Source organism: Cupriavidus sp. SW-Y-13, from assembly GCF_009793345.1.
In the GTDB taxonomy this organism is placed as follows: Bacteria; Pseudomonadota; Gammaproteobacteria; order Burkholderiales; family Burkholderiaceae; genus Cupriavidus.
Map to the genome: position 1 here is coordinate 1 of NZ_WHLX01000004.1, position 106,874 is coordinate 106,874.

Here is a 106,874-nt window from a genome sequence, read left to right on the forward strand (position 1 = left end):
CTGACGTCAGCCTTTTTCTCTGCCGCAGCTTCCGCCTCCTCTCTGGCCAGCAGACGATCGTTCAGCTTCTTCTGGCTCTGATTGACGCCCTTCTGCCGATGATTGAACAGCACCGACGCGCCGGTACCGACAACGGAAACGATCAGCGCCGCGGCTGCGATGAAATCGCTCTCAGTCATTTCAGCTTGAACCCCGAGCCCTTGAAGATGTTCGCGATCTCTTTCTTGAGGTCAGCTACTACCTCTGCCTTCACTTCATCAACATGGGCTTGTATGTGAGCACCGTTCTCGCTCACCAGGTTCTCGCGGGAAATCTCACGTCCGCAACGCGTGCACTTCATCAGCTCCGGAACTGGCGCGTTCTCGACGTTGGCGAAGTCAGTGCCTCCACATGTGGGGCACTGCAGTTGGACTGTCCTGTCGTACTTTCCCTCTTGCAACATTTCTGATCCCTCTGTGGTGTAGTTCGTTGGCCAGCACGGCACTACAACCATACCAGAAGGTACGTGGCAGACACTTGCTCGACAGCGCCCTGTCGGAGCTTCATCTGCTCGTTGGTCACCTCGTCAGATCCACCTGCCTAGATCAAAGTCAGCACCGCTCGTCAAGTGCCGCACTTTACACTTCGTCCTCCCCGGCGAGGTCGGTTCTATATGGTATTGCGTCGTTTTTTCCACTCAAACCATATAGAAAGTGACGTTTTTCCTTGCCCCGCTACCATCTAGCCCCTAGAATCGGCTCAAACTGCATTTTGTGACGTTTCATACTAGGAGGGTTGCCTATGACCGCAACTGAGGTAGAAATCGATCCCTATCCCTATACGGACTTTGCGAGCCTGGCATACCCGCCTCAGTTTGCTGCCGAAGCACTAGGGGTTAGCCCACAAACACTCAAGATCATCGAACGCGACAACGACCTGAAGATTTCTCGGGTGCCCCGGGGGTCGGTCGAAGTCCGCAACTACTCGCTGAACGATATCTTTCAGATCGCGCGAATCCGGCGAGAGAGCAAGCACATCAAGGGCTTCACGCGGCCCATCACCATTTCGGTCTTCGTCCCGAAGGGCGGTACCGCGAAAACCACCACCACTTGCAACCTGGCCATTCAGTTTTCCCTGATGGGTTTGAAGGTGCTGGTGATCGACAATGATCAGCAAGCTGACGTGTCGACCATGATGGGCTATGACCCTGACCTCACGGCGGAAGAACTCATTGACATGGGTATCCCTGGCGATAGGTCCATCAATGGGCACATTGGCAACCTGATGCGCGTTGGCAACTTCTACCAACCGATGTCTCTTGAAGAGGTCGTCAAGAAGCCCTTTGGTGAGCACGGCCCGCACCTGATCCCTGCGGAAGACTCCTTAGACGATATGGACTCTGCTCTGCGCAGCGCCAATGGCTCGGACTTCCGCTACTCGCTGTTCTTCGAGCAGGCTCGCACTGGCGCCCTGCCCCACTGCAACTTGTCCAGCTACGACGTGATCATCATGGACAACGCACCAGCGGGTTCGCTGCTTTCCCGAAACTCGATGGTGGCTGCGGACTTCCTGATCTGCCCGATTCGCATGGACAAGTTCTCATTCCGGGCACTCTCCCGTCTCGCGTTCCGGCTGGGTGAGTTCGCCAAGGATTTCAAGCGTGCGCCGGAGATTGTCGCGATCCCCACGATGTACGTTCGCAACCGGCCGCGCGTTGAACGGAACATGGCCAGCCTCATCAGCCTGTTTCCCGGTAAGGTGACTGAGAGCCGCTTGTACCATTCGGAGGACTACTCCAAGAGCCTCGAGGACGGCGTTCCGCTGTCGCTCTGGCGCACCGGCACTGAAAATTCGCTCGGGGCAATGCGGGAAGTCTTCGAGGAGTTGGTCGCGCGCATCCGCGCAGTTACGGAGGTCGCTAAATGAAACAATCCCGACGCCTCGGCCACGATGCAGCACGGCCGCCAGCCGCTGAGGCCCCGCCTCAGCATATCCAGGGGGTTGTCGTACCCGCGGAGATGCCATCGGCCAATCTGAATCGGCCGATGTCGGAGATTCTGCGCGAGCAGGGAATCTTGGACGAAGATCCGCTTGCCCCCCCTCCCCCGCTGCAGAGCACGCCGGCACCAGCTGCTGCACCCACTCCGAGTCCTTCGCCTCGGACAGCTCCCGTCTCTGGGGGTGCATCGGGGGTTTCGCCCCCCCCGAAGGCCCTTCACATCCCCATTGGGTCCCAGCAGATGTTGCCGATGGACCAGATTGATGTCAGCCCACATCAGCCTCGGCTCGTCTTTGATCAAGACGCCCTTGCTTCGCTGACAAGCACCATTGATCTCGTTGGGCTGAACAATCCGATTACCGTCCGACGCAAGGAAGACGGTCGTTTTGAGCTCATTGCCGGCGAGCGTCGCTTCAGGGCGTTCCAACTGAAGCATGAGGCATATATTCCAGGCTTTGTCCGTGATCTTGGCGAGAAGGAAGCCGCGATCCTCGCAATGACGGACAACGATGCCCGGGAAGACCTGTCTGATTTCGAACGAGCCCTGGGCTATCAGCGATTGCTGAAGTTGGGGCATTGCCTCAACCAAATGGATATCTCCCGGTGTGTCGGTCGAAGCATGGCCACCGTCAGTCGGTGCTTGGCTTACTTCAAGTTGCCGCAGGTAGTGATTGACATGCTCATGCAGAGGCCGGGGCTGATTGGCACTAAGGTTGTGGCTGATTTCGTCGCGTTCCATGAGCAGGGCTGCACCGAGCTGGTGATAGCGGCCGTTGTTAAGGTAGAAAAGGGCATGTCCCAGGAGAATGCCTTGAACTGGCTGAAGGCCGAGGCCCGGAAGCTCACGAACCCCGCGGCTGTCGTGATCCCACGCCGCCTGCAGATGTCCGGGAAACCAGTCGCTGACGCCAAGATCGACGGGCGGAACCTCATCCTGAAGTGTCCGAAAGACGTCAATCCGGAGCTGCTACTCCGTACGATCGAGAAATTCCTCTCCGAGGCTGCAGCGGATGACCTTGACGAGGCAGCATAGCCGCCTCGATTTCACCGTGAAAAGCCCGCGCGAATGACGCGGGCTTTTTTTTGCTCTCGACCAACTCCCCGGGCCGCCTAGAGCGCGAGAGCATTCACGGTATCCCAGCCCGGAACGGGCTTGGCCTGTCCTGCGGGCGCGGGGACTGCGCAGCGGCGAACTTACGACAACGCCCCCGGGGGGATTCGCGAGAGATTTCACCGTGAAAACTGGTTGATCACCGCCAGCATTTCGCGCCCGAATTCTACCCAGCGTTTTCACGGTGAAATCTGCGCCGGCGCCAACTAGGGCGGACGTTGCCCACGCGGATTGGGCCCACTTCAAATAACTCGCTCATGGGAGCGTCGCGGTGAAGATTCGCTGACAGGCCACCCCAGGTGCATACGCGCCCAGCGGCTAGATTTTCACGGTGAAAACTGCCACGGCGGCTCCTCAGCTGGACGCTGCCAACGCCTTGTCCCGGAAGCGGAAATGCCGGCAGGCCTTTATGTGGATGCGCTCCTCGATCTTTCACGGTGAAAAGCGCCAGGTAGCCCTCGCTGCGCAATCGTCCAGCGGCGTGGTTTTCACGGTGAAATCCCAACGTTGATGGCCCCCTCAGCGTCTCAAAAGCATCACCGTCCTTGGTGCGAGCGGAGCTTTTTCACCGTGAAAAGTCAATGGTCGCTCAATCGGCGCCTGCGGTATGGGTGAGGACGCACGAGCCTACGCAAGGCTGGTCTTCGACGAAACCGCTCGGCGCGTTGCATTCCCAGCCAAGGCGCGCTAGGAGAACGCCCAGTCTCTGCGCATTGCGCAGAGCGCACTACACATTGCGTACTCTGTGCGTCATCGCGTTTTCACCGCGAAACCAGCGGCATCACAATTTTCACGGTGAAAACGAACGCGATCGCCGGCCGGGCATTAGGGAATACCATACACATATTGCTACGTGTTATGTATCTCTATTGTGAGAAACGAGGAGCTAGTTGCAGTTCGAAAATGGCAGGAGAGCACACTGGGCACTTCTCCGAGCACTAGCCATTCGGTCAAACGTGATCATCGCGAGATCGGATATCGGCTTGCCGAGGTTGCACTCAGCAGGACGCCAAGAATGAACACCGGGAATTTCGAGAAAGAGGCGTAAGCGGTCTTTTAAGGGCGCCCCTTGCGGCCGCCGGCGGTATCCGCTAGACGGTTGAGGGCTTGAGCCTCCAGGGCAGCAGAGCCTCGTAGTCGTCGGCGGTCTGTGCGTGTGGCAACGCCTTGAACAAGGCAACGAGATACTGATACGGATCGACGTCGTTGGCCTTGCAGGTTTCCACCAGCGAGTAAAGACTTGCGCTAGCGTTGGCACCGGCCACGGTGTCGCAGAAGAGGAAGTTTCTCCGTCCGATCACGAATGGCCTAATCGCGTTCTCGCAGGGATTGTTCGAGATCGGCCAGGTTCCGTTCTCGATGTAGCGCACGAGCTTTGGCCACTGCCCATGCAGGTAGTGCAGCGCCTTGCCGAACAGGCTTTGCGGCAGCACGGTATGCAGATGTTGCAGCAGCATCGTTTCGATCTCGGCCAGCAGCGGCTGGCTTTGTTCGGCGCGAACCTGCTGCCGTTGTTCCGGCTTCATCTTGAGCGTGTGGCTTTCGATGGCAAACAGCTTGCCGATGCGCTGCAGGAATCCGGTGACCGGGTGGTCGGGGCGCTTGTCCTTGGGCAAGGCTTGCTCCGCCTCGACCAGGTAGCGGCGCGCGTGTGCCCAGCATCCGAGATGCACCAACTGATAGGTGTTTGCGACGTCGTCGTATGGTGCATAGCCGTCGGTCATCAACACCGCCCCAGGCTTGATGCCGGCATAGAGAGCCGTAGCCTGCTTTGTCTCGCGTGTCGGGCTATAGGCAAACAACCGTACCGGCGGCCCTGTGCCATTCATCTGCGCCCATAGGAAGCTCTTTCTCTGGGCAGGCCTGCCGGGCTCCTTGAGCACCTGTACCGTTGTCTCGTCACCGTACACGACGTCTGCTTCCAGCAGATGGTCACGCAGCAGGTTGATGATTGGCTGCACCGCCTGGCCTACTCGCACTATGCTTGCGGCCAGGGTGCCGCGAGAGAGGTCCCCGCCGAAGCGATGCAGCAGCGCTGCCTGGCGGTACAGCGGCAGGCCATCCTGATACTTCGAGGTGATGCACCAGGCCAGCGCCGATTCGGTAAGGAGTCCCTTGGGAATAATGCGCGCCGGTGCCGGCGTCGTCTTGATGCCGCCGTCGCAGCATGGGCAGGCGTACTTGACCCGCTGGTGCTGGATCACGCGGACCTGCTGCGGCACGATGTCGAGCTGTTCGCTGACCTCGACGCCAATCTCGACCAGAGCCTGGCCATCGAGGGGGCAGACGCGTTCCGATTCGGGTAGTTCGTGACGAACCTCGACACGGGGCAGCGCCGGGTCGAGCGGCTTGCGGCCGCGCTTCTTGCGTTTGTGTCCGGCCACTTCGGTCTCGGGCGTACCTTCTTCTTCCTGCGCCGGCTGCGCGGCCGCCGTCGCCAAGGCCTCGGCCTCATTGAGGAACAAGTCCTTCTGCTCCGAGCCTCGCGCCTCGCTCTTTGCGGCGAACAGCTTACGCTGAAACGCCTTGAGCTGTTCCAAGAGCAGGTCTCGCTGGACCGTCATCACACGCAGTTCGCCCTTGATTGCCTCGCGTTCCGCGAGTATTGCCTTGAGCTCGCGCTCGGCGTCTCGCAACAGTTGCAGCTCGGCGGCGGTAACGGTGACGGGCGTGGATGGCATGGCGGGTTAGACCGCTGCCGCCAAACAGCGTTCACGCAGCGCGATGGTATTCTCGGTGCGGGTGCCGGCGCATCGCCTCGATGTCGATTCCCTCGAGCAGCCAGTGCAACTGTTCGACCGTCAGCGTAGCCACAGCCGCCTCGCGTGGCCAGGCAAACCGGTCCGCCTCCAATCGCTTCAACAATAGCCAGAAGCCGTTGCGATCCCACCCGAGAATCTTGATGCGATCGGCCCGCTGGTTACGGAACACAAATACAGCCGATGCAAACGGATCCAGCCCGAGCGTCTGCTCGACCAGCAGTGCCAGGCCGTTGATGTTCTTACGGAAGTCCACTGCGTCGCGATGCAGATACACCCGCAGCTCAGCGTCGAGCCGAAACATCAACGGTCTCCACTCAGTGCTTCGATCATTGCCTTTACGAGCCCAACGTCTCGCTCGCTGCATTCGAGCTCAAGTGATACACCGTTGGGCAGCTTTGCGCTCAAGAGCGCCAGCGGTTGCGCTTGCCGCGGTGGCGGATCGCCAGTCGCTGATGCCGCTTCGTGACGCGGCACCGCAACCTTTGCAAGTGTCTCGATTGGCCGCGAATCCTGAACCTCCTGGACAACCGGCACGAATGCCGGCAACGCACCTCGCGCCTGCACTGAATCTCGGTAGTCCCGAATCCATTTGCGCAACTGGTTAGCGTTGATACCGGCCTTGAGCGCCGTGCCCGAGACCGATGCTCCCGATTGAAGACAGAACTCAATCAGACGCCGCTTGGCCGCTGGCTCGTAGTCGCGCTTCCCATTGGAGCGGACTCGCACCGCCTGCAGCGGAAATAGGTCAATCTCGTCTTGGATCATGTTTGCGTCCGCAAAGTCTTTGCGGACGCTAGCCTGCCAACGTTCAGCCTTCAATACCAGACGTCGTCAATTGAGCGCTTACAAAGAGGCGGGAGGTTTCGTGCCTCGCGTAGGGAAGCACTAGCAAGCTCGACGAGCTCAACCGCGCGCACTCTGGCGGCGGTCTTTCGCATGTATTGAGGAGGGCAGGTCAGGCAGCCTTCTGTTCCTCTGCCTGTCGCTTCACGTATTGGGCCAGTTCGACCTTCAGTGCCTTACGAGCCATGATTGCCGCCTCATCCGGCCTAGCCTTTACCTTCTGCCGCCGCGCAGCCATCTGGAACGTAGTCTCCTTGTACAGTCCATCAAGGACAGCAAGTCGTTCGTCGTCCGTCATCGAGGCGAAGATAGCCAGACCTTCTTCGATATCGCGCTCAAGATTGCGCGCAAACTCGATCTCAGCGACCGGTACCATTGGCTTACTCGGGACTGCTTCGGCTGGGCTACCAAACGCCGCCTCGCGCTCCATTTCGCTAAGTGCCCAACCCTCTTTGATCGCGGTCATTAGGTAGGCACCAGGCGATTTCACCCCTCCAACTTTGACTCGGTACCTCACGAGCTCAATCGCCGCACGGATTCGCTCATCCGTGTTCACTTCGCGATTGCTGATGATCTCATTGATCTGCCTGGTGCTCAGGCCAAAGCCCTTAACGAGAGTCTCATACAGATCCTTCAGCTCATGTGGTTGCGCAAAGTCCAGAACGAGCTTGCCCTCTGCGTTGTCCCTAAGCTTGAATCGAATCGCCGCAACGCGTCGCGAACCCTGCGCGGTCTTCGTTTCGTACTCAACGTAGAGATCGGTCAGTTCATTGATTTGGGCAATGTTCTTATCCAGAACCAACCGCTTGAACTGCTTGTACTCGGTGAGTGATTTGACCGCGTCAGCATTGACCCACTTCCTGACCTCTTCGATCGGAAGCCAGTTCGTAGTACCCATGAATCGAAGGGCGCCCAAACGCTCATACAGGATGTACGCGTACTGGCTGAGTGCCGCGGACATGCGCAAGGATAGATAGGTATAGCGCTTCGGATCTTTGAGTTGTCGACGGATCATCTCGTCGACCTTGAACACAACGCGCCCGCCTGCGATCCCTACAGAACCAAGAAGCGGCACTGACACCCATTGCGGGTCGCCGCCGCCCTTGCGCTCAACAGAGACTTGAACCGATGAGCTCTGGCACTCGCGCAGGGCCTTCTTGAGGTGCGCGACGTTGTTCGATGTTTCGAACTTAGCGAGCCATTTGAAGTAGCCGAGCTCGATATCGTAATGCTCAAGATCCGGGTTCTCCGACACCGTGAGCCACAACGCATTGATGGCCCGCCTTGCCACGAGGGACATAGGGGTGACGTCAATCAGAACATTGGTTTTGCGGTACCCAATGTCGCGCGTGGATTCAGTGATTGCGGTACTAGGCCCGAGCTCCTCGCGGACAGCGTTGAAGATATCGAAACCCAGCTGCTCCTGGATGTTTTTTGGGAGATTAGACATGGCAGAGTGCGCCCAATGCACTAAGAGACTGCCGTAATATCTCCGTAATGGTGTAATGAGTCAAGTATACGATTGCACCTTTGCGCAACACCGTTGCCAAGAGGCACCAATCAATGACACCGTCGAACCAACTGATGCCACCATGACTGAGCGCCACTCCCCGGAAACCTAGACTGGGCGCGGCTTTCCGGGATATACGCACATCAAGCCAACGGTTAACACCTTCCACCAATTCATTGCACCTTGGCACCAATGGATAGCACCGTAGGAAGCCAATTTCTTACACCTTTGCGGCCCAATGCGGTACACCAATCCCCCAACAGATATCACCTTGGCACCAACAGTTAACACTTTGCTGCTCGTAAGCCATTGAATTATTTGGGCAAAACGAGGCCCGTATACGTTGGTTGGTTTACGTAAACAAAGCTGCTAGCTCTCCGCAGAAAAATGCGGAACGTCAAAACCACCGGTACTTATCCACAGCCATCGGCACTTGCCGCTTCGTCACCGCGACCGCTATCGCAGTACGGTGCAATCTGTTGGACCACAACGAGCTCCGCCACACAGAGATGCAATCAACTCGACGCAAACCTCCCTCCCTAGACCCCATGGTGCAATCAGTTGGTCCGCAATCTTCCATATCGGTATGGGTGCAATGTATTGGCCCGCAAAGCCCCAGGGGAAAAGGTGCAATTGGTTGGCCCGCAAAATCGGCGTTCACTTGCCGCTATGGTGCAACGTATTGGCCCGCAAGAGATTGGGCGCATGGTGCAGTCAATTGGTCCGCAGAGGACCTCTCAACGACATGGTGTAGTTTATTGGTCCGCAAACGGACTCTCTACCATGGTGCAATGAATTGGCCCGCAGGGGGCTAGAACCGATAGCGCAGTTCTTTAGTCCGCAGAAACCCTAGCGCGTCATGGGCCCGCTACCCCCAGGCAATATGGTGTATCTGATTGGTCCGCAACCGCACGAGTACCGGCTATGGTGCAGTCGATTGGTCCGCAACCATGGCGAATCAGCGGCGTTAGCAGCTCTGCGCAGGCTCAAACACGCGCAAGGTGGCATCCGTTGGTCCGCAAAATGTGAGGACAAATAAGCACTCGCCTCGAAAGGTGCAATGACTTGGTCCGCAAAGATTGGCCACTGATTCCAGCATCTCTTACAGCACCTGCACTGCGCAAAGGTGCAATGGTTTGGTCCGCAATTTCTCCCAGCGGGCTTCAAACGGCAGGGTTCTGACAATAATTAGCGAGATGTAGCGATAGGAAGCACTCACTAAAGCTCCGCAAATTGCGCCACGGTCCACCAAACCGTTACACCTTGCCCGCGGGAGCGGGCTTTGCGGTCCAAAACGCATCACCCTAGGTAGTGCTCCATGGGGCACCTCCGCAAACTTTTGCGGGTCTGCGGGCCAAATCGTTACACCTTTCACCGCTGCCGCGAGGCGTAGACAGCCCGGAGCATCAGTACGCGGGGAGGGCGAGTTCCGGATCAGATCTTTGCTTGCCTGTCGGTTGAATGGAAGGGCGGAACACGTTTCTCGATCGTGCAATGCGCATTGCACCACCCGCCTTGTTCGGCAGCGTTCCTGCGGGTCTTACTGGCCGAAGCACTGCGCAATACGTAATGCGCCCTGGGCAGTGCTCAATACCCAATGCGCAATGCTCACTGCGCATTGGGTCCTCATCTCTGAACGCGCCGCCGTTTTCACTGTGAAAAGTGGCGCTACCACGGTATGCGAGCCCCGGAACTGTAATCAGTGACGGGGGCCATCCAAAGACGAGCGATCACACGCAAGACATGCAACTCCCAAGGACTCCTGCGCTAGGCGGCCGATACACGCTGTTGTCAGCCATATCGGAGTACCAGGGCAACCCGCAAGTTTGCCTCGGACATCCAACCTCAGAGCTTCCAAGGAGAACCTCATGTCAATCGCATTGATCCTCAAAGCCGGCGAAGGCTCAATCTTCCCGAACCACGCAAAGACGTCCGACAAGGACCCGCTGTTCCTCGGGTGGATGGAGTTTCCCCTCGACGAACAGAAGAAGAACTCGCTCCGGCTCGATGTCGCTGTTTGGCGGAAAAATAACAGCGGCAAAGATTTCTACTCGCTGTCCATCGGCGGCATTCCTGCAACCCTCTTCAAGGAAGAGAAGCAGGACAGGCCGGAGAGCTCCCCTGACTATGCCGGCAGCTTTGGCTTCGGCCGAGAGATGCGAATCGCCGGCTGGCGCAAGAAAACGAAGGAGGGCGACAACCCTTACATCAGCATCTCAGTAGTGGAGAAGAAAGCCGCTGCGAACAGTGAGCGCGCCCAAACGCCGGCAGCCGCCCAGGAGCAAAAGGCTCCCCCCAGGCAACCGGCCCCGTCACAGGAAGCAGCAGGACATCCGGGATTTGACTTCATCTAACCGCAACATGCCCCCACGAGAGATTTCGTGGGGCTTTTTTTTGCCCCTTTTCCACGGATCGGGCGAGGCGACACGTCCCTATAATCGCGCGTTCACTATATGAGGGCGGGCCAGAGGTCCGAGAGCGGACAGTGGAGGAGAAGAGACCATCACAAGGTACGGGCGGCCGATCGGCTCGCCGCCTTGCCATTGCTGCAGGCGTTCTGTCGAGCCTCTTGCTTACGAGCATCTCCATCCACGAAGTGATTGACTTCAGGCGACGGGAATACGCTGAAGCACGAGAGAGCCTGGCGGTCTTCTCATCCGCACTGACTCGACAGGCGGCTGAGATCCTGAGGAGCCAGAAGACCGTTGTTCGACAGGTAGCTCGCACTTTGAATGGCGACAGCAACGCTCTCAGCATTCAAGAACGGTTTGCAATCGCAAGGGCAACAACCGAGAACACCTGCGTTGCCCGACTCTTCCTATACACCTTGACTGGTGCACTTGAGCTCGATACTTCAGGCTCTCCTGAGCCACAAGCTCCTCTAGCGCCGAGCAAAGACCTCCTGACTCAAGCAGTCAGCTATATCGTTGATGGACCAGTTCCGGGCCTGCCGTACCAAATCTCAATCTCTGAAGGCCTACTTGGCGGCAACGGCCAATACCGTTGGCTCGCAACATCCTGGATTGACTTCGCCCCCTTCGCGCAGACAGTGGCCGCGATCACACGCGATACCGGTTACCAGGTCGCACTTGCCACTGAAGAGGGTCGCATCCTCTATCGCTTTCCAGAGTCCGCTCGCTTTGATTCGCAGGAGATTCGCCAAGGAGCGTTCGACGCATGGGGTAAAGCCGCGAGCCACGCTCCGATTCGCGAGCTTCCCGCCGGCGCAGCCGCTGAGAGCGTCATAACACGGATCGAGGGCGCACCGCTTGCCTTACAGATCGCATTGCCGACGCAGACTGTGAACACGGCCTGGCAGCGCCGCGCATCGTACCTCGCGGTACTTTCAACGGCCGGCATAGGCCTGATCTGGCTTCTCATTGCCACAATCCTCCGCCAGGTTAAGCAAACAGAACGTGTCGCCGAGTCCGCGGAACGCGGCGAAGCAATGTTCGTCGACGTCTTGTCGCGGCTACGTGAGGCCGTCATTGCTACCGACACAAAGGGCACGATTCGCTTTGCGAACTCGAATGCCTTTATTGCTCTAGCTGCCACCTCAACCCATCAACTGATTGGCCAGCAGATTCAGACCTTGCTCCCTCCTGAGATATGGAAGGGCTCGCCTTTAGGCGCGGGCGGAAATCCACGCCAAGAGGCATCCCACGAGTGGGCGGGCTGCTTGCCGACCCTTGCGGGCTCTTCGTTCCATGCCGAAGTCCGCATCTGTGGCAACGGCCTCCACGGAACCGATGGTCTCGTCATTACGATTCATGACGCCAGCGAGAGAAAGGCCTACGAGGCTCGAGTTGTTGAGGCGGCCACCATCGATCCGGTCACGAACGTCTCAAACATGCACGCGTTTCGCGACAGACTCGATCGACTATTCCTGTCCGAGAGCGATCGCGACCAATTCCACGCCGTTTTGGCGGTGCAGCTCTCCGCTCCTCAAGGGGCACCGCTTGATGACTCGATTTGCGCACTGGCGGCAGATCGATTGACCACGAGCATTCGCGATTCCGACTCAGTCGCTTCGGAGGGCAGCGGTCGCTTCTTTGTGCTGGCAAGAAATGTGTCCGAGCCGATTGACGTTGCGATAATTGCACGTCGGATAGCTGCATGCTATGAAGCGCCGCTTACGCCAGGCGGAGAGACGCTGCGGCTTCGCGCACGGACAGGCATCGCGCTGTTCCCCGTCGATGCGGAAACCAGTGACGCCTTGGTCGCTTCGGCTAAGAAGGCCGCGGCAACAGCAAACGCCGAGCATTTTGTCTATGCGAATGAAGCTTGTTCACGGCAACTCGAAAGTTTGCGCGAGCAAGCCGATGCCCTGAGAACGTCGTTCGGTGCCGACAACTTGAAGCTGAACTACGCCCCGATGGTCTGTCTGAAGAGTAACGTCATCGTCGGCGCTATCGTAACGCCACTGGTCAGCAGCAATGGGCGGTACATCCCACTCGCTCGTCTGAGCGCCATACTTGAAGAGACGGGCATCTCTGCCCTGGCCGACGAGTGCGTGCTGAGATCGTTGCTCGCAGATCTTCGCGCCTGCCAAGCTATTCCCGCCCCACGCTTGCTGATCGTGCCTGTCCACCGCGATAGCTTCACGAGGCCCGGATTTCTCAACACATTGCGAGAAGCGGTCGACGCTCTTCCGACGAAATGGGCGCTCGGCGTCAGCATTCTGGAACCCGTTGAATCAGAACACTGGACACAGGCCACGGTAGCGATCAGTGATCTCGCGACGTTCGGCGTCCAGGTGTTCCTATCTGACTATGGCAACGGCTTAGCGTCATTGCCGCGCCTCATTACTTCCGGAGTACAAGGCGCAATCCTCGACCGATCGCAAGCGCCGTTTATGGCTGGGCGGGACGATGCCTTCGCCTTCGTTACCGCCGCCACGGCCGTTGCGGCTAATCTCGGCATCAAGCTCGTGGCCACGGGCGTCAAGGACGCTGAAGTCGCTTCGATGCTAGCAAAAATGGGAGTGTCGTACGCCTGCGGTCCCCTTTATGGGACCAGCTACACGGCACCAGTCCTACCCGAACCTGCGATTCGAGAGTCACAAACGACGAATGCGCGTTAGAATTCATAACACGTACTTGTAATAACGTTCGCAAACTTTCACCTCGAATCGACATGCCCAGTGTTTCCATGACAGAACGACACGGTCGAAGCAAAAAGGCCACCACGCGGGTCTTCTTGCCGCTCGTCTATGTTGGCGCCGTCATCGGCACACTAGTGACTGGCCTCGTAGCGTACGAGATCAACGACAGTCGAACGCAGGCGCTGAATGATGCGTCCAGGGATCTAACTGTCCTTTCGTCTGCTTCTGCAGCACAGCTAAAGAGCTATCTGGACTCGATAGGTGAAGTGCTATCGGCGGCGGGCTTGGCGAGTCAATCACTGCTGACGGCGGGCCCTGGAGGCGCGGACAACGCGCTCAGTCAAGTTCGTGCAGCCGCAGTCGGCACCGCAATCGAAGGTATCGTGGTTGTTGGGAAGGCCGGCGTCCCTGTGCTGCATACGTACGACGATCCGGTTCCGGCCTCATTTCTGCCAGGTCAACTCGCCGTGCAGAAGCTTGAGTATCAGCGCACTGCGGGCACAGAGATCGTTGGCCCGATACTGTCAGACTCGGGCGACCGGGTTAAGGTGTATGCGGTAAAGCGAATCAACGACCAAACAGGCGCGTTTCTCGGGGCTGTACTGACACCCCTTGATATTTCCTCGATCGCACTTGTTGGCAAGGAGGCTCTTCGCAAAGATGGTGTGACCGTCGCGGTGCTGGGAGCCGAGAGGGGAAACCTAGTTGCGCGCCTACCAGATCCCGGCGTCCTCCGTTACTTGAAACAGTACACGGAGACGGAGATCAGTCCGCAGATGGCGGGCAAGCAGTCGGGGGTGGCAGTTGGCGCGAGCGCTGTTGACGGCGTCCGACGGCTGATGGCATTCGAGCGTGTCAAGGACTACCCACTTTTGGTCGTTACCTCGATGGACGAGCAAGTCGTCAATAGCGAATGGCACGCTGATGCGAAGCGAATCATAGGTATCGGTTACGCTTCACTAAGCGTGATTGCACTACTCCTGGTTGTAATGCATCGCCAGCTGAGACAGCTCATGCACCGGACAGAAGCGATAACCGAAAGTGAGCAGCGCTTCGACCGCGTTGTGCAGCGTCTTACCGATGGCCTCTATGTACGCGACAAGGCAGGGAAGCTTCTCGTGGCCAATCGGCAGTTCGCGACGTTCTTCGGCGCGTCTGACGAAAGGGCGCTGGTCGGTGCCGACCTGGCGACAATCAACCCCCAAGCTACTTCAAAGTCCATCGCACGCCTCAATGATCAGGTGTTCTCGTCGCGTGGGAAACCCTACATCCTTGAGTTGGAGACGGAAAGCCATGATGGACGAATGGTGCCGATGGAGTACACGCTGAGTGCCGTAGAGATTGGTGGCGTCGACTACATACTTGGCCAGATGCGCGACATCACTGCACGGCGCCAGTACGAGAGCCGACTGGTAAAGCAAGCGACGTTTGACGAGATCACCGGTTTGCCGAATCGCCGGCTGTACATGGATCGACTCTCGAATGCCCTGCACCGTGCGAAGCGCGATGGTCGGAACGTGGCCGTAATGTTCGTTGACCTCGACCATTTCAAGAGAGTGAACGACACGCTGGGCCACCGCACCGGCGACCAGCTCCTCGTTGCCGCGGCCGAGCGGCTTACGTCCCTTGTGCGCGATGGCGATACGATTGCCCGCTTCGGGGGCGATGAGTTCGTTGTTTTGCTTGCAGAGGTCACCTCACCGCTGGAATGTCGTTTGCTCGCTGAGCGCATCGTCGAGGAGTTCCGGACGCCGTTCGAGCTGGCAGGCCGGCGGGTCTCTGTGACAGCGTCGGTTGGTGTAGCCGTAGCTCCGGGGGATGGAGCCGAGCCAGATCTGCTGCTGCAGCACGCTGATACCGCAATGTACGAGGCGAAATCTGGCGGCAGGAGCGGTTTCCGGTTCTTCAACAATGAGATGAACGTACGCGTTCACGAGATGCTGCAGATTGACGGTGAAATTCGATTCGCACTGGAGCGCAATGAGATGCGCGTCTTGTACCAGCCGATCGTTGATCCTATTGCCCGCAAAGTTGTTAAGGCAGAGGCTCTTGCGCGATGGGAGTCCACGCGTCTCGGGTCCGTGTCTCCCGACAAATTCATTCCTGCGGCCGAAGAGAACGGCACGATCGCGCAAATCGGTGATTGGGTCTTGTCCGAGGCTTGCAGGACTGCCGCCTTATGGGCCAGGGACTTGCCTGAGCCGATCGCCGTCAGCGTGAACGTCAGCGCAAAGCAGTTCAACGATCCGAGATTTGTCGACAGCGTCTTCTCGGCACTTGATGAATCCGGGCTTCCAGCTCACCTGTTGGAGTTGGAGCTCACGGAACGTATTCTGATCTCAGACGATGAGACCGCATTCGAAACGATCGCTGCGCTGCGAGAGATGGGTGTCGGCCTGTCGCTGGACGATTTTGGCACTGGCTACTCGTCACTGAGTTACTTGACCAGATTCCCTCTGAACACTATCAAGATCGATCGAGCGTTCGTCAGTGGCCTGGCGGAAGATTCGCAGACTCAGAACCTGACAAAGGCGATCATCGCTCTGGCAAAGAGCCTGGACCTTCAGCTAGTTGCCGAGGGCGTCGAGACGGCCGACCAAGCAAGAGTTCTGATCGCCTACGGGTGTGATCTCCAGCAAGGTTATCTCTATGGGCGACCGGCAGAGCCGTCGGCAATCCTGAATCCGAGTTGGGGGTAAGTTACGAAGATTGCATATCGTCGAAGCAGCCCGTGGTGTCCTATCGCAGTCCTCGCGCGGCACCTGTAGTGCCTGCTGCCACGCCGTGCCGGCCGTTGGAGTCGGTATCGGCCACTCGGCAAAACATCTCCCCCTGCGTTCTCACAAGCATGAGGAGTGACTCAGGGGTCAAGAATGGGTCATTCCGTAGCATCTGCCGCATGAGCAAAGTGCTGAGCGCGTAGGTGTCCCCGGCCATAATTGGCACCCCTCGTACTGCCTTGCCCTTGCAGTTGACCGACAAGAAGACCTTAGGGCCCTGATTCTCCAGGGTGAACCACTTCTCGTTTGCGGTACCGTGCCCCTTGCCCTCAAACTTCGGCACCCATTGCATGAGCGTTGCCAGGACAAGCGGCAATTCTCGCTGCGACAGCTGAATCGATACCTTGTCCGTCCAGTTGTATTGCCGAGAATTACCACTGGTTTGAGCCACCTCGATACGAACAGTTGCTTGGCCGGCGCGGGATACGTCAGTGGAGAAGCATGCCGCGGCACTTCCGCCATATACGTGCTGGCTGATGATCTCTTTGCCTTGGCCAGACTGCCTTGCCGGTTCTTCCACCCCCGGCTCCTCGGACAGAGAGAGAGAGCTCATCGGCGGGGGATTGCTCTCGCTCCTGCTCGGTTCCATCGGCCGCCCAGCCGGGATAGCCTCAGCGCCGGTGCCGGAGGGTCGAGTAGGGCTAGACTCCTGGCAGCGCCGACGAAAACCTGAGCGCTCCAGCTCGAGAAACTCGGCCATGGTCAGCCTGACATAGCGGGCGTCATCCCCCTCATTGCCGGTCTCATCCCATCTCTTGAGTCGAGCCGCAAACTGGGGCCCTTCGTGCTTGCCGATCTCGATCAACACGCGCAGGGAAGGGATGCGGACATTCAGTCGCTGTAGACGTTGCTTCAGCTTCGGCGTAATCGAGAAGAAGATGCCCTGAAGGAATTTGAGTGCTTGCTCATTGCCTTGCTTTACATCTGCAACGGCTTGCGTAATGCGGTCTCCCTCGATGTCGTAGACGGACATGAGCATGCGGACATCGGGCGCAGGGATCTTGAGCTGCTGCAGGTCCGCACATAACGCCGCGGTATCCAAGGTCATGCTTGTTTCTCCGTCGAGTCGCTTCATACAGTGACTTGACTATAGCAAACAAACAGACAGATTATCAATACGTGTTATTCCAATGACTTCGATATGGTCATTGGGCGAGGCGTTGAAAGTTCTCACAGTACCCACCAACTCTTCTCAGAGTTGGTGCTGACTGTTGTGACCCCTCATCGATGTGCAGAGTGCCGTTCCCGGGGCATTCGTGAACCTTCCGGCGGAGAAACAGCCGTTGAGCGAGGCGGGGCAGCGCTCGAAGGGCTGGTGGTCTCAGGCCCAGATAGTCTGCCCGCATGTCCCAAATTTGGAGGTTCCTTTGACACCACAGTCACAAAGTTGCATGGAACTTTGAGAACTCCTGTGCGAGTTCGTGTGAGTCATGTCAGCAGCTGAAAGCGGGGGACGCAACTGCTTTGGGTGTGCGTCGAAAGCGCGACCGATTGGCTACCAGATCTCGACTTCTAGCGCGGCATTGAGCTCATGCTCAATATCTATGCGGGTGCCGTGCAGCAGAAAATCCTCGTACTTCAGCAGGCCGAGGCCACCCATCACCATTGGGGTACCCACCTCCATCGCAGAGGCCATCAACTTGATCTCCTCGATGTCGCTCAGTTCGGGAGTTGCCACACCGTTCTTCCAGGCCAGGAGCTTGCGATAGCTTACGGCAACTTTGGTGCACGCTTCGGCAAGCGTCTTTGACCAAGTGGCCGCAATAAACTCGCCAACGATGAACTCGGGCGACCCGAAAACATCAGCACTGACCACCGAGTGGAGGTAGAGGGCCGCCTCATTCGCTCGTGTGACATCAGCCGTGCTTGGGCCTGCAAACAGGCCTGATCCCGAGATCAGCGAGTAGTCTTCCCATTTGAAAACGTCGGCGAGGAGAAATACTCTGAAGCCAGAACAGTCCAGAAACGAACTGATTGCGTCTATTCTCCTTCGCGTCAGAACGTCATAGAGATCATGGGGCTTGGTATGCGTGGGCTCATCGAAACAACTCATGAGGAGGTCGGCACCCACGCCACATGAGTGAGCCGCGGCATCGAAGTCGATGCCGAGAGCTTGGGATTGATCGATGATTGCCTGGTAAAGGCGAAGTCCTGTTTGCACGGGAAACGGTCTCTCAGCTCGAAATCACGATCGCATCAACTGCATCTCGCACGGGGCCACGAAGACGTTCCAGCCGCTCTTGCGAGAGGCCCAGCGCCGATGCCAGTTTGCTGTCAAGCGATGCCATGATCAGTTCTTCCCTTACTCCTGACAGGGTGTACCACGAGTACTCGGAAGACGCACGCAATATCTTACCGAGGATTGCTGCGCGGTCAGGCTCGGGGAAGTCCGCGATTGCAGTCCTAACGCTTTGCGGGAATCGCCAGCGGAGCAAGAGTTCCGCAGTGACATCGTTGTGGGAAAATCCAAGGATTTCTCGCTCCACGCTTACGCGTTTGGCCAGATCCAGAGGGTGCACCAGAGTGCCAATCTGTTTGGCTTCCGCTGGGAGTCTCAGCTGGATAAGTAGGACGCCGAGCCCTTGCATGAGCCCGGCGGTGAAGGCCTCTTCGGCGTCCACGCCAAGGGTGCCAGCAATCTCTGCCCCCATGTACGCACTGGTGAGGCCGTGCCGCCAGTAGTTGCCCATGCTTATCCCAGCCACCTGTGGGAAGGCACTCATAACCCCAGACGTGATCACCGTGGTGCGGAGTGTTTGCAGGCCAACCAGATTCACTGCACGTTCCACGCTGGCGATTCGGCCGCTTTCTCCGTAAAAGCTGGAGTTCGCGACACGGATGACCTTTGCGGCAATGGTTTGATCCCGCCGAACGAGATCGATGATATCGGACAGGTCAGTTTTCTCGTACCGCGTCATTTCGACAAGGTCGTACACCACCTGCGGAATCGTTGGCAGCTTGACGGTTTGATCAAAGACCTTGTTGAGGGGCATCATAAAACTCCAGCAGGGCGGCGAGGTGGGGGCGTGATTTCCGGGGTTTGAGGGTCCGTCATGTGCCAAGCCGAGCGATTGCAGCCTCCAGGTCACGTTGGCCAGGCCGACGTGTTGCCTCAATGAACGGCTCGATGAACTGACCAACATTGCGCAAGATCGCCTGCAGCGAGAAATGCTCCACCCAGTCCGAGAAGACAACTTCGTCTAGTGGTTCGCAGGAAACCGTCACGTCGGATGCCCGGAGAACGGGAGCTCGGGAAAGGTCCATCAACTTCATGTTCCTTTCATACGTAGCCCGGCCTGCTGCCGAAGCAATGGCACCGAGAGTCTTCTTCTTTAAATCGACCTTGCCGGCCTCGACATGTGCATAGAAGCTCTCAATGGAGCCGCCATGCTGTCCAAACACCTTGAGTGCGGTTGGGATACCTACCCGCGGAAGACCTTCTATGGTATCAGACGCGTCGCCCGCCAATGCCTTGGCCTGAAGGTAGGTCCAAGGGTCTGGCGTCCCGACATGGTCATGCAAGTCGTCTGCTGTGGCGATCAGCTTTTTTGCGCGTGAATCGAACCAACCGATGCCGTGTCCGACGGCTTGGAGCAGGTCCGAATCGTTGGTCACGATAAGTACATCATGTCCACCGGCGGCCAAGACATTCGCGAGTTGGAACGCGACATCGTCCGTTTCAGCGTTCGGGGCCTCTAACTGCATGAGCCCGAGCTTCCCGGCCATCGTCTGAATGTGGGGGCGCTGCCTCTCGAAAGAGGCCCGCGCAGCTCGCGACGCCTCGCTCTTCAGGCACTCACTTTTATAGTCGGCATAGAGGTCATATCTCCACTGAGCTCGGCCATCCCAGGCGAGAACCGGGAAGAAGTCGTAGTGGGTGCGCAGCAGCACGGACAACGACCAGAGAGTGCCGCTGATCGCTTGTACCTCCATCCCTTGCGCGGTCAGGGTGTGAGAGTACTGATTTGCGTAACCAACTGCAGATCCATCCACGATCATGATTGCGGCCATCAGTGTTGCTCCCTCTACGCCTTTCACGTTTGATGTGTTCCCTTGTGCGACGCGCACAACTGGAGTATGCGTACATGATACTGCGGAAATGCGAGGGGTTATAGCTTGATGAGCTGCATCCCCTACGGGCAAGGCCTCGCATGGCCTCCATCACAGGGAGATTCATAACATGGACATGTCCGTAGGAACGCAAGAACAAGCAATTCGCTTCATCACGCCGAAGTTCCTGGAAGGTGCCCCGGCCGGAAAGCCCAATCAGGTTGGTTTGTCGCCAGAGGTTGAATCCATGCTTGCCCGCGATGCGGTGGTGGCGGTCGGGGTCTCAGGCGGCAAGGATTCGGATGCCTGCGCTATTGCGGTGGCAAGGCACTTGGATCAGATCGGCCACAAGGGACCGCGGCTGCTGGTGCATTCCGACCTAGGCCGTATCGAGTGGAAGGATAGCCTGCCTAGCTGCGAGCGGTTGGCACATCGATTGGGTTGGGAACTGCTGGTGGTTCGTCGGCAGGCTGGCGATATGCTGGACCGCTGGGAAGTACGGTGGCAGAACAGTGTCTCGCGGTACGAGGACATGTCCTGTGTGAAGCTCATCCTTCCCTGGAGCACGCCGTCGATGCGATTCTGCACGAGCGAAATGAAGACACACCTCATATCCAGTGCGTTGCGAAAGCGCTTCCCGCAGGGAGACATTCTCAACGTGACGGGGATTCGCCGACAGGAAAGCAAGAACCGCAGCAAGATGCCGATCTCGGCGCCGAACTCCGGACTGACCCGCAAGAGTGGGATTGGGATGACGTGGAACGCCATCATCGACTGGCCTGTCCAGGACGTGGTGCATGCGATCCATGATGCGGAACTCGAGCTCCATGAGGCTTACACGAAGTACGGTATGTCAAGGGTCTCATGTTCTTTCTGCATAATGTCATCCGAGGCCGATCTGATAGCCTCCGCGATGTGCGAGGACAACCACGAGCCATACATCCGCATGGTGGAACTGGAGGCAAGGTCGTCATTTGCCTTCCAGGGGAACCGGTGGTTGTCCGACGTGGCGCCCCACGTCCTGCCGCCGTCGCTGCGAATCCGGGCCGACAAGGCCAAGGCAGTTGCGGCACAGCGACAGGTGATAGAGGCCGCGATCCCGGAACATCTACTCTATACGGCTGGTTGGCCGACGTGCCTTCCCTCGCGGGAAGAGGCGGGGCTCCTGGCTGGTGTTCGCACGGAGGTTTCGGCGCTACTCGGGCTCAACGCCCAGTGCCTCGATGCCACCAGCGTGCTGAACCGTTACGGCAGTTTGCTGGAGCTGAAAGTGGCCAAGGGCAAAGCTGGCTCGGCGGAGGATACCTATCCCCAGCAGACGGAGCTTTGTTTTGGTTGACGTGAAACCAAACCCAATATGGATGTGCGATGACAGAGACCGAATTTGACGCCGCTTGTCGGCTTTGCCAAACGCTGGATACAAGGGCCAGTGACGTCGGAGTTCTTGAAGAAGGCCGATGAAAAGCGATTCATTTGGATTCGCGACGACTTCCTGACTGTTGAGCGTGTAGTGAGAACCGGCGAGAAGCTGGCTTTCTTGATGCACGTGGCCAAAGTCAAGAAGGAGGTGCGGGAAACTGGGTACGTGTTCTTCGCGTAGTCGGAACGCATCTGTTGCGTGAAACTCCCTCCAAGCCCGCTGACGCGACTTAGGTCGTGCAGCGGGCTTTTCTCTTTGGCGCTGGCGTGCGCCGGCCGGGCTGGGGGACGCCAACTGGATCGCCCCCCCCAACAGTCGGCTCATCCCACCCGTGCCGAGGTTCGTGCAACCGCGTGTGGTGCATCTCTCTCCATCTGATCAATCGCGGCGCCGTCCGCACACCACAAGGAGAAGGGAAATGACACTTAACCAATCGGAACAGCAAGGCCTGAAGAGCGCGATCTTGGTCCATGAATCCCAGGCTGGCGTGGTCGAGCATTGCTTCTGCACGAAGGAACAAGCCGAGGCGACGCTGCGCGCATCCCCCGACGCCGATACCGGCGCAAGCATGTTCGTCACTGAAGAAGCTCTCGAGGCGGAGATGGTGTACTCGACATCTCCAGATCTGCGAGCACGCGTTGAGGCTGCCAAGTCCAAACTTCAATTCGATATCGCTGTCCGCGACGCGCTGAATCGAAACGGTGTGCCGGCTGACCGCATCCTTCGGGTTGCAGTCTACAAAGCAATCAAGGAGCTGCGGGAGACCGTGCTTCGTCCGGTGTGCTAAAGCCTATCGATCTCAGGAGAGACTGTGAAATCAACGATCATTGATTGCCTCGCGGAACTCGGCTGGCAGAAGGACAGCATTGTCGATGCCTTCAGCAAGACGTTCGAAACTGTCGTTGCACCGAAGAAGGCCAGCGTTTGGCTGAGTTTCGATCAGGAGGGCAATCGCTGGTGGCTCCGCAACGGTGAGTTCACCAGTGCCGGAGAGAACGTACTGGCGGCCTGCCATGCGATCATTCCCATCGGGATGCCTCCCAATGAAATCCAGAAAGCTGTCGACGCGCTTGTTGCCGAGATGGAGTACAGGATAACTGGAGCGTACTCGGTTCGCCTTCTACGTCAACGGGACGCAGATACCGCACCCAGCTCCACATCGCCGTTCTGAAGAGCTCCCCCCTCCCTACGCTACCAAGGCGTTCGGAGGGCTTTTTCATGGTCGACTCCAGAAGAGGAGGTGTCAACTGGACCGCCCCTCAATATGTCCCGGCGTTGCTCATCTCCAGCAGCAACTCAACCCTACAAGGAGTCGGACATGAATCAACAGGAAAATATGGTGCCAGCAGTGACTGGCCAGGTGGTGCAGGGCTACGCGGACTCGCCAGTGATTCTGGCGCCCTCTGGCCGGTTCATTACGGACAATCGAAACCGCAAGGTGGCTGAGGTATTCCAGCCGGGAGATTCCCCCGCGGAAGCCGAAGTGATGAAGCGGCGAATTGTAGGCTCGTTCAACGCGCTGCCAGACTTGGTTGGCGTTCTTCTTCGGGCGGACAAAGAGGGCAGCTTGTGGCAGGCCCTCTACAACGAGGGAATCACTGACGCCTACGATGAAGCACTGTCGCAGGCAGTGAAGGCATTGGGCGAGGAAGGCCTTACGACCGTCGCGCACCGTTACGATCTCGACCTCGAAGCCATCCGGGCCAAAACCGATCCAGATCGGGGCATGAATACCCCTGAGCCGCCGGCGATCGCGTGACACATTAACCAGCAGCATGCCCACCGTTCTCTTTGAGGCGGTGGGATTTTTATTTCCTTCCTTCTTCCGTGCAGTGACGCTAGGCAGTGGCACGCCTATATCTCCCTGGTACGCATATCCCATAGCAAGTCCAACCCTGAACTAACAAAGGAGAACTCCGCTATGGGTTTCAAATCGCAGATCGCACTTTACAAGGCATTCTTGGTCGCCGGCTTCAGTCTGGCGAAGCTTCGCTCGGTGGAAGCGCAAGACGGGCTCTGCTGGGAGGTAACTCTGAAGAAGGGCAAGGTCGAGATCCTCCACATCAGCAATGGAGGTTTCGGCGGGCCGGACGAAGTTCGCAGCTTGCTGCAGAACGATGACGAGATCGGCCGCAATGTTGACGAACTGTACGCCGTCCCAGAGGTCGCTCAGATCATCCGAGACGCGATGATCGACGTACTGAAGGCGGAGAAGAAGTACGCGAAGGATGGCGAAACTCGCGACTTCGACGCTGAAATTGAAGCTGCCAAGGACGCCCCGCTCAAGCGCGCAGACGACACGACTGCCATGGTGATCGGAATCATGACGGATGCCAAACAGACGATCGATCAACTGAAGCGAGCTGCCAAGCGGAAGATCTGCTGGCTGGAGAAGTGCGAGGCCGGGGATTCCGATACGTACGTGTACATCAGCGCTCCGCTGAACGCGGAGACCCGTGCACACGTCCACCAGAAGTACGGCGAGACGCTCGACGTCATCCTCAATGACCTGATCGAAGGCCTTTAACCCACGACGCCCCGGACTAGATCCGGGGCTATTTCTTTATGTGGCCTCAGGGTTTGCGGGGCGAGGCATCTCTCTTACTGTTCTACGCGCCCATGACATGCATTCATTAGTCAAGTTACGCCAATCTTTTGCCGCTTAGGCGCAGATGGCCGCACCGGCGGCCCGGTGGCGGGCGGGGCGAGGGGGATAAGAGTGGGCTGCTTCGGGTGGTGCGTACAGAAGCCTGTTACGCATTTCCCTCTGTAAGGCGGTCAGGCGCCGAAGCCACAACCTATCTCGGAGAATTACATGACTACTGCTACTCACAACATTCTCACTCCGTCCAACATTCGCGATCTCACCATTTTCGGGTTCTACCCGAGTGGGCAGAAATTCTCCGGTACCGTGAAGGCCGGCTCCTCCTTCGAGGCAATGATTCGTGTTCTTGCAGACCGTCGCTATTCCGACGACGGTGGCGACCTTGCAGTCTCCAGCGTGATTGACGCGGAGACGGGCCGGGTGGTTGACGGTGCTCTGCTGTCGGCCCAGCACGACTTGTTGCCGGAAGTTGAAGCCATTGAAGGGGTAGTCCAGTGCGTCACTGATCTGATCTCCACCATGCAACCGCGCATGGATGGTGACCTCAGCGACCGCGATCGCCTCTTTGCCTACACTGAGTACGTTGGATTGCTGCTTGCCGAGGCACCGCTTGCGTTCGAAGGACTGACGCATGGTGCCATGGAGATGTCGGACGAGAACATGACCCTGGAATTCGAAGACTGTCGGGGTCACGTGCACTACTTTGAGCCAGCATTCGCGCTTCTTACACTTGCGGAGGCTGCGCTGCAGGTAGAGGTCACCACTGCCGCGCTTCAAGTGAAGACGCTCGCGACGGTGGCACGCAGCTCATTGAATCTTGCTGCGATCGATGCACTTTGATGTCCACGGGAGATCCCTTCACCAGGGGTCTCCCATTTTTTTTGCGCGAGCGTGCCTGCTAGTCCCACACGACGTGGACAGGCTCCATTGAGTTGATCCTGCCTACCAGGCGAGATCCATCACCCACTGCGTACGCCTTGATCAGGAGATGTTGCGACTTGAAGTTGCCGTCTTCCTGCCAGGCCGTCTTCCAGACCGGAATCGTGCACTGCAGCCGGCCGGTCAGATCCTCCACCCACAAGCTGTAGCAAAGCTCACCCTGGACGGTGGCTACGGTGGGGCGCTGCCTGAGGGTGTACAGCCCGTGGAAATGCAGGCCTGATGCCAGGGTGGCAAGGTGATCATGCTGCCCGCTCAATGCGAACTTTCGTGCGACGATGGTTTGCATCATTTGAGTACTGCCGTGGGTTTGAGTCCGCGATGGATTGATGGGAAAGCTATGCCCTTGGTGTTGATGGTCGCTGTTCGCCATTACGAGCTGCAAGGACCAACCAACAAGGAGCATACCCATGCAATACGGCACCTGTCACTTTACTTCAAAGCAAGCAGCCGATCGCTACTATCAACAGATGGGCTATTCCTCTGCGGACATTCCACTTGCAGAGGGGAACATCCGGATCGGAGAGCCCGCGTTGCGGGAGGGCGAGATCGCGAAGCCGGATGAGGACGGTCGGTACCACGTCTGGGTTCCTGAGACCGTGGAGAAAGCGCCTGCAGTTAGGCCGTCTGCCACAGTTTCTGCGCCGCGGCGCCGCGAGGACGATCGCCTGGCATCTGAGCTGGAGCTGTTGACGATCGAAGAAGGCACGATTCAACTGCCGTCGGAGAGACTGCAATGCTATGCGGAAATCAAGCGGCTGATCCAGAAGGGCGGGGGGCGCTACGATTCTCGCGGGTACTTCAAGTTCCCTGCGGGCATTGATGCTGCAGTCATCCTCGAGGAGTTGCGGTGCGGGAATGTCGTGAATGGAAAGAAGGATTCCCAATCGTTCTTTTCCCCCCAACCTGTTGCACGTCGGGTTTGTGAAGCAGCGATGCCGAGACCCGGGAGGCGGTACTTGGAGCCGTCAGCTGGTGGTGGCGCATTGGCGGACATCGTGCGTGCGGCCGGGGCGGAGATTGTGGTCGTGGAGAATCATGCGCCGAATGTGCATATCCTAGAAGGCAAAGGCTATGACGTTCTGGACCGTGATTTCCTCACAGTGTCGCCGAGCGAGATTGGTTTGTTCGATGGCGTGATCGCGAACCCGCCATTCAGCAACAACCAGGATATCGACCACATCCAGCACATGTGGTCGTTCTTGAAGCCAGGTGGTTGCTTGTCAGCGGTCGCATCAACGGGCTGGCAGCGAGGATCTCAGCGCAAGCATCGCGCGTTCATTGAGTTCCTCGAGCAGAACCATGCCGAGATCGCTGAGATCGAGGCGGGGGCATTCAAGGAGTCAGGAACTAGCGTTGCTACGGTCCACATTTGCGCCTGGAAGACCGTTCCGGAACGTGCGAAGGCTGAATCGAGCCCTCGCCCATCGGCCGCGGCTACTCAGTTGGCCCTCATGCTGTGAAATTCTGAGCTCAACTCAGTCGGATGGCCCGGCCTGTCTCGGCAAGGTCGGCATCTGAAAACTCCCGCCCGCCGGTCTCTACAGACGGCGGGCATTTTTTTGTCCGCCTTCGGTCCCGATCGCTGCGCCCACCCGAACACCTCGCGATTCATCGTCCCTCCACAGCACAGCATCCTGGCCGGTGCTGCCGTGCGCTAGGCACTTCACTGCCGCTGTGGTGCATTCCTTAGCTGCAAGGAACAACGCAAAGGAGAAGCAGATGACGACAAGCAGTAAGGACCTGGTCTCAGGCGCGAAGCACGATGTCCTGGCCGGGCGCATTAAGCGATCGACGGGTCTGCAGTACTTCGGGTACCGAAAGGGAGCCGATTCGATCTTGATCAAGATGGCGGAAGGAAACCTGTTCGAGATCCCGGTGACCCCCGCCGGCTCTGCAATCGTAGTAGTGGCTGCAGTTGCCAGTGCTTTCGACGCTGGATCTACCCCGGCCGATGTTCTGGATGACTTTCGGCGACGAGGGGAAGTGGAAGGAGCTGTGCAATACCTTGGAGCTGATCCATTTGTTGGCGAATGGGCCGAGTTGGTTCAGACGCCGATGGAGAAGGAGGCTTCCGCGGCTCCTGCAAACACTGCCTTCACCCTGGAGATCTGAAGATGAACCAATCCGAACTTCGCGACACTTTCCAGAATCTTGGTTTGCCCCTGAGTGACGTACAGGAGCTCGATCCCGACTCGCTGTTTCCCGGCGTATCAAAGTGGCATGTGTTGATAGAGGCCGTCGAAGGGACGTTGGTGAACCTGATGGCCAATGCAGCAGTATCGGCGGTGTCCAGTCCACTATCGGTGCCAATCGAGTTCCGGCTGGACGGTAAGCCAAGCAAGCTGGAGGTCTGGAATGTGCGTCTCGTAAGCGGGGTGAGTCTGATCCTCAGTGCGACTGTTGAACCGAAGCCTCTCACCGCTGGCGAACTCGACATCCGTGCGACGGTAAGTGTGGTTTCGGACCAGACCCTGATGCCGTTTGTTGAGGAGTTGGCGGTAGAGGGGCGACGAATCGAGGCGATCGATCGACTAAGGGCGGAGGTCAAAGGTGTTGCGTCAGCCATCGAGAGCCTACTCGATGGTGTAAAGCAGCCTCGCGCGACCTACATCTATCGGGAACGTCTGGAATGCACGGCGATGGGTTGGGCCAGGCCCGATACACAGCAGCACGCCATCAACTCGTAACCACAGTAGCCCCCTCTTCCAGAAGAGGGGGCTTTCTTTTCATTTCGCAGCGCGCAGAGGTTTCGGGCCCTCGCCGTTGTGGTCCCCTGTGAACCATCTCTCAGCACCAACAATCGCGGCATTGCCGCACCGAACTCAGGAGAACGACCATGGCAATCCACTACGACAATGCGGACGAGAACAAGGGCGGTTTCACGTCGGAGCAGATGAACGCACTGATTGAAGGGGCGAGCGAGCAGCAGGTCCGCCTTGCATTGCAGAAGGTGCTCCACGTTATGGCGAAGCTTGGCTTCGGCACGGACGAGGAGATCTCCGGGGCGGATGCTGTCGACGCAATCGGCGAAGTATTCGCGGAAGTCACTGAGGAAGTGCTGCAAGGGCAGGGCTAACTCAGTTCAACCGAAGCAAATGGAGGGAGAACGAATTGCCTACCAGTCCTGAACTCGCAAACATCGACGCGGCATTCGAGCGGCTCAACACGATTCTCGATACGACTGGGGCGCTAGATTCCGCGGCGACCCAGCATGCAGCCTACGCGTTGCGGCTCGCCATCGTGCAAGCGCTCGGTGACCAGGATCGAATCGAGGCCGCCGAAGCCTCTCTCGCGGAGCTGAAACTCAGTTCCTGAATTGTGTAGCCCGACGCCCGCGTGACCGACTCAGTCGGCCGCGGGCTTTTCAATTCAACGCCGGCGTTTCCCTGGGGCAACACCACGCCAAGCAATGTCGAAGCAGCAACTGCTGCTGCTGTTCATCGTGCGATGGCCATTGTAAGGACTTACACGAGCCTGTTCTGCATGCCCATTGTGCAAGGACTACGCAAAAAGCCCTTTGCACTTTCCCTCAGGACACTCTGGAGTTGACAATGCTTGCTGCTATCGCCCTCTCGCTTTTCCTGTTCGCTTGCGGTTATCCGTTTGCGAAGAAGAACTGATCTTCGAATGTGGTTCGCTCCACGTCCGTCTGACGCCAACTAGGTCTTCTGATGCCATGCTTCGGTTGGCTATGCCACACCCAAGTTGAGCCGTGCTCACTTGGGTGTTTTTTTGTCCGCACCCCCGCATGGAAAAGTTTTTTTGGCCTTTGTTGCAATAGGCTTTGCAGATCTATTGTTTCCCCACACTGCTGCAGCCGGGCAAAAAAAAAACCCACCGATTCCTCAGTGGGCTTGATGGCGCATGGAGAAGGTTAGCGCTGCTTGATGGCGGCAAGCCGATTCTTAAACGTCCGGACAACCTGCTCATATCGGTTCAGTGCAGTATTGTCCGGCTTGGTTTCATCCGTACGCCACCGGAAGATGGTCATCTTCGTGACGCCCAGGATGGTAGCAAGATCGGTGTCCGACTCGACTTGCAGGTCGTTCGCCCAGCGCCCAAGGATATCGCTCATCGGCCGATTGAACATCTCGCGACGTGCCATGGCCTCAGGCTCTTCGTCGCGCAGCTTTCGGGCGGCGGTCATAATGTCTGCCGGCACCGAGGCCGTGCGGCCGTAGATATACGAGGAGAGCCGCGGCAGGCCGATGCCGAGTGCTGCGGCAAAGTCCTGGTTGCGCATTTGCAGATCTGCGCAGATTTGTACCAACTCGAGCTGGTCGGCCGAAAGAGTCTCGTTGCGGTTTGCACGGCGAACCCGCGGCTTAGGCGCGGCAGGGGCTGGGAGGGCCTCCAGATTCTTGTCCGCTGCGGCGGATTCGGGCGCCGGCGCGACGGGCGCAATCAGAGGATCAAGGTCGAAAACGCCGAGATTGCTCAATTTCTCTTCTCCATTCAAATGCCTTCGGAAGGCCAGGGCCATTTTCGCAGCAGCAGTCCTGGAATCGATGACCTGGTCCCTATCAATTGGTTCGCTGTCTACCAAGCCAACATTTTCCAGCTCTTCACCACGCTCTCGCATCTCTTCGATCGAATCGTGGTTGATGGTAAGTGCGAGAGCGTCACGAATGTGCTCCCGGCAAACATTGCTCGCAATTGCGTAGATTACCGCATAGATCGCGTTTGCCTCGCGCAGCTTATCCAGTTGCTTGGTGGCGAAGAAGACTACCACTACTCGCTGCAGGATCTCGTCGACATCGCCAAGATCGACCTTAGACTTCAGAGCTCGTACGCGGCAAATCTTGTGCGTACGCTCATCTGCATACATCGCTTTGATGAACCGATCGATGAAGGTCTTCGGGCGCTTGGGATTGTCCAGGAACTCGGCGCTCATGCGCTCAAGTTCCGACGGCTTGCCCGTTGCGGTAGGGGTGTCAAAGCCGTCAACCTCAGTGGTGTCCACAGGATCGACGCCTTCGTCTTCGGCAGGAATGAATTCGGCTACTTCTTCAGTCACCATTGAATGGAGTTAGATGGACTGTGTTCCTAGGTAGCAACCCGGTCAACCACTCGGTCCAGGCGCGGTAGAACTGCGCGTTGCACTTGCTCCACTGAATCCACCAGGTCGAGCATGATATGCACGCCGGCTACCAGGATGTCTGACTTCATCTCTGGGTAGAGCAACATTGCGCGTTCCATACGCTTGTTCACAAGAGCGACCGCCTGATCGGCCGATTTACCTTCGAGCCGGAGTGCAAGGACCGGGTTTTGGTTCTCTCGCACGCCGAGCGCGTCAAGGCCGATTTCGATAGGGCTGTACTCACGTTGCATGACTGTTCCATCCTTGGCCGCCTTCTGCCGAGCGACGCTTTAACAATTATACCTACGGGGCAACACGTGTCAATAAACCAACCAGGCAGATGGTTGGGATACATAACACGTACGAATGACCGGAGGGTAATCCCTCAGGCCGGCTTTGGCGCGACTACAGCAGATGCGATCGCGCGGGAACGGATCAGGCTGTGACCTGGACAGCCATCTCCATGCGGGGGACGAACTTCCGGATCTCGAGGATGTTCTTGGAGGATTTGCTTACAACGGTGAGGCCTGCCAACAAGATTTCCGCACGCGCCTCGGGGTAGTCCTGGAGCGCATTGCTCATACACGTCATTGCTCGCATCCCCGAGCAGCTGGCGTTCACAAACTTGGAGCACTTCGGTTGACCCTCGGAGTCGATGCATCCCATGGATGCCATCCCGATTGTTGTGGCGAGCGACGTTTCCCCGGCGGTTTTGTTCATCGTGACCTTCCTTGCAGCTATTCGTTTTTGGTTTGTGCTTGGCCCTTGTTATGTTGGTAACAAGGTGAGATGCATTATAGATACGTGACAAATGTCAGGTCAATTGAAATCGTCCGTAAGTTGTTGTTTTTAAAGGGGTTTGTTTGCAAAAACGCGTAATGCAAGTTTGGTCACCGAAAACACGTCTGCGTTTTTTCGCTTCTGTAAGTGGCTTAAACGACGCGCGTCGAGCGTTTTGGTCCAGATTCGGTTTCTCGGCCAGAAAACGGGGCAAAGCAAAAGAAAAACGCCACCCTACAAAGGAGGGTGGCGGGCCAGTTAAAGGAAAGGATCTTCGCTGGAGATGTTCGCGTTCAGTGCCCTCTCTTCCTCAGGGAACAGAGGTAACGAGAACTCATCTGGATGCCGAGCTTGGCGATGGAGCTTGGCCTGCCAGTAATCCTTAGCGGCGTCGGTCGTTTCTTCAGCGTGGTCGGTCATCGCTGCCGCTGCCCCAGGCAAGCCTGTCGGTACAGTCGGTACAGAGTGCTTCGAGACCGAGGCGCGCTTCCCATTCATTGGCTTGTCAGCCATTTCTGGTGTGGGCAGAGTTGCCGGCCGTTGAGCAGCAGGCACCCGTTTCGGAGTTCGCGCCTCCGGCGGAGATGGTTGCCGCTGGTGCTCCATGGGCGCCCGTCGAAGCAGCTCCAGAGAGCTTGGTCCTCGCCGGCGCACGGGGCGCTCGACTTCGATGCAAGGCAATTGCGTCTCGTCGCATCGCAGCTCGATCGGTTCGACGTAGTGCGGTGTAAACTGAAATTTTCCGCAGTAATACCACATGAAGAATGGCCAACTCATTAGCGCATACAGGAGGGGAGGGGCCCACCAGTACCCGTGGCCAGGATTGGCTTTAACCGTGATCACAACACAGATTGCCACGGCGTAGAACATTGCGTAGCACATCCATCGTTTTGCTTTCATCTGCTGCACCCTTGCGCGGTAGTCTGGACGCGAGAGAGATGACGAACATCCGCGAAGAATGGGTACTTGTCTCGGGTGGAGAACGAGAAGGTGGCTTCCATGTCAGCCGTTGGGGGCGCAGCAATGAGAAAACCCGGCCACGAAATGTGGCCGGGTCGGAGGGGTTACCAATCAGACGAGCGATTTGAGTCGGTTCCACTCGGCGTCAACGTCCCAGGCTGAGACTGCGGAGAATCTCGCGACAAGTTCGTGGATGGTGATGTCGTGGGTGGGCTCATCAAGCGTGAGTATCGCGCTCAACTGGGGAGCGCCGCTTTCAAACGCCTCAAGGCAAGTGAAGACATGATCAATCTCGCTCGGCCACCCGCTTGTGCCCTGCAGCTGAAGACTCGGCGTCGGCAGTCCAACCTGTTGCGCAATTAGCAGCCCGCCTTGTTGCAGCTTTCCGGCGATCAAAGCAAGCTGGTCATTGGAGATCGCTCCTGCGACGACGACACACTCACTTACCTGGCAGCTAGCAGCGTCGCAATACACCAGCTCAAGTTTTGTGTTCTCACCTTGGTACCGTATGCCATGGTGGTGGGGATCGTCGAACACCGTGGTGACCAGTTCGCGATACGCTTCCGGAAGGAGGCGCGTGTCGAGGCCGGCGGCCGTATCAAAGTCGATCACCTCGATGGTGACCTGTCCATCGTGAGCGGTGTTGAGGATACCGTCCTTGGTGGTGACAAGAACGATAGCCGGACTGACTGCCCCGGTGCCAGCCTCGAGCTCAATCAAAGTGATTGCGGCTTCGAGGCCAATGATGTCGTTTTCCTTTGGATCATACAGGTTCGCTTCGATGCCGCTCCTGATATCTTCCAATTGCGCCTTGGCGGCTTCGATGACTCTCACGAGTGCTGCTTGCTGATTCATGCTGGGTCTCCGTGAAAGGGGAGGTTGAAGGCCGAGATGGAAAGCCTTGTGAGGAGAAATGGCGCACAGCTCTGCGTAGATCTGGCCGCGAAGAAGAAAAAAAGCCTCCCGGGTGTGGGAGGCTTGGGGTTAGATGACAAGCTCGACGGTGTCTCGATACTTGCCAAGATTCGGTGGAGCGTCGGGCACTGCGATCGCCTTCGGACGATGAATCTGCAAGGGCGTCGTATCCACGTCAGTGAGATTGAAGTCCTTTGCAACGGTGATTCGGAAGGACTCTTTGCCTTTGCCGCGGTACGAATCCACATCCGTGTCGGTCACTACCACGCCTTTGTCAGCAAGCAGCTTTGTGTAGTCCACTTCGCCTTTCTTGTTGGTTCTGGATAGAAGCACGCCACAGCCTTCTCGCAGCTTTTCACCAGGTGCCAACAATGCAATGAGTGCTTCACGGGCCAACTGCTCTCGTTCCTCCAACTCGTCTCTCTCGCGCTTGATAAGGAGGTAGTGAGTCGCTGCTGCTGCCCACTCATCGGACTCCCATATCCCAGACTGTACTCGCTCCCAGAAGATGACCTCTGCGGCGACAATCTGGTCAATGCGGGCCTGATCGCGAGGCACTCGCAACAAGACGCCGTCCTGGCCGTCAAACGAGTAGTAGTTCCCGTAGTCAGCCTCAGCAACGAAAATCTGTTGCTGGACCTGGTCGACGTACTCCTCAGGCACCAGGCCGCTGAGGGCCAGTTTGTGGGCACGTTCACCAGGACACTTGACCTCGAGCGGCTCGCCCGAGAACAAGTCGAAACCGTCGAACGACGCCCGAATGAACGGGTGGACGGCACTCTCGGCGACGAGGGGGGTGACTGTGGTGTTCGTCAGCTTCTCGTACTGCGCCCGCGCAAGAGGTTCTAGGAGTTTTCCCCGCTCGCGGATCTTCTGAAGGATGGGATTGCGTTTCGGGTCGGTACCCTTACCCGTCTTATGCTTGAAAAGCTCATAAGCGCGAGTGTAGTGCGACTTTCCCATGATGATTGGGGCATCTGATGCTCCGATGCCCTTGAAGCGCCAAGCAAGCCATTCAGGTGAGCCCTGAATAGTTGCTGGCCCTGACAGGACTTGCATTGCCATGGAGATCTCCTTGGGGTTGCCATGCCATAGCACGGCGTCTTCGCTTGACCCAAGGAGATGTCGAACGTGTGCAGCTAAGCCGCGCTGGTGGCCAACGGAGGGCCGCGCTAGAACGGCCTAGACAATTCCGGTGATGATGTGAGAGGCATCGACACGGCGTAACGACCGGGGCTCCTGGGCGACGAAACCCGCGCCAACGTGATCCAGGGAAAACCGTTCCCGAAGCCGGGCCGACAGAACGAGACGTAGGGGAAGTTACTGTCCAGCAGACAGCGGAAGTATCTAGCTGGCAGAAAACGTATTTCAGATTGAAAAAGCCCTCCGCTACGAATAGCGAAGGGCGTGTCTTACTTGCGCGGGCTTGCGAACGGTGCTTACTCCTTTAGGAAGAGCCCAGGCAGGATGCCAACTCCGGCACCCGAACGTAGCCTCTCGCAGTCTTGGCACCAGAAGGACTTCTTGTTACCCATCAACGTTGTGGTCAGCGGGTTCAGCCCAAGCACGAATGCGTCCTTACGGCTTGGCACCAAGATCATGAACTCGTGCCCCTGGCTATCCCAACTCTTCCAGGTGACGTCGAACGTTCCGACGGACCCTGCCCATTGGCTGCTTGGGTCCTTCGTGACCTCGAGAGTTCCGGTTCCTTCCTTGGCATCACCACCGAAATTGTTGAGGGAGAGTTTCGCCGTGACACCGACAGAACTTCCCCCAAACATATTCGTCGCGGTGTACACCGCAGGCTTGTCCGAGCACGCAGAGACCCCAATGGCTCCAATGGCCACCAGCAGGGCGAGGAAGAGCTTTCTCATGTATTTTTTCTCCGATAGGTTGGTTGGACGCAAGTTCATCGTCATGTCCTTGCGCGGAAGGAATGACTCACAGGAAGCCATAACTGGCGTCACGTATATGCGGTTGTCGGGCATCTCAGAGGGTCCTGCTATGCCGAATCGTCGGCACAACCTTCATTAACGGAGAGATACCCATGACGCTTTACTCGAAACCATGTTCGATTCACAACCAGCTCCGGACTGGGGCTCATATGCTGAGTGGTGACGTACGCGCCTTCGTGGAGAGTCAGGCGTTCACTGATGGCTTAGTCACCGCTGAGAAGTACGATGTTGAGAAGGCCAGAATGACCATCGCCATGCTGAAATGCGTCGCCCTGGACCCCCTGCGCGGAGCAGATCTCCATGCGTTCATCACGCAGGGGGAGGGAAAGCTTCGCTGCAACCTCGCGTTTGACCGCCTGGCAAACTTTGTGGGTTTGTTCGAGATCGATTTGGCGGCTCCGCTCGCCAAAGCACTGGTCGATGCCGTCGAACAGAACCTGCGCGGCCGAATGTTCAAAGCGGCGCAAACTAGTCGGCGTATTGAGCGTAGGTCAGTAGGCATGCTGGCAAAGGCGGCCAGGAGGGGGAATGCCGCTTATCGGGCCTCGCTTGACGCCGCCATGCCAAAAGGAGTGCTTCGCTGGAGCCCTACGCCAGAGGACTACTTCCGCGCCAACGCAGAGTTTGATCGAGCGTACGGTAATGCCAGGGAGAACATCGAGCGCCGACTTAGCGCTCTGGGCCGAGTGGCTTCGCCGGGGTTCACCGGCGGCTACACGGAAGCCGTCGCTGGATTCCTGCACAGTTACCTTTCGAGCAACTAGGCGTTTGCAGTCCATAAACAAAAAGGGCCCGCTTGTGTTACAAGCGGGCCTTCTTCTTTGTCGGTTATCCTGGCCTACTGGGCAATCTTGAGATTGATAGCGCGGCTGAGTCCTTCGCTGGCGTTCACCAGCCGCAGATCGTCGAGCGTCAGTTCAGGATTGTAGGAAGCCGCCACGGAAGTCGCGCAGCTGCGGCCCACCCGGCAAACCTCATACTCCACGACGAGCACGGGCTTCTTTACGGCCGCCGCGGAGCCTGCTGCCGCAGGATCGGTAGTCGCTGGATTCTGGCTAGTGAGGTCCTTATTCACGTGGTCCAGATTCACCAGCACATCGTTGGCCATATAGCTTGGGTCGGAACAAGTGCCAAAAGCCAGGCAAAGTCCAATTGAGGCTGCGATTCCAACCCCTGTGCTCAGGCTGACTTTACCGTCTTTGCCTTGTGGTGTGTACTTGTCTGCCTCGCCGGCGTAAAGCTCGCGCACGGAGTAGCGGATGCCTGGGTCGTCGTTGGAGACGTTGTACCCAGCCGCGGCAATCTTCTGGCTTAGCTTTTCAGCTACTGCCTCTTGTCCCTCTGGAGCAGTGACCCCAACCTTGCCCGAAAAGGAGCCGAGATTGGTATTCACATGCGCAGCGATAACTCGATAGTCGTCAGTCGCAACAATTGACGGCTTTGCTGCGAATGCAGGGGAACTGCAGGCCGTGATCAGGACCGCGATGGCGGCGAAAACTCCTCGAAAGTTCATGTGACCCTCCTAGTAACACGTATGTATATTATTGCTGGGGTTGATTGTATATGGATTGTCAAGTTTTGGGGAAGTTACCCCGGGGATGTGTGATACGACTGCGCTGTGTGAGAGCTCATAAAAAAACTGGGCTCGCGTATCACGTGAGCCCAGTCTTGAGAACATCGAACGCCGTAGCATTCGACCAAAGGGTGCCGAGGCACCGTTTCAAGACTGGGCCCATAGCTTTACCTGATTGGATTCGTCGACAGCAGTACGACGTTTCTAGGCTAGGTGTGCCTTTGCGACTCCCCACCAGTATGCACATGGCCGCTGTGTGATGGACTTTGCGTCCGGGGATAGTCATTGGCGCTTGCTCCCGTAGGGGGGAGCACTTGAGGGTTTGTATCTCTACGACCCATTCCTCCGTTGGTTCCGTGCGGAATCACGTGTTGTCCAACGCTCGGGAGACACCCGGCGTGCGACAGTTGTCGGTTCTCAGCGAATCCAGTGACCGAAGTCACGTTCATCTAAGACATCGGCGTGCATAGCCGTCGTCGAGCACACAAAACAATCACGTGGGAGGCGTTGGGGAAAGATACGCTCAAGCGGTGATGGGGCATTGCGCTGGCCCGTCACCCTAGATGACTACAAGGGAGGCGTCGCTACCTCGGATCAGCCTGGTGTCTCCAGTTCCTGCATCCGTTGAACCTTGCCCTTGGTGATGTGCAACATCCGCGCATACAGGGACTGGGCGGGTATGCCGTGTGACCTCTCCTTCTCCTTCCTTTCCTTCCTGTGCTGCAGCCTGCCTGTTCCTATCTTGCTGGGAGGGTGAGACCAGACCCGATGGGGAAGGGTGTCCGCGCCCGACCACCCACCGAAGCCGACCGGGGACAGTTGCTAATTCATGTGACTCATCTCTCCAGAGTCAAACAACAGCGGCGCTGCCGCCCCCTAGGAGCTTTGGATGGACACTAACGAAACTCACTCTGGCGAAACGCGAATCGAGCGCATCACTGGCGGCCACAATCGCGTTCTCGTGCTGCATACCAAGGACTCGGAAACCACCATTGTCATTCCGCCTGGTGTCAACGAGCACGATTGGATGGGACTGGAAGCCGAGCGGAACAGGCGAGAGGCGGCAAGTCTCTTCGATCGAGCACAGCAGCTGGCGGCTCGTGCTAAGCGGCTGGATTTGGCCGCCGGCTTGTGCAAGCCGTCAAATCCGTCGAACTGAATGGGGATCGCCTCGGCGATCGCTCCTCCTGTAACCGTGGTGCCCACCGAGTACCCTCTCACGAGGTACCGGTGGGTTTTTCTTTTCAGGGGACTCAAATGGCTACCAACTGCATGAACTCGCCTCCCGCTCCGGCGCCGCGGCATCACCGCCACATGGCGTGTCCAAGCACCAATGAGAAAGGCCCCTCAAAGAGGGGCCGGTGGGAGTTAGAAGCCTTGCTGGGCCATGAGAGACCTAACAAGGGCGGGGGCCACACTGACGATGATGCCAATCAGTGCCAGTTTGAAGCCCAGAGACTGAGCGTCCAGACTGGCCACGAATGCGCGAAGGTGGAAGGCGACAAAGACGACCTTGTACATGAAGTCAAGAATCTCTTTGGCTACCCACCCTGCGATGTTCGCGCCGGCGATGATGATTTGGACGAATTTGTCCATTGGTGCTGCTCCACGCGAGAGGTTGGCCGGCTTGCGCCGGGTGCCCGGGAAATGGGCCACCCACCGGATCGGGGGTGAGAGCGGCCAGCTCGCTGGTCTGGCGTTCGATCAAACTACTGAACTGCTCTCTCGCGTATAGCTAGGACGATTTGGACGCCTGCATCCGAACCACATTCCTTCAATCGGCTTGTCAAACCTGGCCTGTAGCCGCCGTTCTCAGGTAGCCGGCGTGATACGGGGCGCAGCCCATAATCCAGCGGCCTTCTAGTTCGAGGTCGTAGTCCGAGAACGACGTTCCCGACGCATTGCATCTGGCCTCGTTCTCGATGACGGCATCGAGGCGGACAATCTCTGTCTCATTAAGCGGTCGAATGCCTGTCTGGCGGGAGCTGCTAGCCCAAGCCTTGTACTCGGGAGTACCGTGCTCGTCGAGCCAATCTCGATGCTTGAACATCTCCCTGTCCGTGGTGAAGCCGAGGGCGACCGCTTCGTCGCTGACGCCTGAAATTGCTGCTTTTCCTGTCATTTCGTACTCCTTCGAGTTGAACCGTGCAAGCTGATATGCCGCACACGAAGGAAGAAGGGCGAGACCTGCTCCGGCAAAAAAAGCCCGCTCCGGATGAACCGGCAGCGGGCTGGGCGGGAGTCAACGGGTGTATTGTTAAAGCCGACCAAGTTCGACGCTGCCGGGCAGCGGCAAATCGGGGTGAGACCGTGATTCAGTTCCTTGCAGACCAGATAGACCAGCTCGACCTTGCTCTAGACCAGCTCGCGTTGCAGGATCGGAACTTTGACCGGTTCGCTATGATGCTGACGGACAATGTCGTCGAACTGACATTGCACCGGCATGCAGAAGACACTCGAGTACTTGAATCGGATCTGCGCCTTGGGGGCCAGACTCCAGGAATCGATCAGAAGATTGTGTCGGAAGCTTTGGGGGCGAGGTTCGACGGCAAGGTAAAGTTGGCGCGTACGACCGGGCTGATTGATGCGGAATTGAGCGCGACGCTGCTTTATCTCCATGGTTTCCGGAATACTGCGTACCACCGCGGTGCCCGGCATGAGGGCGTTCTGCATTCGGTTTCGCTCTTCTACGTGCGGTGCGCCTGCGAGATTCTTGCGCGGTACCAGCCCCTTGGGTGGTACTCAGCGAGCGGGGACAAGATCTCGCACCGCGCTGTGAAGTACCTTGGCTCCATGAAAGGAAAATTGCCAACCGAACCTTTCGGGCGCGCATGGGCCCAGATATCGGAAGTCGCACTGCATCTGGGGGACAGGCTCGTAGCTGATCTGCACTGCGACATGCAGAAGACTATAGAGACGTTCGCCGAAAGCCTGGGATTGCTTGCGCAGTACCCTGAGCCTGGTGGTACACCGCGCAGCACTGTGATCATTGAGAGTCAGGTGTGGCACGTTGCCTTTTCGTCCGTGGGGGAAGACTATGCTCGAGTCCACGGTGGACCGACGTCGCCGTCGGCTGACTACGTGCGCTGGATAGAAGCCAACTTCCCATGGATCGACCGCGTTGACCCGGTTCCGTCGTGGCGAAGGCGAGCCGCCACACTCGCGAAGGAAAAGAATCCGCATTCGGCCGTTAAGAAGTACTGCGACTTCATGCGGCAGTCTGAAATGTTGCGTGAAGCGATCGATGCGGCTGCTGCTCAGCTCAACGCCCATCTGAACAACCTGGTGGATTCGTACCTCGAAGAACAGGCTCTTCAGCGAGGGAAGCCGTGAAGGAAAAAAATGAAAACGCCCCTTCGGAAAGGGGCGTCACAGCGGTTGATTAAGCATCCTGAGCGGCGTCGCGCATCAGTGAAGTGGCCTCAGCGTACGAGAGCCCATTGTCACGATAGTAGAGCGCACCCTGATGGATGGCGCCGTCGTGGCTGTAGCCTTCCTTGCGGTACTCGAGATACTTGTCGGTTGCCCGAGCGAGCTGTTCGAGGGTGAACTGCATTTCTGCCTCACTTGGTGGTGCGTTGCAAAGCGCCGCGAGAACGACGGACTAGAGTTGATATGCGATTGCCTGACGCAGGGCAGAGGCGTCCATGTAGGCGCCATGCTTCGCGATGTAGCGGCCGATTGCTACGTCCAGCTTGACTACTTTCAGCTTTCGCATGCTGTTCAATGCTCTGAACGCTTCTTCGCGAGTGCATCCCGTGATCTCCTGTACTGTTTCCACGAAGTTCTCTTCAGCGTTCGCAATGCGTTGGGCGACGGGTTTCGCTCCAGGGAGCCGTGCGTTCTGGTGCATACCTGCCTTGGCCTTAGCGGTCATCAGATGCCGCCTCCGTACCCAAGCTGGGACATGATCCAGTCGCAGACAAAGCGGCGCTTCACCTGATCAGCTTTCAGCTCCGAGTCCTCACCTGCTTCACGAATCACCACCGCTGCAATGTCACCGCGCGTGCGATCGTGGCCGACGGTAGGCAAAGAGCGAACAACTGCGCTGAAGACTCGCTTGCCCGCCGTTGCCTTGACTGCGTCAAAGTCCATTTCTTTCCTTTGTGTTTCGACCGCAACGGCGGCCGTCGCATATGCCTGGTTGTCGATAATCGTCAGATCACTTGCCCATGAAGAGCTTGAACCTCGCGATAGTTGTTGGCCATGTCATGAAGCCAGCACACCTTGATGCGTAGATCGTCCGATGAGGGAGACACGTCCCACTCAACAAGGCTGTAGCAATGCCCGCCTTCATCGAACACTCGTGCTTCTGAACTTCCCATGGAGATGCGGTTGAACCCCTTGTTTCTAAGAAATTTCTGAACGCGCTTCCCGTTTGCGGTCATCGTTCTTTCCCTTGAATGTTGTGTTGTTCCATCGCCCGCCGAAGCGGGCGGGTCGGGTGCTAGATCTTGCGAACGGTACCGCTCGCGATGTTCCAGCCGTTAGGCGCGAAACCTTTGCGGTTTCCCCACTTGTCGCTTTCGATGAAGGAGCCGTCGTTCAGGTTGAACTGCTCGCCGCCATCCTGCAGCGGCTTTACGCTGCGAGAGTTGGCGCGAAGAAACGTGCTGGATTTCAAGATGAAGTCTTTGGCCTGCATTTCTCGATTCCCTTCGCCCGGGTTTGCGGGCAGATTTGTGGTTAGCGTTCCGCGGATTCGCCGTCGATCTCGAAGCAATATGGGTTGCTCTCGTCCGTGGAGACTTCCGCGAGGATCGGCTCGCCGTTAGGCCATGAACCAAGGTTGGCGGAGTTGCCTTGAATACGGTCGAGCAACTTGATTGCTTCCGCCTTGCTGGTGGCCTTGACGCGCACCGCGCAGGACAGCCGTACATCAAACGCGTACTCGTGAATCTCTGTCGTAGTACCGATGGTCACCGGGTCCGTCGACATGTCGGTCAGTGCGGTCGCAAAGTAGTGACCGTATGCCAGCGGATCGGGGTCACTTGGCATCGAAACCAGGAATAGCAGTTCATCGCATTTGGCCAATCCGTTGACCTCCATGCCGACGGCTGCAATGGAGACCCGTTGGCCGCGGTACTTCTCCAGGTTGGGCAGCTTCTGAATTGCCTCGTCAGAGAAACGAGCCGATTTGAGACTGGCAGCAAATGCAGCTGCCTTGCTCGGGTCCTTGAAAATGCTGTCTGCTCCGCAGACGAGTTTGTTGCGGGCTTCTGCCATGGATCTCTCCTCTTGAAGGTTGGACTTGCATGAGGCAATGAGACACAGGCAAGACTATGTGCCAGCGGAAAGGAAAACGCCCCTCACTGGCTGGCCAGGAGGGGCGGGGGAGTTGGGAGGTCAGAGCATCAAGCCGTGTTGGAGGGCTGGTCGACGCAGAGCTCCTCGAAAGCCGGGCAGCTTTCAACTTCATCTACGTCTTCGGTTGGCCAGTTCTTCGAGCACTGGCTCAACTCTCCAGGCCTGTACGTGCAGTGCGCGCAGGTCGCGCACAGATCATCATCGGAAATTGAGCGCATTTTTCTCGTCTCCTTGCGTGGTGTTCCGTGGTTCAGTGGCCGCCGAGTAGCGCGGGTTGTGGTTCGGCAGTGAGGCTAGCCTTGTATTGACGGGCAAGCTTGAGGCTGTACGACGCGTTCGCCCGTGTTCTGTCCGCCAGCCAGGTTCCGGCCAGTTGGCCGCGCGCCCGGTGGATGCGAGCCCAGCGGGCGAGATATCGAGCGTCACGTACGAGCCACTCAATAGCCTCGCGGATTTCAGCCTGAGTCATGGTCATCCCCTTGCCTGGTGACCCGGCTCAGACTTGCCCAGGTTGATGAGCGCCGCGCGAAGCTCGTTGTGGTCCATGCGGTTGATAGCTACTTGTGCCTCGATCTTCCGCTCCAGCGGCAAGAGCGCGTGGATGTTCGCCTTCAAAACCTTGCGCGCCGTTTCGCAGAATTTGATGGCGTCCAGGCCTGCTTGGTTCGGACTGTGTTGGCTGGGGATTTGTGGCATGGATCTCTCCTCTTGAAGGTTTATCTTGCAAGAGGCAATGAGACACAGGCGGGACTAAGCGTAGACGGGAAGGGAAGAAAAACCCCTCACTGGCTGGCCAGGAGGGGGTGGAGGCTAGTTGGCAGGTACGATCCGGAGCGTGAAGGTATCCGGAAGCTTTCGCCCGAGGATGACGGAGGCGCACTGTCGGAATCGCTCCGACCAGGCTCCGGTTGTTCGGCGCCCGCTAGGTGCGCAGATCTTCCAGGCAGTTTCAATCTGGTCGTGCTGATCCTGAGTGACTTCGATGATCGAAGCGATTTCCTTCTCAATCCACGCGTCCGCAACTTCCACAGCGCGGCAGCGCGATGATTCGGTTCCCGCCGCGACCCAGTCGCCGCCGATTTCGCCTAGGACTTCAAACGTGCCAAGGATTCTGTTGGACGGTACGGCATGGATTACGCGAACGACGATTTCGCCCTCGACGCGCGAATACACTTCAGTTCGCTCTACTTGGTTCGGCATCAGTTACTCCCTACGGGTTGGTTTGCAGAGGAGTAATGCGGCGCATGTGGGAATAACCGCGGTGCCGTAGTCGCGGGCAGGGGCACGCTGATGTGCAGGTGCCCGCAGGGCGGACCTATCCATTGCTTCCACTGAACGGATTGGGTGCAACTCCCGGGGGTGCCACGGCAACTTGATCTGGCAACGGCCCGGCCTCGAGCGAAGCGACAATCAGGTCGAGGTTTGCTTTCAATGCCTTTGCCATGCTGAGGCCCGCTTTGTCCCTTGTCAGGTCTAAGCTTCCATAGATGGATACGCGATCAAGGCGGTTCTCGATGGTCATCTCGCCGATGGCTACGACCTCGGACTCGTTTGCAAACGGGCTGAGCGTTTGTGAGGTGGACATCTCAGATCCTTTGTTCGGCCTTGCCGAGCTTTGGGGCGATCGCCTTTGCCTTGGCGACAACGTTGGTCCCGGGAATGAAGTCGTGCAGGAACTGGCCGTTTGCACTCATCAGGGGGATGAGAAGCAGCAGGCCAGCCACTGCAGCGAGGAAAGCCGGCGAAGCGATGAAGAGGAGGCAAGTCAGGGTAACCACCTTCATCGCACTTCGCAGCAGAATTTCCCCAAAGCGCAGCTTTCGGTCGGCCGCGCTGCGCGTGGCCAGTCGGAACAGCCACTTGCCGGGAGTTCCTTCCATCCGCAGCTTGGCAAACATTGATTCGTAGGCCCACCAGATGGCGGGGAGGCCGGCCATCACGTATGGCGCGATACCTCGCGCGATCGCTTCGTACCAGGCAAAAGTCAGGTGGTCAGCAGGCACACCCGCAAAGATCACCTGCAGCTGCTCGGCTGACGGCATATCCATCATCATCGCCGCTATCCACGCTGCACCGATGGTTGCTGCGGCCACTACCGCTGCGAGGATACATGCATCTACGGCATTTGCGCCCAGCCGCCTACTGATGAGCAGGACCCTTGGCAGGACGTTTCGTTTCGTGATCATTGGGAATTTCCTATCGCGTGAGTAGTTGTGCTGCCCGGGAAAAGGTCTTTCAGGACCCGCTCGGCAGATTTTTCGATCCCCCGATCCGATCTGCCGCGGAGTTCGGGGCGGGGGAGGGGGAGCTTCGATGCCTTGGCTTCTGCCGGCAAACTTGGGAAGAAGACCAAGCCGGCCATCGCTTCAAGCTCAGGGAGTGAGACGACCTCGTAGGCTGTCCCGGGTTCGTTGTTGACAACGTAGGCCGCTCCCTTCTGTGCGGCTGGGTCGAAGACGACCTTGAAAATTCGGTCCGGGACCAGGACGCGCCCATTGAGCTGTTTGACCTTGGCGCCGGTGAAGAGTGGGCCGGTGATGACATAGAGCGAGCCGCGACGCTCGACAAGGTTGCGGACAGCCATCTCGATTCCGGCAAAAAGGTGGCGGTTGTTGTCCGGGTCCTGAGCGACGATGTTGCTGAGTGTGAAGCTCTCATACCGGGCCTCGGGAGTGCTCATGTCGCCACTTGGGGCGAGGTGACCTCGGTCTAGCCCCGACCGTGCAAAGTCCGCTAGTTCGGCGCGGTCCTTGGATGGGAGGCGCGAATCAGGGTGAAACGCGTCCGCCCGCTGCAGCGATCGGGCGGCGCGAATACGCGAAGGCGTGAGATGTTCCGCCGACCAGATAGCCGCACGGCTTAGGGGCGAATGCATGACGGCGAACTCGGTAAAGCAGAGCTCCGTAGCGCCCTGCGCCAGGCGGGCGTTTGCGACGATAGGAGCCGTGCCCTGGTAGTAGCTTCGCGCGCAGGCTGGGTCTTGGGCGTACCCCGGGATTGCCAGCACGCACAGCAGGGCGGCGAGCAGGTGCGATTTCATCGTAATCTGGTCCTCTTTGGCGGCTCGTACACAGTGCAAGGAGAGATCCCCTGGCCAATGCGTGCAGGAATGAAGTTGGCAAGTTGAGATGCGTCATCGACCCAGCCGGCCAATCCTCCGTTCTGCGCCACGTTCTGAAGGAATGCCCATTGATCGTCGGTGGGCTCCTTTCCCGGGCGCTTCACTTCCACAGCGAAGAATCGACCATCTTTCAGTTGTCCGACGATGTCTGAGACGCCAGGGATAGAGAACCGGACAAAGCGCTTCTGATCCCCTTCGCCGTACACAGCCACGCCTGTGTTCATGCGCATGACCCAAGCAACGCTGGGATGCTGCTCGAGCAGCTCCATGCATGCCAGCAGTACTTTGGTTTCGCGCGGCGACGGCGGATCGGTCGGCTTCGCTCTCGCCGCCCGCTTCGTGGGCTTCTCCTGGGGAACCACCGGCGTGCTGGTCTTCTGAGCACGACCGAGCAGCGCCTCGTACTCCTTCTCGCTGAGCCGTTTTCCCATTGCTAGCCGAACATGTCGCCAAGTTTTTCCAGTGCTTCGAGCGCTACGGGGTCGATGCTCTGGGGGCTCGCCGGCGCCGGATGCGCGGCTGGGACGGTTCCAGGGTTTGCGGCAACGGCAATGGCAGGGGGCACGATCGTGGCAGGCGTTTCCGCTTCCTCCATACCCTGCGCGAGAAGTGGTTGGATGGGCTCGACCACTGTTTCGCGCAAGGGTGGTGGTTGCTCCGCCGGCGCCTCTGCTACCGGAGACGGGGTAGCAGGACGGGCAGCCGGCCGGGCTGAAATTGCGCGGGGCTTCAGCACCCTGGCAGAGCGTCCCTTGGCGCCTCGGCGCACCTGCTTGTCGTGCGGTGCGGATTCGATGAGACCCCCGGGACCAGCCAGTGCCTCCTCAATGGCGTCATCCAATGTTCCTGCATCCCGGTGCTTGATGAACCACTGATACAGGACGCCCCGGATGAGAGGGGTTTCGGTCCGGTATGGCATTTCTGCGAGGAACTCCAGAGCCCCGGGGCAGGTTGCCTCCGCGATCACCAGGTTGATGCGCCGCTCCGGTTCGTCTGGGTCGAACACCCGGATGAGCTTAGGCATCTACGGTTTCCTGTTGGCTCTGCCGCTTCATCGCTTGGCGCAGCGCCACGCCCATGCCGTAACGGCCGAAGCCATTGGCTACTGACATGCGGGGGTTGTCAAGGAGAATGCAGTGCGACCACTTCTTCTTGATTTCCTCATAGAGCAGCGGGGCGCCACCGCCGGCCAGGATCACGCCGTGCAACTTCCGCACGTCCATGGACAGCAAGGAGTCGGCCTTGGCGTTGATCTTCTGGGCAACGTGCGAGACCGCCTTTGCAACTTCTTCGGAGATGTCGATTTCTTGACCAAACTGCAAAATCGATTTGGTCCGGATCGCGGTTTCGCACTCGATGAGATTCGAGTGAATCCCGCGGCCATCGAGAATGCGTACCAGATGCTCCGCGGCGAAATTCAGCCCTTCGCATGTGCCGGCGCCGCGTTCAACGTACTGCCCTTCGAGCATCAGCAGAAAGTCGGTCGTGAAGTGGCCGACTTCGATGACAGCCCAACTCTTCGTCCGCCCGGATGCGTCAGTGATATGACTCCGGATCGGGAGCCCCTTTTCGTCGAGGTAGAAGTCGCAATACGCGCCCATCGGTTGGGGCAGGACCCGCATCTCGGCCTTAACGACACGTTCCGTGACCTCTTTGAGCCGAGCTTGCTGGGAAGAGAACAAGTTCGCTGGGGTACCGATCACCAGAAGCGGCTTGTCGAGGCCCGGAACCCCCATGGCTTCAAAGCGCTTCATGGTCGAGGCGACCAACACCTGGTACTCGGGGGTGTTGATCCAGTCGTTCGACAGGCCGGCATTGGCGCCGGGGCTGCCCTGCAACCGAGCAGTGTCGCCCGTGAAGAACTGCTTTCCCTCGATTTCGACGGTTTCGATGGCGGCTCGTCGAGCGGTCGTCTCGTCGGAGATCCCGATGGCGGGCGAGACGATGGAGGGGAAGGTGAGGGGGTAGGACTCGCCTTGGGCAAAGGCGACGGCCTTGACGGCGCTACGGCCCACGTCGAGGCCAATGATGGTTTGGGTCAGCATGAAATTCTCACAGTGCAGAGTCGAAAAGGCCCCGCAACCGGGGCCGGCCACCGATGCGCAATCCGCTGTGCGCAATGTGTACTGCTCATTGTTCACTGCAGATACCGCACCTGTTACGCGTCCGCATTTTAGAATACATAACACGTATTGACAAGACGACTGTAGCGAACGGAGAATTGCCCCCCCGGGGTTGTTTACGCAATGTGATAAGCAACCCCCAAAGGACGCTTAATACATGGTGCGTAACCAACCCCCCGAGATCGACGATTTTGCAGTTGCCCTGACCGCGGCCCGAAAGGCGGTCGAGGAGACGGAAAACCTTATCCGAATCATTGATTCAACCCTCGAACGTATTGATTCCCTGATGTACGTGATGCAGCCGTTTCAGTCCGGCCGAATTGGCATAAAGCGGGTGTTCAGTAACGGGAGATTGCGCTGGCAAGTGCGAATCTTTCGGCAGCTCCGTAGCCGCAAGTGGGTCTCCTCGTTTGCGAGCCACAAGGGGTTGCGGCGCCGCGTGAAGCGTTCCCGGGAGTGGGAGGCAAACTACAAGTTCCTGCAGTTGCTCTGCGATCGAGTCACCCTGCTGTTTGAGTTGCGGTCGCAAGCGGTGGACCGGCTCTGGCGTTTCTCGCATGGATCGACCCGTTCCACCAGGGCCCGAGAGGCTGCGATAAGCGACACGGTCGCCCTAGTGGACGGGCTGCTGGAGCGGATCGAGGCACGGTTCGAAGGCGATATGGAACTTGAGGACGAATAGGCTAAGCGGGATCAATGCCGACCAAGGCCCTGGTGCAGAGACTGTGCCGGGGCTTTTTCTTTATGGGTAGCGAGTGTCTCGGCCGGGCCGGATATTGGGCGAAGATTGGATTGAGGCGGACGTAGAGGAGATAGCTGCCAGGCGGAGGTCCTGTGGGGAGTCGGGATTTCTGCCACGCGGGGTATTGGGCGGAGGGAGTCCTGGGCTCTGTGCGATGGGAGACGGGACTGGCTCTGGCGGGATCTCGGGTTTGGCCTGTTCTGCGGCTTTGCGTAGTGCGCTGTTCTGCGGGCGGGTGGATGGGCTGGTTGTCTCACTCTGCCGACCGGTGGTCGTTCTCTCGCCTGCGCGGGTGTCCGCCTTGTTCCCTTGTTCTCTCTCTGTCCGATTGGGCGGCCGGTGGTCCTGTGCTTGTTGCGGTGGGGCGGGGAGGTAGCCGGCGATGGCTTGGTGCGGAGTGAGCTTGGGCGCGGAGTGAGAACTTCGGTTGGCGGTGGCTTGGGTTTGGTGTCCCTCGGCGGCCCGTGGTCCGCCGGAGGCTTTGGTGTCGCCGGCGCATCAGCGCGGGCCCCGTGAGGGGCTATGGTTCTGCCGACGGGATAACTATTTGTCCTGCCGGGGCTCGTTCTGGTGGTGTGCGGGCTGGGCTTGTGCGCCCTCCTGCGTCGGGGTTGTTGCGCCGCCGTGAGCATAACCATTTGTCCTCTTCCTTCCTTGTGTCGCCGCGGGATCTCGCTCCCTGTTCTTCCTGAGAGCCGGGTGCGCTGCTGCTGTCCTGCTGCCGGGGCGGGATTGGGCTGCTCCTTCTTGCCCGGTCATCTCTCACCGGAACTGTGGATGGGATCGAATGGATCTAATGGATGAAGGGGAGGGGCGGCCGGTGTCGTTCTGCCGATGGCGTGTCGGGGAGCCGGGTGGATCTGTCGGCGGGGCGGAGGTCTTGGGCTGGGGTGGTTGTTCTGCTGGCGTGGGAATGGTGCTGGTGGTGGATGGTTGTGGCGCTGGGTGGCTGGTTCTGTCGGCGGGGGATCGGGTGGAGCGGCGTTGTGCTGGCGGGAGACTGATGGTGTTGGTTCTGAGAGTGGCGGCGGTGCGGTGGTGGTGTCAGGCGGAGTGAGAAGTTTCGCTGGCGATGGTGCGAGAGAAGTCGGGTATGAGCTCGGATCGAGTGGGGCTGGTGTATCGGCAGGCGATGGCGTGGGTGAAGTCGGGTATGGGCGGGGCGGGGGCGGGAGATTGGCTGGCGATGGCGTGTTGCGGTGTGGTTGTTGGGCAGGCGGTTGTTTTGGCCGTGTGGGGGAGGGCTGGCGTACCTGGTGCCGTAGCCGCCGGCGCCGTGGGGGCGACGCCCGGCGAAGCCGGGCTGGGGTGTTGCCCCGGGGTAAATGTTTGGCCGGAGGGCTTCTCTTGGGCGCTCCCCTGTGGGTAAATGGTTGCCCCTGCTACCGGGTTCTATGACCGGCGTCGGTGAGTAAATGCTTGGCCGTTGCTGTTTCGCTGGTCTGGGTGCGGTGTATGTTGGTGTTGCTCTACCCATGCGTAACACGTATGCATAATTTGCTTGATTGATCTAAGTACTGTGCGTATGATGGGTATAAATGGTTGGCCCCATATGAAGGGGTATGAGATGCGTACGAAGGTGAAGGTTGGTCTGATGATTGGAGGTGTCGTGCTGGTAGCAGCGGCGATCGTGCTGGCGCCCGTGCTGCGCGACCTGCCTTGGCTGAAGTGGACCCTGTACGTGTGCGCTGCACTGATGCTGTCCCCGCTGTTCATGGGCGGTCTCGTGGACGTGCCCGCCACCACCCCGGAAGATCCGACCTTCGAAAAGAATCGCATCGGCGATGCAAGGCAGGACGTCTGGGGGTTCAACGGCCAAGACAGCAACAACGACTAAGCGCGGCGAAACTGGAAAGGATGAAAGGGGTCGAGATGAGCAAGGCTACGCACGAACAACTTACCGCGATCAACAGCGCCGTCCGTCGCCTGGTGGTCCAGGCCTGCCCGGGTGCCGGCAAGACGTTCACCCTGAGGGAGTACGCCCTGGTGCGTCCCTCGGAGCGCATCCTGTACCTCACCTACACGAAGTCTCTCCAGACTGAAGCCGAGGGCAAGTTCCCCCAGAACGTCGAATGCCGCACCACTCACTCCCTTGCGTGGTCGTTCGGCCGTCGCTTCAAGGACGCCGGTAAGCTGGGCGACCTGCGCCCGAGCGACTTCGCCCGCGCCTTCGGCATCGAGATCGGCTTTGCCAGTATCCTGGTGACGACTGTCACGAGCTTTCTGTTCTCCGCGGATACCGACTTCGAGCCGCACCATGTGCCGGACACGATCGCCGAGGCAGATGTCGCTGAGACCCTGAAGTGGGGCCGGCTCGCTTGGGAGGCCATGCAGGATCTCGGCCGCAAGAACGTTCCCATGCCCCATGACGGCTATCTCAAGCTGTTCCAGCTTTCGAAGCCGGACCTGTCGCGTCGCTACGATCGCATCCTGTTCGACGAAGGCCAGGACGCCAACCCGGTCACGACCTCGATCGTTCTTGCCCAGAATTGCCCTGTGGTGATCGTCGGCGACCGGTATCAGGCGATCTTTGCCTTCCGGGGTGCCGTCAATGCCATGGACATGATCCAACCGGATGAAACGGTCTACCTCACCCAGAGCCATCGCTTCGGCCCTGGCATTGCCCGGCTGGCCACGATGCTCCTCTCCGCGTTCCGCGGCGAAGAGCGACCTGTGTACAGTGCCTTCCCGGATCGGCCGACTGGCTACACGGTCGACGTTTCCAAGCCGTACGCGGTCATCGGCCGCACGAACGCCAAGCTGTTCGACAAGGCTGTCGCCATGCTGGGCAACAAGCGTCTGCACTTTGTCGGTGGGCTCAGTAATTACCCATTTGACAAGTTGGTGGACGTTTGGAACCTGATGAGCGGCCAGCCGGCCGCCGTCAAGGACCAGTTGCTCAAGACCTTTGGTTCGCTGGAGAAGCTCGAGGAGTACGCGACGGGCGTTGACGACAAGGAGATTCTCTCCCTGATCGGTGTGGTGAAGGAGTACCGCAGCGCGATCCCGTCGCTGGTCGAGAGGATCAAGGCGGAAGCAGTGGAACAAGCAGAGCACGCTGACGTTCTGCTCTCGACGGCCCATCGTGCGAAGGGTCTCGAATTCAGCCAGGTACTGCTGCTCGACGACTTTGAAGACTTCGTCACGGCCAATGGCGAGCTGCTGACTCTGGATACGCCCGAACTGGTCCAGGAACTGCACCTGCTGTTCGTGGCACTCACCCGAGCCGAGGACGTTATCGAGCTCAACGCCCAGATGCAGGACATCATCGCGATCCTAGGGGATCGCGTGCCTGAAGCTCAGCCAACCCCGGGCGAGAGGAGCACCGAACAAGTGGGGGAGCAGCTTGGCCAGATTCCGGGTTTTGATTACGTGCCGGTTGTGTATACGTGTGATGTAGCGGAAAATGTCACACGTGAACAAAAGGCACCGGTGGTCGCGCTGGCGCAAGTGCCGGTTGGTGCTGGCACTGACATTGAGAAATCGGTGGAGCTGGCGATCCTCCGGCAAGGCCTCCTCCACGTTCCGCGGCTGGCGCAAGAGGTTGGCGTGAGCCGCGAGGTGATGGCGGATGTCATCGTCGAGATGATCCGGAAGGGCCTGCTGGCCGAGTCGCTCTTCCTGGGTAGCCCGGAAGTAGTCAGCCGGCTGCGGGTGGCTGCGTGATGGTTTCCCAGGAGGGATGGCTGGTTGCGGCACCCGCGTGGCGTCGCCATAGCCGTCGGTGGCTCCTGAAGGTGGAACATCTCATGTCGTTGGATTGGTCAAGTTTCGGAGAATTGGGACGATGAAGAACAAGGTCCGAGCACTCACCGAGCAGCAGGCGAAAGAAGTCTGGGCGATTCTCGTGCGCTGCTGCGGCGCACGAGATGTCGTCACGACGGCCGCAATCTTTGCGCGGCTCATGTCCGGTTGCACAGTCCCCATCCGATGGACGTTCGATAGCGCCAATGGCAGCGCGGTGTTCTGCGCTCCGGAGATGCGTGTCATCCCACGGGTGTCCATTCCGACCGGCACCTGGGTGGCGATGCTCCTGCGGGCGAACGAAGAGCTCTCTTTCATCGTGCCCGCCGGCGCCGAGATCGACTGCCGCTCGCTGGCGGAGCTCGCTTCGTGTGACCGGACCCAGGCCGCGGCGTCACTGGACGCACAGGGGGCAGGGGCTCAAGCCACTGCGCGCGTCGCAATCTGATTTTGACGTTTGGTCAAGAAACCAAGAATCATGAGCTCCATTGAACTTCATACTCGCTGCGGCCTAAAGTGCGTTCGTCTCGGCGGCGGCTGGTACTTCAATCCGAAGGTCAGCACGCAGGGCTTCTGCTACGTCGGCGATTCGACGGCACCCGATACCGAGATCGGCCCCGGCAGTCGCTACTACGGTCCCGACGTATGGGAGTCCAAAGACGGACCCATGTACGGGCGTGAACTACTCAAGGTTCGCCCGGTGCACTGGGATGCATGGTTTGCCGGTCACCTCAACGAAGCATATGGCGGCGATCGCCAGTACGACCGCATGAAGGCGTGGCCTGCGAAACTCGAGCTCACCGATGCCGGGCGCGACAAGGGGCTCCACGAACTGGATGGCCTGGTGGTGGGCAGCGAGGAAGAGTTCGTTGCTCGCCTGAAGTTCTTCGCCCAGGTGCCTGCCGTGGCAGTGCGCAAATCGGGTGTCACCGAACAGAAGGGCGCTTTCCCGCGACCGAATCCAGTCGTGGCAGTCACGTCCGCTGCGTGGCTCGGCGCCCAGCTCTGACGATGGCACATCTGGATTCGACGTTTGGTCAAGTCGGAACGGGTTTGGGGGGATTCGATGGAAAGGCTTGATCACGAGCCATCGAGCCGCACGGCGCGGAAGGCGCAACGGCTGCTGTCATTGGGTTTGCCAAGCGACGAGACAGCAGGGCGCCGAGGTGAATCCCGGAGCGCGGCCTGGCCTGTCGAGCCGGACCCCGCCGCGATCGACCTCGCAAAGGGGATTCTCGGTGCCCGATTCGAGGCGGACCACAAAGACCTGAATGCCATGCAGCGGGCCGCGCGAGATGCAGGGCTCGCGTTCGAGCTCACGCTCTTCGGCCCGGATGCAGCGGATGCGAGGTGCGTTGTCACGGAGGTGGCGGCATGGAACCTGCGCATAGCGCCGGCGGCGCGAATCCATCGACGGATTGGCGCCTTGTCGCGGAAGGTGAGCAGATCGGTCGCCGCATCGGTTGCTCGTGTAGACCCGACCACCCTGGGCGGCCGTGGGGCAGCCGGCCGTCAGCGCGATCACAGCCGCGCTGCAGAAGGCCGCGCCATCCTGCGCGGCCAGATCGCCCGGCTTGAGGCCGAACTCACTCGGCGAGCAGCTGAGTCGTCAGCGGACGACCAGCGATGATCGCCCGTATCCAATTCTGCGAGATCAACGGAGAACGAAGCATGCCGCGCACCACCACCGAACGCCCACGCATCGACGCGCTGTACTTCGGCGAACGCCTGGAGCGCGTGCTGTCCGGCATCCACCGTTACACGCCGGCGGAGCTAGCCCGCGAGTTGACCCGCATGGCCATGGTCGCCGCTCCGGACATTGCCGTGAGGGAAATCGAAGAGCGCCGCGCGTCGATCGGTAGCGCCGCAGCGGACGCTCCGCCGACAGAAGCTTGCAGCGAGGACGGCGTGGCCACGACCGAGGCCGCGTGTGCCGATCCGAACGGCACCGCGCTGCGCAAAGCTGTTCTTGCGGGTTTGGTCAAGCTGGGCCACGAAATCGACGATGACCGCGTCACCATCTACCGGGCAAAGGAGGATTCGGGCAACGCGCTTCACCAGGTAACCGAGGCGATCGTGAGTGCGGTGAGCGCCGTTCTCGCTCGAACGGATCTGGTATGCCGGCCGGCGTCCTACGCAAGCCTGTTTGAAATGGACTTCGGCAATGCGGAGATCGTGGCGCTCTCCCGAGACGGGGAAAAGCAGGGCGCCGTACAGGCCGCGGCAGCCGTGGAGGCCGGACGATGAACCACAATCTTTCGCCGAAGCCAGTGCCGGCGATTGCCGTTCTGAGATGGGCACGACAGGCCGGGGACCTGATTCGTCGCGGCTTCATCGCCTGGGTGGCGCTGATGGCTGTGTTCTGCATCGCCGCCAGCCTGGTCCGGACATCCGTCGTGCTGGCCACCGTGTTGTCTTCAATGGCGTTCCTCTTTGGCATTCGCGTCGCTGCACTTGTTGACGACACATCGGAACGCACGATCGGTGAGATGGTGGGCGTGGTAATGGGCGGGTTTGGCGTGACACTGCGCTACGCGGGTGTTGTCGTACTCACGGTGGCCGTACTGAACGCGCTGCCGGCGCTGCTGCTCGGCAACATCACGGCCGCCTTGCGTCCATTCCACAACCCGGGCCTGCAGTCGATCTGGAGCGCCACCGACACGTTCACCGCGATCAACGAAATGTTCGTTCTGCCGATCGCAGGAATGCTGATGTTCCTGTGCTGCTTCATCATGCCGCTCGTGGCGTCGACCTTCCAGTACCACCTGATCAGCTTCTTTGGCGTCAACTGGCGTCAGGCGTACCGAACCGGTCGAGCGGGGCTGCCGCGCATGAACATCGGCGCCATCTTTGGCTTCTACCTGGTTGCCTTTGGACTTCTCGCCCTGACGGTCGCGTTCGCGCCGATCGCGGCGCCGGTAGTCTTCGCTTTCCTTTCCGCCTTCTCGTACGTCGCGTTCCGAGAGATCTATCTCGGAATCGGCACGAATCGGAAGGTCGCCCTGGCCGAGTTGCGTGCCGCGGCTTCCTTTACCTAACAAACAGGAGATCCTCATGCATGCAGGACAAGTCAGTATGTCCAACGGAGTCACCATCGACGTGGTGCAACAGGAAACCGGTGCCGTTTTGCTCGAGTTCGGACGAGCAGGGAACTACACGGGTTTGCTGATGGCGGGCAATACCCGTGACGAGGTCCTCGCCAAGCTGGGTGAGCTCACTGCCTTGGTCGCCGCTCTGCCGCAGACGGCGCAGGCGGAAGAGCCCGCTCTGGCCGGTGCCTGACGGCGGCCGGTCAACCACCAGAATCCAGAAGAGACCGCGCAAGGGAGCGGGCCATGGCCAAAGACGATTTCATCCGCATCAAGTACACCCGCGAAGTCGACGGGCGCAAGAAGCGCAGCTCGGTTTCCGTGGACCCAGACCTCTTCGAGATCTTTGCGAAGATCCGCGGCACTGTTCCGGCAGCTCGCGCAGTGCTGCGTGAATGGGCGGTTGCGGTCGACGCGGACCGCCAGTGGCAGGATGGCCTGGGTGTCGATGGCGGCATCGGCCTTTCTCGCATGGTGCAGAGGCGGATGTTCTCCGAGATCAACACGTTCGTCGACAAGGGCATGGTGGTGATCCAGAAGGAGGATGCGGATCTGCATCCGAACGCCCCGCGTCCGACAAGGAGCGCGGCCCGCCGGCGGAGTGTCTCAGCCTGAGTGAAGCTTATCGGCTTGACAACATTTACCACTCACGTATTATACATACGTGTTATTAATCTATTTTCAGGATTGCGGCGATGAGTGCAGAGTCGGGACGTTCGAAGTTCCCCCAGTTCGTTACCAAGGAAGCTGAGCTTCGCCACAGGGAAGAAGCCTGCATCGCCAGGATCGAGAGCCTGCAACGCAAGCTTGCTGAAGGCAGTGTCATTCCGGTACCGGAGCTGCGCTCGGATCTGGCTACTGCGAAGCGGGAGTTGGCCGAGGTACGTGCGAGCATGGCGGAAGAGGGCATTGCGGCCCTGTAATGCGAGACCTCGAGAGCAATCAACCATGAAAAAGTACGCCATGGAGTTCTATCGCCGAAACTCGGTTGTGCTGCTCGCGTTGGCGGTAACCGTGGCAAGCGTTGTATTGACTATCGGTGCTGCGCATCTGGTCCACACATTCATCCTGACGTGACATGAAACCGCAAGAACTGGCAAAAAATCCGGCAGGACAAGACCAAATTGCACGAGCGCGGGAGCTTTGCGATGGATCTCTAGCATTGACCGCACGGTTGTCTGCGCTACTGAGGACGAAACCGACACGAGGGCAGATGCTCGACTTTCTCGAAGAGTTGAACAAGTCGGCAAAACAAACGGCGTACGAGGAAGGCATCAAGCGCATCTGTGAGGCGGTCGGCATCCTGGAGCCGTCTCCACAAGACAGGCTCATGGCTATGCAAGTAGGCATGCTTCGCGAGCAGAACGAGTTACTGCATCACATTGCAACCGGCGTTGGCGCGATTCCGAAAGACAAGCCACTTAGCTTCACCGGTGCGGTAGGCGCGGCGATTGTTGGCACCCTGCTCACACGCTGAGCCGTGCTCCGTCTGGAATTCTCCTCTCCTTGATAGTGCTCGGCAGCCGCTGAAATGCATGCTGCTAAACAAGGGAAAAGACGGAAGAGTAGGTCGCTGCAAGGTTGCGGTGCGTGGCCCGCGTGAGGCAAACCAACAACGACTGTAGTCCAAGTACACACAATCGACACGTAAGGAATCGCGCAATGGCAACGCACATCGACAACGACACTGCTGACCTCATCAATACTGTCGTGGACTTCGCGGCACAGTCGCGCAAGCAGTATGCGGACAGCAAGGAATGGACGACGACCGATTCGCATGGATGTGAAACCATCCGTGTTCCTGTGGCCCTGCTGAACCGCATTCGCGACCTCGGCATCGCCATCCAAAGCGCAACCTCTCACGCCTAACCATCTGAGTGGCAGAAGATGACCATCGAGATCAACATTTTTGGCGACCCGCCGACGCAGTCGGAGATTGACGGGAACCTCCGTGCAGACAGGAGGAGCCTTACGACCGGAGAGAAGATAGCACTTGGCCCAGGCGTACTAGGCCTTGAGGTTCTGGTCGGTGCGGCCGTCGACGCATTCAATGGTGAGTCCAACCGCATCACCGGGAAGAGCTCTCCGTGGGAAGCCGCTCCGGGCGCCATTGACTGGGACTGGTCCAGATCGATCTTTGCGGAAAGCTACGCAAACAAAGTGCGTGCCATGAAGCGCGATCTGGTGCGATGTGAAGTGACAGCATTGACGCGCCAGTTCAACCTGGAGCAAAAGGCGATCTCTGCTGTGAAGGAAGCCGGGGCGGTCGCGGGAAGCATTGCTGATACGATTCTATCCAGCGTCGTCGGCAAGAAGTGATCACCAGGGGCGGCGCTTAGGCTGAGGGTCTCACCGGAGGGTGCTCAAGCATGGTCAATATCCTGGTTGCCGCTCTGGCAGCCTTTGGCGTTTCGGGCTGCATCGAACTTCCTGATTTCGGGGCGGAATCCGCCGCACGCGAGGTGGCACAGGCCTATATCAGCGAGGTGACCGGCACCGACCCGGTCGCAATCAAGCAAAGTGTCCGGATCGCCGGTAGCAAGGCCTACGTTAGCGCCGAGCACGGCAACGGATTCAAAAGATGCGAGTTGGTTCTCAGACGGACCATCCAAGACAACATGACGGGCTGGCGGGTCGAGCATGCGACTTGCGGCTACGCAACCTGAAATGCCAAAGAGAGAAATAGACATTCAAGACGTGCTCAGGGAGCAATTTGAGTCCGGCGAAGCGGTCCTGGTACTGCAGGCGGAAATGCCTGATGCGGCCCTCTTGTTGGCGATCAGAACAGCCCTTTCGTATGGCGCCGCATTCAAGGTGGTGCCGGGGCAGCAGCTGCGACAGTTGAACTGAGCGCCGGTGATCGCCGGGGCTCGCATACCAGGAGAGCAGTGAGAATAATGGAAATGGCACAACGCGAAGCGGCACCTCACCGTCCGATTAGTTTCGAGCTCGCTCAGCAACCCATGAAGCCGGCATCGTGATGACCGAGATCGAAAAGCGTGCGTGCGAGGCCTTGCACCAGGCATTCTGCCGGCTCCGCCACTTCTCCACGCGGGACCTGAACGAGTTGGGCCGAGAGCACTTGTTCATGGTCGCCGACGCGGCGCACAACATTCCGGATGCGTTGGCGGGGAACGCGTGCCATCGAGCGAATCTGGAGCGAGACGTTTTGGAGCTCGAGGCCCTGCTTGTGGAACCATACGAGATCGCTATCGACAGATACCTTGGTCGAGAGGAAACACGGGTGTCGTTCTTCGAGAGCCTTCGGTCCGCCATTGGATTCTGACTAGCCGCACAGTCCCGATAAACTACCTAAGTCCGCTAACTGATTCCCCTTTCAACGTATGCATACGTGTAATGTAGCGAATAGTGGTCAACAAGCGGCGCCGGTGCAGGGTCCAGTGGATTTGGATGCGACCAGGCGCGATGCCGCCAATCTTCCGCCCGAATGGCAAAGCGGGGTGATTGCCCTGGCGGAAGAACTGGCTGGGGCACGAGCCTTGATCGAGAACTCGAGCAAGGATGCGGTTGACGCTGCCGCGTATCGTCGAATCAATACCCCGGAAGTGGCGCACTTCGTGCACGCTTCGTACAACGAGGCGATGCACCAGCGATTGCGCTGGGGGCCTGCGCACGACATGGCCAAGTCCAATGAGGACTGGTATGCGCTCCTGGGTTACCTCGCCGGCAAGGCGCAACAGCCTGACATCCCGCTCGATAAGCGCCTCCACCATGTCATCGCGACGTCCGCGGCCTGCTTTAACTGGCACGGGGTCCTGACGGGCAGTTGGTCGGACCGTGAAGCCGCCGATGCCCTCGAGCGAGCGCGGACCCAACCCCGAGGCCCCATCCAACACTCCCTGAAATGTGACAGTGAAGTCTTCAACGCCGTTGCGGACGGGCGGAAGACGCATGAGATCCGGTTCGACGACCGTGATTACAGGCTAGGTGACGTACTGCTCCTCAAGGAGACTGTCTACTCCGCTGCGGAAATGCAGACCGGAGCACCGGTGCTCTTCACAGGGCAGGAGATCTGGCGAGTCGTCTCGCACGTGCTGACGGGATACGGCCTTTTCCCGGGTTGGGTTTGCCTCTCCCTTGAGTCCCCGAACACAAAGCGGGCCGCGCTGGGCCCGGACACCGCAGCGAATTCACCGGAGGCTTGAAGATGACCACCATTCAGGAAGATGTCCCACAGAAACTTCTCGCGTTCGAGGTCCACGACGGTGACGATGGCTGGGCGATTCGCTTTGCGAGCACCAATGTCGTTGCTCGGCGGGAAGGCGCCGCAGAAATGGGTACGGACTTCGAGTCGGTCGAGCACTGCAAGCGCTCACCGAAGTTCGACCAGTACGCTCCGGGCCCGGTGCCGGCTTCTGCCCTGATCGAGAACGGCTGGACCATCCAATGCAGCCACTGCGAGCGCGAGGTGGGCCAGCACATGTTCGACGCACTGGCAGACGAGGACCTCGATCCCGACGACTTCGAGATTGTCACGGAGGGGCAACGAGCCTTCTGCTCGCGAACGTGTCAGGCGGAGCACCGCGCGTGGTTCCGCGGCCGTGCCGCCGCAGAATCAGCACTGATCGAGCTCGTACTAGCGAAGTACCCGCAGGCGACGATCAAGCGGGTCCATATCTGCGGTTCCACGCTGGAACCCACCGAGCCTGGCGGTGGAATGCGATGTCTTGCGGAGTTTCTCTTCCCCGGCGCGAAGTACGGCGGCGCAACCTTCGTGTTTGGCGACAAGAGCGTCTATGTCGCTCGCGGTGATGTCGACGCTTTCAATGCCCTCTATGGCAAATCCACGAAGACACAGGGCGAGGAGGTATCAGCATGACCCGAGCACCAGTAGTCGTCGGCTCGTCCGCCGCGATAGCGGCCATTGCGTACGCCGTCAAAGCCGACGAAGGCCTTACGTTCTTGCGCTGCTGGCAGCACGGCGACTTCGACGAAATTCGGGCCGATTGGCCTGATGCCCCTGAAGCGGTGTTCATCGGCGCCGAGGCGTTCTCGCCGGCGACTGCTGGCCGGAGCGATTTGGCCCAGGAGCGATCGGCGTTTGCGGAGCAAGTCATCGCGATTCTGGAGGGTAGCGCATCTGCCTGGGACGAAATGCTGGCCGGCGAACCTGACGAGGTTGTCCGGGATCGGATGCGTGCGCGATCGAATGAGAACCGGGGGAACATCGAGCGCATCCGGATGCTGCTGTCGGAGCCGGGTACTCCGGCGCCGCATAGCAATTGTCCGATACCGGTAGATGCCACGGAAGCCAAAGAGCGCGAGCAGGTGGGATGCGCGCACTACGGGACGGGGGTGTATGCCGCGGGGCTGGCCCGTGCGGCGGACATCGCGGAAAGCACCTGCTCTCAAAGCCGCAACCATCTTTTCCGAAGCGCCGCAAAGATCATCGCCGGGAAGATCCGTGCAGAGTCGCCAGAGCCGGCGCCACGCGCAGGGGACGCCATGCTGCAGGCCTTCAATGCATCGGGCCTCAAGCCGTCGGCGGGGAATCGCAGGGCCTTCCGTGCCGGGTTTGTCGCCGCCGCTCCACCACCAGTCGTTTGGGATGGGCAACCGGCCGAGACTATTCTCTACTGGGCAGAGGCGTACTCCGGAAACGGGTTTGGTGGCGGGCACGGCATGGTCGTCAAGCTCCTGAACGAGTATGCGGATCTATGCGAGCTTGTTGCCGCGTTCGGTGCCTCGATTCGCCTTGCGCCATTCCAATGGCGTGTTCAGCCCTGGATGCTCGAGTGCTTCGGCGCGAAGATCGCCGCGGATCGCGCAGAGCGCAACCATCGCTTCTATGAAGAGGCAACCGAGCTCGTACAAGCCAACGGCATGACATGCAGCGAAGCCCATCAGCTGGTCGACTACACGTTCGGCCGCCCGCCCGGTGAACTGAAACAGGAGATCGGGGGTGTGATGGTGACTCTCGCTGCTCTGTGCCTCGCAAGCGGCGCGGACATGCACCTGGCAGGCGAAACTGAACTGGCCAGGATCTGGACCATCGTCGAGAAGATTCGCGCGAAGCAGGCTGCAAAGCCGAAGCACTCGCCGCTTCCAGAGTACGTCCCAGCCGCGGTCTCGATGGATCGCTCCCTAAGCGATCGCATTTCACAGATCGCAATGGAAGCCGACGCAGCAGCGAACCTCGGTGGCAACCACCACCTAGCAACCACGCTAGGTGATATCAGTGAGCGGCTTCTGATGCTTGTCCATGCGTTGGAAGTACCAGCCAAACAGTAAGCAGCTCCGGGTCAGCATCAACGTGAAGGCGGATCTGGCCCCCACCCACTGCAGGAACCACAGATTGACATGACTGAGACCAGAGACACGCAGGAGGCGCAGCGAGCTATCGATGCCCGCATCGAACGGATGCGGGCCGATTTCGTGCGGCACTATAAGGCAAAAGGCTGGCCGAACTCCTACTTCGTCCCGCACAGCGGTGGGTCGATCGATTTCGGCCGGGCGGAAACGCAGGCCAAATGGGAGGGCTGGCGGGATCACGAGATCTTCGAGTGCTCGGCCTCGCCACATCCTGGCAAGCGCGTGCTGGCGACGTTGACTGAGCTAGTGGGCGCGTTGGACAAAGCCAATATCACCGTCTCCCAGGAAGTTCGCACAGTGATAGCGGAAGCCAGCGCTGCCGCGGCACCTGGCTGGGTGCTGAGCGAAGAAGAGGTCAAAGCGATTGGGCTTTCGCACGGGCTGATCGTGCGTGAGGAAGGGCGCTTATTCGTTGCGGCGTTGGACTTTCCCGGAATGATGGAGGCTATCCGTTCCCTGGTTGCTACGCGGATCTGTGAATCGGATGGGCAAGCAACTTACGAGACCAGGAAGGCGGCAATCGTTCGTGCGCTCCTCACGGAACAGTTGCTTACCCTCCAACAGCACTTGGCTCACATTCCGCACAAGGATGACGGCATCAGGCGCATCAGTCAGAAGGCGGTTCAGGAGATGATCGAGACAGAGATCGAACATGTTGCGCAGCTCCCTGACTTCAAGCTGATCCCGTATCACGAGAACGCGCCCGTCGCGCCAGCGCCGACTGAGGCCGAGATTGCGCAGGCATGGGCAACATACAGCCAGCAGCAACGGATCGGCAAGCCGACGGTCGCCGCATTCGTGCTGGACATGCTGAGGAAGTACCCCGCGCCAGTGCAGACCGAATGCCAGTGCCGCCGTTTGGGTGGATGGGATGGCGAGCATCATCCGTTGTGCGATGCCGCCCCGGCACCCGTCGCACCGGCGAGCGATCCTGCGGCGAATAGCCAGTGTACGCATGGGTATGGCTATTTGTGCGGCAGATGCACTTCTGGCGCCGCCACGGCACCCGCTGCGAAGGCGGATGGCGAGACGATCTACAAGAAGGTCGTTGAGGCTATCAGGCTTGCGGACAACGTGGGCCGGTCACGTGGATCGAACAATTACGCACTGAACCGTCGCGCAGTCGAAAAGCTCGTTGACCTGAAAATGGAGATTGCCGCCATGCTGCAGGCCCACCGGCACCAGAGCGGCGAGGCGGGGGAACACGCTGGCGACACCTATCTATGCAAAGCGTGGGGCGAAACCGATCTACCTGCGGCGGCTATCGTCGTCGGCATGGCTGGCGTGCGCGCTTTCCTGATCTCGGAATGGATCGGGTCTACGGACGCCGCTCAGGACGACGGCACGAATTCGCTGGAGGACGCCCTGCAAGACATGCAAGAGCAATGGGCGCGGGAAGGTGAAGCGTGGGAATGGGCGCTGAGGTTCGAGATTGGCGGCGTTAGCGTGCAGAAGGTCGGATGCGCAGCCCCGGCACCCACTGCGCTGGCGGATCTCAGGGCGGTGTTGGTTGGCGCCATTGTCGAGCATACAGATTCGTCGGAAAGCTGGGCGGAAGGCATTGTTCAGCAGGCGATGCTGGCCGGGCCTTTCGGAGCGCCCGCGGCACGTTTGCCGAGCGGCGCGCCTACGGCGCAGGCGGGAGAACTCGGGCTCAAACGCACCTTCAAACGGTACGACGCGGACGGGAAGGAAGATCCGCACGGGGTGTTTGTGTACTTTCTCGACATGCTCGAAGCAGTCAGCATCGCAACGGCACTTCCCGGAGAACCAGATGTCGCGCTCCTGGCCAGCATGGCAACTTGTCTGAACCACGGCTTTGGAATACTCCCAGCAGAAGCGCAGCGCAATATGCTTTATGACATGCGCAAGCTCTACAACGAGGTGGCGGGCCAAGGCTACTATCGCCCTGAAAGCCGGCAGACTTATACCCGTTGGCTATCCATGGAGATCGACGGCGGAGAGCGCGCGTCGGGCGGAATGGCGGACCTATTCGCATCGCAAGCCATTGCGCCGGAGCCGATCTACCAACTGCGTAGGGCAGACGGCTCATGGATTGACCAGGCCGAGCAGAGCTACCGAAACAACATTCAGTACGCAGCCAACATAGTGCGAATTGTCTATGAGGCCCCCGCAAGCGTCCAGCGCGTGGGTGGCCTCGCTAGTCATCCAGTCGTAGTCAAGCTGATCGAAGTTGCCCGATGTGCGTACCTCGCAATGGACGACTCGGAAGAGCAAGTGGTCGCACAACGGCGTTGTCACGTTGTGGATGCCGGGTCTTTCGATTCTCTGTCCAATGCGCTTGATGCTCTTGACGAACTGCCAGACGACCAACCCGGCCACGCCATGGGCCCCGCTCAAAAAGCAGAGTGGGCGCTGCGCGGGTCGGCGACAGGTGTTCATCAACCCAGCGCTGCGCCGCCGCCGGCGCCCGATCTGGAGGCGCCTGCTTCAGGCGCTGCGCCAGTTGAGCTCAAGGTGACGCCGGCCATGCGCGGCTGGCTTGAGCACATCGGGCGTGGAGGCGAGATCCGGCGCTCTGCCCAGTTTTTCACGGGCCCATACTCGACTCCTGGTCGCGGCGGCTTGACCTATGTGATGGTCGGAAAGCTCGAGGATGCGGGTCTGATCGAATGGGAGCAGGACGAGCCATTGGGGACTATTCAGCACGTTCGTGCTCGCCTGACCGATGCGGGTCGCGCCGCCATTGAAACGAAGAATGCGCGGGGTCGAAATGGCTGACAACAGAGCCGGACATGCCGTTGCAATAGGGGACTCGAACGAGAAGACGCTTCGGGAGTTGCTGCAGCTACACCGCAGCGCGGTGCATCAGGGGGACACCGATCTGTCCAATTCCCGCGATAGCGGAGATGGAGGCTGTCTTGTCCACGTTTGAGAGCTTTGATTGCCCGGAGTGCGGAGGCAAGGAAACAGTCAAGATCATGCCGACTGCCGGCGGGCGCGGTACCGGCGAAGCCACCTCTTACGCGGCGAATTGCGCTGCGTGCAACCGCACGCTGGCGGAGGAACTGCCATCGAACTCCGATGGCAAACGGGCAACCGCCACGCGCGAGCTCAAGCGCATCCTTGCCAGGTGGCCAGAAGAAAAGGCCGGCCGGCCGCGCGTTATGAGGACGCCGCCAGTTGTGTCCATGCCGTCGGGTGCTGACGATCGCCAACGCCCCCAGGAGAGCGCAATGATCAAACTTGCGGACAACACCTTCAAAGAACGTGACTTGCTGGAGCGCGCGATGCGCAATCTGCGGGCGATCGCGCCGCGGCGAGGCGAGATACGTTGGGTGTTGGTGCATCAGCTTTTCAGCACGGGTAGCACGGTCTCAGCAGCGATCTGCCGCGAGTTTGGTTACGACCCAGACGAGAAGGTGAAGCCATGAGCAAGGGTAGCAAGATCGAGTGGACGGACCATACATTCAATGCCTGGCTCGGTTGCGAGCCTGTCAGCCCTGGCTGCGATCATTGCTACGCGGAAGTATCGACGCCAGTTCGCGTGCTGGGCGTGAAGTTTGGCACGAGGCAGCCGCGTCACCGGACATCCGCTGAGAATTGGAAGCAGCCCCTGCGCTGGGAACGAGAGCACGCGCAGTTCTATGAAGAGCACGGGCGCCGGCAGCGGGTGTTCAGCGCGAGTCTTTCAGATTGGCTAGACAATGCAGTGCCGATCGAATGGCTGGTGGATCTGCTTGACCTGGTGCGCAGGACGCCCAGTCTAGATTGGCTCCTGCTGACCAAGCGCATCGGCAACTTCAAGAAGCGGCTGGCAGAAGCCAGCGACTACGTTTGGAACAGCGGCGCCGGCGCTATCGCTGACGCGGGTTCATTGCGCGAGTGGATCGATGCATGGCGTACCGGACCCCCCCCTGAGAACGTCTTCGTCGGTGCCACCATTGTCAATCAGGCAGAAGCGGATCGCGACATCTCGAAGTTGCTCGAGGTGCCGGCATACGTCCGGTTCCTTTCGATGGAGCCGCTACTAGCCCCAGTCGATATCAGTGACTTCCTGACCCCGAGCTATCCGAACTGCGAAACCGGATTCGCCCAAGGCGAACGGATGGAGGTCGGGTATTGCGGCACGTGCGCCGGCCACGTCAGCGACCCGATTCACAACCCAGCGATGCGTGACTTCGTCGACTGGGTGATCGTTGGCTGCGAGAGCGGGCCCTACGCAAGGCCAGCGCACCCGGATTGGGTAAGGAGCTTGAGGGACCAATGCGTAGCCGCCGGCGTCGCCTTCCTGTTTAAGCAGTGGGGTGAATGGTTGCCGTGGGATCATTTCAACGCTGCGCGAATCGACGACAGTTTGGAGAGCACGCGATACGCCACGATGGAATGGAAGGGCGATCGCTGGGAAGACGTCGGACACCCCATCTGGTCTGATTCTGTCGACGGCATAATTGATGACAGGCACTGTATGGGGCGCGTCGGGAAGAAGGCCGCGGGTCGCTTGCTCGACGGGAAACTCTACGACGGATTCCCGGTCGCAGGCGCACAACGAGTGCGACGTTCGTCGGCGCTGACCACTGGCGCGGCCGTGAGTTGCCTTGGATACGCATAACGCGTATTGATAAACACACTGTTTGCTTGTTATAGTCAAGTCACGCGCGGTTTTTGGTGTTGCATTGGTCGCTGCCGATATGTGTGGGTTTGAAGTCGTTCAAGATCCCCGGCTTTTGGCCGTTTACCGGCATTGGGGCATACCAGAGACTGCGAAGGACGGCCTTGGGGGCGTCGCATGGTGGGCAGGCGTGGTTGCGGAAGTCGCTGCCGTGATTCGGGCGAATAACGTGTCAGCCGCCGTCCAGGCAGTCCTGTTGTGGCACGCGGATCAGAGGTTGGCGAGACAGCGAGGGCAGCGACCTCGCGCGTTCGACGTGCCGCCCGAAACTCTCAAGGTGCGCGGTGTGTTCTGGAGGAACCTGCTCAATGGGAGCTTCCTGATGTTCATCGTAGGCTCTATTCCCTGCTGCATTGGGTTGTTCTTCATCAAGTTCGAGAACAGCCCGAAGCGATAGCGATATCGCGGGCGGCCGGGCATTTAAGGAGGAAACTTCGGATGAATCAAGTAACTGGTAGTGCGACGTCGCCAACGAAGTCGGTGTTTGATGCCTTTGGGGCGATTGGCTGTGGCCTATATGTCGGCGGCGTCGTTGCCGTCACGCTCTATTTCCTTCAGGAAGGCGGGATTCGCCTAACAGACGGGCTTCCGGTTGCTGCAGTCGTCGCAGCGGCAGTAGCCGCTCTGTTGACGTTGGTCCGATGCGTGCTAACGGGCTTTTATGTGCCGTTGGCCTTGATTGGCGTCTTCGTTCTCGGCTTTGGTGCTATCACGAAGATATCAGCCAACCTGCCTGATCCCACCGCCGGCGCTTTTGGCGCAGTTCAACTACGAATCGATGGCGCAATGCCGTGGGTGTTTTTTGGTATCTGCATGATCGCCTTGGCGCTGGCGTGTTTGACGCCTCGGCAGGATCGTAACTAGAGCTCTGGGGAGGGAGGATATGGATCGCGCATACGAAATCTGGAAAGCTTACGCAATGTCGGTTGTTGCGGTGGTGTTTGCCTACCTGGACAAGACAGATGATTGGGGTTGGCCCCCCGTCTTAGCTGTGGCCCTTCCATTGCTTCCTCTTCTCGCTGTCGACTGGTTTGTGTCCCGCTGGGTCTCACTGGGTTTGTTCTTGCCCGTTGGCCTGCCCATTGGATGGTTCGTTGGTTCTCTGTTCTGCGCCTATTTTGCAAGCGAGCAGGGATCGAACCGTGAAGTGAAGCGGCAGAGGTGAAGCGCACTGCCGACCGACCCCGTGAGGAGATGTCTTGACCATATGGGACTGGTTTTTCCCCGCGCGAAGGAAGCGCACGAGGGAAGGGTTGCCTTCGATCGATGTCTCCACCACGGCTGACTTCTATAAGGTCTTCACTTCACCGAACCCTGTTCTGAGTGCGGCGATCCACAACATAGCCGGCGACCAGGTTGGCACGGCCAGATACTCCATCTCGCCGCTGTCGGACCGCGTCTATGTCTTCGACATCAGAATTGCTCCACACCATCAGCGGCATGGCTATGGGACCGCAATGCTCTGCTACCTCGCAAAGGAGTATGGCCAGCCGATTACCCCCATCCACGAAGTTGAGAGCGCCAACGAGTTCTGGGGCGCCGCCCGTCGCTACAGGGGAGCCGGCCTTTCCGTAACCGAAGATATCTCGATCAGCGAGATGGCACTCGAGGCGACGCGTTGGCAGCATCTCGCGCCCATCGCAGAGTGCCTGGACAAACTGATCACTAGACGGCTGAGTGTCGATCGCGAACCCTGGCATGTTGCCGTTGGTCGCGGGTTTGGCGCGGAGGACAACGGCGACGCCGCTACTTCTGGGCCGGCGATATCGGACGATTCGAATACTGTGAGAACATGAGCAAACAAGAGAAGTTCTACGACTGGCTCTCGACTGGGGAGCCACCACCCATCAATAGGCGCGTCTACGAGGCAGCCAAGCTGCCGTTTGCATACTTGGCGCAGTTCCTGTGGTGGGTCTCTTCCCCTTGGCGCCGAGCTCTTCCACTGGCGCTCGCGGGCGTTGCTCTCCTCTGTGGCTTTTTGATCCTGATGGGGGATGAAACCATTACTTGGGGCGACTTCGGGACGGTCGCTACCGTCGCAACAGTTGTTCTGGGCGTAGTCGTCGTGATTCTCGACGTGCTGAGGGCAATATTCGAGTAACGCTCCGCACTTCACTCCTATTGGGACGTTTTCAATGAGCACAAGCCGGGCTACTCGCCGAGATCCTATGGCAGACGTCATGCCACTCGAGCTTCTGGAAGTGGCGCATCTGCTGATCAGTAGAGGTCAGAATGAACTCTACTGGGAAAGAGTTCCCCTCCCGAAGCGACCGGTCGGCCAGGTCCGCTACGAAGTGGCTCGCCAGGCAGCGACCTTTGTTGTGCCATTGGTAGGTCTAACCTGCGCCGCGCAGATCTACGGGGCAACTGGCTTGCTGCTTGGGCTGCCGCTTGCATGGCTAGGCGGCTACTTCTTGGATCTGCAACTCAAGTCTGCGATTGGGAAGAAGAAGATTCGTGATGACATGATTGACGCTGGCCGCTACAAGGCGGTGGGCTGGCTGGCTGCGCAGATGGGTATGCGCCCAGACGAGATCACACTGGCGACGATCCGGAAGATGAACAAGGATTACGTCATTGTTAAGGCGCGTATGGACCTGGAGTTGGCTCGCCGCGAGGAAGCCCGCAAGGCCGCTCACGTACGGCAGTCGCCGTCCTCCGATGATGTGCATCATGATTACACTCCGGGGGTAGTCGCTGCCGCCGGATTGGGTGCGGCAACCGCCTACACGTCAGTAGACGAAGATGACGACTACTATGATCGAGGCCAATCCTACTCGCCGGCCGTGAACCCTGCTAACGGGATGCCGATGGTTGCTGGCACCTATGTGGACGTCAACGGCAATATGTTTGGAACTGACACGTTCTGACGCCGGGATATTTTGGACTTCGCGGAGCGCGCAGCCCGCGGAGAAGAGGGCGCCCGAACCGGAGCACGCATGCGTCGCCATAGCCTGACCCTCACGCTGGCAAAGATCCTATTCAAGGACGGGCCCGTGAAGTTCTTCCAGCTCGTCTACATCCTCGGCCGTTCGAAGCTACGGCGGACCTATGATTCCCACACACGGCGCTTTCTCCAAGCCGGCCACGCCGCGTTACTCGCCGCGGGTGTGATAGTGCTGTGGCTCGCTGTGCGAGATCCATCCCTGATCGATGCGAGGTCTACGGCCGGCCGGATCTTCTGCGGAGCGATCGGCATGGCTTTTACCCTGAGCGGTGCGACGTGGTTTCTCATGCCGGCATTTCAACGAGCGACGCTGCTGGGGGAGGTGACGGCCGGCACGTTGTACGGGATGCTCCTCGCCGGTGTCACGTGGTTGGGTTGGGAGCGTGCGGCGGCGCTCTACCAGGCCAATCCTGTAGCGTTAGTCGCTGGAGTACTCGTCGTCGCGGCGCTTGTGCTGGCGTTTGCCCATCCGCTCTCGCTCTTTCTGCGTTTCCGATTGCTGCGGCTGCGCACCAATCACTATGCGTTCGAGACCCCATATCACCAGATGCTCGCTTCGCGCCCAGCTAGAGGGCAGTACAGAGGCGTGGCAATTCATGAGGCTGGCCATGCTCTGATGTACAGCTTGGGCGATCGGGTGCCAGAGGACGCGATCGCCTATATTGACTTCGACACCATCTCGCCGAACCTGGGGCAGGTTTCGCTGCCAACTCTGAAGGAGGGTGATATCAGCATGGCCATGCTGGAGTGGAAAATGCATACATACCTCGCTGGAATGGTAGCGGAGGTTTTGCGTGCAGGGACTCACGGCATGGGCGTGTCCGGAGACCTCGAGGGCTGGAGTGAGCTAGTTGGCCCATACCTCTTGTTGCGCACCGATGTTGTGTACTTCGCCAATCCAAGTACCGAGCTGGAGATCGAGTCCAACAAGAGGGAGGTTGCAGCGTTGAAGAAACACATGCTGGCAGTGCTCACACGCTTTATGCGGGCAAACTGGCATGTCGTCGAGCGGATCGCTGACTGCCTTGAGGAGGTGGACTGCCTTGATCACCAGCAGTTGGCTGGCCTGATTTCTGGCGTGGTGCGCACGGGCGGGCTGCCGACGCCAGTTTGGCCAGACCACATGGATGGCACGCCGCTGCGCCAGATCCCGGGCGCTTGACGTCGGGCATAAAAAAACCGCCAACGCATAGCGCCGGCGGTTTCTGTGGGTTAGAAATCAGTCGTTAAGAGCGCTGTTTCCGAAAGCCATGCAGGGAATCCTGCTTTTCCTTGTTCTGTTCGGTCGGTGTGCGGCGAGCTTCTTTGCGCACTGCCTGGATAGCACCGACTAGAGGTGCGAAGAACAGACGCGGGGCTTCCCGAGCTGCGGTAACAAACTCCGAGCGAAAGCTGGTCTTGGTCATTCGAGCATCTCCTTGACGGCTCGATATCCAGTGATACCGAGGTAGACCAAGTATAACACCGCGTCAACGATGGTGATCGTGTGCTCAAGGAACGAGATCACCTGGAGGGTAAAGGTCGGTATCCCGACCGTTTCCAGGAACCGGATCAGCAAAGACAAGCCGACAGCGACGCTACCGATGATCAAGAAGATCAACGTGCCGACGACAGTATGTGCTGCGAAGTGCGCAACGGGCGCCCACCAGGCTTTGTGATGTTTCGTTTCAGCCATGTTTCTCCTGTGTTGAGTTAAGCACCTGGGAACCCCAGGGCTCCAAGCCTCCTTGCATAGACCTGGCAACACAGGAATGCGCAACGCCTGGGGATAAGTTGGGGTGGTGCCTCAATGGACGTCGCCGGCCGGCCGATAGACAGAAGACCATTCAGTAGAACGTGAGCGTCACCGCCAACGAGTTGCTGCAGGATTTGGACCCGCTCGGCCCGCAGCGGCTGCTTGCCACCTTCGCACGATTTGCTGTCATCTTGACAAATAGCACTCAATCGAACAAGATGCATAACATGTAGGTATATGCGTTGAGTATAGCAATAGCGATATTTGCTCAGTCGACAGGGCCATGCGGAAATGTTGCGGCGCATGTTGAGCGCCGGCGATGGTGTAGTCATCCTCCGCATCACCGGGGATCTCGAGCGGCATCATCCGAATGTTGAGATCTTCGAAGGTTGGGAGGGCTATCAGCGATTCTTGGCGCCAATCCTGCGCAGCGGGAAGCTTCAGAAGGGCGATGGGAGTACGCTGCTTTAACTGCATCGAGTTCGTTTTTGCGGCACGACACGGAATTGCTCACGTTTGCGGCACTGATCAACGACGCTTGGGCATAGAAATCGCAACCATGACTGCCACAATCGAAACACCGCTTGCCGCTGTGGGCAAAGCGATCAGCGGGATCAAGGCCAAGCATCCTGAACCTGATGCGGGCGGACGCGTTCCGAACGCGCAGATAGTAGAGTTCCATGAACGCCAGGTCGACGCTTGGCGTGCGCAGGCAGCGGAAGCCAGCCTGCTGGCACAGCACAAGTCAGAGTCAGGTGAGTCTGAGCTGGCGCTCGTACTATCGGAATGGAGCGAGCGGACGATGCGCGCAGCCGATGAGAGAGCTAGATATCTCACGTCTGCAGAGTATCAAGAATGGCTCGCGGGCCGGCAGGAGTGGTTGGCGGAGGCCACCGTTGACACGGTCGCAGCCGACAATAGCAAACGGGCGTGCGCGTTCGGCAAGGGTGTACGCGTCGTGATCGCTGAGGACATTGATAGGCGGTTCTGGCGCTATCGGTCAGGCCAGACCGGTACGGTCAGGTATGTGCTCGATGATGGCGGCGTGGAAGTACTGCTCGACGGCTACAAACGCGAAAAGCTATCCAACTGGTGGCGTCGCATCTGGCGAGGCGAAGGCGCCAACCTGGTCCCTTGGCGCGGCGTGTTCAAGGCCTCGGAATTGCGAGTCATTTGAACCACAGGAGCCGTAGGATGAGTACCAAGGTTTGGAACGTGATGTACATGCTTGGAAATACTGCCCGCATTGTTGGCGATGCGGGTAATCCTCAGGCCCGCAAGTCCGCGCTTCACGTAGCCGCAGTCATCGACAAGAACGGGTGGCGTGTCTGGGTGGAGCATCACAAGACAGGCAAGCGCCTTTTCGAGAGCGAGCGCGAGAAGACGCACCGGGAAGCTCCCCCCGTGTAGAGGAGAAGGCGATACGCTGGACGAAGGGCGGCCCGGTAACAAAGGGAAAGGTCAAGTATGGCAGGATCACTAGCAGGCCAAATCGGGCTGGCACTCTTCGGATTGCTCGTGGTGTCGGCCTTTTGCATGGGTGTAATTGCACCGCTCAATCGCTCGGTTGCGTTGACCACAATTGGGCTCAGCACTGCAACGGCTTTCGCGTCGTTTGTGGTGCCTGTATGGGAAGAGCTATGGAACTCGCACTTCATGGTGGCGGCAAGGTCTTGATGTCTGCACCACAGCAGAAGTGGCACGGTGATAACCCTGCCGTAGCACAGTATGCCCGTTTTGCTGGTCAGGACATGGCAGCGATAACCGACGATGCTGGCGCATTCGACTTGCTGTATCTCGGCTTTGTAACTGGCGGCTTCCCGACCATTGATGCAGCGAAAGACGCGGCGCCACAGTTTGCACGCCGGGTCTTGTCCCATTTGTCCAGCCTGATCGACGGCTAGGACCGCACTGACACTACGGAATAGACGAAATGGACAACGAATTAGAGCTGAGAACTATGGTTGGCGAAGCCGACCGTACTTTGCTCGTGGCGGGGCTCCAGGCGCTGCATCGTGAGCGCCTTGCCGCCTACAACGCGGCCGTGTATGTGGCGTTCATTCGTGGTGAGCTCCATCCTCCCATGGCGATGTTTGGCTTGGACGAAGTGCACACGATGCTTCGGCGTGTCGGTGCAGCGCCGGCCCCGTTCTGATCGGAAGCGGCGATGAGCTTGATCGACGAAGCGAGGCGTTGGCGCCAACAGTGGGGCTACGTTGGCCGCGGCGGCGTAATAGTGGTTTTTGAGGGCAAGGCGCAGGGGTGGGTGAACGAGCTTAGGAATCCAGAACGCTGGCAGCCTGGCTGCGTGGCGTTCGATGAACAAGGCCGGAGCTGGACAACCATCGCTGGCAATGAACGAGACGGGGCGCTGATGTGGTTGCCCAATGACCCGATCAAGGGAGAATGAGCATGATCCTTACTGAAGCAGAGCGGGTCGCGATTCGCGGCTTGGCGTCAGGCGACAAGACGCAATTCGAGGCCGCGCAGGGCGCCTTTAATCGGGCAGCACGGCAACACGGCGTGGACTCCTGCGTAGAGCTCCAATTCATGGCTGAATTGCTTGCGCCGGTTCCGGATCTGCTACTGCGCTCACAGTATCGCGCGGCCGTACTGAAGCAAGCGATTTGATGGGAAATGGACCAAATGAGCGTAGCAAAGTGCGTTGCATCACTACTTGTCCTCTCGGCTGTCACAGGCTGCGCAATGACGCAACAGGAATTGGCGCACGAACCGCCAAATGCAAAATTTGTCGTGGCTGCAGAGTTCGGATGTCTCTATGAAAAGGGCGCCGAAAGAGCTGCTGCCAGCTTGGGCGTGAGCGAACCGAAGATGAGCGGCTACATTAGCTCCAAAGGCGGCTACGCATGGTTCCGACAACCGCTGACCTTGATCATGCTGCGTTCCAAAGGCGCCGGCAGCACTGAGATCACGCGACAGCAACACGGAAGCGCGGCGGTCCTAGGCCAAGGCGAAGACATGCTTGCTTACTTGAAATCGAATCCATGTGTGGTCGATCCCCAGCGCCCAGAGTAGCTTCACCAGCGAAGAGGAATAGCCATTCGATTCACTGGCAGCGCGTATCAGTGCGCTTGACCATCTCTCTCAACTCATCCCGAACGTGCTCCGGGAGTGTTACGCCGCTTGCCATCCTGAGGAATGCCGCTCGATGTGCTCGCGACCGAGAACACAAGGCTTCCAGCTTTGTGAATGCCTCGCGTGATACGCGATAGCTTTTGGTCTCGCGAAAGACCAGGCTCAAACAAAAATGTAAGCGGTCTTTTGAGGGCGTCCCTTGCGGCCGCCGGCGGTATCCGCTAGGCGTCTGAGGACTTGAGCGTCCAGGGCAGCAGAGCCTCGTAGTCGTCGGCGGTCTGTGCGTGTGGCAACGCCTTGAACAAGGCAACGAGATACTGATACGGATCGACGTCGTTGGCCTTGCAGGTTTCCACCAGTGAGTAAAGACTTGCGCTGGCGTTGGCACCGGCCACGGTGTCGCAGAAGAGGAAGTTTCTCCGTCCGATCACGAATGGCCTAATCGCGTTCTCGCAGGGATTGTTCGAGATCGGCCAAGTTCCGTTCTCGATGTAGCGCACGAGCTTTGGCCACTGCCCATGCAGGTAGTGCAGCGCCTTGCCGAACAGGCTTTGCGGCAGTACGGTATGCAGGTGTTGCAGCAGCATCGTTTCGATCTCGGCCAGCAGCGGCTGGCTTTGTTCGGCGCGAACTTGCTGCCGTTGTTCCGGCCTCATCTCGAGCGTGTGGCGTTCGATGGCAAACAGCTTGCCGATGCGCTGCAGGAATCCGGTGACCGTGTGGTCGGCGCGCTTGTCCTTGGGCAAGGCTTGCTCCGCCTCGACCAGGTAGCGCCGCGCGTGCGCCCAGCATCCGAGGTGCACCAACTGATAGGTGTTTGCGACGTCGTCGTATGGTGCATAGCCGTCGGTCATCAACACCGACCCAGGCTTGATGCCGGCATAGAGAGCCGTAGCCTGCTTTGTCTCGCGTGTGGGGCTATAGGCAAACAACCGTACCGGCGGGCCCGTGCCATTCATCTGCGCCCATAGGAAGCTCTTTCTCTGGGCAGGCCTGCCGGACTCCTTGAGCACCTGTACCGTTGTCTCATCACCGTACACGACGTCTGCTTCCAGCAGATGGTCACGCAGCAGGTTGATGATTGGCTGCACCGCTTGGCCTACTCGCACTATGCTTGCGGCCAGGGTGCCGCGAGAGAGGTCCCCGCCGAAGCGATGCAGCAGCGCTGCCTGGCGGTACAGCGGCAGGCCATCCTGATACTTCGAGGTGATGCACCAGGCCAGCGCCGATTCGGTAAGGAGTCCCTTGGGAATAATGCGTGCCGGTGCCGGCGTCGTCTTGATGCCGCCGTCGCAGCATGGGCAGGCGTACTTGACCCGCTGGTGCTGGATCACGCGGACCTGTTGCGGCACGATGTCGAGCTGTTCGCTGACCTCAACGGCAATCTCGACCAGAGTCTGGCCATCGAGGGGGCAGACGCGTTCCGATTCGGGTAGTTCGTGACGAACCTCGACACGGGGCAGCGCCGGGTCGAGCGGCTTACGGCCACGCTTCTTGCGTGTGTGCCCGGCCACTTCGGTCTCGGGCGTACCTTCTTCTTCCTGCGCCGGCTGCGCGGCCGCTGCCGCCATGGCTTCGGCCTCATTGAGGAACAAGTCCTTCTGCTCCGAGCCTCGCGCCTCGCTCTTGGCGGCGAACAGCTTACGCTGGAACGCCTTGAGCTGTTCCAAGAGCAGGTCTCGCTGGACCGTCATCACACGCAGCTCGCCCTTGATTGCCTCGCGTTCCGCGAGTATTGCCTTGAGCTCGCGCTCGGCGTCTCGCAACAGTTGCAGCTCGGCGGCGGTAACGGTGACGGGCGTGGATGGCATGGCGGGTTAGACCGCTGCCGCCAAGCAGCGTTCACGCAGCGCGATGGTATTCTCGGTGCGGGTGCCGGCGCATCGCCTCGATGTCGATTCCCTCGAGCAGCCAGTGCAACTGTTCGACCGTCAGCGTGGCCACCGACGCCTCGCGTGGCCAAGCAAACCGGTCCGCCTCCAATCGCTTCAACAGTAGCCAGAAGCCGTTGCGATCCCAGCCGAGAATCTTGATGCGATCGGCCCGCTGGTTGCGGAACACAAATACAGCAGATGCAAACGGATCCAGCCCGAGCGCCTGCTCGACCAGCAGTGCCAGGCCGTTGATGTTCTTACGGAAGTCCACAGCGTCGCGATGCAGGTACACCCGCAGCCCAGCGTCGAGGCGGAACATCAATGGCCTCCATTCAGGGCTTCGATCATTGCCCTTACGAGCGCCACGTGTCGCTCGTCGCATTCGAGCTCGAGTGATACCCCGTTGGGTAGCTTCGCGCTCAAGAGTGCCAGCGGTAGCGCTCGCTGCGGTGGCGAATCGGCAGTCGCTGAGGCCGCTTCGCGGCGAGGCACCACGACCTTTGCAGGTGTCTCGATCGGCCGCGAATCCAGAACCTCCTGGACAACCGGCACGAATGCCGGCAATGCACCTCGCGCCTGCGCTGAATCTCGGTACTCCCGAATCCATTTGCGCAACTGATTAGCGTTGATGCCAGCCTTGAGAGCCGTGCCCGAAACCGATGCTCCCGATTGAAGGCAGAACTCAATCAGACGCCGCTTGGCCGCTGGCTCGTAGTCGCGCTTCCCATTGGAGCGGACTCGCACCGCCTGCAGCGGAAATAGGTCAATCTCGTCTTGGATCATGTTTGCGTCCGCAAAGTCTTTGCGGACGCAAGCCTGCCAACGTTCAGCCTTCAATACCAGACGTCGTCAATTGAGCGCTTACACAAAAATCAAGAATTGACACGCGCTTGCGCAGGAAGACCGCGACGATCACGTGATCTCGGGCCTCGCGCTCCTCTGGCGGTATGGCCCCTACGCGGACGTAGTCAATCGGCTCGGTGATGTACTCCTCATCAAGCGGCGTAGCCATATGGCGAGTCGTACGGCCACCCACGTTGAAGGTATAGTCAGGATCGAATGGTTCTTGTGCGTATTCCCAGGATGGACGTGGGATCGCGGTGCCTGGATACGTCATTTCAGTTTTCAGCCCCCACGAAATCGCCGTTTGGGCGCTTGAGTCGCATCATTGGAATGCCTTTGTGTTCCAGGTGCTCAACGGACCAGGTCTCGGACGTCTTTTTGCCGCCTGAACCGTAGAGGGAAACGGGAACACTCTTTGTGGCTGGGCCGAAGACGACGCAACCTGATCCGTCCACAGGATGTCCACCCATGAACCAGAGGTACTTTGATGGCGGCACTGGTTCGCTGGGGCACAGATCGCTACCACTGATGACTGTAGCTTCCCCACCAACCACGAGCCGCGTCCCTGGTGGAATTACCGTGGTGTAGCCGGGCGACCCGATTGCCTTGTATGCTCCCGCGCCGATGTCCTCCAACATACCTGCGTGAGACACCCTTGCCAAACTGAGGGCGGCACCGACCAGCAGCGTCAAGGTTTTCAGAGTTCGCCTCTTCATCGTTCAACCATCCCGTTCAGGTGTGTTCCCGGATGGATCGCGCCATCGCTCTCACCTTGTGGTCGGCCTGCGAAAAATTGGGATTGCCCAAACAGTGGGTAAAGGGTTAATGGCCCTGCCACGAAGAAGACATTGAGCATGATGAAGTCCATCAGGAAAGTCTTCCCGAACCCGGCGCGGGCCTCTTCCGATAGAGCAGGGAGATTCCAGAAGGCAAGGCCCACCCCGCTCTTGATGCACGCCATCACGAAAGCCGCGAGCGTGACACCTAGCATCAGGGCGCCGATCATATCACTGCGTTTCATCCTTACTCCTGTACCTGTTTCTTGTGACTGGGGCGGGGAGGAGATTGCGCCTGGCGCCATTCCGATTAGTTCTTGCCAAAGATCCGGCGAGCGCAGACATGCAGCGGAATTCCGGTGAGAAGCAACGCGACTCCGACGATGACGGGAGTCGCCTGCGAGGTTTCAAACAATCACGATGCGCCGCCGGACTTCGCCATCAAGTACGTAACACCAGCAACACGGACGCCACCGCAATAACGGCGAATATACCTGGCCCAAGGGGAGCCAGTAAGTCTTTGGGAGTCTTGTTCACTGGATAAACTCCACCGGCTGCCCGCCGATCACGGGGCGCTCGTGCTGCATCGGCAGGCTACCGATCCTTGGTGGTGCCGAAACGTTCGGGCGAAGTGAGGCAGGAGTGGCGCGGGTTAGGGCGCGCAATGCGCTCGGAGAGATCTTGAGCGAGCGGTCCGCGTCGACATGGTTCAAACCCTGCAGCAGCTCGTTGGCCGTGATGCTCAGGTTCTGCAGAATGTTGTCCGCCTCCCATTCCGGTATGCGGGTCTCGTCGATACGCATTAGGAACGTTTGCTCCGTCATCATTTGTCGGCCTTATTGGGTTGTCGTGAGGAGTGCATCGAAACGTTCGCGGAGCAACTTCTCTTGGTCTGCGAAGCGGGCGTCCCCCGAGTCCCTCAGCTTCATGATGTTCTGGAGCTTCCAACGGACGGCCGGCAAGTCCTTGAGGTGAGGGAAGGCCGGCATCAGAGTCCAGTCGGGCTCTGCCTTCACAAACGAGATGAGGAAATCGCGGTGAGCCGGGGTCAGCGCCGCGGGCAATTCGGTCTGAAGCCGCTGTTGGACGGCGACCAGGCGGTCGAGGCTTACCTCTTCAGTTGTCATACCCACAAACTCGCCGTAGCTCTCCTCGAGGTTCTTCTGCTTTGGGAACAGCACTTCATGGGTTGGTCGATTGTGTCCTGCCAGGTAGCCGACAAAGCAGTCGACGAAATCGGCTTGCAGGCCGAACATCTCATAGCAGTGCATGACATCGAAGATGTCTCTCGAGTGCTGCCGATCCATCGCGGCAACCAGCTTGCTTCCGTACAGCTCTGCCTTCTGAAGGACCGGAACCGAGATGGACTTGTTGAAGAGCTCCTGTGCTTTTGGCACGAGTTCATGCATCACAGGGGCCAGCAACGTGCCCCGAAACACATAGTTGACTTCGACCTTCACGGACGAATCGGCAGATACCGCTGTCAGCTTGACGTCGTCCCCCTTGATCTTGCTGTTCGATGCGACCTTCGTGAAATGAGCCTCGTATCCCAGCTTCTCAATCGCCTCTTTTGCGCGGGCCAGCTCTTCTCCGATGCTCTGGAGCGCCGCTTCGCGGTCCATCGTGTGCTCGGTGAACACGACGTCGATATCGACGGACAAGCGGGGTAGGTCCTGGAGGAACAGGTTAATGGCAGTTCCCCCCTTCATAGCGAACTTGTCAGTATCGAAGACGGGCGGCGCGATATCAATGAGCAGGCGGACGGTGTCGAGATAGGTATTGTTCATGGTTCTTGTGCGATGCTGTGCTTCAGCTTGTTCGACAACCGTTTGGCTTCGACGCGTAGATCAACATGTTCTTGGAGGTGTTTTCCCCAGTCAAAGCCGCTTTCCTCTCCCAAGACCTTCACTAGCTTGAGGACTTTCAGGCGTGTGCAACTGTCCAAGAACATGTGGAGGACCGGTGGGCGGAGGCTTCGCATCGTGACGATGATGTTCTCCACCTCTTCGAGAGTCTGGTTCTTGCCGACATCGCTCACGAGCTCGAGGAACGCGCGCTCAGGAACGGATACGAGAACAGATGGGTTTCCGTTCGGCAGCGGCTTCAGGCCTTCATCGTAGGGGAACGACTCGCCAAACAGGTTGGTCGTCTGATAGCTATAGGTAAGGTGCTTGCCGACCCAGTCCGGAAATCTGTACGCACTCTGGCCCCAAAGCACTACCTTCTCTCGGAATGCGATGTTGTGGCGGACACCTTGCCAATCCAGGGCAGTTTTCCCCCCGACGTGCAGCCCTTTGATCCGTCGGCTCAAGAACGCCAGGATTCCGTCCCGGGTTGGTTTGTCGCCCCGGAGCAGATAGGCGCTTCTCCCGAGTTGTTCGAGCCAGGCCTCGCTGACCATATGGCTAAGGGAGCGCTCAGACACGCCCATTTCGCGGAGCATCTCTGTGTCCATCGGCTGGCCGCGTGGCGCTTGCGCCATCAGATTGTGGAGTGGCTTGTTACGCATTTCTCCATTCTAGTTGATTACTGATGCAAAAACCCTCGCCAAAGTGTACGTTTTTGCATGAAAAATGTGAAAGGCATCGAGCGCACAGAGCTCTTACATACCAAGGGGCACCAATCACGTCATCATTGGATGCTATAATTTGTGCTTGTACTTGCGGAGGCTCCTATGCGTACGACCATTGCGCTTGACGATGAACTGTTGGCCAAGGCCCAAGCCTATACGGGGCTGGAAGAGAAAACGGCACTTGTGCGCGAGGCGCTAAAGGCCTTGATCCAGCGTGAAGCCGCCAAACGACTCGCGAACCTTGGCGGGAGCCAACCGGGCATCGAAGGGGTACCGCGTCGCCGGCAGGACACCAAATGATTCTTGTCGACACGTCGGTCTGGATTGACCACCTCAACGCTTCTGATCCGATGCTGATCAGCCTCTTAACCCAGGAGCGTGTGCTGATTCATCCCTATGTGATCGGTGAGATTTCGCTTGGTAGTCTGCGGGACCGAGATGTCGTGCTTGGCGCTCTGCGCGATTTGCCGCGAGCGCCTGTCGCAACACCAGAGGAGACCCTGTATTTGATCGAGCGCGAAGGCTTGTTCAACCGTGGAATCGGATATGGCGATACATCATTGTTGGCATCCGCGCGTCTCCAACCAGGCATCGCCATCTGGACGCGTGACAAGCGATTGAAGAAAGTTGCTGATGAACTCTGTCTCGGCGCGGTCCTTTCGCACTAGCTCGCGGTAGTGCGGAAGCGGCCGGCCGTGCAGTCAATCACCAGGCCGGCCCTCTGGTGGACAGGAGAATTAGAAGAATGACCATGGAAGTCAAACACCACCTGTTGAATCCGGATGGATCGTATAGCCCGATCATCCCGGATGAACCGATTGGAGGCACTGCCGCGCAGTACGCCAGTTTTATTCAGGCTGAAAACGAGAGAGACGCTGAGGCGCGGGCTCTCATGATGGCCGGGAAGGTTGTTCTGGGCGCGATTGCCGAGAGAATGGCCGCGCCAAACGACCGCGCGCAACATGAGGCTGAACCACTCGGAATGCGGATCGCAGAAGACCTCGCGGTGGTGTTCGCAGCGACGATGACGAAAACAGGATCGGTGAGCCACCAGACGGTGGATCAGATTAAGACCATTGAGGCCCCGGTACAAGTTGTCAATGGCGACGCACCGAATACGGTAGACGAAGAGGCCAAGGTCCTTGCAACGTCACTGCCAGGCGTGGAGTCGGTCGCCGGCGAAGACGGCTCGATGCTCGTCCGGTTCAGCGACGGAACTGAGGCTACTGTCACGCGCAGCTTTCTCGCGTGGACGGGCGATCCGACGTTTGAGCTTTGGCTCCCTCGTGATGAGCGGACTGGCATGGCCAAGATGATGCCCAAGCTTTCAAGAGGTGAAGTACTTAACCCGCTCGGTCAACTCGCGGCGGCAGCCGCGAAGCGCGCAGCATAGGCGGATGCCTTCCTTGCACCATGCGCCAAGTTACCCAAGCTGATTTTCTTGCCCGCGCGCTCGAGGTGCACGGTGACCGCTACGACTACAGTCGTGCCATCTACAGTGGTTCAAATTCCAAACTCACCATCGTCTGCCGCACTCACGGGCCTTTTGAACAAACGCCCAGCAATCACTACAAGGGAAAGGGCTGTCGAGCTTGCGCCGGCGTCCAACCGTACACACTGCAGTCATTCGTTGACCGAGCGCGATCGCTCCATGGCGATCGGTATGGCTACGCCGAAGCCTTGCTGGTCAACGCACTGACCCCGCTCACAATACGCTGCTCGGTACATGGGCTGTTCGAGCAAACGCCGCGTAGACACCTGTCCGGCGGCGGTTGCCCAAAATGTGCGATCACGCTTGGCGCAGATCGCCAGCGCGGTACGGCCGATAGCTTCATTGCCAAAGCCCATTCGGTGCATGGGGATCGATACGACTACAGCCGCGTCGCATATGCCGCGACGCACACGAAGGTTGTAATTGTCTGTCCCGAGCACGGGCCTTTTGAGCAAACCCCTGCGGCCCATCAGCGCGGCGCGGGCTGCCCAGCGTGCGCGGGCGTGGCTCGATTGGACACGAGTTCATTTGTCGCCCGCGCACGCGCAATCCATGGGCAGCGATTCGGATACGAGCGCACGGTGTATAGCAGTACGGCCAGCAAGCTCGTCGTGACCTGTCCGGAACACGGCGACTTTGAGATCCACCCGAGCGTGCACCTACGAGCAAATGGAGGTGGCGGCTGTCGATCGTGTATGGCCGAGCGTTTGTCTACGCGATTCAGCAGAGGGACGGCTGGCTTCGTCGCCGACGCCCGCAAGGCGCACGGCGACAAGTACGACTACAGCGCAGTAGAGTATGTGAACAAGGAGCTCGAGGTTGTCATCGCTTGCCCGGTCCATGGTGAATTCCGCCAGCGGGCCGGCGTGCACATCACGGGCGGCGAGTGCCCGGCGTGCAGCTACGCCAAGCGCGGCGATAAGCAGCGAATGAGCGAGGGCGAGTTTCTGGGGCGGGCGCGAGCCGCGCACGGTGACAGATACGACTACGGCCTCCTGAGCTACGCTGGCATGCACGACTACGTGACGATCGTGTGCCCGGAACACGGCCCTTTTGAGCAAGTCGCAAACAGCCATATGCGGGGATGTGGGTGTCCAAGCTGCGCCGAACACGGGTTTGACCCCGACCAACCAGCCACGGTCTATGTCCTTGTCGTCATTGGTGACGAGGGTGGCTTTACCGGGTATGGCATCACGCGGGATCTGGACACCAGGCTGCGTGCACATCGGAAAAATCTGTCCGACGCCGGTTGGACTATCGCCAGGCTACATTTCGCAGAATTTGCGCATGGCCGAGACGCCCTCGACGTGGAGGCGTTGATCAAAGAGACCTTCGAGCTGACTGCTCAGGAGATCGATGGCTTTCGCACTGAGGCGACCCATCCGTGCAACTATGAGAAGATCATTCGGATCGTCGACGAGCGTAAGCGGAAATGCAAAGGCGGAACATCAGTTGGACAAACTCAAATACAAGATCAAGGCGGCCAAAATCGCTAAGCGTCTGAAGAAGGCGCAACGCGATTTGAAGCGCGGCGACAAACGCGCTCAAGAGCGCATAGCACACCATGAACAACAGCAGGTACTTCACAAGCTGACGGACCGATAGGGAAAGCAAACATGAGCAACTTCGCAGAAGCAGCTGCCGTAGACGCGATGGCAGACAAGATCGCCCAACTGGAAAGCCAGGTTGCGCATCTGCAATTGCAGTTGGAGAACGAGCGCGCGGCGACGCTCGGCGCAATGCTCGGCCCGTTGCGAGCGAGGGAGATCGTTCTGCTCAACATTGGCAGCGACAATTCATCGAAGCTGGTCGAGCGTCTGTCGCAAGACTTCGGGCCGCATGTCGACGAGGTGGTCCGCCACTTGTTTGATTTGAACCACGCTCCCTGTTCGGATCAGAAACGTGAGGAATTCCGGACGCTTTTCAACAAAGGCATGACGAAGTTCTGATCGAAGCATCGGAAACCAACGGGAACAGTATGAGCACGCAAAACGACGTAGACGAACAGAAAATCGCGAGTGATGAGTTTGCCTACAAGGACGCCGCGGATCGCTGGATTGCGGGCTTCTCTTCGCGTCGCGACGCGATGCTCGCTGGCATCAATGTTGGCCTTCATTCCGTCGTTACTGCTGAGGTATCGCCTCAATGTCCTTCGTACTTCGCTCGGTTCGAGGCACGACACGTCCTTCGCCAGATGATTGACGGTCTAGCGTACGGAGAGCAGCACGGTAAATTGGTGTCGTCGGAAGAGGCTCGGGTGATCTTGAGCCCGATCGCTGACGCGAGTTTGGCAGACGGACTCGAAGGTGGGCAGTCCAGCCCCGAGTGGCTGAAGCAGCTGGATTTGATGAATCGCCTTGAGCAATGCGTTGCAGATTGGGTTGCCGCAACCAACCCGACCATGCCGCATCCCAAGTTCATTCGCTACGGTTCTGAGCAGGTGCATGTGGCCGGCGGGAACTTGGGCATCCCTTTCCTCTAAGTAAAGCACCGAGCGAGAGCTACGCCCCGCACCGGCCGGATGCCGGCGTTTGCCAGGGGATCATATGTCGGGAATCTGGCGCAAGATGCGCAACGTGGTGATGCGCGGCTTCGGGTACGTGCCCAACGAGAAGGCCGTGCGAGCCGAGGAGCTTTTTGTTGACGGGGTCGTGAAGTATCTGGAACTGATGGGCAGTGCGCTAGATCTGGCTTGGCGGCGCATTCCTATCGATTCCGCCACGCCCTTGGTGGGCTACGTCTACGGGCTGTGCAAGGCACTAGCGATAGCTGCTGAGGAGAAAGACCCGGAAGTGTTCTTCTATGGCGCGTGGCGTGTGTTGTACCGCGCCTATCCAGGTCGTAAGGACTTCGAGGCGATCTTGCAGCGTTGCGAATTCGATGCGCCGGCCTTTGTTGAGGGTCGGGACTTTGGCTTTGCAGACGCAGCACTCATTCTCACAGGCAGCAGCCCGGTTTCAAGATTTACCGCCTTGCTGGCTCGCCACTGTCCGCAGTGTATCGGCAACGAGCTTATTCTGGAGAGGGCGCTAGAGGCCGAGAGCCCCGGCACCCTGCGGGCGGCTGGGCCGGAGGCGCCAGGACGACGGCAATAGGGGAGCCCTCTTCACTGGCGCGGTTCGCCGCTCACGACCGAAGGTCTTCCGCCGCGTTTCCCGAAGTACGAATTGACCCGCGCCTGTTGGTCCTCTACCAGCAAAGCATTGGCTGGATTTTGCGCGAACTGGATCATCCACTCTTCGTCTACGCGCTTGACTCTGCTCTTGTCTATTGCGCGAGCGACAAGGTAGTACCTGTACGCAGGTCCAGCGAGTTCCAATCCGACCGCGCGTCGTGCCATTAGCCATGCGCTCTTGGCCGCCGGCGCGTGCGTTGCTGGATTGCCCAGACGATAGTTCTTCATCCGTTTGCGCCAGCGCCTATGTATCGTGATATCCGCGAGTTCCCTTCCGCGCCAGTGCACAAAGCCCTCGACCGAACCTGTCCACTTGCCGTTCTCCCAGGTCACCCGATGGGGCTTGCGAATTTCGTCGGCGGTCGGTTCGGCCCGTTGGAGTTCATACGGTCCGTTGTGGACCGGCTCCTCCTTCATCGGCATCCAAACCCCGACCACAAACGGAGATTTCTTCTTCTTGTCGACTGCGTTCTCTTCCATTGTTCATTCCTGCACGGTGTGCCGTTATCGTTCCTTGGTCAATCTACGGGCGATCGTGAATCTCGGCAAGTGGCGAATGGGACACTATTCACTCAATGAAATTTTTCTAGCTAAAACATACATTTCGACGAGGGTATTTGCGCGCGGAATGATGTTTTTTGTGTGAGGCACGTATTCGGTCGGAAGGTGCGCGGAGACGAATCGAGTCCAGATAACGGTTCTACTCAGAATCCGCGGCCTCGGCGCGGCCTTCCGCCCATGCCTGCAACAGGATAGGCTCGTCGGCAAACATGATGGGGGGCTCATCCAGGCCTGCGTGGTAGTCACGTCTACCGACGGCCTCAGCTGCTCTCTCGACGGCCTCCCTTTCACTGCGCCATTCCTCAGGGTAGGCAATGCGGGTGATGCGTGCCAGCGCGAGAGCAATCCGCTCGTCCAGCCCTCGCATGCGAGGGGCAGGTGGCTTCGGGCGGGATTTCGGCGCCGGCAACATTCCGAAATGGGCCTGAGAAATTGATACTCGCCGACGAAGGTGGGTCGCCTGAGCTCGAAGCCCCTTCGCGGTACTGAAGTTATCCCAGCCAGCCTCGATGGACGCTTCAGACGCGAGTTCACCGGCCTGGGTAAGCATTGCGGCCCATTGCTCGGGTGAGTCAAACTCGGTTAGCCAGCCATTCCCCTCATAGCATTGAAGGACCGCCTCGTCGCAGTTCAGGAGGAGGACGCGGCTCGGCGTGAACTGGCCGTCGTACTCTTCGTATTCGTCCGCTGACCTCGACTCGGCGTGATACCGCTGCCACGCTGATTCAGCGAGGGCCTTGCCATCCGTCATTGAAAGCGGATGACTGATCGGCACCTGCCGGCGGCCATCCATGTAGAAGTACGCGAGCCCTGGATGCTCGTCGTACATGTCTCGGCATACCTGGCCCTCTACAACAATGCTGGAGACCTGCATTTGTGCACTCGTGTGGTGAATACCGCTGCCCTGAGAACTAACGCGCCTCGTTCATCTCTACTGCGCTAGCGGGCGGATAGCAGGACGCTGAGAGGGGCAAGGAGGCTCCTGCCGCCGGCGAACACGCCGACCATCTGTGCGGCGCCGAACAAGAACAGCAGGAGGCCAAACCCCTTGGCAAACCGGTGGCGGTTCCTAGCGTCGGGCCGCAATGGCTCGAAAGCGTTCAGAAATACGGACAGGACGATGGCAATCGTGGCCACCGCCAACATTCCCAGCCACGACAGCATCAGGCCGCGGCTCTTGCTCTGATCGGTTGCCGCCGGCGGTATGTTCATCTCCTCGAGGGGGGCGGCTGCCGGGGCTGGCTCTGGCGCGGAGGCGATCGGCGCAATCGGCGTCGGCATGGGCGGCGCCGGCGGGGATGAGATTGCTTTCACGGGGGAGGGCGTGCCCTTGACTTTGAACCGCGCTTCCTGCGGCGGGAAGCAGACGCCCACCCCGGCACAGCCCTGATACCTGACTGTCATCTTGAAGCGATGGGGGGCTTGCTCTGCCACTGTCAGCCGCACCGTGGCGTCCCTGGAAAACACCTTCTGCTGACCAAGAACCCGATCCACCCTCACTTCTGCTGCTGGGAAAACAGGGTCGCTAAGGCCGCCAGGTGGGTCGGTCTCGATGCGGATCTTGTCCCGATAGAGGTGATATCCGTCGGCGATCGAGAACCGGATCTCAATCTCGTGCCCGTGCTGCTGCACCGTCGGGCGGAATGCCTGGTCGGGGCTGAGGGTTTGCTCAACGGCCACGCCGGAAGAGGCAATGGCCATCGCGATGGGATCGTCGGTAGGCGATGCGAGTGCGATCGCCGGAACTGCGGCTATGACTGCCGCGGAAACTAGGGAAAATGCTGCCCACATGTTGAGTCTACTTGTCACACATAAAGTTGCCGGGCACGTGGGGCTCGCAGTACATCTCATCCGCGACTGCGCTGCGCCCCGCATTCGGGACAACGCATCGATGAAGCTCTCTGGCTCGGAGTTTGACGCTTCAACCACCTTTCGAACGGGAGCATCGTGGCAGCTCCGACGGCCATGACATAGATCGTGACCACACCGAGTGTCAAAGCGAAGGTCGTCAGGTCATGAAATAGGGTTCCTGGCTCAGGTATGGCGCTCGAGAACCACGCGCGCAATGGAATGAGCCATGGTTCGTACATTGCCAAAGCCGAGAAGAACAGGAAGATCACCCCGAGCAGTATCGTTAGCACATGCGTAGCTGCATCACCGTTACCCATGCTTCGATGCTCGACATAGACACTGCGAGCAAGGATGCATACTCCGGTGATCAAACAAATGCCCGCCCAAATCCAATCCAACATGGTCCTGTCCTTCATTTGGGCCCCTGCGCGGAGCGTTCTCGAAGCGCCGGCTGCCGGCCGACCGGTACGGCCCACTCTGCCGTTACGCGGCGGGTTGCCGCTCCCTTTCCAACTCACGAAATCTGTCGTGCACCGGCCTCAGAACGGCATCGGCGGCAGCAATGGGCTGGCCAAGGACAACAGCACGACCACAATCACCGCCGCAAATCCGGCACTCCATCGGCGTTGGGTAATCATCATTGCCCCCGCAATGATGCACGCAGCGGCTGGCAACAGACCTTTGAGGAGGCCCAGCCAGTAGCCCAAGCCACAAAGACAAATTGCGAAAACCAGTCCAGCCACGCCTGCCATCTTGGATCGATCAGCTGCTTCCATTTTCCCCTCCGAAGGCGAGCGCAACGCACTCGGGTACTACCGGCTCCCGGCCGGTGCGGTGTGCTCCAATACAGGCACAGCGAATACAATACGCGTATTGTTACCTGTTATTGTAAATTTCGTCAAGTTCATGTCATCCCGGCGGCTTGCCGTTCGCATGCTTGAGGCGCTCTCGCCTCCGCGTCGGCGTTGAACTTCTGATCGAGCTCGCGCCGAGACTCTTCGCTGAGTACTCCATCGTCAAACAGCAAGGTGCACGGCTCCACCTTGGTTCGGAGGCCCCTCCACGCCCTCCGAACGAATGGCACCCAATCCTTGGCAGCCGCTTTGCTCGGATAGGCATTTCCAATGCGCGTCCATCCCGAGGCAGGATGCAAGATCATCGTGAAATACACAGTCTTTGTCGTTCGCATGGGTACCGTCCTCGCCCAGGGGCAGCCTAGGGCGTTGGTGGATTCTTGGCCTTCATGACGGCCATGTGCGCAGCGACTGCTTCATCCTTGAGAACGATCACGATCGGGCCCTCTCGGAAGTCGCCACTCATGGTCCCGTGCAGGGCGTCCTGTTCGTCCTCGGTGAGATTGCGCCATTTCGCAATCCAGTCGACTTTCCCGAAGAGCAACCCGGACGGCCCGGTGGCACATGACTGCCCCACTGATATACCGTTCTCGCGGCACCATGCGCGGGCCGCTTCTAGCGCGCCCCATGTGCCTTGCTGGCAGAATTCGATTTGCATGTGACTTGATCAATCCGAAAGAGATTCACACTTCCAACGTCTGCGCGACATAGCAACGATCTCAGTCGCCAAGGCTCTCGATGCAATAGGGGCGATTCTCATTGCCCGGGAGATTCCAGTCCCACGCTGAAACCTTGGCGCTGCAACCAGCAACAGGACATTCCAAAGGAGAAAGGTCGCGCGCACGGTCTATGGGCTCTGCCTGGATCGAGAGGCTCAACGGCTGGCCATGTACTGGGCACAATCCACGTTCCAGTCTCCACAAGCGTTGTAGGTCAACGGGTAGTCGCCGCTTGCTCCGCGCATCAGCCGCCAGGAACGACGAGAAATCCCCGGTCATTTACTTGCCTTCGCTTCCAAGAACAACGCGGCATCGGAAAAGGCTCTTGCAGCCGCCCCAACAGAGTTCGCATAGCGGTCAAACCCCAACTCGCGTAACTTGGCTGCTTTCTCTTCGGCGTCATACGCTTGGCGCCACAGGCCTTTAGTGAGCCGGGATACCGATGGTTTCTTACGTTGTTTCATGTCGCCCCTCAGTCGTGTTTGGCGTTGGAATTCACGGAGATGGTTGTGCCCGCGACAACGCGTCAAAAGGTGGTTCAAGCGAACGGAGCGTCGATCGGCATCTTCCTGAGCAACGTTGTGGTCAGCGAGAAATAACCCCCCTCCAGGCGCGGGGCGTAGTCACGCACCCATTGCGCTGCGAGAGGCGAGCGGAGCGCGGCCTCGACTCGATCAAGCACGCCAGGCTCACCGCACACGATGCTCAGGTTGTGGTTGATCGGCAGAATGCCGGGCGGGACGCGCACGGCCTTAGGCGACGTGGCGATCCGCGGCACGAGCAATGTCTCGCGGGACAGATCCATGCGGTGAAAGGTCTCCGGCGGTAGCCAGAAGGTACCCCGCCGGCCCCGTGCCGCCATCTTGTGCATATGGCGCTGCAAGTGCTCAATCAGGCGATTGCACGGCGTCACACCAGGCGCCGTCCTGATGGCGAATCGCCGCGGCGTGCAAAGGCGGCCGTCGACAATGTCATCGGTGTCGACCGCTGGCACCAGGTACTCGCCCGGCAGCGTCGCGGCCGTTTCTTTGTCCACCACAAAGATCCCGGAAGAGCCGAGCCATGGTGCGATGCGTACCTGGGCGAACTGTTCCAGCGTTGGAAGGCCTTCATAACGGCTTTCGTCGACGCCTGGATAGATTGGCCGCTCCGTAAGCACGCGAAAATCGTGCGAACGCTGCGGAGGCTCGGCCGTCGCCTTCAGCACGACAGACACAGGGTGAACCCGCGGGGGCGTGCCCGAGCGACGGTTCTTCGGGCGATAGAACACCGAGCTTGAATCCAACCGTTCAAGGTGGGAAATGGCAAGCCGGGTCCCTAAGGTCGCGCGAAGTTCCGCGGCCCCGGCATTCAGGAGCCAACGATCGGCAGTTACAAACCCGATCTGACCATCCGGATGAATGGCACGACTGCAACGCTCCAGGAAGCTATGCAGAAGATCTTTCGCAGCGAAATCCGGGACATGGCCGGAATAGAGGTCCTGCAGAACGGGCGGGACGTTGACCCAGCGCAGGTAGGGCGGATTGCCGGCGACAACGTGATAGACGGCCGTTTGCGGCCCGTCAGTCAGGAAATCCCGGTTATGGACCATCGACTCGGCCACTTTGGTGGCAGTCGCGTGGTCATAGCCATGTCGGCACAGCGTAGCTGCGACACGTGCACGCGCCTCGATGCACGCGCCTGCGTGCACCTCCCAGCCCTCGACTTGCGCCAGCAGACTGGCGCTTGTTAGGCGCGAGTGCTTGCTGGCTGCAAGGAGCTTTCCAAGGGCACGCTCAAGGAACATGCCGTCACCGCAGCTCGGGTCGACCAGCCGGCGCCCATCCCGAGGCCAGTCAAGCCGCCCAAGGAGTTGGTCCACCACCGGCCCCGCGGTATAGATCGCCGTCGCCTGGTGCAGTCGCTCAACCGCTTCTGCTCGAGCCTGATCAATTTGGCTGTGCTGTGACTGCCGATACTCAGTGATTTCGGTCTGCATTGTGTTTCCCGGAGGGCCGGGCGGATCTCCCGCCCGGTGCATTCCTGTTGCGTTAGGAAGCCTTATCGGCATCGGCGAATGGCTCCGGCACGGCTTCATAGCGGTGCGCTTGACCTCGGAGTGCGGCACCTTGGTTCCCGCAGCTCACGAGTGTCTGTGCCAAGTTTGGGTCTAGGACGTCGTCACGAACCAACACGCGCTCGCCATTCGCTTCGATAAGCCAGATTTCGTACACGTAGTGCGCCCCCTCTCTCTATGCAGAGCTCTGGCAAGGACAAAACGATCAGCCGACAGGCCGGTGGATGTCTGCCGCTCTCACTCTGGCGACGATTTTGCGTATGATATAGTATAGATACGTGTTACGTATCGAAGCGTATGTATTCGACGACATCACTACCGCCCATGAACCAACTAGTCAGTGAACCAGCGCCACCACAGACGGTGGAATCCGAGGCCCTCTTCCTGTGTGGTGAGGCGTTCATGCAGATTCGCAAGCTCAGCGGGATCGTGGCAGAGCCAAAGCCTCGCCGCGGCGTTTTCGGACGATTTTCCCCAACTGATCGGGGTGCGGCGGATCGCCGTTCCAGGGCCGCCGCGTTGATCTACGAGCTTTCCGACGTCGCCCACAACCTGCCCGAGATGGTGAGGCTGGGGGTGCATACCAAACAGTTCGCCTACTTCTCTCAGCAAACGAACAAGCTTGCGGGGGCGCTAGTAGAGGCACGCAGCCTAGCGAGGATTTGACTATGGAGATCAGTTACACCGGTCTTGTGGTCGTCTGCGCGATCCTCGCGGTGCTCGTCTACCTCGTCGTCAAGAGGCTGCAGTCGGGGTCGAAGTACTCCCCCAAACACTACCAAACGATCCCACTGTTGACCGAGCATGAGCAGGACTTGTTCTGGCGCCTGAAAGAGGCCGCCGGCCGGGACCTGATCGTCGCACCACAGGTGGTGTTTGGAGCGTTCCTCAAGGTCAAGACCATGGCGTTGGTCGACAAGACAAAGGCGCGTCACCAGGTGGCCCACAACCGCGGCGACTTCATCGTCTGCAACAAGGAATTCCGTGTGGTCGCTGTCATCGAGCTCGACGACGCGACGCATGACAAGAGCGCGCAGAAGGCGCTTGACCGCCGCCGCGACCAGCTGCTGAAGACCGTAGGGGTCAAGGCAATCCGGTACCGGAAGATGCCTGAGGTCGCGAAGATCCGTGCGGATCTCGGGCTTTGAGTATCTCCACAATACCTACCAGTATGATCATGCTCCACTCAATCGGCTTCGTCCTTCTCTCTGCTGCGGCAATCGCGGTTCTCTACTTCCTCTGGCGCAAGACGCCCAAAGCCCCGGTACTGCTGGAAGATCGCGTGGCTGCAAGCCTGTCCCATTTCGGCATCGTCATTGCCCTGGCGCTTGGAATCGGGGCAGTTGTCCTCATTGACGAAGAGCTCCTGTCGGCATGCCGTTGGGTTGCGTCATTTGTGCCGGAGACAAACTCGCCGCTTGACGCTGTGCCGGTCACGATTCTTGACCTGGCCGGCAGCTTTGGCATTGTTGCTGCGATCTTCGCCGCGGCGCTGCTCATTGCTATCGCTGACGATCGCGCCCGTCCCTGTTCCTTGCCCGTAGGCCGGTGACCATGGACAGGCTCGAGCTTCTTTCGACCGCAATGCGAGCGGGTTGCTTCTATGCGGTCTACCGGTTGGTGATCGCGATCTTCTACCCTTGGCTTGCCAGTGCTGTGTGGCAAGAGTCGGTGGGGCCGCTGCTGGTGAGGCACTGGCCCAGGCTGGCGCAAGCTGATGACGCAGCGAGGATGTCGTATCTGCCTTCTCGACAGAGCGAGCCGGCGGTCTTCCGCCTTGGCACGCTCTCTATCAGCGATGTGACTCAGGGGGTTCGGGACGGGCTGCTGCTCGGCGTGCTCGCGGCGCTTGTGCCAGAGATCGTTCGGCCGTTCTTCTTGACGTCGCTACTTGCCTTCGTCCTCGCAATTCAAGGCTGGCGGTTTGCCCGAGCGCAAGGCGCTGCGGCCACCGACATCGGGTTTGACGCGGTGAGGGACGTTCTGCTGTTCGCCGGCGCGATCGCCGCGGTGCAGTGGAGTGGGGTGCTTGCGTAGAGGCGGCGAGCAGCGCCGCAGTTCGTCAAGTGAGATAGGGGAGGTCTGTCATGTCCATCAACGCTCAGTCGCAACGAAGCATCAAGATCCTCCTCAATCTGTCGGCGGGACTTGAGGAAACCGGGCGTACCTACCCAGACGGTGTTGTGAGATTGAACTCCAACATCCGCCACGCCGCTGCCGCCGGCGCCGCGGCCCTCAGCCAGCTGCAGGGGGTGCCACTGCCGACCGTGCCTGAGAAGGCGGGTGCCGCCGCTGACGCAAGGAAGCGCGCACCCGAGGCCGGGCCGGTCGAGATGCCGTCGCCAGTCGAATGGCTGGATCGCCTCAAGCTCGCCAAGGGCTTCCATGCGGACGTCACCCTTGCCGAGTATCTCGGTGTGTCGAAGCAGCATTTTTCGCAATGGCGCACTGGGAAGGCGTCGCTGTCCGTGGACGAAGCCTGGAAAGTCGCACTGGGTCTGGATGTCGATCCGCTGCTTGTCATCGCCAGCGTTCAATTCCACGCCAGCCAGAATGACAAGCGCCAGGTCTGGATAGATCTCGCGCGCACACGGCTGGTGGGGACATCCGACGGTGCGACGCCCAAGGCAGACACTGATCGCGCTCCTGGGCTGGAATCCAAGGGATCGAAGTGGTCGCCGGAGGAAGATGCGCTCCTCAAGGATGAGGTTGAGCGCAAGGTGCCCTACGTTGACATCGCAGCTTCGCATCGCCGCTCGGTGGCCGCCATTCTTTACAGGCTGTACAACGTGCACGATCTGTTGGGCGATGCTGAGATGGAAGAGCTCTGCGGCCTCCACTCTGTTCGGTTCTCGCCGAAGGCAGTAGCCCCCGCTGAAGAGTCGAGTGCCAAGCCTGAAGACCCCCCTGTAGCGGGCGATCGGGTCTTCATCTGAGCGGTTCTGCGGGCGTGAAGCCGATGATCCTCCGCGAGGCCGCAGCTTAAATGCAAGCCGCTCCAGGGGACTTCTCAGGCGTCTGCCCAACTAGGTGAAGACGCGCCAAACTAGCTTCACGCGCCCCCACGTAACGGTGGGGGCTTTTTTCTTTCTGAAGCTCGTGTGCGGCGGTGTGCCAATGTCCTCTAACAGCTGGCCGACATGCTCAACAAAAGGGTGCTGTCGGGTGCTCTATACTGCGCAGATCACAGAGATCCATCATGGAGTTCGTGCAATGGCCCGTGCTAGCAATTCCTCCGGTTCGTCGGGGCCCTATCGTGCCGCGACTCGGCAGCAGTTGGCAGGACATGATGCCTTGCTTAGATGGGCGATTGGCGTCGACGGGGTTGGCCTCGCGTTGGCGGAGTTGCGGAAGCAGCACTGGTTGGCAGCAGCCTTTAAGTCAGCTTTGCCGTCACTTAGAAAAGAAATCGAGGGGGACTTGGATGCACTGGAGTCGGACGCCAGGCAAGCCCAGATCTGGCGTCAGATTCCTGAACTCACTTTTGGCAAATGCGTAGAGTCTTTCGATTTCCAATTCAATCCAGGTGTGGCTCAGTACTCTGAGCATTCCGTGACCAAGCAGGTTTGGGGCGGGCGGGAAGAGGTAGCTGAATATCGCCCACTCACCGTATGTGACGCGACCATACAAGTGCGAGCAAGAGCCAAGCCAGAGTTTCATCTTGTGCGTAATCCTACGTACGTCGGGAGCAAACGCACGTATGAACACATCAAATCCCCTATTGATGGTCTACGGAGTTTCTACAGGCATTGGGATGGACAAGTAGTGGTCAACTGTTACCCAGAGGAATCCCCGCTCACCATGATGGGAAATGACCTTGCCCTACTGAGCAGCTCATGCACAGAGTACAAGAAGCGGCGCAATGGCTCTGGGAACATCCTGTTTGTGGTCGAAGACGAGGAGGCGTATGACTTTCTGCGTAGATCGTGCAACGTTATCCTCCACGACTGCGGAGGTATTGCGGCAGAGGAGCTTTCATTCTTTGATCAGTGGATCTCAAGCAAAGGCGATGAGGTCGAGGTTACTGACCTCGACCTTGCAGACGCGCTTATCCCAGAGGAGGGGTCTGATACGAGTGGAAAAGCGACTCGACGTACCCGTAGAACCAAGAGTTAGCGAGTTTCCGCATGGGCCACATCCGTCATTGCGTGAACTTTCAATCAGGAACAAATGTCGCTAACCGCTCAGTTGCTCTCCACCACTCTTGCAACCATGCATTTTGCACTCGTCTCGTGCGATTGGGAGAAGGCCGAAGCGGCGGCCCATGCGGCGCGGGATCTGGCCGCCCGCCTTCTTGCCGGCGAGTACGAGTAGGAGAACGCAATGCAAGCGCCTTGCCCAATTGCAGCCTACTCCAAGCCAGTTGGTCGTCCAGGTAGGGGAAGCTGATGCGCCATGAGTACGATGTCCATACGGACGTCCTTGAGACTATCGTTGCGGCGACACCGGTCACGAAGAAGCACTCTGCGTTGCTGACTGCATTCGCGACCCGCACGGAGTTTCGTGGCGCCAGGTACGTGACAAGCAGCGACGAATTCAGCAGCCGTCCCGCACGGATCTTGAACTCCGATGGCGATGAGATTGCTGCAGACTACCGTGTGTGGGTTCAGCAGCAACTCGACGAGCACCGCGGCAATATCGATGCGCTGTGTGCCAGTAGTCGCGGCAAGGGCTACCTGCTGACAGAGATCCAGCCCGTCCTGCACTACTTCGTTCATGACCGTGGTTGCGCCCAGGACAACTTCGTTCAGATCGAGGTTTGGGCGGAGGTGGAATTTTGCGAACGCGAATTGTTCGCCCGCCGGGCGCCTAACTGGGGCCGTCCGTCTTTGCAGGAGCTCCGTGATGGCCGGCCTGACATGGGTTTGGAGGAGCGCTTCGAGCGGCGGGACTTGGGGGCCGCCCGATACAGGCTTGAAAGCGCCATCGACATGCAAGCGTTTGTCGCTGTCGCGGAATCGCTCTGTTCCGAGCGGCACCGGAAAGGCGGTAACATCCTTGTACGTGTCACGGATGCCGATACCGGGGAGGAGTCTGTGACATCGGTACGGGATCTGACACCGGGCTATGATCAACTGCGCGTACGGGAGCGGCGGATATTTGACGACTGGACAGCTTCAAGTGCGGGGCGGTCCGGCGAACGCATCTGCATGCGCTGGGTGTTCCAGACGTCGGATTGGCCAGACGAGAAGGGTGTTCGTTGGGTCTCCTTTGTCCCGCGGTGGGCACACAAGAAGAACATTGCCGCGCTGAAGAACACCGGCAAGCTCGACGCATATGGCCTATACGGGCGCCTCACTCAATTCGACAGCCGCATCGGGATGCCTTTCGCCTGGTATTTTTACGGGCTGCATGGCAACCGGGTGAGGGATGCCCACCTTGAGCGCGTTGTCGAGGCGGCCGAGGAAGGTCTGATCGTACTGCCTGAGAATGACTATCGCGTGCTACGGCGTTGGCGTGATGTTCCCTATGGTTTTTGACGGACGGATGATGCTGGAAAAGACTTTGGATGTATGTATGCAAGCTCCGCGAGCTGCTGGAAGAAACTCATGGTTCGCGAGCCATGGTGTACAAGGACCTCTTCGCCCTTGGCTGCTGGCTCCATCTGAACGGTAAGAGGGCCGTTGGGGAGAAGATCATCAAGGAGGTCATCACTTCCGTCTCGGGACTAGGCAACCGCACCTATCTCGCCTCCGTTGCAAAGCAGATCGCTGGGAATGAGGGAGGCTGGGCTGCTGAGATCTTCGCGCACCAGGAGGTCAACGATTTGTTCGCCAGCGAGGCAGCGTAGGCCCCTGGCCCCACTGCATGGGCAGCTTTCTCCGTTTGGGCCCGATAGCATCTACCGAATACCACCGACGCAATCGCGTCATCCCGAAGTGACAACGTCGACCGTGTACCGGCTGTTACGCCGGCGCAGTGAGTATTGGTAGAATTTGTCAAAAGTACATAAAACGTGCATCGGGAGGATTTCGAGTGCAGGATTTTCAGGGAAGCGTTGGCCGGCTCGGCGGCCTGGTGGGGGCAGTAGGACTGGGGTCGAAGTGATGGGTGGCCCTGTCGTGCTTGTCGACTTCGAGAATGTGCAGGCGATCGATTTTGGGCGGCTAGCGCCGGACACCCGCATCGCCGTGTTCGCGGGCGAGCTGCAGCGGAAAGTACCGATCGAGGTGGCCATGGGGCTGCAGGAGATGGGGGAGCGCGCTCGCTGGGTGCGCTCGAGCGGCACCGGTCCAAACGCACTTGACTTTCATATTGCCTTCGAGCTCGGCCGAATGGCGCAGGCTGGTGAGCAGGGACCGGTGGTGGTCCTGTCTCGGGACAAGGGCTTTGATCCGCTACTCGATTGGCTCCGGACTCAGCACGGAATCCCCGCCAGCCGTGTTACGACCATCGCAGAAGCATTCGGATACACTCCAGACGCCCCATACGCGCCGCAGGCAGCAGAGCCGATTGTGGTTGACTTTGGGGCCGTGACGCCGGCGCCAAGGCCGACGCAACCGGCCTTGCAGAGCAATGGCATGCATGTCGCGGAACCGCATTTCATGCGATCCCTTCAGGCAGAGGCAAGCAGCGTGGTTCCAAGGTCGGTACCCCAGGCAGTGCCTGTGCCGGCGAGCAAAGCGCCAGCAAAGCCAGATGGTGCCAAGGCTGCAAAACCAGCCGGCGGCACCACGCGCGAGTGCACCGCGGAGAAGGCCAGAGAGATATTGTCTCGCTCGCGGAAGGCGGCACGGCCGCGGCGACGTGCCACGTTAGCCAAGCACATTCATTCGATGTTCCGCCCCGCGACTCTCGCCGATCGCGAGGTTGAGTCGATCATCAAGGCCCTGCTCGCCAAGAAATGGATCTCGGAGAGCCAGGGCGCCATTACTTACAACTTCTGACGCCGTCCCAACGAGGGGGCTCCCAGTCGCTGGGACGGCCAATGTGAACGGCTTCTGTTAGTTGCCAATCGCAGCGCGAATCAGTTCCTGGCGGCGCTCCAGGATGCTCGTGCGCGCGCTGGGGGATTCGATGGCGTACTCCAGCCATACTTCGAAGGCATCGATACCTTTTCGCCGCGCTTGCGTGGCGATGGCTTCGGCCGCCAGCTTCTTGCGCTGCTCCTCCAGATTGATGCCTAAAATCTTGGCGATGTCTGGCGGAACGGCATCGAGCTCGGCCAGAACACTGGGGTTAGCCGCAAGGAAGCGTTCTTGTGCGGCCTGCACTTGTTCGTCCGTCAGGAATCTGGCGTTGATGGCCTTGAATGTGCTGTGGCCCGGTGTAACGTCGGCGAGGCGCGTCGCATCGGTGATCTCGACCGTTTCGTGATCCACCTCAATGGCGCCCCACTCGAGGCACTTGCGATAGAACCCCTGAACCATGTCGTCGATGAAAAGGCGATAGCCGACCTGGCCTGCCACTGATCGCACCGCGGCAATGAGGGAGCGTCCAAGCCCTCGCAGGCCAATACCTTGGGTCAGGATGTTCGGAATACCAATCCGCCGATCTGCATCCGTGACGACCACGTGCAACATCATGCCGGCGGAGTCCTCAGGAGTCGTCTGGAAGCGCACCGTAAGCGTGTTCCCGGCGGTGTCGATCCACACAGCGTGTACTCGATCTTGAATGGTACCCAGGATGGGGTCGATGGCTTGGCGAAGCAGCGGGATTGTGGCTGACATTGTTCGGTTCTCGGTGTCGTAGCTGGGGCATCAATTCTACGCGTATTGCTGCTGCGGGCATCCTTGCCGGTGCGAAAATGAACCTTCTATATTATCGGTACGTGTTATGCATATGTGATATGCTGCAGACTGACAAGTTCATGCCGGTATGCGACGAGATTCCTCCCAGGAAGATCCGCACGCCGACCAGCGAGATTGATACGGGGAGGGTCGTAGGTGATGCGGATTCTGTTGTTGGGCGCAATTGCAGTCGTCGTGGCCGCCATTCTGTCCAGTGCGATAGGGCGCGATGGGGATGTCCAGCTGGAGATCTATCGGGCACAGGCACAGGAGGCCCGCGATCGAGAGCAGCGGCAGATGCTTGCAGAGCTTGAAGCATTGCGGGTTGAGCCTGCGTCTCAGTTTGTAGCCGACTGGCGTGCGGCCAGAGGGCGTCCAACCAGTGAGTCGCTGGACGAGTTGCGAGTTCTCGTAGAGAAGATTCGGGCCAATCCAACCTCAGCGGCTCAGTACGCGCTCGCCGCCAAGCAGAAGCGCGCGGACGAGATCAACAACCTTGTGGCATCGCCTTTGGGCACGAAGCTCGAGGCAAAGCCCGGCCTATAGGCATCATCGAAGGAGAACATAGCGTGGTTATTTCATACTTGGATCGCAATCTCAAATGGCTCTTTCCGCTTTTTGCAATACTTGTGCTCCTACTGACGCCAGAGCTGCTTGAAATCGCACATTCGTCGTTGTCCATCCCTGCATCGTTGCAGCATATCGGGATAGCTTTTGCCTTCTTGCTCGGCGGTATCGGTGCCACTCTCACTGACACCATTTCAGCCAAACTCGTGCGTGTGCTTGGCCTTCTGTTGCTGACGTTGGGTGTGGTGTGGTCTCTCTAATTTTCAGGGGGTGAGATCATGTCGCGTCAAATAGAGCCAACGGAAGCGGAAATCGCAAGCTACAACGACCAGGCGTATGGCAAGGCGGTGTTGATCGGCGCGATGATGGACATTGGACAAACCTTCGCGAGTAGTTCTCACCATGCGGAGCACGGTAGCTTTGCGATTGTGGCCCTCCGGACTGACCATCTCGGTCGACTCAGCCGGGCACTCATTCGATTACTGACGCACATGATCGGGTGGCTAGATCGCCCAGAGCCAGTTCAGGGTCGCTTGCCGGCGCCAGATCGATGATGGCCGCCTCGCGTAATAAAAGAACCCGCATCCTCTGAAAGATGCGGGTCGGTTTCGTTCTTCAACGCGGTGGAAATCAATCCGCCTGTGATTCGGTCTGCGCCGCAATGAAACTGCCGACGTCGGTACGCACCAGGCGCTGACAGTCGCTTGGAAGATCCGCGAGGCTGACACGGCGGCCAAGATGCCGACCAGGAGCGGCAGAACAGTAGGCACCGATTCCATGGAACGGGCTCTCGTTCATGCCGCGTGCCCCGTACATACCACTTCGCTCACGATCGAACAGGTACACGACGGTATAGCGATCAAGAGTCTTCCCGCCATTGTCGTACAGACGTACCTGCTTTGAGATGACGGCCTCTACTGAAAGCGACGCTTGTCGAACAGCCAGTTGTTGATGCATTTGAGTCTCTCCTGAGTTGACATTGCAGAGAGGGATGCCTCACGCCGGCCTGTAATGATCGCCGTACCCGTTTCTGCGAGGTGCGTCGTCGTCGTGCGTCGGCAGTGGTCGCAACAAAAAGCCCGCGGCCGACAGAAGTCGAACACGCGGGCAGTGGAGGTTGAGCGTCGTAGGCGTGGAGCCGGTGGGTCAGTTCGTCGGAGTCAAGGCTTCATCAGCGGCGAGCACTTGGCGCTTGCGTTTGGCTTCTGCCGCCATGGTTTCGATGTCCTCGGTGCTCATTCCGATCAGGGCATTCCTGCAAGCCACCAGGCGACGAGCGCGCTCCTCCGATTGAGGTGAGCGCCGACGGGAACCGCCTTCGGTCAGGTAGACGAGCCCCATCGCCACGGGGTCAGCATCGGTGAACAACCGTGCAGGACTGGCGTTGGTGTTGGGCAAACTGAGTTCTTCGTTGTGGATCATCGTGGTTCTCCTTGAGTGGTAGACGGCTAAGCCGCCGTTGTTGGTTCATGGAGATGAATCACATGCGGACGCATGAACCGCCGCGTGGGCCGCCGGCGAGCCTTCGTGAGGCTTTGCCCTGGCCACGCGCGAGTACGGCGGGGCGGGTGGAAGGGAGCCGCGTGCGCCGGGATTTGCGTGCGTCGCTCGACTTACGTATTATGCATACGTGTTATGACGCGTGAGGCGATTAATGGGATCATCAACGACGCAACTGGATTTGTTCGGGCACATCACGGCGGCCTATGCTGACGCCCCAAATGGGGTGCTCGACAACCAGCGGTTGTACGAGGTTCTGGCGGACAGCGGCGCCATTGATGCGGCTGCGCTGGAGCGCCGCGTGCCGGTTGGGGCGAGTGGCGCGATGCACAGTACAGAGAAGCGCCGCCTTCGTTGGTACCAGCAGACTCTCAGGCTGGCTGGCGTCCTTGAGCGTGTCGAGGGTGAGAGGGGGGTTTGGAAGCTCGCCGATGTGGCGAGCAAGGATCTGTGCAAAGCGCAGGCGACGACGAAACTGGTTGCCTTCAGTACAGATCTCGGCGTTGCAATTTGGAGCAAGGCCGAAAGCCTCTTCCCCAGCTTTGACGAGCCGATCGCGCTCGTGGTCACTTCGACCCCATATCCATTACGACGGCCGCGTGCGTACGGGAACCCGACGGAGGCCGATTACGTTGATTTCATCTGCCATGCTGTAGAGCCGATTGCCAAAAATCTGATCCCCGGTGCCTCGGTGATCCTAAACATTGGTCTGGACATATTCGAGGAGAAGAGTCCGGCGCGTTCCCTCTACCCTGAGCGTCTTACCCTGGCGCTGCGCGATCGGCTCGGATTGAGCCTTATGGACCGCATCCCCTGGGTGAACTACTCGAAGCCGCCGGGCCCCACATACTGGGCCTGCGTGAAACGGGTCCAGCTCTCCGCCGCATATGAGCAGGTGCTCTGGCTGACAAACGATCCATTGAAGGTTCGATCCGACAACCGGCGCGTACTTGAGCCGCATACAGATCGACACATGGAGCTCATGCAGAGCGGCGGCGCTAACCGGACTGCCGTCTACGGGGACGGAGCGTACCGGCTGCGGCCAAGCTCCTTTGGCAAGGTTACTTCCGGCAAGATTCCGCGGAACGTCATAGAGCGCGGCCATGCCTGTTCGGACACACGCGCCTATCGCCAGCATGCGAAAGCGCTTGGCCTTCCGATCCACGGCGCCATGCAGCCGACCGATATCGCGGACTTCTTTATCCGCCTCTGCACAGAGCCTGGTGAGTTGGTGGTTGACCTTTTTGCCGGAACCGCGAAGACTGGGCTGGCAGCAGAACGCCTGGGCAGGCGATGGCTGGTAACCGAGATGATGCTCTCCTACCTCCGTGGCGCGGCGGAGATGTTCCGCAGTGCGCCGGGATTTAATCTGAATCCTGCGCTCGAGTGTGTAGGTGGAAGGCGCGGCTGATACCCCGGGGTAATAGTAGTTGCTAACAGCGTTTGACTGCGGTCTAATCTAACCCATGTTGAGTGACAAACACTTTCTAACCGAATTCTGACGCTCCTGAGTTGGAAATGGCCTGACGGCCAACCTTGCACCACGAGGCCCGCCCCTAAAAAAGGCGGGCCTTTTGGTTTGTGGGCTTTACCTGCAGTGCGGAGAGTAATCCGTGGGGAATGCCGAGAAAATCGGGTCTTATTCCGCGTCCTGCCCCCACCTTGTCTATAGTAGGATGTTATACGCAAGGTAAATTGGAGACCGGTGAATGGCTACATTGAAAGACCTTCTTGCGCAGAAGGAAAAATTAGAGGCGCAGATCGCGGAGACTCGCCAGACAGAGGTGGTGGGCGTCATTCAGAAGATTCAGGAACTGATGGCGGAGTATGGCCTGACAGTGGACGACGTCGCCAAGCGATCGCGGCAAGGCCCTAAGAAGGGTCAGCCTATCGCGCCGAAGTATCGCGATCCTAAGACCGGTAAGACGTGGTCTGGCCGCGGGCGGCAACCGTCTTGGCTAGGCCGGAATCCAAATAGGTTCTTGATCGCGGAATAGACTGAAGACCCGGCCGCCGGCGGCGGTTCTGCCGGCTGGCCGACCACTGCAGTTCCCCCACTGCCGGCCGCTTTAGTGCTGAAATTACGCCGCGGCGTTTCGCATACCTCTCCGCAAGTCAACCCATCAGGAGAGCTCTGTGCAAACTTTCATTCACCTGGAAGATCCGGCCGTTCAAGCTGCGATCATTAGTGCCGTCGGAAGTATCCTGACCAGTGCGATCGCCGCTCTGTGCGCGGCCATCATCGGCAGACAAATCAGTGGTAGGAAGCGACTGCAGGACAAGCTGCTCATTGCTCAGGACGACATCGAGTTCCTCCTGCAAGTCGAGAAGGCGCATTGCGTCATCCACAAGGAGCGCGACCAAAGCTCGAATAAGCTCATAGTCCGGAACACCGTACGGGACAAAGGCTTCGAGTACTCAGGCAAGTTCTCGCCTGGAAATGTGGCCTACAACGATGGCCCAGGCCGTCGCTACAGCAAAGCGTAGAGCCAGCTCAACTCTCGACAAGGGGCGCGTCATCGACCATCGGTCCGACGCGCCCTTTTTTCCTCTTCTCTTTATCTATCCCCGCCAGGAATGGGTAGCAGATCTTCCACTGCGCTGTGCGGCATAACAAGCCATCCACCAACGGCTCCCACGCCACGCACTCGCAAGGAGACATCGAATGCTGTCACTGGCCCTCAACTATCCGACGATCGAGTTCCACACCAACGCCTGCGGCGATCTGCATACCGGCGATGCTCCACAGGGCATCCTGGCTGCTGTGCCTTTCGAAGATGGCCCTGGGTATGTACTTCCATACCTGACGACGATCAACGATCGCTTCTATGTTCTTGGCAATCTGGAAGTCGCATTCAACGATGAGAAGTTCTGGGGAAGGGATGCTGAAGAACTGCCAGATGAGCACCTCGCATTGTCTGCGTGTGCGGACGCCGTTCGGGTTATGCGAGAACGTGCCACTGGCGACGTGATCGTATTCCCGGTCGATCACGATCCCCTGCCAGCGCGTTGCGTCATCTCAGTGGCCATTCCATTGGCTCTTGGACAAACCCAGATGGACATCAAGGAACGACTCTCCAGCGTTTTCTCGGGCTTCGAGCGGCTCGAGGATAGGCTCTGGAAGCTTGTGAAGGCCCGGTCGCATTGATCGCCAACCCACGCCCGCAGACACGATATTCGTGCTGCGGGCTTTTTCTTTGCCGGTCTGACTGAGGCCGGCACCACTGGCTCCAGGACCCCCTGCTTGCTTGAGCCTGTACCGCATACCTCCCATGTCAAAACAACCGTGGAGTACTGCGTTATGAATGGAGAGGTTATGGGAATGCCGGTAGGGCAGGTGAACGCCGTCCTGGACGATGAGTTGGTGATGCGGATTGGCATTCCGCACCGGGGTGGCCGCCTGGCATTTCACGCCTTCGAGCAAGGCTACCCGGCGATGGTGAGCGCGAACGCGTTCTGGAACTCCACGAAGCGTGAGTTTGTCATGCCCGCGGCGACGGATCTGACTGAGATGGACTTCGCTCTTGATTCAGCCGGATTCAGTGCCATGACGCTTTGGAAGAGAAAGGGCCGCCAGGCTGGAATAGCTGGCGTGTACCCGTGGACCTTGGAGCAATACCTCGAGTTTGCGAATCAGTGCGGTGCACGCTGGCATTCTGCAGTCGACTTTTGCTGCGAACCCCAAGTTGCAGGCAATGCGGAGGAAGTGGATTACCGGGTGAACGCGACCGCAACATTGTTGGAGTCGGCATTGCGCGTGACATACGAGTGGCAGAACAAGCTGGCCAGGACCATGACGGCTCGTGAAGTGGCGAACATGATCAAGCCTGTTGTGCCTGTGCTGCAAGGTTGGGATCGAGACAGCTACCTGCGTAGCCTGGATCTCACGATGCAAGTATGGGAGCGCTGGCAACCGTGGCTGGCCCCTCCCGCTCTAATCGGCGTCGGGTCAGTATGCCGGCGTTCGCTGAATCACCCTACTCACGGCCTGTACGCCATTCTCTCGGGATTGGAGGGACGGTTGCCTAAAGGTGTTCGCACTCACTTGTTTGGTGTGAAGGGGAGCTGTCTCGCGGAGCTCAAGATGATGGATTGGATCGCTTCCGCGGACTCCATGGCGTATGACTTCGGCGCCCGAGTGAAAGCTCGGGAGAGTGGAGTCTCGAACACGGTCAAGCATCGCTCTTCAGAGATGAGTCGTTGGATGTCGTCGGCCGCGTCTCGCCTCAAGCCTGCACCTGGTGACCAGTTCCGACTGAGCCTGTCGCATTGACCAGCAACCCATGGCCCGCAGACACGACTTTCGTGCTGCCGGCTTCAATTCTTGCGACAGATGGCGGACGAGGCGAAGGTGGCGCTCAGGCCTTCATGCTTGCATGATCCTGTGCCGCATATCTCCCAAGTCAACACAACTATGGAGTAGCGCAATGAACGGAGATGTATTGGGGGTTCCGACCGGACAGACTATGCCCAGAACTATGGAATCACGCGAACGGAAGCTTCCGGAAGGATGGACCGAAGCAAGTCCTGGTGGGTTAGCAACTAACCCTGATCCCCTCACCGGGGGAATCATCGATAGAGCTATCGTCGATGGAACATGGTTTGTAGTGTTCCACCACGACGACCTGAAGCTGCTGGAGGGCTTGCCTTCCCGTGAAAGTGCTTTTGAGGCGCTCCGCGAAGCGATTAACGGGCTGTGAAGGAGATACCCATCATGAAAGACTTCAACGTAACTTTTACCGTCTCGGTTACGGCAGGAACGCCGGAGGAGGCGGCCCGCCTCGCACTAGACGATCTGCGCGACAGGAGCCTCGAGTCGTGGAACGCCGATGTGGAGCATCAAGGGGAAAAGAGTAGCGTTACTGTGTCGGGCGACGGTGAGCAGGCGTAGCATCAAAGTCGGGCGGACCGCTGCAAGCATGCAATTGAATCGTTGCAGCGACGCACGCTGCTTGGAGATCGAGATGAACAACGACTACAGCTACCTCTACCAGCGCGCCCTCGCTAACGCGACCGCGATGATGGAAGCCAACGAGGGGCTGGAGCCCACCTCCGCGCTCAAGCAAGCGGCGGCCGACGTCGGCATCCCCTACGGCGACGCGATGGGTGACTTTGTCGCGTGGGCCAACAAGACTCATTTCGGAGCCTAATCTAGAGGGCGGCAACACACAGCAGCGGCCCTCCCCCTACGTCTTGAACTCCATCGAGGGGTTTGACACGCAGATTAAATTCGCTAAGTAGAGGCCCTCAGAAGCAAACCCCCACACCCCATCATCCTGCCGAAGGCTGATGGGGTTTCTTTTTTGCCGTGTCTGGTATCGGGTGTCGCGCAATGGGAGGGGGCAGGGCGATGTGAGGAAGGATCAGGGTTAGCCGAGGCGGATGCTGTCGCGGCGTACAAACACATCTTCATCGGCCGAGTAGACCCACTTCGCGCTTTGGTTGAATCGCTCCACGTCGTCGACTGCCCAGTGATCTTTCGCGGCCGTCGGCATTCTTCATAGTGTTCAGCAATTCATCCGGGAGCCCTGCGACTCGGAGCGAATGGATGATGTTTGTGTTCGAGTCCACCAGAACGAACATCAGAGCATTTGATTCACTCACGATCCAGTTCTCAAGGAACGCTCGCGAAGGAAAGAGCGGAGCGGAAAAGAACCGAACATTGATGCCATCTGCTAGGTCCACTATGCTGGTCAACGAACCGATAGGGTTGGCTTCCGTGCGGCGCAGGCTGTACGCAAGGATGGTCGCCTTTACCGCGGCGACATCTTCCGCCGTGACATCCGGGAATTGCAGGATAAGTGCGATGCCGGCTTCGGAGAACTCAGCGCGGATGCCGGTGGCGCCATTGGCGCTCGGAAAAGGGGATTGCTCCCCGACTGTTAGTTTGATCATTCTGGCGTAGAATCCTCGAACGCAAAGTATGCGTATCTGTTAATGTTGTAAAGAATCACATGCACGTTATTGAGGGACGTGATGAAAGTCAACCAAGGATTGTTGCGCGGGCGGTTCAGGCGCATGAACCGCCGGCAGAAGAAGAAGGCGGACGCAAAGGCCGTGGAGCAGGAGAGGGCGATAGTCGACGTTGGCGGCTATGCCCGCTGCGATTTTGTGGCGGAATCGACCTGTGACTGCGATCTCTGCCAGAACGCTTCACCTGGTGCGCGGCTCTATGCAGCCATTTCGAGTGCCGGGGAAGGTGGCGAAGAAACGGACCACTATGCTTGTCCGTCGTGCGCGCTGGCGAGGACAGAGCGGATTCGGACCGACAACGCGTGGTGGAAAACGGCGGTGGAGTGCCCAGTCTGTTCCAACCTGTCAAAGCATCTTGCCTTTGACCTCATGCCGCCGCAATGCGAACACTGCGCCCCCTATGGCCTTGTGAGTCCGGCCAAGGCAACGGCCCTTCGAGGAATGCTGGCCGCAAAGACCGGTGCGGCAGAGCCTCACGTGGCATCCAACACGAACCATTCAGGAAGTATCCATGGGAACGAAGCCGGAAGCGAAGTCCGCTAAGAAGACTGGCGATCTCGCGACATTTGACGAGTTCCGGGCAGGTGTCACCTACCTGCTCGTACACAATCACGGCATGCCGGAGCTTGTCGCCAAGGACGTCCTCGAGGGGGAAGCGGAGTATCTGGAGCAGGCGTTTCAGGAAGGCGCTGATCGCAAACTGCTGCTGACGGAGGTTGCAGAAGAGTTGGCGTTCAAGCCGCGCTCGGACGGAGGCTGGATTCGAAAGGATGAAGACCATCTGCTCCTGGAGGTGAACGAAAGAGTACGAGTGCTACTTGACAGGATTGCGAAGACAGGCCTATACGGTGGGACTCCCGAGGAAGTTGCGCGGGGCTTGCTCTGCCGCGGGATCGAGACGGTTCTGCCCGTTGCACAGAGCGTGGACGTGAACGGCCGCTTCGGCTAAGGGGGGCACAGATGCCGGAGATCATTTCCCCTCTGGGAATCGCCTTTGACTCAACGCCGATTCCGCTGACTCCCGACTCCAGAGCAGTCGCGACGCGAAAAATCCAGGACATGATGTTTGCCTTGCAGACCCTGGCCCGAGGCG

General features: G+C 59.0%; 144 protein-coding genes (1 of these 144 running past the window's edge). 87 read left to right on the forward strand and 57 right to left on the reverse strand.

The window, feature by feature from the left end; translation table 11 throughout:
• Positions 1–175: 175 nt before the first annotated feature.
• A complete protein-coding gene (locus GA566_RS29795) occupies positions 176–442 on the reverse strand; it encodes a hypothetical protein (protein WP_017511419.1) in 267 nt (88 codons plus the stop codon).
• Between the two features lie 338 nt (positions 443–780).
• On the opposite strand from GA566_RS29795, the gene GA566_RS29800 reads away from it, so the two are divergent.
• Together GA566_RS29800 and GA566_RS29805 are read left to right on the forward strand one after the other, a co-directional pair.
• Positions 781–1,905: an AAA family ATPase gene (locus GA566_RS29800; protein WP_017511418.1), complete on the forward strand. Its 1,125-nt coding sequence runs from the start codon at positions 781–783 to the stop codon at positions 1,903–1,905.
• Between the two features lie 314 nt (positions 1,906–2,219).
• Positions 2,220–3,011 (forward strand): ParB/RepB/Spo0J family partition protein, encoded by a 792-nt coding sequence (locus GA566_RS29805; RefSeq protein ID WP_227874158.1) that lies wholly within the window; start codon positions 2,220–2,222, stop codon positions 3,009–3,011.
• Positions 3,012–4,180: 1,169 nt separating this feature from the next.
• Here GA566_RS29805 and GA566_RS29810 read toward each other — a convergent pair.
• The 4 genes from GA566_RS29810 to GA566_RS29825 all read right to left on the reverse strand — a co-directional run bounded on the left by GA566_RS29810 (position 4,181) and on the right by GA566_RS29825 (position 8,144).
• The gene (locus GA566_RS29810) at positions 4,181–5,770 is read right to left on the reverse strand and encodes an IS66 family transposase (protein WP_008652249.1); all 1,590 of its coding nucleotides are present in this window, start codon (positions 5,768–5,770) and stop codon (positions 4,181–4,183) included.
• A 31-nt stretch (positions 5,771–5,801) separates the two neighbouring features.
• Complete coding sequence (gene tnpB / locus GA566_RS29815; protein WP_008652247.1) at positions 5,802–6,152, reverse strand: IS66 family insertion sequence element accessory protein TnpB; 351 nt, start codon at positions 6,150–6,152, stop codon at positions 5,802–5,804.
• Positions 6,152–6,616, reverse strand: a complete 465-nt coding sequence (locus GA566_RS29820; protein WP_008652244.1) for a transposase — start codon at positions 6,614–6,616, stop codon at positions 6,152–6,154. The genes tnpB (GA566_RS29815) and GA566_RS29820 overlap by 1 nt, the downstream gene beginning before the upstream one ends.
• 190 nt (positions 6,617–6,806) lie before the next feature.
• Complete coding sequence (locus GA566_RS29825; RefSeq protein WP_011514775.1) at positions 6,807–8,144, reverse strand: replication initiation protein; 1,338 nt, start codon at positions 8,142–8,144, stop codon at positions 6,807–6,809.
• A 1,928-nt stretch (positions 8,145–10,072) separates the two neighbouring features.
• On the opposite strand from GA566_RS29825, the gene GA566_RS29830 reads away from it, so the two are divergent.
• From GA566_RS29830 to GA566_RS29840, 3 genes are all read left to right on the forward strand, one after another.
• Entirely contained in the window at positions 10,073–10,558 is a 486-nt protein-coding gene (locus GA566_RS29830; RefSeq protein WP_011229288.1) for a hypothetical protein, read from the forward strand.
• Positions 10,559–10,773: 215 nt separating this feature from the next.
• A complete protein-coding gene (locus GA566_RS29835) occupies positions 10,774–13,287 on the forward strand; it encodes an EAL domain-containing protein (protein ID WP_017512564.1) in 2,514 nt (837 codons plus the stop codon).
• A gap of 68 nt (positions 13,288–13,355) precedes the next feature.
• Complete coding sequence (locus GA566_RS29840; RefSeq protein ID WP_029309131.1) at positions 13,356–16,007, forward strand: EAL domain-containing protein; 2,652 nt, start codon at positions 13,356–13,358, stop codon at positions 16,005–16,007.
• 40 nt (positions 16,008–16,047) lie between these two features.
• Here GA566_RS29840 and GA566_RS29845 read toward each other — a convergent pair whose 3' ends face one another.
• The 4 genes from GA566_RS29845 to GA566_RS29860 form a co-directional block, all read right to left on the reverse strand.
• The gene (locus GA566_RS29845) at positions 16,048–17,136 is read right to left on the reverse strand and encodes a hypothetical protein (RefSeq protein ID WP_051705540.1); all 1,089 of its coding nucleotides are present in this window, start codon (positions 17,134–17,136) and stop codon (positions 16,048–16,050) included.
• Between the two features lie 447 nt (positions 17,137–17,583).
• Entirely contained in the window at positions 17,584–18,249 is a 666-nt protein-coding gene (locus GA566_RS29850) for a hypothetical protein (RefSeq protein WP_017514574.1), read from the reverse strand.
• Positions 18,250–18,262: 13 nt separating this feature from the next.
• A complete protein-coding gene (locus tag GA566_RS29855; protein ID WP_017514575.1) occupies positions 18,263–19,084 on the reverse strand; it encodes an HDOD domain-containing protein in 822 nt (273 codons plus the stop codon).
• A 55-nt stretch (positions 19,085–19,139) separates the two neighbouring features.
• Entirely contained in the window at positions 19,140–20,099 is a 960-nt protein-coding gene (locus tag GA566_RS29860) for a hypothetical protein (RefSeq protein ID WP_017514576.1), read from the reverse strand.
• 169 nt (positions 20,100–20,268) lie between these two features.
• On the opposite strand from GA566_RS29860, the gene GA566_RS29865 reads away from it, so the two are divergent.
• The 7 genes from GA566_RS29865 to GA566_RS29895 all read left to right on the forward strand — a co-directional run bounded on the left by GA566_RS29865 (position 20,269) and on the right by GA566_RS29895 (position 25,003).
• A complete protein-coding gene (locus GA566_RS29865; RefSeq protein ID WP_017514577.1) occupies positions 20,269–21,477 on the forward strand; it encodes a phosphoadenosine phosphosulfate reductase family protein in 1,209 nt (402 codons plus the stop codon).
• Positions 21,478–21,522: 45 nt separating this feature from the next.
• Complete coding sequence (locus GA566_RS29870; protein WP_124682100.1) at positions 21,523–21,738, forward strand: hypothetical protein; 216 nt, start codon at positions 21,523–21,525, stop codon at positions 21,736–21,738.
• A gap of 238 nt (positions 21,739–21,976) precedes the next feature.
• Positions 21,977–22,345 carry a hypothetical protein gene (locus GA566_RS29875; RefSeq protein ID WP_029309134.1) on the forward strand — a complete coding sequence of 123 codons (369 nt, stop codon included), beginning with the start codon at positions 21,977–21,979 and terminating at the stop codon, positions 22,343–22,345.
• 24 nt (positions 22,346–22,369) lie between these two features.
• Positions 22,370–22,729, forward strand: a complete 360-nt coding sequence (locus GA566_RS29880) for a hypothetical protein (RefSeq protein WP_017512630.1) — start codon at positions 22,370–22,372, stop codon at positions 22,727–22,729.
• Between the two features lie 147 nt (positions 22,730–22,876).
• Complete coding sequence (locus GA566_RS29885) at positions 22,877–23,317, forward strand: hypothetical protein (protein ID WP_017512631.1); 441 nt, start codon at positions 22,877–22,879, stop codon at positions 23,315–23,317.
• A gap of 162 nt (positions 23,318–23,479) precedes the next feature.
• On the forward strand, positions 23,480–24,085 hold the full coding sequence (locus GA566_RS29890) for a hypothetical protein (RefSeq protein ID WP_017512632.1): 606 nt from the start codon (positions 23,480–23,482) through the stop codon (positions 24,083–24,085).
• 288 nt (positions 24,086–24,373) lie between these two features.
• Complete coding sequence (locus tag GA566_RS29895; RefSeq protein WP_017512633.1) at positions 24,374–25,003, forward strand: hypothetical protein; 630 nt, start codon at positions 24,374–24,376, stop codon at positions 25,001–25,003.
• A 58-nt stretch (positions 25,004–25,061) separates the two neighbouring features.
• On the opposite strand, the gene GA566_RS29900 is transcribed toward GA566_RS29895, so the two are convergent.
• Entirely contained in the window at positions 25,062–25,394 is a 333-nt protein-coding gene (locus tag GA566_RS29900) for a hypothetical protein (RefSeq protein ID WP_017512634.1), read from the reverse strand.
• A 118-nt stretch (positions 25,395–25,512) separates the two neighbouring features.
• Here GA566_RS29900 and GA566_RS29905 point away from each other — a divergent pair, with 118 nt between their 5' ends.
• The 5 genes from GA566_RS29905 (at position 25,513) to GA566_RS29925 (ending at position 28,420) form a co-directional block, all read left to right on the forward strand.
• Positions 25,513–26,565, forward strand: coding sequence for an SAM-dependent methyltransferase (locus GA566_RS29905; RefSeq protein ID WP_029309137.1), 1,053 nt, complete (start codon positions 25,513–25,515; stop codon positions 26,563–26,565).
• Positions 26,566–26,824: 259 nt separating this feature from the next.
• Entirely contained in the window at positions 26,825–27,217 is a 393-nt protein-coding gene (locus GA566_RS29910; RefSeq protein ID WP_017512637.1) for a hypothetical protein, read from the forward strand.
• Between the two features lie 2 nt (positions 27,218–27,219).
• On the forward strand, positions 27,220–27,792 hold the full coding sequence (locus GA566_RS29915) for a hypothetical protein (protein WP_017512638.1): 573 nt from the start codon (positions 27,220–27,222) through the stop codon (positions 27,790–27,792).
• Between the two features lie 149 nt (positions 27,793–27,941).
• Positions 27,942–28,181, forward strand: a complete 240-nt coding sequence (locus tag GA566_RS29920) for a hypothetical protein (RefSeq protein ID WP_011229290.1) — start codon at positions 27,942–27,944, stop codon at positions 28,179–28,181.
• 35 nt (positions 28,182–28,216) lie between these two features.
• A complete protein-coding gene (locus tag GA566_RS29925) occupies positions 28,217–28,420 on the forward strand; it encodes a hypothetical protein (protein ID WP_011229291.1) in 204 nt (67 codons plus the stop codon).
• Between the two features lie 559 nt (positions 28,421–28,979).
• Here the strand turns inward: GA566_RS29925 and GA566_RS29930 are convergent.
• The 7 genes from GA566_RS29930 to GA566_RS29960 form a co-directional block, all read right to left on the reverse strand.
• Positions 28,980–30,125 (reverse strand): hypothetical protein, encoded by a 1,146-nt coding sequence (locus GA566_RS29930; RefSeq protein WP_011514777.1) that lies wholly within the window; start codon positions 30,123–30,125, stop codon positions 28,980–28,982.
• 26 nt (positions 30,126–30,151) lie between these two features.
• The gene (locus GA566_RS29935) at positions 30,152–30,436 is read right to left on the reverse strand and encodes a hypothetical protein (RefSeq protein ID WP_011514778.1); all 285 of its coding nucleotides are present in this window, start codon (positions 30,434–30,436) and stop codon (positions 30,152–30,154) included.
• Between the two features lie 184 nt (positions 30,437–30,620).
• Positions 30,621–30,905 (reverse strand): hypothetical protein, encoded by a 285-nt coding sequence (locus GA566_RS29940; RefSeq protein ID WP_011514779.1) that lies wholly within the window; start codon positions 30,903–30,905, stop codon positions 30,621–30,623.
• 318 nt (positions 30,906–31,223) lie between these two features.
• Positions 31,224–31,865, reverse strand: a complete 642-nt coding sequence (locus GA566_RS29945; RefSeq protein WP_223277476.1) for a conjugal transfer protein — start codon at positions 31,863–31,865, stop codon at positions 31,224–31,226.
• Positions 31,866–32,036: 171 nt separating this feature from the next.
• Complete coding sequence (locus GA566_RS29950) at positions 32,037–32,780, reverse strand: hypothetical protein (RefSeq protein ID WP_017512640.1); 744 nt, start codon at positions 32,778–32,780, stop codon at positions 32,037–32,039.
• A gap of 129 nt (positions 32,781–32,909) precedes the next feature.
• Positions 32,910–33,905 (reverse strand): lambda-exonuclease family protein, encoded by a 996-nt coding sequence (locus GA566_RS29955; protein ID WP_017512984.1) that lies wholly within the window; start codon positions 33,903–33,905, stop codon positions 32,910–32,912.
• 374 nt (positions 33,906–34,279) lie between these two features.
• On the reverse strand, positions 34,280–34,828 hold the full coding sequence (locus GA566_RS29960) for a hypothetical protein (protein ID WP_223277475.1): 549 nt from the start codon (positions 34,826–34,828) through the stop codon (positions 34,280–34,282).
• A gap of 59 nt (positions 34,829–34,887) precedes the next feature.
• Here GA566_RS29960 and GA566_RS29965 point away from each other — a divergent pair, with 59 nt between their 5' ends.
• Positions 34,888–35,559, forward strand: a complete 672-nt coding sequence (locus GA566_RS29965) for a hypothetical protein (protein WP_017512986.1) — start codon at positions 34,888–34,890, stop codon at positions 35,557–35,559.
• 74 nt (positions 35,560–35,633) lie between these two features.
• Here GA566_RS29965 and GA566_RS29970 read toward each other — a convergent pair whose 3' ends face one another.
• Positions 35,634–36,308, reverse strand: coding sequence for a hypothetical protein (locus GA566_RS29970; RefSeq protein ID WP_017512987.1), 675 nt, complete (start codon positions 36,306–36,308; stop codon positions 35,634–35,636).
• A gap of 949 nt (positions 36,309–37,257) precedes the next feature.
• Between GA566_RS29970 and GA566_RS29975 the strand changes: the two genes are divergently transcribed.
• Positions 37,258–37,527, forward strand: a complete 270-nt coding sequence (locus tag GA566_RS29975) for a hypothetical protein (protein ID WP_017512988.1) — start codon at positions 37,258–37,260, stop codon at positions 37,525–37,527.
• 209 nt (positions 37,528–37,736) lie between these two features.
• On the opposite strand, the gene GA566_RS33070 is transcribed toward GA566_RS29975, so the two are convergent.
• Both GA566_RS33070 and GA566_RS33075 read right to left on the reverse strand, forming a co-directional pair.
• Positions 37,737–37,964 carry a hypothetical protein gene (locus GA566_RS33070; RefSeq protein WP_017512989.1) on the reverse strand — a complete coding sequence of 76 codons (228 nt, stop codon included), beginning with the start codon at positions 37,962–37,964 and terminating at the stop codon, positions 37,737–37,739.
• Positions 37,965–38,154: 190 nt separating this feature from the next.
• Positions 38,155–38,490: a hypothetical protein gene (locus GA566_RS33075; protein WP_017512990.1), complete on the reverse strand. Its 336-nt coding sequence runs from the start codon at positions 38,488–38,490 to the stop codon at positions 38,155–38,157.
• A 23-nt stretch (positions 38,491–38,513) separates the two neighbouring features.
• Between GA566_RS33075 and GA566_RS29990 the strand changes: the two genes are divergently transcribed.
• Positions 38,514–39,701, forward strand: coding sequence for a hypothetical protein (locus tag GA566_RS29990; protein WP_124682101.1), 1,188 nt, complete (start codon positions 38,514–38,516; stop codon positions 39,699–39,701).
• Positions 39,702–39,750: 49 nt separating this feature from the next.
• Here the strand turns inward: GA566_RS29990 and GA566_RS29995 are convergent, their stop codons facing one another.
• From GA566_RS29995 to GA566_RS30060, 15 genes are all read right to left on the reverse strand, one after another.
• Positions 39,751–39,924 (reverse strand): hypothetical protein, encoded by a 174-nt coding sequence (locus tag GA566_RS29995; RefSeq protein WP_017512992.1) that lies wholly within the window; start codon positions 39,922–39,924, stop codon positions 39,751–39,753.
• Positions 39,925–39,972: 48 nt separating this feature from the next.
• Complete coding sequence (locus GA566_RS30000) at positions 39,973–40,245, reverse strand: hypothetical protein (RefSeq protein ID WP_017512993.1); 273 nt, start codon at positions 40,243–40,245, stop codon at positions 39,973–39,975.
• Entirely contained in the window at positions 40,245–40,463 is a 219-nt protein-coding gene (locus GA566_RS30005) for a hypothetical protein (RefSeq protein WP_017512994.1), read from the reverse strand. Before GA566_RS30005 ends, GA566_RS30000 begins: the two co-directional genes overlap by 1 nt.
• A gap of 62 nt (positions 40,464–40,525) precedes the next feature.
• Positions 40,526–40,756 (reverse strand): hypothetical protein, encoded by a 231-nt coding sequence (locus GA566_RS30010; protein ID WP_017512995.1) that lies wholly within the window; start codon positions 40,754–40,756, stop codon positions 40,526–40,528.
• A gap of 59 nt (positions 40,757–40,815) precedes the next feature.
• Positions 40,816–41,013, reverse strand: coding sequence for a hypothetical protein (locus GA566_RS30015; RefSeq protein ID WP_017512996.1), 198 nt, complete (start codon positions 41,011–41,013; stop codon positions 40,816–40,818).
• 41 nt (positions 41,014–41,054) lie between these two features.
• Complete coding sequence (locus tag GA566_RS33080; protein ID WP_017512997.1) at positions 41,055–41,594, reverse strand: hypothetical protein; 540 nt, start codon at positions 41,592–41,594, stop codon at positions 41,055–41,057.
• A gap of 331 nt (positions 41,595–41,925) precedes the next feature.
• On the reverse strand, positions 41,926–42,144 hold the full coding sequence (locus GA566_RS30020; protein ID WP_128646580.1) for a hypothetical protein: 219 nt from the start codon (positions 42,142–42,144) through the stop codon (positions 41,926–41,928).
• A gap of 2 nt (positions 42,145–42,146) precedes the next feature.
• On the reverse strand, positions 42,147–42,371 hold the full coding sequence (locus tag GA566_RS30025) for a hypothetical protein (protein WP_029309140.1): 225 nt from the start codon (positions 42,369–42,371) through the stop codon (positions 42,147–42,149).
• A 114-nt stretch (positions 42,372–42,485) separates the two neighbouring features.
• Positions 42,486–42,875: a hypothetical protein gene (locus tag GA566_RS30030; RefSeq protein WP_017514913.1), complete on the reverse strand. Its 390-nt coding sequence runs from the start codon at positions 42,873–42,875 to the stop codon at positions 42,486–42,488.
• A 115-nt stretch (positions 42,876–42,990) separates the two neighbouring features.
• Positions 42,991–43,260 (reverse strand): hypothetical protein, encoded by a 270-nt coding sequence (locus GA566_RS30035; RefSeq protein ID WP_017514912.1) that lies wholly within the window; start codon positions 43,258–43,260, stop codon positions 42,991–42,993.
• A gap of 1 nt (position 43,261) precedes the next feature.
• Complete coding sequence (locus GA566_RS30040; RefSeq protein WP_051069075.1) at positions 43,262–43,861, reverse strand: RDD family protein; 600 nt, start codon at positions 43,859–43,861, stop codon at positions 43,262–43,264.
• Positions 43,858–44,715, reverse strand: coding sequence for a DNA/RNA non-specific endonuclease (locus tag GA566_RS30045; RefSeq protein WP_017514910.1), 858 nt, complete (start codon positions 44,713–44,715; stop codon positions 43,858–43,860). The genes GA566_RS30040 and GA566_RS30045 overlap by 4 nt, the downstream gene beginning before the upstream one ends.
• Complete coding sequence (locus GA566_RS30050; protein WP_017514909.1) at positions 44,712–45,227, reverse strand: VRR-NUC domain-containing protein; 516 nt, start codon at positions 45,225–45,227, stop codon at positions 44,712–44,714. Before GA566_RS30050 ends, GA566_RS30045 begins: the two co-directional genes overlap by 4 nt.
• A gap of 2 nt (positions 45,228–45,229) precedes the next feature.
• Complete coding sequence (locus tag GA566_RS30055) at positions 45,230–45,820, reverse strand: hypothetical protein (protein WP_017514908.1); 591 nt, start codon at positions 45,818–45,820, stop codon at positions 45,230–45,232.
• Positions 45,813–46,841, reverse strand: coding sequence for a ParM/StbA family protein (locus GA566_RS30060; RefSeq protein ID WP_029309145.1), 1,029 nt, complete (start codon positions 46,839–46,841; stop codon positions 45,813–45,815). The genes GA566_RS30055 and GA566_RS30060 overlap by 8 nt, the downstream gene beginning before the upstream one ends.
• A gap of 235 nt (positions 46,842–47,076) precedes the next feature.
• On the opposite strand from GA566_RS30060, the gene GA566_RS30065 reads away from it, so the two are divergent.
• From GA566_RS30065 to GA566_RS30200, 30 genes are all read left to right on the forward strand, one after another.
• On the forward strand, positions 47,077–47,601 hold the full coding sequence (locus tag GA566_RS30065) for a hypothetical protein (RefSeq protein ID WP_017511114.1): 525 nt from the start codon (positions 47,077–47,079) through the stop codon (positions 47,599–47,601).
• Between the two features lie 1,627 nt (positions 47,602–49,228).
• Complete coding sequence (locus GA566_RS30070; protein ID WP_011514782.1) at positions 49,229–49,498, forward strand: hypothetical protein; 270 nt, start codon at positions 49,229–49,231, stop codon at positions 49,496–49,498.
• A 35-nt stretch (positions 49,499–49,533) separates the two neighbouring features.
• On the forward strand, positions 49,534–51,327 hold the full coding sequence (locus GA566_RS30075; protein WP_017511117.1) for a UvrD-helicase domain-containing protein: 1,794 nt from the start codon (positions 49,534–49,536) through the stop codon (positions 51,325–51,327).
• Between the two features lie 121 nt (positions 51,328–51,448).
• A complete protein-coding gene (locus tag GA566_RS30080) occupies positions 51,449–51,853 on the forward strand; it encodes a hypothetical protein (protein WP_017511118.1) in 405 nt (134 codons plus the stop codon).
• A 30-nt stretch (positions 51,854–51,883) separates the two neighbouring features.
• Entirely contained in the window at positions 51,884–52,414 is a 531-nt protein-coding gene (locus GA566_RS30085) for a hypothetical protein (protein WP_051705539.1), read from the forward strand.
• Between the two features lie 24 nt (positions 52,415–52,438).
• Positions 52,439–53,035, forward strand: coding sequence for a hypothetical protein (locus tag GA566_RS30090; RefSeq protein ID WP_017511120.1), 597 nt, complete (start codon positions 52,439–52,441; stop codon positions 53,033–53,035).
• A 41-nt stretch (positions 53,036–53,076) separates the two neighbouring features.
• On the forward strand, positions 53,077–53,652 hold the full coding sequence (locus GA566_RS30095; protein ID WP_124682102.1) for a hypothetical protein: 576 nt from the start codon (positions 53,077–53,079) through the stop codon (positions 53,650–53,652).
• Positions 53,649–54,443, forward strand: a complete 795-nt coding sequence (locus GA566_RS30100; RefSeq protein WP_017511122.1) for a hypothetical protein — start codon at positions 53,649–53,651, stop codon at positions 54,441–54,443. Before GA566_RS30095 ends, GA566_RS30100 begins: the two co-directional genes overlap by 4 nt.
• 37 nt (positions 54,444–54,480) lie before the next feature.
• Entirely contained in the window at positions 54,481–54,687 is a 207-nt protein-coding gene (locus tag GA566_RS33085; protein WP_175582404.1) for a hypothetical protein, read from the forward strand.
• Positions 54,688–54,740: 53 nt separating this feature from the next.
• Complete coding sequence (locus GA566_RS30110; protein WP_011229295.1) at positions 54,741–55,109, forward strand: hypothetical protein; 369 nt, start codon at positions 54,741–54,743, stop codon at positions 55,107–55,109.
• 80 nt (positions 55,110–55,189) lie between these two features.
• Positions 55,190–55,417, forward strand: a complete 228-nt coding sequence (locus GA566_RS30115) for a hypothetical protein (protein ID WP_017511124.1) — start codon at positions 55,190–55,192, stop codon at positions 55,415–55,417.
• A 25-nt stretch (positions 55,418–55,442) separates the two neighbouring features.
• Positions 55,443–55,571: a hypothetical protein gene (locus tag GA566_RS33605; protein ID WP_017511125.1), complete on the forward strand. Its 129-nt coding sequence runs from the start codon at positions 55,443–55,445 to the stop codon at positions 55,569–55,571.
• A 136-nt stretch (positions 55,572–55,707) separates the two neighbouring features.
• Positions 55,708–55,971, forward strand: a complete 264-nt coding sequence (locus tag GA566_RS30120; protein WP_011229296.1) for a hypothetical protein — start codon at positions 55,708–55,710, stop codon at positions 55,969–55,971.
• Between the two features lie 185 nt (positions 55,972–56,156).
• On the forward strand, positions 56,157–56,363 hold the full coding sequence (locus tag GA566_RS30125) for a hypothetical protein (protein ID WP_017511126.1): 207 nt from the start codon (positions 56,157–56,159) through the stop codon (positions 56,361–56,363).
• An 18-nt stretch (positions 56,364–56,381) separates the two neighbouring features.
• Positions 56,382–56,813 carry a hypothetical protein gene (locus GA566_RS30130; protein WP_017511127.1) on the forward strand — a complete coding sequence of 144 codons (432 nt, stop codon included), beginning with the start codon at positions 56,382–56,384 and terminating at the stop codon, positions 56,811–56,813.
• Positions 56,814–56,863: 50 nt separating this feature from the next.
• Complete coding sequence (locus tag GA566_RS30135; RefSeq protein WP_017511128.1) at positions 56,864–57,160, forward strand: hypothetical protein; 297 nt, start codon at positions 56,864–56,866, stop codon at positions 57,158–57,160.
• A gap of 1 nt (position 57,161) precedes the next feature.
• Positions 57,162–57,344 carry a hypothetical protein gene (locus GA566_RS30140; protein WP_017511129.1) on the forward strand — a complete coding sequence of 61 codons (183 nt, stop codon included), beginning with the start codon at positions 57,162–57,164 and terminating at the stop codon, positions 57,342–57,344.
• Positions 57,345–57,474: 130 nt separating this feature from the next.
• On the forward strand, positions 57,475–57,780 hold the full coding sequence (locus tag GA566_RS30145; RefSeq protein ID WP_017511130.1) for a hypothetical protein: 306 nt from the start codon (positions 57,475–57,477) through the stop codon (positions 57,778–57,780).
• A 115-nt stretch (positions 57,781–57,895) separates the two neighbouring features.
• Positions 57,896–58,660 carry a DUF3850 domain-containing protein gene (locus GA566_RS30150; RefSeq protein WP_200876318.1) on the forward strand — a complete coding sequence of 255 codons (765 nt, stop codon included), beginning with the start codon at positions 57,896–57,898 and terminating at the stop codon, positions 58,658–58,660.
• Between the two features lie 2 nt (positions 58,661–58,662).
• Positions 58,663–59,334, forward strand: coding sequence for a hypothetical protein (locus GA566_RS30155; protein ID WP_017511132.1), 672 nt, complete (start codon positions 58,663–58,665; stop codon positions 59,332–59,334).
• Positions 59,331–60,746: a hypothetical protein gene (locus GA566_RS33460; RefSeq protein WP_017511133.1), complete on the forward strand. Its 1,416-nt coding sequence runs from the start codon at positions 59,331–59,333 to the stop codon at positions 60,744–60,746. The genes GA566_RS30155 and GA566_RS33460 overlap by 4 nt, the downstream gene beginning before the upstream one ends.
• A 69-nt stretch (positions 60,747–60,815) precedes the next feature.
• Positions 60,816–63,569, forward strand: coding sequence for a hypothetical protein (locus tag GA566_RS33090; RefSeq protein WP_017511134.1), 2,754 nt, complete (start codon positions 60,816–60,818; stop codon positions 63,567–63,569).
• A gap of 140 nt (positions 63,570–63,709) precedes the next feature.
• Positions 63,710–64,222 (forward strand): hypothetical protein, encoded by a 513-nt coding sequence (locus GA566_RS33095; RefSeq protein WP_200876317.1) that lies wholly within the window; start codon positions 63,710–63,712, stop codon positions 64,220–64,222.
• Positions 64,219–65,400, forward strand: coding sequence for a phage Gp37/Gp68 family protein (locus GA566_RS30170; RefSeq protein WP_017511137.1), 1,182 nt, complete (start codon positions 64,219–64,221; stop codon positions 65,398–65,400). Before GA566_RS33095 ends, GA566_RS30170 begins: the two co-directional genes overlap by 4 nt.
• 498 nt (positions 65,401–65,898) lie before the next feature.
• Positions 65,899–66,324 carry a hypothetical protein gene (locus tag GA566_RS30175; RefSeq protein WP_017511139.1) on the forward strand — a complete coding sequence of 142 codons (426 nt, stop codon included), beginning with the start codon at positions 65,899–65,901 and terminating at the stop codon, positions 66,322–66,324.
• A 19-nt stretch (positions 66,325–66,343) separates the two neighbouring features.
• The gene (locus tag GA566_RS30180; protein WP_017511140.1) at positions 66,344–66,625 is read left to right on the forward strand and encodes a hypothetical protein; all 282 of its coding nucleotides are present in this window, start codon (positions 66,344–66,346) and stop codon (positions 66,623–66,625) included.
• Between the two features lie 34 nt (positions 66,626–66,659).
• Positions 66,660–67,256: an N-acetyltransferase gene (locus tag GA566_RS30185; RefSeq protein ID WP_017511141.1), complete on the forward strand. Its 597-nt coding sequence runs from the start codon at positions 66,660–66,662 to the stop codon at positions 67,254–67,256.
• Positions 67,253–67,561, forward strand: a complete 309-nt coding sequence (locus GA566_RS30190) for a hypothetical protein (RefSeq protein ID WP_017511142.1) — start codon at positions 67,253–67,255, stop codon at positions 67,559–67,561. Before GA566_RS30185 ends, GA566_RS30190 begins: the two co-directional genes overlap by 4 nt.
• Before the next feature lie 67 nt (positions 67,562–67,628).
• The gene (locus tag GA566_RS30195) at positions 67,629–68,330 is read left to right on the forward strand and encodes a hypothetical protein (RefSeq protein WP_017511143.1); all 702 of its coding nucleotides are present in this window, start codon (positions 67,629–67,631) and stop codon (positions 68,328–68,330) included.
• 69 nt (positions 68,331–68,399) lie between these two features.
• Positions 68,400–69,569 carry a hypothetical protein gene (locus GA566_RS30200; protein ID WP_011229298.1) on the forward strand — a complete coding sequence of 390 codons (1,170 nt, stop codon included), beginning with the start codon at positions 68,400–68,402 and terminating at the stop codon, positions 69,567–69,569.
• Between the two features lie 64 nt (positions 69,570–69,633).
• Here the strand turns inward: GA566_RS30200 and GA566_RS30205 are convergent, their stop codons facing one another.
• Complete coding sequence (locus GA566_RS30205; protein ID WP_011514786.1) at positions 69,634–69,813, reverse strand: hypothetical protein; 180 nt, start codon at positions 69,811–69,813, stop codon at positions 69,634–69,636.
• The gene (locus GA566_RS30210) at positions 69,810–70,082 is read right to left on the reverse strand and encodes a hypothetical protein (protein ID WP_011229299.1); all 273 of its coding nucleotides are present in this window, start codon (positions 70,080–70,082) and stop codon (positions 69,810–69,812) included. The genes GA566_RS30205 and GA566_RS30210 overlap by 4 nt, the downstream gene beginning before the upstream one ends.
• 619 nt (positions 70,083–70,701) lie before the next feature.
• On the opposite strand from GA566_RS30210, the gene GA566_RS30215 reads away from it, so the two are divergent.
• The 7 genes from GA566_RS30215 (at position 70,702) to GA566_RS30240 (ending at position 73,178) form a co-directional block, all read left to right on the forward strand.
• A complete protein-coding gene (locus GA566_RS30215; protein ID WP_035882427.1) occupies positions 70,702–71,319 on the forward strand; it encodes a hypothetical protein in 618 nt (205 codons plus the stop codon).
• A 17-nt stretch (positions 71,320–71,336) separates the two neighbouring features.
• Complete coding sequence (locus GA566_RS33100) at positions 71,337–71,552, forward strand: hypothetical protein (RefSeq protein WP_017515860.1); 216 nt, start codon at positions 71,337–71,339, stop codon at positions 71,550–71,552.
• A 230-nt stretch (positions 71,553–71,782) separates the two neighbouring features.
• A complete protein-coding gene (locus GA566_RS30220) occupies positions 71,783–72,046 on the forward strand; it encodes a hypothetical protein (RefSeq protein ID WP_011514788.1) in 264 nt (87 codons plus the stop codon).
• A 29-nt stretch (positions 72,047–72,075) separates the two neighbouring features.
• Complete coding sequence (locus GA566_RS30225) at positions 72,076–72,297, forward strand: hypothetical protein (RefSeq protein ID WP_011229302.1); 222 nt, start codon at positions 72,076–72,078, stop codon at positions 72,295–72,297.
• Positions 72,298–72,309: 12 nt separating this feature from the next.
• Positions 72,310–72,552 (forward strand): hypothetical protein, encoded by a 243-nt coding sequence (locus GA566_RS30230; RefSeq protein ID WP_035882428.1) that lies wholly within the window; start codon positions 72,310–72,312, stop codon positions 72,550–72,552.
• 2 nt (positions 72,553–72,554) lie between these two features.
• The gene (locus GA566_RS30235) at positions 72,555–72,773 is read left to right on the forward strand and encodes a hypothetical protein (RefSeq protein WP_017515791.1); all 219 of its coding nucleotides are present in this window, start codon (positions 72,555–72,557) and stop codon (positions 72,771–72,773) included.
• 75 nt (positions 72,774–72,848) lie between these two features.
• Positions 72,849–73,178 (forward strand): hypothetical protein, encoded by a 330-nt coding sequence (locus tag GA566_RS30240; protein ID WP_035882430.1) that lies wholly within the window; start codon positions 72,849–72,851, stop codon positions 73,176–73,178.
• Between the two features lie 281 nt (positions 73,179–73,459).
• On the opposite strand, the gene GA566_RS30245 is transcribed toward GA566_RS30240, so the two are convergent.
• The 8 genes from GA566_RS30245 to GA566_RS30280 form a co-directional block, all read right to left on the reverse strand.
• Entirely contained in the window at positions 73,460–75,049 is a 1,590-nt protein-coding gene (locus GA566_RS30245) for an IS66 family transposase (protein WP_034021473.1), read from the reverse strand.
• A 31-nt stretch (positions 75,050–75,080) separates the two neighbouring features.
• Positions 75,081–75,431, reverse strand: a complete 351-nt coding sequence (gene tnpB, locus GA566_RS30250) for an IS66 family insertion sequence element accessory protein TnpB (RefSeq protein WP_017514072.1) — start codon at positions 75,429–75,431, stop codon at positions 75,081–75,083.
• Positions 75,431–75,895 carry a transposase gene (locus GA566_RS30255; protein ID WP_017514071.1) on the reverse strand — a complete coding sequence of 155 codons (465 nt, stop codon included), beginning with the start codon at positions 75,893–75,895 and terminating at the stop codon, positions 75,431–75,433. Before GA566_RS30255 ends, tnpB (GA566_RS30250) begins: the two co-directional genes overlap by 1 nt.
• Before the next feature lie 43 nt (positions 75,896–75,938).
• A complete protein-coding gene (locus GA566_RS33105) occupies positions 75,939–76,124 on the reverse strand; it encodes a hypothetical protein (RefSeq protein WP_202126999.1) in 186 nt (61 codons plus the stop codon).
• A gap of 543 nt (positions 76,125–76,667) precedes the next feature.
• A complete protein-coding gene (locus tag GA566_RS30265) occupies positions 76,668–76,976 on the reverse strand; it encodes a hypothetical protein (protein ID WP_017514069.1) in 309 nt (102 codons plus the stop codon).
• 288 nt (positions 76,977–77,264) lie between these two features.
• Positions 77,265–77,534, reverse strand: a complete 270-nt coding sequence (locus GA566_RS30270; RefSeq protein WP_124682103.1) for a hypothetical protein — start codon at positions 77,532–77,534, stop codon at positions 77,265–77,267.
• A gap of 33 nt (positions 77,535–77,567) precedes the next feature.
• Complete coding sequence (locus GA566_RS30275; protein ID WP_011229304.1) at positions 77,568–78,518, reverse strand: nucleotidyl transferase AbiEii/AbiGii toxin family protein; 951 nt, start codon at positions 78,516–78,518, stop codon at positions 77,568–77,570.
• Complete coding sequence (locus GA566_RS30280; protein ID WP_011514795.1) at positions 78,515–79,240, reverse strand: type IV toxin-antitoxin system AbiEi family antitoxin; 726 nt, start codon at positions 79,238–79,240, stop codon at positions 78,515–78,517. The genes GA566_RS30275 and GA566_RS30280 overlap by 4 nt, the downstream gene beginning before the upstream one ends.
• 165 nt (positions 79,241–79,405) lie before the next feature.
• Here GA566_RS30280 and GA566_RS30285 point away from each other — a divergent pair, with 165 nt between their 5' ends.
• From GA566_RS30285 to GA566_RS30315, 7 genes are all read left to right on the forward strand, one after another.
• Positions 79,406–79,603: a type II toxin-antitoxin system VapB family antitoxin gene (locus GA566_RS30285; RefSeq protein ID WP_011229305.1), complete on the forward strand. Its 198-nt coding sequence runs from the start codon at positions 79,406–79,408 to the stop codon at positions 79,601–79,603.
• A complete protein-coding gene (locus GA566_RS30290; protein WP_011229306.1) occupies positions 79,600–79,971 on the forward strand; it encodes a type II toxin-antitoxin system VapC family toxin in 372 nt (123 codons plus the stop codon). Before GA566_RS30285 ends, GA566_RS30290 begins: the two co-directional genes overlap by 4 nt.
• A 77-nt stretch (positions 79,972–80,048) precedes the next feature.
• Positions 80,049–80,696: a hypothetical protein gene (locus GA566_RS33110; protein ID WP_202127000.1), complete on the forward strand. Its 648-nt coding sequence runs from the start codon at positions 80,049–80,051 to the stop codon at positions 80,694–80,696.
• A gap of 20 nt (positions 80,697–80,716) precedes the next feature.
• Positions 80,717–82,291, forward strand: coding sequence for a GIY-YIG nuclease family protein (locus GA566_RS33115; protein WP_189443404.1), 1,575 nt, complete (start codon positions 80,717–80,719; stop codon positions 82,289–82,291).
• Between the two features lie 120 nt (positions 82,292–82,411).
• Positions 82,412–82,744, forward strand: a complete 333-nt coding sequence (locus GA566_RS30305) for a hypothetical protein (RefSeq protein WP_111733968.1) — start codon at positions 82,412–82,414, stop codon at positions 82,742–82,744.
• A gap of 29 nt (positions 82,745–82,773) precedes the next feature.
• Complete coding sequence (locus GA566_RS30310) at positions 82,774–83,277, forward strand: hypothetical protein (RefSeq protein WP_111733969.1); 504 nt, start codon at positions 82,774–82,776, stop codon at positions 83,275–83,277.
• A gap of 64 nt (positions 83,278–83,341) precedes the next feature.
• Positions 83,342–83,890, forward strand: a complete 549-nt coding sequence (locus tag GA566_RS30315) for a hypothetical protein (RefSeq protein WP_038316447.1) — start codon at positions 83,342–83,344, stop codon at positions 83,888–83,890.
• A gap of 11 nt (positions 83,891–83,901) precedes the next feature.
• On the opposite strand, the gene GA566_RS30320 is transcribed toward GA566_RS30315, so the two are convergent.
• The 8 genes from GA566_RS30320 to GA566_RS30355 form a co-directional block, all read right to left on the reverse strand.
• A complete protein-coding gene (locus GA566_RS30320) occupies positions 83,902–84,450 on the reverse strand; it encodes a hypothetical protein (RefSeq protein ID WP_017513745.1) in 549 nt (182 codons plus the stop codon).
• 220 nt (positions 84,451–84,670) lie between these two features.
• Positions 84,671–85,405, reverse strand: a complete 735-nt coding sequence (locus GA566_RS30325; RefSeq protein WP_017513746.1) for a hypothetical protein — start codon at positions 85,403–85,405, stop codon at positions 84,671–84,673.
• 65 nt (positions 85,406–85,470) lie between these two features.
• The gene (locus tag GA566_RS30330; RefSeq protein WP_160475138.1) at positions 85,471–86,322 is read right to left on the reverse strand and encodes a protein-disulfide reductase DsbD N-terminal domain-containing protein; all 852 of its coding nucleotides are present in this window, start codon (positions 86,320–86,322) and stop codon (positions 85,471–85,473) included.
• A 56-nt stretch (positions 86,323–86,378) separates the two neighbouring features.
• Entirely contained in the window at positions 86,379–86,783 is a 405-nt protein-coding gene (locus GA566_RS30335; RefSeq protein ID WP_160475139.1) for a hypothetical protein, read from the reverse strand.
• Between the two features lie 138 nt (positions 86,784–86,921).
• Positions 86,922–87,158 carry a hypothetical protein gene (locus tag GA566_RS30340; protein ID WP_111733974.1) on the reverse strand — a complete coding sequence of 79 codons (237 nt, stop codon included), beginning with the start codon at positions 87,156–87,158 and terminating at the stop codon, positions 86,922–86,924.
• Positions 87,159–87,597: 439 nt separating this feature from the next.
• Positions 87,598–87,894 (reverse strand): hypothetical protein, encoded by a 297-nt coding sequence (locus GA566_RS30345; protein WP_017513752.1) that lies wholly within the window; start codon positions 87,892–87,894, stop codon positions 87,598–87,600.
• 336 nt (positions 87,895–88,230) lie between these two features.
• Positions 88,231–88,419: a hypothetical protein gene (locus GA566_RS30350; protein WP_124682105.1), complete on the reverse strand. Its 189-nt coding sequence runs from the start codon at positions 88,417–88,419 to the stop codon at positions 88,231–88,233.
• A 74-nt stretch (positions 88,420–88,493) separates the two neighbouring features.
• Positions 88,494–89,933 carry an N-6 DNA methylase gene (locus GA566_RS30355; protein ID WP_111733976.1) on the reverse strand — a complete coding sequence of 480 codons (1,440 nt, stop codon included), beginning with the start codon at positions 89,931–89,933 and terminating at the stop codon, positions 88,494–88,496.
• Positions 89,934–90,335: 402 nt separating this feature from the next.
• Between GA566_RS30355 and GA566_RS30360 the strand changes: the two genes are divergently transcribed.
• The 10 genes from GA566_RS30360 to GA566_RS30405 all read left to right on the forward strand — a co-directional run bounded on the left by GA566_RS30360 (position 90,336) and on the right by GA566_RS30405 (position 96,898).
• Positions 90,336–90,677 (forward strand): hypothetical protein, encoded by a 342-nt coding sequence (locus GA566_RS30360; protein ID WP_035833587.1) that lies wholly within the window; start codon positions 90,336–90,338, stop codon positions 90,675–90,677.
• Between the two features lie 2 nt (positions 90,678–90,679).
• Positions 90,680–91,159 (forward strand): DUF2726 domain-containing protein, encoded by a 480-nt coding sequence (locus GA566_RS30365; RefSeq protein WP_124682106.1) that lies wholly within the window; start codon positions 90,680–90,682, stop codon positions 91,157–91,159.
• A gap of 23 nt (positions 91,160–91,182) precedes the next feature.
• Entirely contained in the window at positions 91,183–91,563 is a 381-nt protein-coding gene (locus GA566_RS30370; RefSeq protein ID WP_017515273.1) for a hypothetical protein, read from the forward strand.
• Between the two features lie 2 nt (positions 91,564–91,565).
• On the forward strand, positions 91,566–92,048 hold the full coding sequence (locus GA566_RS30375) for a hypothetical protein (RefSeq protein ID WP_017515274.1): 483 nt from the start codon (positions 91,566–91,568) through the stop codon (positions 92,046–92,048).
• 50 nt (positions 92,049–92,098) lie between these two features.
• A complete protein-coding gene (locus GA566_RS30380) occupies positions 92,099–92,947 on the forward strand; it encodes a helix-turn-helix transcriptional regulator (RefSeq protein ID WP_111734073.1) in 849 nt (282 codons plus the stop codon).
• A 277-nt stretch (positions 92,948–93,224) separates the two neighbouring features.
• The gene (locus GA566_RS30385; protein ID WP_017513222.1) at positions 93,225–94,127 is read left to right on the forward strand and encodes a hypothetical protein; all 903 of its coding nucleotides are present in this window, start codon (positions 93,225–93,227) and stop codon (positions 94,125–94,127) included.
• Between the two features lie 54 nt (positions 94,128–94,181).
• Complete coding sequence (locus GA566_RS30390; protein ID WP_017513223.1) at positions 94,182–94,325, forward strand: hypothetical protein; 144 nt, start codon at positions 94,182–94,184, stop codon at positions 94,323–94,325.
• 74 nt (positions 94,326–94,399) lie between these two features.
• Entirely contained in the window at positions 94,400–95,491 is a 1,092-nt protein-coding gene (locus tag GA566_RS30395) for a hypothetical protein (protein WP_017513224.1), read from the forward strand.
• Between the two features lie 29 nt (positions 95,492–95,520).
• Positions 95,521–95,802, forward strand: coding sequence for a hypothetical protein (locus GA566_RS30400; protein WP_149135111.1), 282 nt, complete (start codon positions 95,521–95,523; stop codon positions 95,800–95,802).
• 271 nt (positions 95,803–96,073) lie between these two features.
• Positions 96,074–96,898, forward strand: a complete 825-nt coding sequence (locus GA566_RS30405; protein WP_262389452.1) for a PIN domain-containing protein — start codon at positions 96,074–96,076, stop codon at positions 96,896–96,898.
• A gap of 57 nt (positions 96,899–96,955) precedes the next feature.
• On the opposite strand, the gene GA566_RS30410 is transcribed toward GA566_RS30405, so the two are convergent.
• Entirely contained in the window at positions 96,956–97,681 is a 726-nt protein-coding gene (locus GA566_RS30410) for a DUF6388 family protein (RefSeq protein ID WP_149135112.1), read from the reverse strand.
• 255 nt (positions 97,682–97,936) lie between these two features.
• On the opposite strand from GA566_RS30410, the gene GA566_RS30415 reads away from it, so the two are divergent.
• Positions 97,937–98,287 carry a hypothetical protein gene (locus GA566_RS30415; RefSeq protein WP_160475140.1) on the forward strand — a complete coding sequence of 117 codons (351 nt, stop codon included), beginning with the start codon at positions 97,937–97,939 and terminating at the stop codon, positions 98,285–98,287.
• Positions 98,288–98,310: 23 nt separating this feature from the next.
• A complete protein-coding gene (locus GA566_RS30420) occupies positions 98,311–98,568 on the forward strand; it encodes a hypothetical protein (RefSeq protein ID WP_149135114.1) in 258 nt (85 codons plus the stop codon).
• Between the two features lie 370 nt (positions 98,569–98,938).
• On the opposite strand, the gene GA566_RS30425 is transcribed toward GA566_RS30420, so the two are convergent.
• Complete coding sequence (locus GA566_RS30425) at positions 98,939–99,265, reverse strand: hypothetical protein (RefSeq protein WP_202127001.1); 327 nt, start codon at positions 99,263–99,265, stop codon at positions 98,939–98,941.
• Between the two features lie 189 nt (positions 99,266–99,454).
• The gene (locus tag GA566_RS30430; protein WP_149135116.1) at positions 99,455–99,730 is read right to left on the reverse strand and encodes a hypothetical protein; all 276 of its coding nucleotides are present in this window, start codon (positions 99,728–99,730) and stop codon (positions 99,455–99,457) included.
• A gap of 232 nt (positions 99,731–99,962) precedes the next feature.
• Here GA566_RS30430 and GA566_RS30435 point away from each other — a divergent pair, with 232 nt between their 5' ends.
• The 8 genes from GA566_RS30435 to GA566_RS30470 all read left to right on the forward strand — a co-directional run bounded on the left by GA566_RS30435 (position 99,963) and on the right by GA566_RS30470 (position 104,958).
• Positions 99,963–101,219: a DNA methyltransferase gene (locus tag GA566_RS30435; protein WP_149135117.1), complete on the forward strand. Its 1,257-nt coding sequence runs from the start codon at positions 99,963–99,965 to the stop codon at positions 101,217–101,219.
• Between the two features lie 298 nt (positions 101,220–101,517).
• Positions 101,518–101,805, forward strand: coding sequence for an H-NS family nucleoid-associated regulatory protein (locus tag GA566_RS30440; RefSeq protein ID WP_160475141.1), 288 nt, complete (start codon positions 101,518–101,520; stop codon positions 101,803–101,805).
• A 139-nt stretch (positions 101,806–101,944) separates the two neighbouring features.
• Positions 101,945–102,295, forward strand: a complete 351-nt coding sequence (locus GA566_RS30445) for a hypothetical protein (RefSeq protein ID WP_262389453.1) — start codon at positions 101,945–101,947, stop codon at positions 102,293–102,295.
• A 178-nt stretch (positions 102,296–102,473) separates the two neighbouring features.
• Positions 102,474–102,956 (forward strand): hypothetical protein, encoded by a 483-nt coding sequence (locus GA566_RS30450; protein ID WP_149135120.1) that lies wholly within the window; start codon positions 102,474–102,476, stop codon positions 102,954–102,956.
• Positions 102,957–103,124: 168 nt separating this feature from the next.
• Entirely contained in the window at positions 103,125–104,081 is a 957-nt protein-coding gene (locus GA566_RS30455) for a hypothetical protein (protein WP_237380934.1), read from the forward strand.
• Between the two features lie 154 nt (positions 104,082–104,235).
• Positions 104,236–104,508 carry a hypothetical protein gene (locus GA566_RS30460; protein ID WP_149135121.1) on the forward strand — a complete coding sequence of 91 codons (273 nt, stop codon included), beginning with the start codon at positions 104,236–104,238 and terminating at the stop codon, positions 104,506–104,508.
• A gap of 14 nt (positions 104,509–104,522) precedes the next feature.
• On the forward strand, positions 104,523–104,699 hold the full coding sequence (locus GA566_RS30465) for a hypothetical protein (RefSeq protein WP_160475142.1): 177 nt from the start codon (positions 104,523–104,525) through the stop codon (positions 104,697–104,699).
• Between the two features lie 73 nt (positions 104,700–104,772).
• Positions 104,773–104,958, forward strand: coding sequence for a hypothetical protein (locus GA566_RS30470; RefSeq protein WP_149135122.1), 186 nt, complete (start codon positions 104,773–104,775; stop codon positions 104,956–104,958).
• 259 nt (positions 104,959–105,217) lie between these two features.
• On the opposite strand, the gene GA566_RS30475 is transcribed toward GA566_RS30470, so the two are convergent.
• On the reverse strand, positions 105,218–105,703 hold the full coding sequence (locus GA566_RS30475) for a hypothetical protein (RefSeq protein ID WP_149135123.1): 486 nt from the start codon (positions 105,701–105,703) through the stop codon (positions 105,218–105,220).
• 81 nt (positions 105,704–105,784) lie between these two features.
• Between GA566_RS30475 and GA566_RS30480 the strand changes: the two genes are divergently transcribed.
• The 3 genes in view from GA566_RS30480 to GA566_RS30490 are tightly spaced (at most 11 nt apart) and all read left to right on the forward strand, a layout consistent with a single transcriptional unit that may run on beyond the window.
• Entirely contained in the window at positions 105,785–106,324 is a 540-nt protein-coding gene (locus tag GA566_RS30480; RefSeq protein ID WP_187645076.1) for a hypothetical protein, read from the forward strand.
• The gene (locus GA566_RS30485; protein ID WP_149135124.1) at positions 106,293–106,730 is read left to right on the forward strand and encodes a hypothetical protein; all 438 of its coding nucleotides are present in this window, start codon (positions 106,293–106,295) and stop codon (positions 106,728–106,730) included. Before GA566_RS30480 ends, GA566_RS30485 begins: the two co-directional genes overlap by 32 nt.
• A gap of 11 nt (positions 106,731–106,741) precedes the next feature.
• Positions 106,742–106,874, forward strand: partial view of a hypothetical protein gene (locus tag GA566_RS30490; protein WP_149135125.1) — the beginning only. It continues 656 nt past the right edge of the window; the window shows 133 of its 789 coding nt (coding positions 1–133); its start codon is at positions 106,742–106,744; its stop codon lies beyond the right edge, outside the window.

Bases quoted from the DNA above. Each gene is read 5' to 3' on its own strand.
- GA566_RS33090 (WP_017511134.1), top strand. From the start codon at position 60,816: ATGACTGAGACCAGAGACACGCAGGAGGCGCAGCGAGCTATCGATGCC.
- GA566_RS30380 (WP_111734073.1), top strand. From the start codon at position 92,099: ATGTCCATCAACGCTCAGTCGCAACGAAGCATCAAGATCCTCCTCAAT.
- GA566_RS33080 (WP_017512997.1), bottom strand. From the start codon at position 41,594: ATGGCAGAAGCCCGCAACAAACTCGTCTGCGGAGCAGACAGCATTTTC.
- GA566_RS30170 (WP_017511137.1), top strand. From the start codon at position 64,219: ATGAGCAAGGGTAGCAAGATCGAGTGGACGGACCATACATTCAATGCC.
- GA566_RS30130 (WP_017511127.1), top strand. From the start codon at position 56,382: ATGACCATCGAGATCAACATTTTTGGCGACCCGCCGACGCAGTCGGAG.
- GA566_RS30120 (WP_011229296.1), top strand. From the start codon at position 55,708: ATGCTCGACTTTCTCGAAGAGTTGAACAAGTCGGCAAAACAAACGGCG.
- GA566_RS30095 (WP_124682102.1), top strand. From the start codon at position 53,077: ATGCCGCGCACCACCACCGAACGCCCACGCATCGACGCGCTGTACTTC.
- GA566_RS30175 (WP_017511139.1), top strand. From the start codon at position 65,899: ATGAATCAAGTAACTGGTAGTGCGACGTCGCCAACGAAGTCGGTGTTT.
- GA566_RS29945 (WP_223277476.1), bottom strand. From the start codon at position 31,865: ATGAAAGCAAAACGATGGATGTGCTACGCAATGTTCTACGCCGTGGCA.
- GA566_RS30115 (WP_017511124.1), top strand. From the start codon at position 55,190: ATGAGTGCAGAGTCGGGACGTTCGAAGTTCCCCCAGTTCGTTACCAAG.
- GA566_RS30025 (WP_029309140.1), bottom strand. From the start codon at position 42,371: ATGCCACAAATCCCCAGCCAACACAGTCCGAACCAAGCAGGCCTGGAC.
- GA566_RS30210 (WP_011229299.1), bottom strand. From the start codon at position 70,082: ATGGCTGAAACGAAACATCACAAAGCCTGGTGGGCGCCCGTTGCGCAC.
- GA566_RS30015 (WP_017512996.1), bottom strand. From the start codon at position 41,013: ATGCAGGCCAAAGACTTCATCTTGAAATCCAGCACGTTTCTTCGCGCC.
- GA566_RS30080 (WP_017511118.1), top strand. From the start codon at position 51,449: ATGAAGAACAAGGTCCGAGCACTCACCGAGCAGCAGGCGAAAGAAGTC.
- GA566_RS29875 (WP_029309134.1), top strand. From the start codon at position 21,977: ATGACACTTAACCAATCGGAACAGCAAGGCCTGAAGAGCGCGATCTTG.
- GA566_RS29930 (WP_011514777.1), bottom strand. From the start codon at position 30,125: ATGGTGACTGAAGAAGTAGCCGAATTCATTCCTGCCGAAGACGAAGGC.
- GA566_RS30480 (WP_187645076.1), top strand. From the start codon at position 105,785: ATGAAAGTCAACCAAGGATTGTTGCGCGGGCGGTTCAGGCGCATGAAC.
- GA566_RS30350 (WP_124682105.1), bottom strand. From the start codon at position 88,419: ATGAAACAACGTAAGAAACCATCGGTATCCCGGCTCACTAAAGGCCTG.
- GA566_RS30145 (WP_017511130.1), top strand. From the start codon at position 57,475: ATGACCGAGATCGAAAAGCGTGCGTGCGAGGCCTTGCACCAGGCATTC.
- GA566_RS30310 (WP_111733969.1), top strand. From the start codon at position 82,774: ATGAGCACGCAAAACGACGTAGACGAACAGAAAATCGCGAGTGATGAG.
- GA566_RS29840 (WP_029309131.1), top strand. From the start codon at position 13,356: ATGACAGAACGACACGGTCGAAGCAAAAAGGCCACCACGCGGGTCTTC.
- GA566_RS30375 (WP_017515274.1), top strand. From the start codon at position 91,566: ATGGACAGGCTCGAGCTTCTTTCGACCGCAATGCGAGCGGGTTGCTTC.
- GA566_RS29845 (WP_051705540.1), bottom strand. From the start codon at position 17,136: ATGACCTTGGATACCGCGGCGTTATGTGCGGACCTGCAGCAGCTCAAG.
- GA566_RS30010 (WP_017512995.1), bottom strand. From the start codon at position 40,756: ATGACCGCAAACGGGAAGCGCGTTCAGAAATTTCTTAGAAACAAGGGG.
- GA566_RS29970 (WP_017512987.1), bottom strand. From the start codon at position 36,308: ATGAACTTTCGAGGAGTTTTCGCCGCCATCGCGGTCCTGATCACGGCC.
- GA566_RS30345 (WP_017513752.1), bottom strand. From the start codon at position 87,894: ATGCAAATCGAATTCTGCCAGCAAGGCACATGGGGCGCGCTAGAAGCG.
- GA566_RS30285 (WP_011229305.1), top strand. From the start codon at position 79,406: ATGCGTACGACCATTGCGCTTGACGATGAACTGTTGGCCAAGGCCCAA.
- GA566_RS30290 (WP_011229306.1), top strand. From the start codon at position 79,600: ATGATTCTTGTCGACACGTCGGTCTGGATTGACCACCTCAACGCTTCT.
- GA566_RS30465 (WP_160475142.1), top strand. From the start codon at position 104,523: ATGAAAGACTTCAACGTAACTTTTACCGTCTCGGTTACGGCAGGAACG.
- GA566_RS33070 (WP_017512989.1), bottom strand. From the start codon at position 37,964: ATGGACAAATTCGTCCAAATCATCATCGCCGGCGCGAACATCGCAGGG.
- GA566_RS30270 (WP_124682103.1), bottom strand. From the start codon at position 77,534: ATGCGTATCGACGAGACCCGCATACCGGAATGGGAGGCGGACAACATT.
- GA566_RS29995 (WP_017512992.1), bottom strand. From the start codon at position 39,924: ATGCAGTTCACCCTCGAACAGCTCGCTCGGGCAACCGACAAGTATCTC.
- GA566_RS29885 (WP_017512631.1), top strand. From the start codon at position 22,877: ATGAATCAACAGGAAAATATGGTGCCAGCAGTGACTGGCCAGGTGGTG.
- GA566_RS33105 (WP_202126999.1), bottom strand. From the start codon at position 76,124: ATGGCTACGCCGCTTGATGAGGAGTACATCACCGAGCCGATTGACTAC.
- GA566_RS29910 (WP_017512637.1), top strand. From the start codon at position 26,825: ATGACGACAAGCAGTAAGGACCTGGTCTCAGGCGCGAAGCACGATGTC.
- GA566_RS30070 (WP_011514782.1), top strand. From the start codon at position 49,229: ATGCGTACGAAGGTGAAGGTTGGTCTGATGATTGGAGGTGTCGTGCTG.
- GA566_RS30155 (WP_017511132.1), top strand. From the start codon at position 58,663: ATGACCACCATTCAGGAAGATGTCCCACAGAAACTTCTCGCGTTCGAG.
- GA566_RS29890 (WP_017512632.1), top strand. From the start codon at position 23,480: ATGGGTTTCAAATCGCAGATCGCACTTTACAAGGCATTCTTGGTCGCC.
- GA566_RS30335 (WP_160475139.1), bottom strand. From the start codon at position 86,783: ATGTTGGATTGGATTTGGGCGGGCATTTGTTTGATCACCGGAGTATGC.
- GA566_RS30240 (WP_035882430.1), top strand. From the start codon at position 72,849: ATGACGCAACAGGAATTGGCGCACGAACCGCCAAATGCAAAATTTGTC.
- GA566_RS30035 (WP_017514912.1), bottom strand. From the start codon at position 43,260: ATGTCCACCTCACAAACGCTCAGCCCGTTTGCAAACGAGTCCGAGGTC.
- GA566_RS30065 (WP_017511114.1), top strand. From the start codon at position 47,077: ATGGTGCGTAACCAACCCCCCGAGATCGACGATTTTGCAGTTGCCCTG.
- GA566_RS30180 (WP_017511140.1), top strand. From the start codon at position 66,344: ATGGATCGCGCATACGAAATCTGGAAAGCTTACGCAATGTCGGTTGTT.
- GA566_RS30245 (WP_034021473.1), bottom strand. From the start codon at position 75,049: ATGCCATCCACGCCCGTCACCGTTACCGCCGCCGAGCTGCAACTGTTG.
- GA566_RS29915 (WP_017512638.1), top strand. From the start codon at position 27,220: ATGAACCAATCCGAACTTCGCGACACTTTCCAGAATCTTGGTTTGCCC.
- GA566_RS30125 (WP_017511126.1), top strand. From the start codon at position 56,157: ATGGCAACGCACATCGACAACGACACTGCTGACCTCATCAATACTGTC.
- GA566_RS33075 (WP_017512990.1), bottom strand. From the start codon at position 38,490: ATGACAGGAAAAGCAGCAATTTCAGGCGTCAGCGACGAAGCGGTCGCC.
- GA566_RS30235 (WP_017515791.1), top strand. From the start codon at position 72,555: ATGATCCTTACTGAAGCAGAGCGGGTCGCGATTCGCGGCTTGGCGTCA.
- GA566_RS33115 (WP_189443404.1), top strand. From the start codon at position 80,717: ATGCGCCAAGTTACCCAAGCTGATTTTCTTGCCCGCGCGCTCGAGGTG.
- tnpB (WP_017514072.1), bottom strand. From the start codon at position 75,431: ATGTTCCGCCTCGACGCTGGGCTGCGGGTGTACCTGCATCGCGACGCT.
- GA566_RS33085 (WP_175582404.1), top strand. From the start codon at position 54,481: ATGTCCAACGGAGTCACCATCGACGTGGTGCAACAGGAAACCGGTGCC.
- GA566_RS29830 (WP_011229288.1), top strand. From the start codon at position 10,073: ATGTCAATCGCATTGATCCTCAAAGCCGGCGAAGGCTCAATCTTCCCG.
- GA566_RS29825 (WP_011514775.1), bottom strand. From the start codon at position 8,144: ATGTCTAATCTCCCAAAAAACATCCAGGAGCAGCTGGGTTTCGATATC.
- GA566_RS30390 (WP_017513223.1), top strand. From the start codon at position 94,182: ATGTCGCTAACCGCTCAGTTGCTCTCCACCACTCTTGCAACCATGCAT.
- GA566_RS30305 (WP_111733968.1), top strand. From the start codon at position 82,412: ATGAGCAACTTCGCAGAAGCAGCTGCCGTAGACGCGATGGCAGACAAG.
- GA566_RS30255 (WP_017514071.1), bottom strand. From the start codon at position 75,895: ATGATCCAAGACGAGATTGACCTATTTCCGCTGCAGGCGGTGCGAGTC.
- GA566_RS30450 (WP_149135120.1), top strand. From the start codon at position 102,474: ATGCTGTCACTGGCCCTCAACTATCCGACGATCGAGTTCCACACCAAC.
- GA566_RS30385 (WP_017513222.1), top strand. From the start codon at position 93,225: ATGGCCCGTGCTAGCAATTCCTCCGGTTCGTCGGGGCCCTATCGTGCC.
- GA566_RS33110 (WP_202127000.1), top strand. From the start codon at position 80,049: ATGACCATGGAAGTCAAACACCACCTGTTGAATCCGGATGGATCGTAT.
- GA566_RS29935 (WP_011514778.1), bottom strand. From the start codon at position 30,436: ATGCAACGTGAGTACAGCCCTATCGAAATCGGCCTTGACGCGCTCGGC.
- GA566_RS30410 (WP_149135112.1), bottom strand. From the start codon at position 97,681: ATGTCAGCCACAATCCCGCTGCTTCGCCAAGCCATCGACCCCATCCTG.
- GA566_RS30050 (WP_017514909.1), bottom strand. From the start codon at position 45,227: ATGGGAAAACGGCTCAGCGAGAAGGAGTACGAGGCGCTGCTCGGTCGT.
- GA566_RS30000 (WP_017512993.1), bottom strand. From the start codon at position 40,245: ATGACCGCTAAGGCCAAGGCAGGTATGCACCAGAACGCACGGCTCCCT.
- GA566_RS30400 (WP_149135111.1), top strand. From the start codon at position 95,521: ATGTATGTATGCAAGCTCCGCGAGCTGCTGGAAGAAACTCATGGTTCG.
- GA566_RS30365 (WP_124682106.1), top strand. From the start codon at position 90,680: ATGGAGATCAGTTACACCGGTCTTGTGGTCGTCTGCGCGATCCTCGCG.
- GA566_RS30085 (WP_051705539.1), top strand. From the start codon at position 51,884: ATGAGCTCCATTGAACTTCATACTCGCTGCGGCCTAAAGTGCGTTCGT.
- GA566_RS30275 (WP_011229304.1), bottom strand. From the start codon at position 78,518: ATGAACAATACCTATCTCGACACCGTCCGCCTGCTCATTGATATCGCG.
- GA566_RS30020 (WP_128646580.1), bottom strand. From the start codon at position 42,144: ATGACTCAGGCTGAAATCCGCGAGGCTATTGAGTGGCTCGTACGTGAC.
- GA566_RS30475 (WP_149135123.1), bottom strand. From the start codon at position 105,703: ATGATCAAACTAACAGTCGGGGAGCAATCCCCTTTTCCGAGCGCCAAT.
- GA566_RS30190 (WP_017511142.1), top strand. From the start codon at position 67,253: ATGAGCAAACAAGAGAAGTTCTACGACTGGCTCTCGACTGGGGAGCCA.
- GA566_RS30425 (WP_202127001.1), bottom strand. From the start codon at position 99,265: ATGCATCAACAACTGGCTGTTCGACAAGCGTCGCTTTCAGTAGAGGCC.
- GA566_RS30040 (WP_051069075.1), bottom strand. From the start codon at position 43,861: ATGATCACGAAACGAAACGTCCTGCCAAGGGTCCTGCTCATCAGTAGG.
- GA566_RS30100 (WP_017511122.1), top strand. From the start codon at position 53,649: ATGAACCACAATCTTTCGCCGAAGCCAGTGCCGGCGATTGCCGTTCTG.
- GA566_RS29855 (WP_017514575.1), bottom strand. From the start codon at position 19,084: ATGATGCCCCTCAACAAGGTCTTTGATCAAACCGTCAAGCTGCCAACG.
- GA566_RS33605 (WP_017511125.1), top strand. From the start codon at position 55,443: ATGAAAAAGTACGCCATGGAGTTCTATCGCCGAAACTCGGTTGTGCTG.
- GA566_RS29900 (WP_017512634.1), bottom strand. From the start codon at position 25,394: ATGATGCAAACCATCGTCGCACGAAAGTTCGCATTGAGCGGGCAGCAT.
- GA566_RS29820 (WP_008652244.1), bottom strand. From the start codon at position 6,616: ATGATCCAAGACGAGATTGACCTATTTCCGCTGCAGGCGGTGCGAGTC.
- GA566_RS30055 (WP_017514908.1), bottom strand. From the start codon at position 45,820: ATGCCTAAGCTCATCCGGGTGTTCGACCCAGACGAACCGGAGCGGCGC.
- GA566_RS29795 (WP_017511419.1), bottom strand. From the start codon at position 442: ATGTTGCAAGAGGGAAAGTACGACAGGACAGTCCAACTGCAGTGCCCC.
- GA566_RS29805 (WP_227874158.1), top strand. From the start codon at position 2,220: ATGTTGCCGATGGACCAGATTGATGTCAGCCCACATCAGCCTCGGCTC.
- GA566_RS30060 (WP_029309145.1), bottom strand. From the start codon at position 46,841: ATGCTGACCCAAACCATCATTGGCCTCGACGTGGGCCGTAGCGCCGTC.
- GA566_RS29965 (WP_017512986.1), top strand. From the start codon at position 34,888: ATGACGCTTTACTCGAAACCATGTTCGATTCACAACCAGCTCCGGACT.
- GA566_RS29960 (WP_223277475.1), bottom strand. From the start codon at position 34,828: ATGCCCGACAACCGCATATACGTGACGCCAGTTATGGCTTCCTGTGAG.
- GA566_RS30030 (WP_017514913.1), bottom strand. From the start codon at position 42,875: ATGCCGAACCAAGTAGAGCGAACTGAAGTGTATTCGCGCGTCGAGGGC.
- GA566_RS30485 (WP_149135124.1), top strand. From the start codon at position 106,293: ATGGGAACGAAGCCGGAAGCGAAGTCCGCTAAGAAGACTGGCGATCTC.
- GA566_RS30205 (WP_011514786.1), bottom strand. From the start codon at position 69,813: ATGACCAAGACCAGCTTTCGCTCGGAGTTTGTTACCGCAGCTCGGGAA.
- GA566_RS30435 (WP_149135117.1), top strand. From the start codon at position 99,963: ATGGGATCATCAACGACGCAACTGGATTTGTTCGGGCACATCACGGCG.
- GA566_RS29950 (WP_017512640.1), bottom strand. From the start codon at position 32,780: ATGAATCAGCAAGCAGCACTCGTGAGAGTCATCGAAGCCGCCAAGGCG.
- GA566_RS29955 (WP_017512984.1), bottom strand. From the start codon at position 33,905: ATGGCAATGCAAGTCCTGTCAGGGCCAGCAACTATTCAGGGCTCACCT.
- GA566_RS30200 (WP_011229298.1), top strand. From the start codon at position 68,400: ATGCGTCGCCATAGCCTGACCCTCACGCTGGCAAAGATCCTATTCAAG.
- GA566_RS30220 (WP_011514788.1), top strand. From the start codon at position 71,783: ATGGAACTCGCACTTCATGGTGGCGGCAAGGTCTTGATGTCTGCACCA.
- GA566_RS29920 (WP_011229290.1), top strand. From the start codon at position 27,942: ATGGCAATCCACTACGACAATGCGGACGAGAACAAGGGCGGTTTCACG.
- GA566_RS30395 (WP_017513224.1), top strand. From the start codon at position 94,400: ATGCGCCATGAGTACGATGTCCATACGGACGTCCTTGAGACTATCGTT.
- GA566_RS30195 (WP_017511143.1), top strand. From the start codon at position 67,629: ATGGCAGACGTCATGCCACTCGAGCTTCTGGAAGTGGCGCATCTGCTG.
- GA566_RS30075 (WP_017511117.1), top strand. From the start codon at position 49,534: ATGAGCAAGGCTACGCACGAACAACTTACCGCGATCAACAGCGCCGTC.
- GA566_RS29865 (WP_017514577.1), top strand. From the start codon at position 20,269: ATGGACATGTCCGTAGGAACGCAAGAACAAGCAATTCGCTTCATCACG.
- GA566_RS29940 (WP_011514779.1), bottom strand. From the start codon at position 30,905: ATGAACAAAACCGCCGGGGAAACGTCGCTCGCCACAACAATCGGGATG.
- GA566_RS29810 (WP_008652249.1), bottom strand. From the start codon at position 5,770: ATGCCATCCACGCCCGTCACCGTTACCGCCGCCGAGCTGCAACTGTTG.
- GA566_RS30460 (WP_149135121.1), top strand. From the start codon at position 104,236: ATGAACGGAGATGTATTGGGGGTTCCGACCGGACAGACTATGCCCAGA.
- GA566_RS30470 (WP_149135122.1), top strand. From the start codon at position 104,773: ATGAACAACGACTACAGCTACCTCTACCAGCGCGCCCTCGCTAACGCG.
- GA566_RS30315 (WP_038316447.1), top strand. From the start codon at position 83,342: ATGTCGGGAATCTGGCGCAAGATGCGCAACGTGGTGATGCGCGGCTTC.
- GA566_RS30110 (WP_011229295.1), top strand. From the start codon at position 54,741: ATGGCCAAAGACGATTTCATCCGCATCAAGTACACCCGCGAAGTCGAC.
- GA566_RS30265 (WP_017514069.1), bottom strand. From the start codon at position 76,976: ATGAAACGCAGTGATATGATCGGCGCCCTGATGCTAGGTGTCACGCTC.
- GA566_RS29860 (WP_017514576.1), bottom strand. From the start codon at position 20,099: ATGGCCGCAATCATGATCGTGGATGGATCTGCAGTTGGTTACGCAAAT.
- GA566_RS29800 (WP_017511418.1), top strand. From the start codon at position 781: ATGACCGCAACTGAGGTAGAAATCGATCCCTATCCCTATACGGACTTT.
- GA566_RS30325 (WP_017513746.1), bottom strand. From the start codon at position 85,405: ATGCAGGTCTCCAGCATTGTTGTAGAGGGCCAGGTATGCCGAGACATG.
- GA566_RS33100 (WP_017515860.1), top strand. From the start codon at position 71,337: ATGAGTACCAAGGTTTGGAACGTGATGTACATGCTTGGAAATACTGCC.
- GA566_RS30340 (WP_111733974.1), bottom strand. From the start codon at position 87,158: ATGGAAGCAGCTGATCGATCCAAGATGGCAGGCGTGGCTGGACTGGTT.
- GA566_RS30230 (WP_035882428.1), top strand. From the start codon at position 72,310: ATGAGCTTGATCGACGAAGCGAGGCGTTGGCGCCAACAGTGGGGCTAC.
- GA566_RS29905 (WP_029309137.1), top strand. From the start codon at position 25,513: ATGCAATACGGCACCTGTCACTTTACTTCAAAGCAAGCAGCCGATCGC.
- GA566_RS30045 (WP_017514910.1), bottom strand. From the start codon at position 44,715: ATGAAATCGCACCTGCTCGCCGCCCTGCTGTGCGTGCTGGCAATCCCG.
- GA566_RS30330 (WP_160475138.1), bottom strand. From the start codon at position 86,322: ATGTGGGCAGCATTTTCCCTAGTTTCCGCGGCAGTCATAGCCGCAGTT.
- GA566_RS30320 (WP_017513745.1), bottom strand. From the start codon at position 84,450: ATGGAAGAGAACGCAGTCGACAAGAAGAAGAAATCTCCGTTTGTGGTC.
- GA566_RS30360 (WP_035833587.1), top strand. From the start codon at position 90,336: ATGAACCAACTAGTCAGTGAACCAGCGCCACCACAGACGGTGGAATCC.
- GA566_RS30280 (WP_011514795.1), bottom strand. From the start codon at position 79,240: ATGCGTAACAAGCCACTCCACAATCTGATGGCGCAAGCGCCACGCGGC.
- GA566_RS30370 (WP_017515273.1), top strand. From the start codon at position 91,183: ATGATCATGCTCCACTCAATCGGCTTCGTCCTTCTCTCTGCTGCGGCA.
- GA566_RS30140 (WP_017511129.1), top strand. From the start codon at position 57,162: ATGCCAAAGAGAGAAATAGACATTCAAGACGTGCTCAGGGAGCAATTT.
- GA566_RS30440 (WP_160475141.1), top strand. From the start codon at position 101,518: ATGGCTACATTGAAAGACCTTCTTGCGCAGAAGGAAAAATTAGAGGCG.
- GA566_RS29895 (WP_017512633.1), top strand. From the start codon at position 24,374: ATGACTACTGCTACTCACAACATTCTCACTCCGTCCAACATTCGCGAT.
- GA566_RS30455 (WP_237380934.1), top strand. From the start codon at position 103,125: ATGGGAATGCCGGTAGGGCAGGTGAACGCCGTCCTGGACGATGAGTTG.
- GA566_RS30215 (WP_035882427.1), top strand. From the start codon at position 70,702: ATGACTGCCACAATCGAAACACCGCTTGCCGCTGTGGGCAAAGCGATC.
- GA566_RS30005 (WP_017512994.1), bottom strand. From the start codon at position 40,463: ATGGACTTTGACGCAGTCAAGGCAACGGCGGGCAAGCGAGTCTTCAGC.
- GA566_RS30355 (WP_111733976.1), bottom strand. From the start codon at position 89,933: ATGCAGACCGAAATCACTGAGTATCGGCAGTCACAGCACAGCCAAATT.
- GA566_RS30135 (WP_017511128.1), top strand. From the start codon at position 56,864: ATGGTCAATATCCTGGTTGCCGCTCTGGCAGCCTTTGGCGTTTCGGGC.
- tnpB (WP_008652247.1), bottom strand. From the start codon at position 6,152: ATGTTTCGGCTCGACGCTGAGCTGCGGGTGTATCTGCATCGCGACGCA.
- GA566_RS29975 (WP_017512988.1), top strand. From the start codon at position 37,258: ATGGACACTAACGAAACTCACTCTGGCGAAACGCGAATCGAGCGCATC.
- GA566_RS30225 (WP_011229302.1), top strand. From the start codon at position 72,076: ATGGACAACGAATTAGAGCTGAGAACTATGGTTGGCGAAGCCGACCGT.
- GA566_RS33460 (WP_017511133.1), top strand. From the start codon at position 59,331: ATGACCCGAGCACCAGTAGTCGTCGGCTCGTCCGCCGCGATAGCGGCC.
- GA566_RS30430 (WP_149135116.1), bottom strand. From the start codon at position 99,730: ATGATCCACAACGAAGAACTCAGTTTGCCCAACACCAACGCCAGTCCT.